The following is a 96973-nucleotide window of genomic DNA, read 5'->3' as shown; positions in this document are numbered from 1 at the left end:
GTGCTGCACGGCGTCGACTCGGCGATGCCGTCCGGCGCCCGGGTGCTGTACAACCGGCTCCGGGACGCGGTCAACACCAGCGACTTCCCGGACGTGTTCAGCGGCCTGACACCGACCCAGGTGCGGTCGGTGCCGCCGCCCGACCCGCAACTCGCCCGATCCGCCGTGGTGCGGCGGCTGCACAAATCGGTGGTGAAGGTGATCGGCGACGCGCCGAGCTGCTCGCGCCGGATCGAGGGCTCCGGTTTCGTCTACTCCCCGCAGCACGTGCTGACCAACGCGCACGTGGTCGCCGGCACCAGGACGCTGGTGGTGGAGAACGAGAACGGCGACCGGCTCGGCGCCACCGTCGTCGCCTACGACTCGCAACGCGACCTCGCCGTGCTGTACGTGCCGGACCTGACCGCGCCGGCGCTGCCCTTCGCCGGCGCCCCGGCCAGCCAGGGCAAGGACGCGATCGTGCTCGGCTACCCGATGGACGGGCCGTACACCGCGGAGCCGGCCCGGATCCGGGACCACCGTGACATCCGCGGCCCGAACATCTACGACTCCGGCACCGTGGTCCGCGAGGTGTACACCATCCGCTCCGAGGTGCGCAGCGGCAACTCCGGCGGTCCGCTCGTGTCCCCGGCCGGCACCGTGTACGGCGTGATCTTCGCGGCCGCCGCGGACGATCCGCAGACGGGTTTCGCGCTCACCGCGGCCGAGGCGGCGCCGGTGACCAGCAAGGGCCGGTCGGCCACCGGCAGCGTGGACACCGGCTCCTGCACCTGACCGCGGTTCGCCGGCGCCGGCCCGGGTGCTCGGCGCGTCACCACCCGAGTACCGCGGGAACGGACCGATGTGGCGCATCGTCGACGACTGCCCGGCGGGCTCGGGCGGGATCGCGGCGACCGCCGACCGGGTCGGTGACGTCGCGGGCACGCTCGGTTGGTGCGCGGGTGCGGCTACGGCGTCAGGTGGGTAGGTTCCAGCGCTGGTTGTCGGCGCCGGTGCAGTCCCAGATCTGCAACCGGGTCCCGTCCGCGGCGCTCGGCCCGGTGGCGTCCAGGCAGCGGCCCGACTTGGTGTTGACCAGCTGCCCGCCGGTACCGACCTGCCACTGCTGCGCCGGGGTGCCGTTGCAGCCGTAGAGCTGGACCGGCGTGCCGTTGTCGGTCGCGCCGTCGGTGACGTCCATGCACTTGCCGAACGCCTGCACGGTGCCGTCGGTACCGACGGTCCACTGCTGCGCCTGGGTGCCGTTGCAGCTGTGCAGCTGGATCGGGGTGCCGTCGTCGGTGGCGCCGCCGGCGACATCGACGCAGGCCCCGCCGTACCCGTCGATCTCACCGGTGACCGGGGCCGGAGCCGTCGGGGTCGGGCTGGCCGTCGGACTCGGGCTGTCGCTCGGCGACGGGGACGCCGGCGCCGGCCGGTGACTGTGCGCCGCGCCGGGCGGCGGCGTCGGCCGGTCCGGCCGGAACCAGGAGGTCGCGGCGCCGACCCCGACGACCAGCGCGACGACGAGCACCGCGGCCGCCGCCACGAGCACCGCGGTACGGGTGTGCCGGCGACGGCCGGCCGGCCGGAGCGCCGGAAGCGCCGGGCGGCGCTCGATCCGGGTCGCTGCCGGCGGTACCGGTGCCGACCCTCGGCCGGGCTGCGTCCCCGCGCCGGCCGGGACGATCACGGCCTGGCTGGCCAGCCGGGACAGCTCGGCCTGCTCGGCGTCGATGCGCCGGTGCACCTCGGCCGGCCAGGGCCGGGCGGTGTGCGGCAGGGCGCCGATCGCGGTGAGCAACTGCCCCGCGGTGGGCCGCGCGGCCGGGTCCTTCGCCAGGCAGCGTGCCGCGATCGAGCGGACCGGCTCGGGCAGCGGGCCCAGGTCGGGGTCAGCGTAGACCACGTTGTAGAGGGTCTGCGGCGCCGACGGGCCGTCGAACGGCGCGCCCCCGGTTGCCGCAGCGACGAGCAGCACGCCGAGGCTGAACACGTCGCTCGCGGCGGTCACCGGCTGGCCGAGCGCCTGCTCGGGCGACATGAAGCCGGGCGACCCGACCAGCCAGCCGGCCCGGGTCAGCTCCGCGCCGGCCGGATGTTCGGCGGAACGGGCGACGCCGAAGTCGATCACCCGGGGCCCGTCCGCGGCGAGCAGCACGTTGGACGGCTTCAGGTCCCGGTGCACCAGCCCGGCCTGGTGGATCTCCACCAGCGCGGCGGCCAGCCCGGACGCCAGCCGTACCGTCGAGTCGACCGGCAGCGGCCCGCCGTCGGCGAGCACCTCGGCGAGGGCCGGGCCGCACACGAACACCGAGGCGAGCCACGGTGTCGGCGCGTCCGGGTCGGCGTCCACCACCGCGGCGGTGCGCACCCCGGGCACCCGGCGGGAGGCGTCGACCTCGCGGCGGAACCGGTCCCGGAAACCGTCGTCGGCGACCAGGTCGGGGCGGACCAGCTTGACCGCGACCAGCCGGCCGTCCGGGGCGCTGCCCAGCAGGACCTGCCCCATGCCGCCGCGGCCCAGCTCCGCGAACAGCGGGTACGGCCCGAGCCGGCGCGGGTCGGCCGGCGTCAGTGGCCGCATGCCGGGCCCGGCGCCGACCGTCGACCGTCACTCTCGGCAGCCGCGCCGACACCAAACCGGGACGAAGGGCTCATGCGGTCAGTTTAGAAGCGAGCAGGTCGAGGCGTCGTCCGGCCACACCAGTACGCCGAACACGCATCCGACGTCCAAGTCGGCACGCAGCAAGGTCGGTGGATAGCCGGCAGCCCACTCGATTCGATCGCCGCGAAACAGTCCACCACCGTGGCGGTCGTTTCCCCGCTGCCGGCGGTCAGGTGCTGTCGCGGCGGGTACGGGCCAGCGCGAGGGCGAGGAAACCGGCCACCGCCACCATCAGCACCGCGCCGATGCCCACCAGTACCGCGGTCTGCGTGTTGCCGGGTGCCGCGGCGCGCGGCGAGCGGGAGACGCTCGGCGTCGCGGTCGGGGCCGCGCCGGCACCGCCGGCCGACGACGCGCTCGGCGCCTCGGTGTCCAGCGGGTTGGCCGCGACCGCACCCACCGAGGCGGTCAGCGCCGCCTCCGGGTCGACCATGCCGAACCCGTACCGGTCGTCCCGGCCGTGCGGCCCCTTGTCGTCGGCGGTGGCGATCAGCCGGTTCACCACGTTCGCCGCCGACATGGTGGGCCACTTCGACCGGATCAGCGCCGCCGTCGCGGACACCAGCGGCGCGGCGAAGCTCGTCCCCTGCACGTGCCAGTACCCGCCGGGCCGGGCGCCGATCAGCCCGTCGGCCGGTGCGGACAGCGCCACCTGCGGGCCGGACACCGAGCCGGACCAGAACGTCTCGTCCGGGTTCAGCCCGGACACCGCGATCACGCCGGACGCCCGCGCCGGGTACCACACGCCCTTGCCGGCGTGGTCCGCCGTGTTGCCGGCGCACGCGACGACCACCACGTCGTGGCCCATCGCGTACCGCAGCGCCGAGTGCAGCGCGTCCGACGACGCCGCGCCGCCCAGCGACAGGTTGATCACCCGGGCGCCGTGATCGACCGCCCACCGCACGCCGGACGCGACGGTCGAGGCGTCGCCGTACCGGTTCTGCGCGTCGAGCACCCGCACCGGCAGGATCTTCGCGTCGTACGCGAGGCCGACCACGCCGTCGCCGTCCTTGCGGCCGGCGATCAGGTCGGCCACCGAGGTGCCGTGACCGACGAAATCCTTGCGCCCGTCGGTGCTGCCGTCCACCAGGTCGATGCCGCGCTCGACCCGGCCGGCCAGGTCCGGGTGGCCGCCGTCGACGCCGGAGTCGAGCACCGCGACGGTCACCCCCGAGCCAGTGGACAGCCGCCACGCGTCGGCGGCGTGCAGCTGCGGCAGCTGCCACTCGTCGGCCCGGACGTCCGGGTCGGCGTGCGCGGCGGTGCCGGGCACCGCGCCGAACAGCGTCGCGAGCAGCACCGCCGCCAGCGCGGCCAGCATCCGGGACAGGACCATCGGTGCGCGGGTGGCCGGCCCGCGCCGTGCCCGGCGGGCGGCGTCGGACCCGTTCCGGCGGCGAGCGGGTAGTGGCACGTCAACGCTCCGGGGCGGGGTCCGGGAGGTCCAGGTCGACCAGTACCGGTACATGGTCCGACGGCCAGCGGTCGCCGTCGTGGAAATCGCCGATCTGCGCGCCGCGGACGGTGACTCCGCGGGTGAGGATCCAGTCGATACGGTCCGAATCGGGACCCGGCGCGCGCCATCCGCCGTACGTGCCCTGCGCTGCTGCACCGACCGCCTCCCAGGCGTCGACCAGCCCGGCACCGGTCAGGATCCGGTGCGGCGCCTGGTCCGGCGTGCAGTTGAAGTCACCGGAGACGACGAGCGGGGCCGTCGGGTCGAGGGCGCCGAGCCGCTCGGCGATCAGCGCCGCGCCGCGCTCCCGGGCCGTCGCCGACTTGTGGTCCAGGTGGGTGTCGAGCCAGTGCAGCTCGCCGCCGTCGGACCGGCGGAAGCGCACCAGGCTGGCCATCCGGATCACCGTGTTGCCCCAGCTCGGGCTGCGCGAACCGGCCTGCTCCGGGGTGTCCGACAGCCAGAAGTGCTGGGCGTCGACCGGCGTCAGCACGGCCGGGTCGTACAGCACCGCGGTCCACTCGCCGCGGCCACCGCTCTCCCGGCCGGCGCCGACGATCCGGTACCGGCCGGAGTCGGCGGCGATCTCGCGCAGCTGCTGGTAGTGGCCCTCCTGGGTGCCGATGACGTCGGCGCCGGCGCGCCGCACCTGCTCGGCCAGCAGCGGCCGGCGCGCCGGCCAGGCCCGCGCGTCGGTGTCCACCGGGTTCTTCAGGTTGTAGGTCATGCCCGTCAGGCGCATGAGCCGGAGGCTACCGCGTCCAGCCCGTACCGTTTGGCGAGCATTCGCGCCGTCTCGGCGAACCGGTCCCGCAGCGGGGCCGGCGACAGCACCTCCACCTCGGCGCCGAGCCGCAGCAGCTCGTGGTGGGCGATCGCCACGCTCTCGATCGGCAGCCGGGCGGTGAGGGTGTCGTCCGGCCCCGGCTCGGCGGTGGCCAGCGCCTCGTCGGCGGCCAGCGCACCGACCGCGTGCCGCAACCCGCGGGCCCCGGCCGGGGTCAGCCGGATCACCGCGGTCTCGGCCAGCATCTGCCGCTCGAACTCGGCCGAGCGCTGCGCCCAGCTCGCGGCCAGGTCGAACTCCGAGTCGCGGACGAAACCGGCGCCGGTCTCGGTCACCTCCTCGAACCGGTCCACCCGGTAGATCCGCAGCGCCCCGTCGACCCGGGCCGCCAGGTACCACACGGACTGCTTGAGCACCAGCCCGTACGGCTCCAGCACCCGCCGGACCGTCTTGTCCCGGCGCCGGTAGCGCACCGCGAGCAGCCGGTCGGCCCAGACCGCGTCGGCCACCGCGGACAGCTCCGGCGTCGCCCGCACCGGCTGGAACCAGCCGGGCGCGTCCACGAAGAACCGCGCACCGACCCGGCTCGACACGTCGGACAGCTCCGCCGGCAGCGCCGCCAGCACCTTCAACCGGGCCGCGGACAGGGCGTCGGACAGCCCGAGCGCCTGTGCCGGAGCCGGCGCGCCGGACAGGAACAGCGCCTCCGCCTCCTCCCGGGTCAGCCCGGTCAGCCGGGTGCGGTAGCCGTCGACCAGCGCATATCCACCGCGGCCGCCCTGCTCGGCGTAGATCGGCACGCCGGACTCGGACAGCGCCCGCACGTCGCGATAGACGGTGCGCTCGGAGACGCCCAGCTCGGCGGCGAGTCGCGGCGCGGTCATCCGACCGCGGGACTGCACCAGCAGCAACAACGAGATCAGCCTGGCCGCGCGCACCGCAACACGGTAGCCACCGGCACCGACACTTTCCGGCCACCGGCCGTGCGGGTACTTCGTCGGCCGGGGGTTGGGGGCCGTGCGGCATGCTGGGTGCCAAGATCCCCGTCCCCGGGAGGCACGCGTGCTCATCGCCCATCTGTCCGACCCGCACATCACCACCGGCCCGCTGGCCGCCGACCCGGCGACCGGGCTGTACCGGGCGCTCGGCCGGGTGCTGACCCTGGAGCCGTGGCCGGACTGCGTGGTGATCACCGGCGACCTGACCGACCGCGGCCAGCCGGCCGAGTACGCGGCGCTGCGCGAGGTGATCGGCCGGTTCCGGCTGCCGGTGCACCTGGTGGCGGGCAACCACGACCTGACCGCGAACCTGGTCGCGGAGTTCGGTGGTGGGAAGGTCGGTGCGGGCGCCCGGGTCGGCGGCGGTCCGGAGCGGGCCAGCTACTCGGTCGACTACGACGAGGCCACCATCGTGGTGCTCGACTCCCAGGTCGACGGCACCGCGGCCGGCACCCTCGGCGCCGACCAACTGTCCTTTCTGGACAGCGAGCTGGCCCGCCGGCCGGAGCTGCCGGCGCTGGTCTGCCTGCACCACCCGCCGATCGACGTCGGCATCCCGTTCATGGACGGCATCCGGCTCACCGACGGGCCGGATCTCGCCGAGGTGATCGGCCGGCACCGCAACGTGGTCCGGGTCCTCGCCGGCCACCTGCACCGTACGGTCAGCGCCAACTTCGCCGGCTCCACCCTCTCGGTGGCGCCCAGCACGTACCGCCAGATCGACCTGTGCACCCGCGCCGAGGCACCGTTCGGCTACGTGCACGAGCCGACCGGCTTCCTGCTGCACGACCTGACCGGGGACACCTGCGTCACCCACCTGGTCCAGGTCAGCCACGCCGCCGCCCCGGTCCAGGGCTACTGAGACGGCCGCTCTGCACCCTTCGGGCCGCCGGACGCCGGGGTCGAGAAGCTGCGCACGACGAGCCGGGCGATCACCACCACCCCTGGCCCGGATGCGGGTAGCCGGTGAGGACGGGCACCGGGACGACCGGGCGCTGCGGTGGCGGCAGCTGGCGGACGGTGCCGTCCGGGAACCGGATGTGGTAGTTCACGCCGTCCCAGAACGCCGGCGGTACGGTCCGGTCCCGGCCGGTGAAGACCTGGCGCAGGCCGATCGCCTTGGTCAGCAGCTCGCGTTCCCGCTCGGCGAAGGTGTCGGCGCCGAAGCCGGACAGCGCCGAGTCCCGGGCCAGCGCCAGGGTGGACAGCGCGAACTGGTACTCCTCCATCGCCCGGGCGCCGTCCGGGCCGGCGACCCGCTTCGCCCAGCGCCGCGCCGCCATCCGGCGCGTCATCGTGGCCAGCGCGGCCAGCTCCGGCGGCGACAGCCAGCCGGCCGGCACGTACGGCCGGAGCATCCGCGCCATCTGCCGCCCCTGCCGGCCGCGCGCCCACAGCGCGACGCCGACCGCGGCGAAGAAGATCGGCGCCATCACCAGCGCGTACCCGGTGAGCAGCGCCTGCGTCCCGAGCGTCGAGATGAGGTTCCAGGTGGAGTGCAGGCTCATCGCGGCGATCCAGCCGGCCAGCGGCGCGAGGTAGCGGACCCGGTTGTCCCGGGCGCGGGCGGCGAGACCGAACCCGATCCCGGTCATCGACGTGAACAGCGGGTGCGCGAACCCGGAGATGCCGATCCGCACCACGAACAGCATCACCACCATCAGCGCGCCGGTGACCGCACCGCCCTCCTTCGAGCCGGTCACGTAGATGCCGCCGAGGTAGAGGATGTTCTCCGCCATCGCGAACCCGGTCGCGGACAGGCCGAAGTAGATGATCCCGTCGACCACGTTGATCGGCTGCCGCTTCCTGCGGTGGAAGAAGTACAGCAGCAGGACCGGCCCGAGCGCCTTCATCGTCTCCTCGATGAACGGCGCGACCAGGACGGCGTCGGCGTTGCCGGACATGCCGGCCCGCTCGAACAGGTACGACCCGAGCGTGTTGACGCCGAGTGCCGCCGAGGTGGCGACGCAGGCGCCCCAGCCGAACACGAACGCCAGGTACTTCCACGGCTCCGGCTCGTAGCGGTCCAGCCACAGGAAGCAACCGACCAGGAACGGTACCGGGATGATCGCCACGGCGAGGCCGATCGCGAACGCCTTCGGGCCGATGTTGGTACCGACGACGAGGATCAGCACCACCGCGCCGGCGACGATCGGCCCGATCACGGCGGCCATCTTCCACAGCCGCACCCAGTCGAACCGGGCCCGCTTGGGCGCCAGTGGCGGGACGATTGCCGAGCCGAACGGCTGCCCCCCGGGCGCCGCGAGCGGTTGCGTGCCAGCTGCCGCGACCGACTGCGTGCCGGGCGCCGCGGGCGACTGCGTGGCCTGCCCCGGCCCGACCGGTCGGGCGGCCGGACCACCGGACGCGGCACCCGCCGGACCGGGCGGCGGGACCACGGGGCCGGGAACCGGCGGCGGCGCGCCGTGCGGCGGCGCCGGCGAACCGGAGGGCCGCGGCGCGGCCGGCGAGCCGGAGGCCGGCGCGGGCGTCCCCGAAACGGGTGCTCCGGGAGCACCCGAGGTCGGCCGGGCCGGCGTGCCCGGGATCGGCGGGCTCGACGGCTGCCGGCCGGGCGGCTCGGCCGCCGGCTGATCGCGCATGGCACCGGACGGACCCCCGGCCGACGGCTTCCCGGCCGACGGGCTCCCGGCCGGCGGCTTCCCGGCCGACGGGCTCCCGGCCGGCGGCTTCCCGGCCGACGGGCTCCCGGCGGACGGGTTCCCGGCCGGCGGGCTCCCGGCCGGCGGGCTCCCGGCCGGCGGCTTCCCGGCCGACGGGCTCCCGGCGGACGGGTTCCCGGCCGGCGAGGAGCGCCAGCTGTCCGGGTAGGCGGACGGCAGCCAACCGGGCGTGTCGACCGGTTCCGCGGCTCGTCCTCGATCGTCCCGGCCGGCATCGCCGGGCACCCCGGCACGGCCGTCCCGGTCGGGGTCACCGGGTGCGCCGGCCCGGCCGGACGCGTCGTCAGCGGACGCGGTGGGGCGGGCCCACGGCGAGTCGTCGCCGCGCCGCGCCGAGTCGTCGGCCGGCTGCCGCGCCGGGTCCGGTGTGCCGGGCGTCCCAGAGGGCGGGAGGTCTGCCATGGCGCCAGCCTAGTGCGGTTATGCTCCCTGGCAGGTCACGAGTGCCAGCGTCAAGCCCCGGCTTGCTGGCCGGCAACCCTCGCTTCCGCGGTGGGGTGCCCCGGGTGAAGACCGGGCCCGCGCGCCAGACGGCGCCGGGCAAGCGCGGACCCGCACGTCACCGGTGGGGTCCCTGGTCCTCCCGGAGGTGTGTTGTGTCCCTGCCTGTCGACCTCGTCCCGCCTGTCGACCTCGTCCCGCCCGCCGGCGCCGTGCCGTCCACCGGCGCCGTGCCGTCCACCGCGCGCCGGCCCCGGCTGGTGCCGGTACCGCGCCGGTCCGAGCCGCTCACGCTCGCCGACGCCGACCTGCAGGTACCGCTGGTGACCGGCGGCACCGTCGGCTACGCGAACTTCGACTACGCGGCGAGCGCGCCGGCAGCTCGGGTGGCCGTCGAGGCGATCACCGACCTGCTGCCCCGGTACGCGAGCGTGCACCGCGGCGCCGGCCTGCCCTCGGCGCTGTGTACCCGCCGGTACGAGCGGGCCCGGGAGCAGGTGGCGCGGTTCCTCGGCTGCCGCGACGACGACACGGTGGTCTTCACCCGCAACACCACCGACTCGACGAACCTGCTGGCGCACGCGTTGCCGGCGGACGCGACGGTCGTGGTGTTCGACTCCGAGCACCACGCGACGCTGCTGCCGTGGCGGCGGCCGGTGCGGCTGCCGGTCCCGGACAGCCCCGCCGACGCGGTACGGGCGGTGCACGCGGCGCTACGCGAGCTGCGGCGCGGCGAGCACGCCCCGGGTCCGCTGCTGCTCGCGGTGACCGGGGCGTCGAACGTCACCGGCGAGATCTGGCCGATCGCCGAGCTGGCTGCGGCGGCGCACCGGTACGGGGCGCGGATCTTCGTGGACGCCGCGCAGCTGGCGCCGCACCGGCCGGTGGACCTCGCCGCGGCCGACATCGACTATCTGGCGCTGTCCGGCCACAAGCTGTACGCACCGTTCGGTACCGGGGTGCTCGCCGGGCGGGCCGACTGGCTCGACGCCGCCCCGCCGTACCTGGCCGGCGGTGGTGCGACCGCGCTGGTCGGCGACGCGACGAACGACGTGCGCTGGTCGACCGGCGCGGCCCGGCACGAGGCCGGCAGCCCGAACGTACTCGGCGCGGTCGCCCTCGGCGCGGTCTGCGCGGCGCTGGGGGCGCCGACCGGGACGCGGCGATCGACCGGGAGCGCCGGCTCACCGAGCGACTGCATGCCGGGCTGGCCGCCATCGACGGCGTCGCGGTGCTGACCCTGTTCGACGCCGGTAGCCCGCGGGTCGGTATCGCCGCCTTCGCGGTACGCGGCCTGGACTCCGACGTGCTCGCCGCGGCGCTGTCCGCCGAGTACGGGATCGGGGTGCGGGACGGCATGTTCTGCGCGCACCCGCTGACCCGGCGGCTGCTCCGGAACGCCGGCGGCGGCGAACTGCCGGGCACCGCGGTACGGGCGAGCATCGGCCTGGGCACCACCACCGAGCACGTCGACCGGCTCGTCGCCGCGGTCCGCCGGCTCGCCGCCGACGGTCCGGAGTGGACCTACGAGCGGCGCGACGGCCGGCCGGGGCCCAGCCCGGATCCCCGCGTCTTCGACTGACTGTGAGGCTTTTCTTCGCAGCCTGATGGTGCTGGGCTGTGGGTCGGCAGCTGCGGGCGTGACCCTTCGCCTGACTGGCTTCGTGCCTTTGCGTGGACTTGTCCGTTCGCGGTTGTCGGCCCCCGGCCCAGTCGGAGTAGGTGGCCTGATCAGGAGCTTGACCGCCGAGCGTTCACGGCGCGCGGCGTGTCTCATCACAGTCCTGCCCGATCTCCGCACCGGACCGGAAACCGCATCCGCTCCAGGCAAGGAGAGAACGCATGACCAGTGTGACTGATCTTCGAGAGATGGTCGATGTCGTCATCGGTGTCGACACCCATGTGCACACCCACTCCGCTGCCGCCGTCGATACCGGCACCGGCGGGGTGGTCGGCCAGATCACCGTGGAGGCCACCGCGGACGGCTATGCCCAGCTGGTGGAGTTCGCCGACCAGCACGCAACACTACGAGCCTGGGCAATCGAAGGCACCGGCGGCCACGGCGCCGGTGCGACCCGGTACCTGCAACACCACGCCGAACTGGTCATCGAACTCGACCGCCCCGAACGAACCAAGCGGCGTAACGGCGCGAAGTCCGACCCGCTGGACGCCATCCGCGCCGCCCGCGAAGCCCTGTCCCGCACCAGGCTAGGCACCCCGCGCAGCGGCGGCGACCGGCAAGCCTTGTCGGTACTGCTGGCCGCCCGTAGATCCGCGATCCACGCCGCGACCGATGCGCAGCGACAGGTGTTCAGCCTGGTGGTCGCGGCCCCGGAACAGATCCGTACCCGTTTTCGTGGTCAGAAACTGCCCGCCATGCTCACCACCGCCTCACACCTGCGCGTTCACCCATCCTGGGACGCAGAAACCACCACCACCGTCACCGTGCTGCGCTGCCTGGCCCGCCGGGCCCACGCCGCGGCCGCAGAAGCCGCCCAACACCAGAAAGCCATCCACGCCATCGTGCGGTCCTGGCGCCCCGACCTACTCCAACGCAAAGGCATCGGACCGATCGTGGCCGCAACCGTGCTCTGCGCCTGGTCCCACCCCGGCCGGATCCATTCCGAGGCAGCCTTCGCCATGCTCGCCGGAGCCGCACCCATCCCCGCCAACAGCGGCCAAACCACCAACCGCTACCGACTCAACCGCCACGGCGACCGACAACTCAACCGCGCTCTGCACACCATCGTGCTATCCCGCATCCGCTACGACCAAGCCACCCGCACCTACGCCGCCCGCCGCACCCGCGAGGGCAAAACCAACCGAGAGATCAAACGCTGCCTCAAACGCTACATCGCCCGAGACCTCTACCGACTCCTCGAATCAGGCAACCCCACCGCCACCCCTTGACAACCCATAGGAGCGTCCCGGCCGGACGGGGGCGGCCAGCGACCCCGGATCGACCGGCCCGGTGGCGGACGGCCGGCGGTCAGCGACCCGCGTTCGGCCGGCGGGCGAATGGGCGGTCGGCGACCCGGGGTCGACCGGCCCGGCGGGCGGCGGTCAGCGCCCCAGGGCGTCGAGTTCGGCGGCGTGCGCGGTGGTGTCGTATTCCGCGCCGCCGAGAGACTGCGCCAGGTGCCGTAGCGCGATCTCGCCGAGCGTGTGCAGGATGTCCATCCGGTCGCCGCCGGCGTCCAGCAACCGGCGGGCCGCCTGCCAGGCCTGCGGCGGCTCGTCCTGCCAGAGCTGCTCGGCGACGACCTCGTGCAGGGTGACGTGCGGGTCGCTACCGTCCGGGTCACCACCGTGCTCGGCGACGATGAGCAGCCGCCGGTCGTCGGGGTCGGCCGGGTCCAACTCGATCTCCTGGCCGTCGAGTTCGATCACCGTCGCCGGCAGCGCGAACATCCGCCGATCCAGCGCCTCGGCGGCCTCCGCGGGGCCCAGGTCGGGCCCGTCCGGGTCGTCCAGCTCCGGTACGTACCGGTCGAGCAGCTCGGCCAGCTCGTCGGGGGACAGCTCGTCGTGCTCCTCGCCGAGATGCTCGCCGCACTCGGCGGCGAGGGTGACCACGTCGTCGACGGCGGCGGCGGGCAGCCCGGCCAACCGCGCGGTGTACCGGGCCCACCCGACGACGACCGCGGGAAACGCGGCGAGCGCCGGCTCGTCCAGCTCGTCCGCGTCGATGCCGCCGTGCAGCAACCGGCCGAGCCGGCCCGGCCCGATCCGCAACGGTCGCTCGTCCTCGTCGGCGCCGAACTCGGCGATCAGCCGGGCCGCGGCGGCCACCGCGGCCGGCGGGTGATCGGCGAGCGGCGCCGCGGCCTCGGCCGAGTCGAGAAACCCGTCCACCGCGGCACCGACCACGTCCTCCGAATCGACGAAGCCGTCCGCCGGGGCGCCGCCCACGCCGCGGTCCGGGCCGGGCGCGGTCGCCGGGCTGCCGGCACCGGGCGCCGGCGTCTCGGCCCTGTCGCCGGGCATGTCCCGCAACCGGGCCAGCGCGAGCGCGCGGTACCGGGGAAGGTCGTCGCTCTCGGTGGGCTCGGCCCATTCGTCGAGCACGGCGAACCCGGCCCGGAGCAGTTGGGCCGCGCGCGCCGGCTCGGTGTCGACCATCGTCGTCACCTCCGCGGACCCGGCGACCTGGTTGGCGGTCTGCGCGAACAGCTCGTCCGGATCGGCGGAGAACCAGGCGTCAGCGACGGCGCCGTACGACTCGTCATGATCGAGCAGCGCGGCCAGCGCGTGCCGTTCGTCGCCCCGGCGGTACGCGCAGAGCACGGTGGTCTGCTCGCCGTACACGTCGGTGACCAGCGCGCAGCGTTCGACGGTGGCCGGGCCGAGCTGGTCGGCCCAGGCCGGCGCGGGCACCCCGGCGTCGACCAGCCGGGTGGCCGCGTCGCGGGCGGCGTCCCGGAGCGGCTCGGTGGTACCGAGGTGGGCCAGCGCGAGCAGCGCCGCGAGCGCTTCGGCGCTGCGCCGGTGCGCCGCGTACCGCACCGCGGCGCGCGGCAGTACCTCCGGGTTCGCCCCGGCCGCCACCGCGCCCCGCCACCAGGAGCCGAGCAGTTCGGAGGTGAACAGTTCCGCGGCGAAGCCGTCGAGCGCCAGGGCGTCCCGGTAGGAGCCGACGAACTCGGCGGCGATCTCGTCGACACCGGGGGCGGACCGCCTGCGGGCGGGCTTCTTCTTGCGTTTCCGGCTGGCCGGGCTCATTCGCCGATCGTGTCAGAACGCCCGGCACGACGTTCGCCCGCCCCGGCAGGGGGCGGGCGATCGTGGCGTCGGATGCCGGCCGGGCGCCCGGCGATCACCGGGTTGCGGCCGGTTCGACCGAGGGTCGGCGCCGTCGATCAGGCGGCGGCGCCGGCGCCGGTCATCGTTTCGCGCAGGCTGGCGAGCGAGCGGGACAGCAGCCGGGAGACGTGCATCTGCGAGATGCCGACCCGGTCGGCGATCTGCGACTGGGTGAGGTTGCCGAAGAAGCGCAGCACCACGATGGTCCGCTCACGCTCCGGCAGCGCGGCGAGCAGCGGCCGCAGCGCGGCACGGTCCTCGACCGTGGCGAGGCCCGGATCGTCCTCGCCGAGCAGGTCCTGTACCTCGGTGGCGGCGGTGTCACCGACACCGACCGGGGTGGACAGCGACACCGCGGTGTACGCGTTGCCCGAGTCGAGGCCCTCGATCACCTCGTCCTCGCTGACGCCCAGGTGCTCGGCCAGGTCGGCGACCGTCGGCGAGCGGCCGAGCCGCTGCGCCAGCGGCCCGGTGGCGTTGGCGATGTGCAGCTTCAGTTCCTGCAGCCGGCGCGGCACCCGTACCGTCCAGCCCTTGTCCCGGAAGTGTCGCTTCAGTTCACCGCTGATCGTCGGTACCGCGTAGCTGGTGAACTCGACGCCGCGGCCCGGGTCGTACCCGTCGACCGCCTTGATCAGGCCGATGGTCGCGACCTGAACGAGGTCGTCGTGCGACTCACCGCGACCGGAGAACTTCCCGGCGAGGTGCCGGGCGAGCGGCAGGTACCACTCGATGACCCGGTCCCGAATCCGGTCCCGGTCGGGGTGGCCGGTGGGCAGGTCGTACAGGCGGGTGAGCAGCAGCCGGCCGGTCTGGTCGGATCCGCGTCGCGCGGTCCGCTGCCGCGGCAGGCTGTCCACAGTGGAATGGCGAGTGAGAGTGGTCTGGGCGGACATGCAGGCTCCTTCGACACCACGGCCGGCACCACCCGGACGCGCGCAGCGAGCCCGGTGGTACAGCGGCCGAACGGGGTTTACGAAGCGCCCGTTGCTTGAGCACTCGGCGGGGTGCGCATCGCAGCTGGCGACGACACACCCGAGATGACCGACATCGCACGGCACGGTGCCGCGGTCACGCCACGCACCAGGCGCGGCCGACCCTGCGAGACGGCCTCGACGACCACCGGCACCACACGGCCCGATGGTCTCGACCACAACCGGAGGTCATCGGCAGGGTTCTCTACCGAAGCCTCGACGGCTGACCGGCCCCACGTTACACGCCCTCCCGGCGACGTCAAGGCCAAGATCGTTTGTCGTCCGGCGCCGGATCCGTCGACCCCGGTGTCGTCCCTGCACACAGCGTTCGCACCGGCCGGCGACGGGCCGTTGCCCGGCTGGGCGGGGTCAAGGGATGTCCCCCATCCGGGTACGCCGCAGGGCTGACGTCCGGCGCGCCGGACGCGGCGCCGGTACGACCCAGGCCGGACGGCGGGTGCGCTCCGCGGACGGACGACACGCGGCGTGCCGAAACCTAGCGTTTCCCCCGTCACGGTCGGCCGACGAGAGTGCCGCCGGGCCGGCGCGCCACCAGTACGGATGCCGTGCGCGCCACGGACGACAGCGGAGTGCGGATGACGGCGCAATCACCCATCGCGACCCAGCCTGCGGTCGCGGCCACGAACCTGACCAAGACGTACGGCACCGGCCCCACCGCCGTGCCCGCCCTGACCGACGTGAGCGTGACGTTCGGTGCCGGCGAGTTCACCGCGATCATGGGGCCGTCCGGTTCCGGCAAGTCGACCCTGCTGCACTGCCTCGCCGGTCTCGACACCGTCACGCACGGTTCGGTACGGATCGCCGGCGTCGAACTGACCGCGCTGTCCGACCGGGCGCTGACCCGGCTGCGCCGCGACCGGATCGGGTTCGTGTTCCAGTCGTTCAACCTGCTGCCCACGCTCACCGCGGAGCAGAACATCCTGCTGCCGCTGGAACTCGCCGGCCGCCGGGCGGGTCCGACCGCCGGGCCGGACGCCGACTGGCTGCGCCACCTGATCCGGGTCACCGGGCTGACCGGCCGGCTGCGGCACCGCCCGGCCGAGCTGTCCGGCGGCCAGCAGCAGCGCGTCGCGTGCGCGCGGGCGCTGGTGTCCCGGCCGGCGGTGGTGTTCGCCGACGAGCCCACCGGCAACCTGGACTCGCGCTCGGGCGCCGAGGTGCTCGGCCTGCTGTCCGCGAGCGTGCGGGAACTCGGCCAGACCATCGTGATGGTCACGCACGACCCCGTCGCCGCCGGGTACGCGGACCGGGTGGTGCTGCTCGCCGACGGCCGGCTCGTCGACGAGATCGCCCGGCCGACGCCGGACACCGTGCTGGCGGCGATGCAGCGGCTCGGTGCGGCATGCTGAGAGGTGCGGACAGCCGCCGACGTGCCACCCTGCCGGCATCTCTTCGGGTCACGCTGGCCGGGCTGCGCACGCACAAGCTGCGGCTGGTACTGACCGCCATGGCGATCGTGCTCGGGGTCGGGTTCGTCACCGGCACCCTGACCTACGCCGACACCGCCAGGGCCGCGCTCTACCAGCGGTTCGCCGGCTCGGCGGCCGGGGTCGACGCCGACGTACGGGCCACCGGCGGCGACCACCGGCTGCCCGCCTCCGCATTGTCCACAGTGGAATCCGTAGCCGGCGTGCGGGCCGCGGCCGGCCGGGCCAGCGAGAGCCTGCCGATCCTCGCCCCGAACGGCCGGCCGATCACGAACTTCGGCCTCGCGGGCAAGGGAGTCAACGTCATCGGCGACGCCGGGCTCCGGCCCTACACCATCCACAGTGGACACCTGCCGGCCGGAGACGGACAGGTCGCCGTCGACCGGAACACCGCGGCGCGCTACCACTTCCGGATCGGCGGCCCGGTCACCGTCGTCGACCACCACCAGCACCGGCATCGGCTGGTACTCACCGGAACCGTCGAGATGGCCACCGGCACCGGCGGCAGGGACGGCAGCACCGCGGTCCTCACCGAGCACGCCCTCGGCCGGTACTCCGGCCACCCCGGGTATCGGCAGATCGTCGCGCACGCCGCGCCCGGGGTGTCCGAACGGCAGCTCACCGCCCGGGTCCGGGCCGCGATCGGATCGCCGCACGTCGAGGTGATCTCGGGCAGCGCGCTGCGGGTCGAACTGGCCGACGACGCCATCTCGGCGGTGTCCGTGTTCAGCACCGCGCTGCTGGTCTTCGCCCTGGTCGCACTGGTCGTCGCCGCGTTCGTCATCTACAACACGTTCACCATCCTGCTCGCCCAGCGCCGCCGCGAACTCGCCTTGCTGCGCTGCGTCGGCGCGTCCCGCCGCCAGGTCTTCGGCGCGGTACTCGGCGAATCGACGCTCGTCGGCCTGGCCGCCTCGACGCTCGGCGTGCTGTTCGGCTTCGCCCTCGCGTACGGGATGGCCGCCGCGCTCGGGGCTCTCGGCCTGGCGCTGCCCGCCACCCACGCGCTCGTCGTGACGCCCCGTACGGTGCTCGTCGGCGTCGCCGCCGGCCTGCTGGTGACGGTCGCCGCGGCACTGCTGCCAGCCGTCGCCGCCACCCGGATCGCGCCGATGGCCGCGCTGCGGGCGCCCGCCGAGCACACCGGCCGTCGCCGCACCGCGGCCCGCATCGTCGCCGCCGCGCTGCTCGGCCTCCTCGGCGGTGCGCTCACCGTACTCGGCGTGACCGCCAAGCCAGTCGGTACCGGCGAGAACACGACCGGCATGCTGCTCGTCGTCGGCGGCGGGCTGGTCGTGTTCCTCGGCCTCGTCGTGCTGGCGCCGCTCTACCTCGCACCGGTCACCGCCGCCGTCGGGTACCTGCCCGGCAGGCTGCTCGGCCCGGCCGCGCGGCTCGCCGGCCGCAACGCGCGGCGCAACCCCGGCCGGGTCGCCGCGACCAGCACCCCGCTGATGATCGGCGTCGCGCTGATGACGATCTTCAGCGTCGCGCTCGCCACCGTGCGCGCCTCCGCCGACGCCGAGCTGAGCCACAGCTTCCGCGCCGACTACCTGCTCACCGGCGTGCAGGCCGAACCGGGCAGCGGGGTACCCGCGGCTGCCGTCACCGCGCTGCGAAACCGCCCGGAACTCGCCGGGATCACCGCGCAGCACAGCGCCCGCAGCACCGTGGCCGGCGGCCGTACCACGGTGTCCGCCCTCGAACCGGGCGCCGACCTGCGACCCAAGACGACCGCCGGCTCGCTGACGAGGCTGCACGCAGGTACCGCCGCGCTGCATCAGGCGGTCGCCGCGAAGCTCGGCCGGCACGTCGGTGACACCGTCTCGATCGGCGGTCACCGGTACCGGATCGTCGCGCTCTACGCCGGTAGCATGGTCGGCAGCGCGCTGCTGTCCTGGCCGGACTTCCGCGCCGGGTACGGCACCCACCCGGCACAGAGCGTGTACGTGCGGGCCCGCGCCGGCATCCCGGCCGCCGACTCCCGGGCCGCCGTGGACGCCGCGCTCCGCCCGTACCCGCTGGTGAACGTCTCGTCGATGGCCGACACCAAGCAGCAGCTCAGCTCGTCGATCGACCAGCTGCTCGGCGTGTTCGCCGCGCTGCTCGGCATCTCCGTGCTGATCGCGGTCTTCGGCATCGCCAACACGCTGTCGCTGTCGGTGTTCGAACGCTCCCGGGAGTCGGCCCTGCTCCGCGCCCTCGGCCTCACCCGGGGCCAGCTGCGCGGCATGCTGCTCACCGAAGCGGTCCTGATCGCGGTCGTCGGCGCCCTCGTCGGCATCGCGTTCGGCATCGGGTACGGCATCGCCGCCGCGCGGGCCGCCCTGACCGGATTCGCCGGCGGGGTGCAGCTCCCCGTCGGGCAGATCCTGCTGTACCTCGCACTCGCGGCGCTGGCCGGGCTCGTCGCCGCGGTGCTGCCGGCCCGGCGCGCCGCCCGTACCTCGTTGACGGTGGCGATGGCCGAGGAGTGAGTTCACCTCTTTGCGCCGAGGTGCGCCCGGGGCGCGGCCTGCGGGGTGCGTTCCGGGGGTGCGGGGGTGAAGGCCACCTCTGTGCGCCGCTTTGACCCCGCGTGGGGGAACGTGGGGAGGGGGACTTCGCCCCCTCCCCACACCCCTCCCCCGCCAAGGGGGCCGTCGCCCCCTTAGCGATCCCCCGGCCGGACAAACAGAGACGAGCCCCGGACCCGCCTGACCCGCTTCGGAAGGTCGGGGCCCGGTGCCCGGGTCGGGACGCCGCCTGGCCCGCGTCGGAAGCTCGTGTGGCGCCGGTGGCCGGTCTGCGCGGTCTGGGCGCCCCGGGCGGCTCGACGCGGCGGGCGGTTGGGCGTGGCGGGCGGTGGCGTGAGAGGAAGGCCGCGCCGAGACCCGTCCTTGTTCGACGGTTGCTCGGCGGCGAGGGGCAGCATCACCGGAGGCTGGGTGGGGGATCGCCAAGGGGGCTTCCCCCCTTGGCGGGGAAGGAGCGCGAGGAGGGGGCGAAGCCCTCTCCTCGCATCCCCCACGCGGGGTACAGCCGCGAACAGAGGTGGCCTTCATCCTCCAGCACGAGCGCACAGAACACCGAGGCGGCCCGCACACGCCAACCCCGCGCCAGACCCCAGCGCCCCGGGCACACCTCGGCGCAAAGAGGTGCACCCTTGTCACAGCGGGCGGCTGGGGTCCGTCAGGGTGTTGACGGACGTACGAGGGGGTCGGCGATGGACGAAGGGGACCTGCTGGCGCGGCGCTTCCAGGCGGAGCGGCCACGTCTGGAAGCGGTCGCGTACCGGATGCTCGGCTCGGCCGCCGAGGCCGAGGACGCGGTGCAGGAGGCGTGGCTGCGGCTGGCCCGCAGCGACGCCGACGCGGTGCAGAACCTGGCCGGCTGGCTGACCACCGTGGTCGGCCGGGTCTGCCTGGACATGCTGCGGTCCCGTACCTCGCGGCGGGAGGCGCCGCTGGACGAGCAGCCGGTCGAACCGGCGCCCGACGCGCCGGCGGAGACACCCGAGTCGCAGGCGCTGCTGTCCGACTCGGTCGGGCTTGCCCTGCTGGTGGTGTTGCAGACGCTGGATCCGGCCGAGCGGCTCGCCTTCGTGCTGCACGACATGTTCGCGGTGCCGTTCGACGAGATCGCGCCGATCGTGGACCGCACCCCGGCGGCCGCCCGACAGTTGGCGAGCCGGGCCCGCCGTCGGGTGCAGGGCGGCACCCCGCAGCACCCGGACCTGGTCCGGCAGCGCCGGATCGTGGACGCGTTCCTCAGCGCCGCCCGGCAGGGCGACTTCGACGCGCTGGTGTCGATCCTCGATCCGGATGTCGTCATCCGCTCGGACGGACGGTTCCAGCGTCAGGGTGCGGTCACGGTGGCCCGTGGCGCCTCGGTGTTCGGCCCGATGGCGGCCGGCGCGCACCTGATCCTGGTCGACGGCCGGGTCGGTGCGGTCGCTTCGATGACCGGCCGGGAGTACCGGGTCCTGCTGTTCGGCTTCGCCGGCGACCGGATCGCCGAGTTCGACGTGATCAGCGATCCGGGCCGGATCCACGACCTGAAACTGTCCACTCTGGACTGACTCGGACCGCCGACCCGGAGCCGCCCACCCGGAACCGTTCGACGTCGTCCACCTGGAGCCGTCCGGGCCGGGGGCCGCACACCGCGTCAGCCATTCTGGACGGTCCACACCGGACGGTCCGGGTCGGCCGGTGGCCCCGGAACCCCGGGGCCACCGCGCCGTTCACCACTGAGTACCGGCGGGCTCCTGGATCGTGGCGTTGATCCGGTTGAAGAAGTTCAACATCGAGATCATCAGGATCAGCGCCGCCCGCTGCTTCTCGTCGAAGTGCTTCGACACCTCGTCCCACAGCTCGTCCGAGACCGGCTCGTCGGACCGGTCGGCCAGCCGGGTCACCGCCTCGGTGAGCTTGAGCGCCGCGATCTCCGCGTCGCTGAAGTACGGCGCGTGCCGCCACACCGCCACCGTGGCGATCTTGTCCTCGTCCACGCCGGCCTTCCGCAGGTTCCGTACGTGCGAGAACACGCAGGGCCCGCAGCCGTTGATCTGGCTGGCCCGCAGGCCGACGATCTCCATGATCTCGTTGCCCACGCCACCCGAGGCGATCCCCTTGGTCAGGCTGCCGATCCCCTTCATCGCGTCGGGCAGCACCATGGCCGGGTTCGTCATCCGTGCGCTCACTGTCTTCTCCTCCGTCATCGACCGCGGGCCGGTTGCGGCCCGCCTCGTTGTCGTCGCTATGACGGATGCCCCGGCACCGATGTGACCGGCGCGGGAGGGAATTTCAGGATCCGCTGGCGGACAGGAAGTCCAGGATCAGTTCGGTGGTCTCGGCCGGGCGCTCCAGGTTCGGGAAGTGGCCGGCCCAGCCGAGTTCCCGAAGCTGCCCATCGGGTACCAGGCGGGCCGCCTCGGCCGCGGCGGCCTGGAAGTCGACCATGTCGTGCCCACCGGACACCGCCAGGGTGCGGGCGGTGACCCGGGTCAGGTCGACGGTCGGCCCGGTCGGGTTGACCATCTCGTCGCCGGCCGCCAACTGCACGTCGAACGCCCGGCGCTGCATCGTCGCCACCCGCTGCCGGGCCGTCTCGTCGGCGTCGGGGCCGAGCCAGGTGTCGACGTTGAGCGCCACCGCACCGGCCACGTCGTCGGCCTCGAACAGCGCGTCCTCCTTGGCACCGAACTCGCGCTGGGCCGGCCCCGGTTCGATCCCCGGTACCGCCGCGCACAGCAGCAGCAGCGCGTCGACCCGCGCCGGCCAGGTCGCCGCGAACTCCAGCGCGACCCCGCCGCCGTACGAGGAACCCACCAGGGACACCCGGTCGATTCCCAGGGTGTCGAGCAGGTCCTGGACGTCGTCGATGTTGCGGTACGGCTCGCGCGAGACCGGGGTGTCACCGAACGCGCGCAGGTCGCAGCGCACCGTCCGGAACCCGGCCGCGGCCAGCGCCGGCACCTGGTCGTCCCACATCCGGCGATCGCACACGGAGGAATGCAGCAGCAGGACCGGCGCACCGGTGCCGGCCTCGTCATATACAAGAGTCATCGCCGGCAGGCTAACCGCACCGGGCCCCTGGCGCAGGTGAAATACCCGCGCGGCGGTCAGTTCGGCTCCGGCTCGCCGCCCTTCGGCTGCGGTGGCGGCAGCGCGACGGCGGTCTCCCCGGCCAGCGGTCCAGGCTGATGTCGCTGCCGGGCCACCAGATGCCGGATCGCGGTGTTCATCACCGCGATGAACGGCACCGCGATCAGGCCGCCGAAGATACCGCCGATCGCGATGCCGCCGGTGATGCCGAGGATGACCCCGAGCGGGTGCACGGCCACCGCCCGGCCCATGATCAGCGGCTGCAGGATGTGGCCCTCCAACTGCTGCACCCCGAGCACCACCCCGAGCACGATGATCGCCGGGATCAGACCCTGGGTCACCAGCGTGACCAGGACGGCGACCACGCCGGACACGGTGGCACCGACGATCGGGATGAACGCTCCCAGGAAGACCAGTGCGGCCAGCGGAATCGCCAGACTGTACGGCACGCCGACGGCGACGATGCCGATACCGATGCCGACCGCGTCGATGAACGCCACCAGCACCGTCGCCCGCACGTACGCGACGAGCGAGCGCCACGAGGCGCTGCCGGCGTCGTCGACGGCCGCCCGGGCGGCCCGGGGCAGGCCGAGCTGCAGGATGAAGTTCCAGATCGGGCGGCCGTCCCGGACCAGGAAGAACGTGGTGAACAGGATCAGGAACAGGTCGACCACGACCTCGCCGACCGTGGTGGCGGTCGACAGCGCGCCGCTGGTCACCGCGCCCCGGTGGCTGCTCAGCCAGTCCTGCGCCGTCTTCAGCGCGCCGTTGATCTGCTTGTCCGAGACGTGGAACGGGCTGGTGTGCAGCCAGTGCTGGATCTTCTGGATGCCCTGCGCGACGTTGTCGGTCAGGTCGGAGAACCCGTTGACGAAGGCGGTCACCACGCCGGTGAGGACACCGGCGACGACCACGATGCCGAGCACCACCATGATCAGCGCGGCCAGCGACCGCGGCACCCCGTGCCGGCGCAGCCAGCCGGCGCCAGGTTGCAGCAGCGCGGTCAGCAGCAGCGCGATGATCGCCGGAATCATCACGTTGCTGACGTAGGTGAGCAGCGTGAACGCGCCGATCACGGCGGCCACGATCACGATCATCCGCCACGACCAGGCAGCCGCGACCCGCACCCCGCGGGCACCGACAGCTCGGCCGGCGCCGGCCCGGGCAGCGGCGCGGGCGCGGCCGGCGGCGGGGACGGCGGCTCGTCCGGTGGTGGCGTCGGCGGTGTGGTCTCCGCCGCGGTCTGCAACAGCGCCTCGTCGCTGCGCTCCCGGCCCTCTTCCAGCCGACCGCGGGCAGCGTGCCACGCCCCGCGTGCCCTGTCCTTCAACGTCTCGAACCGAGTCAGCGTCGTCCCCCTACGTCAAGAGGTCCGGCGGAAGGACCGAGGCCCTCCCGCCGAGGCCTCTGGGCGCACCGATGCCGGCGACGCCCCAGCCGCTGGGCTACACGGTACCGGCGCGGGTCGATACCCGGACACGCACAAAGCCGTGCCGGGCGGTAGCGTTCCCGCTCGTGAGCACGAGGGACAGCTCGACCGCCGACGATCTCGACCAGGGCCTGCCGATCCAGCTGCTGCACGACCGGGTGCTGGTCCGGCAGGAGGGCGGCGAAGGGGAGCGGCGGTCCGCCGCCGGCATCGTCATCCCGGCGACCGCATCGGTCGGGCACCGGCTGTCCTGGGCGGTCGCGGTCGCCGTCGGCCCGAACGTGCGGGCGATCAAGGTCTCGGACCGGGTGCTGTTCGACCCGGACGACCGGTCCGAGGTCGAGCTGCACGGGCGGCAGTACATCCTGCTGCGGGAACGCGACGTGCACGCCGTCGCCGCCGCCCGGGTCGAGACGGACGGCACCGGCCTCTACCTCTGACCGGTGCCGCGGCGCGGCCGGCGCCGACCGGTGTCGCGCCGCGGCCGGGTCACGCCTTCTGCCACACCGACACGTGGCTGGTGCTGTCCGCGGTGAACTCCGCACGGTCCCACCCCGACCAGCGGTACTTCGGCCGCAGCCCGGCGATGCGCGCCATCAGGTCCAGCTCCGCCGGCCACACGTACCGGAACGGGATCCGGCGGAACCGGCCGGTACCGTCCGGCGCCACCCGCACGTGGTTCGAGGTGAACAGCTGCGTCACCACGTCGTACTGGTCGAAGCCGAGGTAGCCGCCGCCGTCGTCGCCGGGCGCCACCGCGAACGGCACGGTGTCCTGTCCCGGTGGCAGCCGGCGCAGGTCCGGCACCCCCACCTCGACGAGGAACAGCCCGCCCGGCCGCAGCTGGGCCGCCGCGTTGCGGAACACGTCCACCTGCCCGTCCTGGCTGGTGACGTTGTTGATGGTGTTGAACACCAGGTACGCCAGCGAGAAGCCGGTGCCGACCCGGGTGCTGGTCATGTCGCCGATCGTCACGTCGACCCGGTCGCCGCCGGGCTTACCGGCGATGCGGGCCGCCATCGCCCGGCTCAGCTCGATGCCGCTCACCGGCACGCCGCGGGCCGCGAGCGGCGCCGCGACCCGGCCGGTACCGACGGCGAACTCCAGCACCGGGCCGCCGCCGGCCAGCTCGGTCAGCAGCTCCACCGCGGGCCGGATCGCCTCGGGTGCGTTCGCGCCGCCGGGGTCGTCGTAGCTTTCGGCGACGCTCTCGCCGAACCAGCCGTCCGCCGGGTCGTCGCCGGAGGCGAAAATCTCGTCTGTCACGCCCGGGACGCTACGTGCCGGGGGCCCGTGCTTCACCCCATTTCACCGGAGCGGCGGACCGGCCGGCACCGGCGCGGGGCGCGGCGGCCGCTACTGGGCGGCCCGGATGGTGAAGGAGTGGCGGAGGCCGGTGACCTCCAGCAGCCGGTCGAGGAACGGGCCGACGTTGGTCAGCACCAGCGAGCTGCGGGCCCGCGTCGCGGTGCGGCTGAGCACCACCAGCGTGCCGAGGCCCTGCGAGTCGCAGAAGGTCACCTTGCCCATGTCGAGCAGCAGCCGCGACGAGCCGTGTTCCAGGCTCTCCTCGACGGTGGTCACCAGCCGGGACACGGTGTGGATGTCGATCTCGCCGGCGAGCGCCACCACGGTCTCCTCCGGCTCGTGGCGCACCGAGATGTCCAGGTCCGGTCGCACGCCTCGCAGCCTAACGCGGCGGCACCAGGCTTGCCGGATGAGGCAGGCCGGTGGAAGCAGTTCGTGACCTTTCTCGCAGGCCACGCGGTATCCGCCGAAGCGCCGCAAACCAGCCAGCCGGGCCGGGGTGGCACGAGCCACCCCGACCCGGCGACGCCGGCGGCGGGATCACTGCTGCGGCGGCTGCCCGTACTGCGGGTCGGTCGGCGCGGCCCCGGCACCGGGTGCGGTGGCGGTGTGTTGCGGCCCGGTCGGCTCCACCGGCGCCGCGGAACGCTGCACGTCGTGCTGTGCGGAGCGGCTGCGGATCTGCATCGTGCCGGCCTCGCTTTCGGCCCGGGTGAGCATCCGCTCCCAGCGGTTGCGCATCGGCGCGATGAGGCCGCCGCCGAGGCCGACGACCGCGACACCGACGATGATCGCCAGTACCGCGATGAACACCGGCTCGATCACGCTGCTCGCCACGTGGATCTGGTTCAGCGCGGCGATCGCGCCCATCGCGATGATGAACGCCTGGGCGACCCGCCCCAGGGCGTTGCCCCAGGGCATCGTGGACAGCGCGTTCGAGATGACGTCCTTGACGACCCGCGCGATCGCGGCGGCCACGATCACGATCACGATCGCGACGAACAGCTTCGGCAGGAAGTTGATGACGCCGCTGATCAGGTTGCTGACCGGGTTCGGCCCGAACGCACCGAACCCGAGTTGCAGCGCGAACAGCAGGATCGCGCCGTACACCAGCAGCGCCACGAACGTGCTCGCGGTGTACTTGCCGAGGTAGCGGTTGATGCCGGCCCGTTCCCCGACCCGGTCGAAGCCGACCCGCGCGAGGAGGCGCCCCACCACGTTGCGGAGGACCTTCGCGACGATCCAGCCGATCACCAGGATCACGAGGAACAGGACGAGCTTGGGTACGAAGTTCGCGACGGTCGTCAACGCGCTCGTGATCGAGCTGCTGACGCTCACCGCCAGAACTGGTGTCATGGCCTCCCCCATTCGGCCCGGAGCCTGGGCCGCGCCCTACCCAGCACGGCGCGGCCGGCACAGACAGTCACCTTCGAGGTCAAGCTAACCCGGAGGGAGGCGAAAGATCTGGAATATCGGAAAGATGTACCGATCAGGCGGTCTTACGCTTCGTACTGGAAGTTGCAGACTTCTTCGCGGTCTTCTTGGCCGCCGCCTTCTTCGCGGTCTTCTTCGCAGCCGGCTTCTTCGCCGGCGCCTTCTTCGCCGGCGCCTCGCCGCGCCGCGTCTTCGCCCGATCGACCGAGGCCCGCAGCGCCGCCATCAGGTCGATCGTGTTCGACGGCGCCTCCTCCGCGGCCGGCTGCTGGGTCACCTCACGGCCGGCGATCTTGGCGTCGATGACCTCCTGCAGCGCCGCACGGTAGTCGTCGGTGTACTCGTCCGGTTCGAAGTCGGCGGTCATCGAGTCGATCAGGGAGGTGGCCATGGACAGCTCCTGGGGACGCACCGACACGTCCTCGTCGAGGAAGTCGAAGCCGGCCCGGCGCACCTCGTCCGGCCACAGCATCGTGTGCATCACCAGCACCCCGTCACGTACCCGCAGGGTGGCGAGCTGTTCGCGCTGGCGCAGCGCGATCTTGACGATCGCCACCCGGTCCGAGTCCTCCAGCGCGTCGCGCAGCAGGACGTAGGGCTTGGTGGCGGCGCCGTCCGGTTCCAGGTAGTACGACTTGCCGTACAGGATCGGGTCGACCTGGTCGGACGGCACGAACTCCAGCACGTCGATCGCGCGCGAGGTGGGCAGCGGCAGGTCGGCGAAGTCGTCGTCGGTGAGCACGACCTCCTCGCCGCCGCCGATGTCGTAGCCCTTGGCGATCTGGTCGTACCCGACCTCCTCGCCGTCGATGGAGCAGACCCGCTTGTACCGGATGCGACCGCCGTCGGCGGCATGCACCTGGTGGAACCGGATGGTCTTCTCTTCGGTCGCGGCATACAGCTTGATGGCGATGGAAACCAGGCCGAACGACACGGCACCCTTCCAGATCGCGCGCATCCGCGCCTCCCTCACGGTGGGCTGGCGTCCCTTCCATCCTGCCTGCCAGCAGCGCCGTTGTCTGCCCAGCGAGCGGACCGGGCGGGTGGCGGCCCGCCACCACGAGACCACCTCGCGGGTCGGGACCGCCGTTCGTTCGGGCGGCGGGCGGGCACCGGGCCGTAGGGTGAGCCGATGGCGGGTGGGTACCGGCCGATGCTCGCGGTCGCGGGGGAGCTGCCAACCGGTCCCGGCTGGTCGTACGAGTTCAAATGGGACGGAATTCGCGCGATCGCCGAGATCTCCGGCGGGCGGCTGCGGCTGTCCGCCCGCAGCGGCGCGGACATCACGGTGGCCTACCCGGAACTCGCCGGGTTGGCGGCGCTGCCCGGGGAACCGGTGCTCGACGGCGAGATCGCGGTACTCGGGCCGGCCGGGCCGTCGTTCGCCGCGCTCGCCGAGCGGATGCACGTACGCGACGAGCACCGGGCCGCGGCGCTCGCCGCCCGGCTGCCCGTCACGTACCTGATCTTCGACCTGCTCCGGGTGGACGGCACCGACCTGACCGCCGAGCCGTACCGGGTGCGTCGTGCCGCGCTGCACGACCGGATCGCCGACGGGCCGCGCTGGCTGGTCCCACCGGTGTTCGACGACGGTGCGGCGACCTGGGCCGCGGCCGAGGAGAACGGCCTGGAGGGCGTGGTCGCGAAGCGGCTGGACAGCCGGTACCGGCCGGACCGGCGCTCCGCCGACTGGGTCAAGGTGAAGCGGGTGCACCACGACGACCTGGTCGTCGGCGGGTACCGGCCCGGCGCGCGGGCGATCGGCGCGCTGCTGGTCGGCGAGTACGACGGGACCGGGTTGCGCTATCGCGGTCGGGTCGGCGGCGGTATCTCCGCGGCCAGGGAACGCGAGTTGCTGGCGTTGCTGGCGCCGCTGGCGGCGGACACCTCGCCGTTCGCCGACCCGGTACCGGCCGAGGACGCGCGCGGCGCGCACTGGGTGACGCCGCAGATCGTGGTAGAGGTGAGGTACGGGAACCGGACCGCCGACGGGCGGCTCCGCTTCCCCCGGTTGCACCGCGTCCGCACCGACCGGGAGGCACCGTGACGGAGCGAGTCAGGGTACGGGTGGGCGACCGGGAGTTGTCGCTGTCCAATCTGGACAAGCCGATGTTCCCGGACTTCACCAAGGGTGAGCTGATCGACTACTACACCAGGATCGCGCCGGTGCTGTTGCCGCACCTGGCCGGTCGGCCGCTGACCCGCAAGCGGTACCCGAACGGGGCGGCAGCGGGTTCGTTCTTCGAGAAGAACGCCCCGTCGCACACCCCGGAGTGGGTGCGGACCGTGACGTTGCCGGTGCCCGGCTCCACGAAGGACCGGGAGACGGTCGACTTCGTCGTGGTCGACGAGCTGGCCACCCTGGTGTGGCTGGCCAACCTGGCCGCACTGGAACTGCACGTTCCACAGTGGAGGGTCGATGCGGCGGGTGCCGCCCAGCCGCCGGATCTGATCGTCTTCGACCTCGACCCGGGCCCGCCGGCCGGGCTGCCCGAGTGCTTCGCGGTCGCCCTGGCGCTGCGCGCGGAACTCGCCGCCGACGGGATCCGCGCGTACCCGAAGACCAGTGGCCGCAAGGGGATGCAGCTGATGTGCCCGATCGCGGCCAGCCAGCCGGCGCCGGTGGTGTCCGGTTATGCGAAGCGACTCGCGCACCGGCTGGCGCAGCGCGACCCGGACCGGGTGGTGGACCGGATGACCCGGTCGCTGCGACCGGGCAAGGTGTTCATCGACTGGAGCCAGAACAACGCCGCCAAGACCACCGTCGCGCCGTACTCGCTGCGCGCCGGAGCCGCGCCGCTGGTGTCGCTGCCGCTGCACTGGGCCGAGGTGGAGGCCGGCCGGCCGGTGACCGGCGGACCGGAGGCGGCACTGTCCCGAGTGGACAGCGACGGCGATCTGCTCGCGCCGCTGGCCGAGCCGGGCCCACCGGTACCGGAGTGATCGGGTTTCGCCGCCGCTCGCATCGGGCACGATCGATGCATGCTGACATTTCTGTTGTGGATTCTGGCAGTGATTCTGGTCGTTGCCGGCGTGGCGTCCCTGCTGCGGCGCCGGTTCCTCTGGGGTGTCGCCCTCATCGTCATCGGCCTGCTCGTGGGCCCCGGCGGCGTCAGCATCTTCACCTGACCGGCCGCACCCCGCACCGACCCACCGCGGCGCCGCTCCCGACCGGGAGCGGCGCCGCTGCCTGCTTCGGCGGGCTGCCTGCTTCGGCGAGCTGCCAGCTTCGGTGGGTTGTCGGCGCCGGAGAATACATTGCAGATTGGCGCGCAGCAAATCGTCGATTAACCTCGCCGCGAATTGAACGACCTGCTCCATTGATCCGCGGACGCATTACGGAAAGTAGCATTCGAACAGAGGATCTTGCTCTGCCGTCGATTCGGTGGTCACTGTCGCTCGGCGCGATGGCGACAACGGAGAGTGATGTGTGTCGATGCATACTTCGATGATCACCGAGCTGGCAGACTCGGACGAGCGGCCAGGAAACCCACCAAATATCGACACCCATAGTTATGAATTCTGTTCACAGAGTGAAATACGTGTCTCGGCTCACACTTCACAACCCGGTTTGGACAAACGTAGTGGTTTCACATTCTGACCTCCGGTTCTATATTCAATGACTCGTCATGATCTTGATATGGGTCGGCATCGGGGGCCGAGGGAAACCGGAGTCGGAATGAACAACGAGAATTCCTCACTCTACGAGTACGCCAACGGCCAACTGCAGGCCCTGACCGCCGCAGTCGGGCGGGCCGACGACCACGGCGCGGGGGCGCTGCTCGCCGACCTGCTCGGCACCGACAGTGACCGGCGGACCACCTGCGCGCCGCCATGGCCGTCGGACGTCTCCGACGACCACACCCCGGTCGAGTTCTCCGTCGCGCTGGACCACGGACGCCAGCCCACCATCCGCGTCCTCGCCGAGGCCCTCGCCGCCCAACCCGGGCTGGGCGCCAACATGGACGCCGCCCGCCGGCTGCTCGCCACCTGGGCGCGGCGGTACCGGCTGAGCCTGGACCGGTACCACCAGGTCGCCGACCTGTTCCTGAGCGCGCCGCCGGTCAGCCAGTTCGCGCTGTGGTTCTCGCTGGTGTTCAAGGCCGCACAGCAGCCCGCCATCAAGGTGTACTTCGACCCCAACTGCCGCGGCCGGGAGCACGCCGCCGACCGGGTCGCCGAGTCGCTGAACCGGCTGAACCTCGGCCACGCCTACCCGACGCTGCGCCGGTACGCGATGCGGCCGGACGCCGCCGAGGGCGACCTCGACCGGTACACGTTCTTCGCGCTGGACCTGCACGACGGGCCGCGCTCCCGGGTCAAGGTGTACGTCTCGCACCACGACGCCACCGCCGCCGACGCGGCCCGCGCCGCCGCCGCGGCACCCGGGGTCGACGCCGACGAGGTCGCCGAGTTCTGCCGGCTGGCCGGCGGCGACGCCACCGTCTTCGGTGGCCGGCCGCTGGTGTCCAGCTACACGTTCGTCGAGGGGGACTCCGACCGGCCCAGCGGGTACAGCCTCTACGTGCCGATCCGCAGCTACGTCACGGACGACGTCGAGGCGCGCGACCGGGTGCTCGCGCTGGCCGACCGGTACGGGCACGACACCGGGCTGATCGACCGGGCGATCGACGCCGTCGCCCGGCGCGACCTCGCCGACGGGGTGGGGCTGCTCGCGCACGTCTCGTTGCGGCTCGGTGACGGCAGGCCGGGGCTGACCGTCTACCTGTCCTCCGAGGCGTACCGGGTGGAGCCGCCACGGCGCCGCGACGAGCTGGCCCGGCACCTGGTCCTGCAGCACTGATCGGTCACCGGCCGCGACCGGAACGCGGGCTTCGGCGCCGGCCGTAGTGGACCAGGCAACAGAGGCTGGCGGGTCGGCACGTTCAAGATCCACAATGGGCGGGCCGCGGCACCCGGGCGGCGCACCCCGCGAGTGAGGAGCACGACGTGACATCCTTCGACCCGGTGATGGCGGACCTCGATCCGTACTGCAACGCCGTCGTGCGGCGGCTGTCGCTGACCACCCGCCAGCAGCGCGAGGAAGGTTTCCGGGCCGCGGGATACAACCCATTCCGGCTGCCGGCCCGGCTGGTCACCATCGACGCGCTGTCCGACTCCGGCACCGGGGCGCTGTCCATCGAGCAGCGCGCCGCGAGCGCCCGCGCCGACGAGCGCTACGCCACCTCGGAGTCGTGGGAGCGGTTCGCCGGCGCGCTGCGGTCCCTCTCCGGCTTCGAGCACATCATTCCGTGCACCCAGGGCCGTACCGCGGAGAGCGTGGTGTTCTCCACGATGCTGTCCGCCGGCCAGTTCTCGGTGTCCAACACGCACTTCGACACCACCTCGGCGAACGTGCAGCTGGCCGGCGCCACCCCGGTCAACCTGCCCTGCCCGGAAGCCGCCGACCTGGACAGCGACCACCCGTTCAAGGGCAACATCGACGTCGCCGCGCTGGAAGCGCTGCTCGCCGGGCCGGACGGGCACCGGGTCGGCCTGGTCCTGATGACCATCACCAACAACGGCGGCGGCGGCCAGCCGGTGTCCATCGCCAACCTGCGCGCCACCCGCGAGATCTGCCAGCGGTACCGGGTGCCGATGTTCCTCGACGCCGCCCGTTACGCGGAGAACGCGTGGCTGGTGATCCGGCGCGAGGCGGAGTTCGCCGACGCCACCCCGCGCGAGGTGGCCGGGGTCGAGTTCGATCTGGCCGACGGGTTCGTCATCTCGCTCAAGAAGGACCCGATGTCGCCCGGCGGCGGCGCGATCGGCATCCGCGACGAGAACCTCGCCGCGGCCTTCCGGGGCCGGGTGATCGCCACCGCCGGCTTCGCCACCTACGGCGGGATGACCGGGGAGACGCTGGAGGAGGCGGCGCAGGGCATCGAGGAGAGCGTCGACCCCGCGTACCTGCGGTCCCGGGAGCGCACCGGGCAGTTGCTGGCCGACGTGGCCCGGGACGCCGGCGTGGACAGCATCCGGCCGGCCGGCCTGCACGCCATCTACCTCAACGCCGGCCGGCTGATGCAGCACATCCCGCCGGCCCAGTTCCCCGGCCACTCGCTCGCCGTCGCGCTCTACCTGCAGGGCGGCATCCGCAGCAGCGAGCTGGGGTCGCTCTACCTCGGCGAGCTGGACGACGAGTTCCGGCTCGTCACGCCGGCGCCGTTCGAGCTGGTCCGGCTGGCGCTGCCGCGGCGGGTCTACACCGAGAACCACATCCGGTACGTGGGCAGCGTGCTCGCCGAGGTCGCCAAGGACCCGCAGCGCTGGCCCGGCTATCGCATCGTGCGGGCGCCGGCCATGCTGCGCCCCTTCGAGGCCTGGTACGACCAGGTACCCGCGCAGTGAGCCGGGCCGGTTCCTCGTCCGGCGGTGGCTCGCCGGGCGCCGGGCGGGCGGCCCTGCCGCGCCCGCCGGGCACGCCGGGTGCCGGGCCGGTACGAAGAATGCTGGATGGACAGGCGAGCAGACCCAGACGGGCGAAAGTCGGAGGGCGGTCATGACTGACACACTCACCCCGGAAGAACGCGCCACCCGCTACTACACCGCCGTCGACGAGGGCGGTGAGGGAGCCGGATCGTTCTTCGACAAGCTGATGCCGGGCGGCGACTGGTCCCACGGCATCCGCGAGGCGGAGCAGCTCGGCATGTCCCCGGCGGACTCCGCCCGCGAGATGAAGCGACGGCTCCTCGGGAAGGCCGGCATCAAGGCCGGCGACACGGTGCTGGAGTTCGGGTCCGGGGTCGGCGGCGGCACCATGAACATGGCGGAGATGACCGGCGCGCGGTTCGTCGGGGTCTCCAGTGCCGACTCGCTGACCCGGGAGGCCCGGCTCCGCGCGCAGCAGCGCGGCATGACCGACCGGGTCTCCTTCGTCACCGTCGACCCCTACGAGTACCGCACCCTCGAGAGCTGGCCGGCGGAGTCGTTCGACGCCGTCTGCTTCTTCGAGTCGGTGTGCCATGTCCCGGACAAGGACAGGTTCATGGCCGCGGCGTACTCCCGGATCAGGCCCGGCGGCACGCTGTTCGGGCTCGACTGGATCCAGCGCCCGTTCGGCGAGTACCAGACCGACGAGCAGATCGCCGCGATCATCGATCCGGTCTGCGAGCACATCCGGCTGGCCGGTCTCGGAACCCTCGACGGTTACGCCAACTGGATGCGGGCGGCCGGTTTCGTCGTGGCCGAGGCGGTCGACGAGTTCGCGGGCATCGAGTGCTGGGGATCCACGCCGCCCGAAGACCGCGAGAAGTGGCTCAGCTACCAGGGCAAGGAGTCCGGCGATCTGGTGCGCGACGGCAAGAACGCGCTGGACGCCGCGCGCGGCGCCGGCGTGTTCAGCGTGGGCTGGTGGGTGGCCACCAAGCCGCGCTGAGGCCGGTCGTCCGCGCGGTCCGGGCACTCGCCCGGACCGCCAGCAGGCGGGGCCGCGCCGACCGGGTTCCGGCCCCGCGGCGCCCGCCGTCACTTGGCGGGTTCGGGGACCACCGGGAGCCGGGCCATCGCGTGCTCGACCAGCACGATCAGCGCCGAACGGCAGGACGGCGCGTCCCGGGCGTCGCACTCCAGCAGCGGCACCGAGGAATCCTCCAGCTGCAACGCTTCCCGTACCTCGTCCAGGGTGTGCTTGCGCTGCCCGTGGAACAGGTTGACGGCCACCACGAACGGGATCCCGCGCACCTCGAAGTAGTCGATGGCGGGGAAGCTGCTGTCCAGCCGACGCGGATCGACCAGCACGACGGCGCCGGTGGCGCCGAGCGACAGCTCGTCCCACATGAACCAGAACCGGTCCTGCCCCGGCGTACCGAACAGGTAGAGCACCAGCTCGTTGGTGATGGTGCGGCGACCGAAGTCCAGCGCGACCGTGGTCGTGGTCTTCGACTCGATACCACCGGTGTCGTCGACGCCCTCGCTGACCCGGGTGAGTACCTCCTCGGTGGTCAGCGGCGGGATCTCGGACACCGCGCCGACCAACGTCGTCTTCCCGGTGCCGAAACCGCCGGCCACAATCACCTTGATCGACTGCGGACCCACTCCCTGTCCCTTCACATCGCTCGGAGGTGATTGATGACCTTCTGCAGGTCTTCCTTGGACGGCCGGGCACGCCGGCCGGCCGACGAGCTGATCGCCACCAGCCTCTCCTCCAGCAGGTCGCTGAGGTGCACCCGGATCACGTTCATCGTGGTCCGCAGGTGCGCGGCGATCTCGGCGACCGACAGCCAGCGGTTCGCCAGCAGTTCGAGGATCTGCGCGTGCTCGACGGCAAGGGCGGCGCGGTCGACGCTGCCGACCGCGCGTACCTGGGTGTCGAGGCTCAGGCTGTGCCGCGCCCGCGCCCGACCACCGATGCGCGAATAGTTGTCGTACAGGGGCGCGGCCGATTCGTCGGCCCACTGTTCGTCGGCATTAGCCATCACAAGCCGCCCTCGGTCACGAACTCGGCGCGAAGCCGGCCGCGACTCGCTGCTCCGCGCTGAGGTGCCGACCGACCTGTGCCACCATCCGGGTCATCGAGAACGCCACGTTGCCGAGGTTGACGTCCTCGGCCGGGGTGAGCAGCACCAGGCACGCGTTCTGCCCGGCCGAGATGATGAACAGCATCTTGTCCTGCATCTCGATCATCGTCTGCTGCACCGGGCCACCGTTGACGTACTCGGACTGGGTGATGGCACGGGACAGGCTGGCCAGGCCGGAGCACTGGGCGGCGAGCTGGTCGCCGGCGTTCTTGGACAGGCCGCTGGACCGCTGGATGATCAGGCCGTCGGTCGACACCACCGCGGCGCTGACCCCCTCGACGTCCTCGACGAGCCGATCCAGCAGGTGCACCAGGTGCGGATTCATGACGTCAGCCATCGCTGTTCCTGTTCTCTGTGACCGTGTCGGTGGAGTTCTCGTTGGCCTGCCGTCCCGCGGTCATGCCCTGCTGGAACGCGGCGAAGCGGAGCCTGGCCTGATCGGCGGTGTGGGTCGGCACCGCCTGGGTGGGTTCGTTCGACTCGACCCGCGGCCGGCGCAGTCCCGGCGCGAGGCTGGCCTGCCGAACCCGGATGGGCAGCCCGGCGGAGGTGGACTGGCCGTTGCCGTTCGGCGCGGGCGCCGGCCCGGCGTCACCCAGGACGGGCACCTCCGGCTCGTCCTGCCGTTCCCGCGGCGTCGGGTACGGGCGGGGCCGCGGCGGCGCGCTCTCCTCGGCACCGCTCGCCCGGTGCGCGCCGTGCTCGGCACCGGAGCGGCCGGGTACGGTCGACCGCCGTTGCGGCAGGCTCACGTCGGCAGCATCCACGCCATGACCACCCATGTCTGGACGTTCGGGTTCTGCACCGCCCGGTTCCGGCCGCCGCGGCGTAGGCGCCGGCGCATGCTCGCGGGTTCCGCTGCCGCGGGCGTCGCCGAACGGATCGATGGCCGGGAACTGGATCGTGTTGTCGGACAGCTCGTTCGACTCGGCGCGGGCCGGGAGCACGGGCTCCGGCCGCCGTACCGGTTCGGGCCGCGGCGCCGGCGACACCGGGTGCGGCGACGGCGGCTCGCGCCGGGCCGCCGGCTCCGGCCAGGACGGTTCGGCCCGGGGCGCTGTCTCCCCCATCCCGGGGTGGGGCGATCCTCGCGCTGGACCGGCTCGGTGCGGGTGTCGGCCCAGGAGGTGGGCGCGGGGCCGACCGGCGCCGCCTCGGTCCGCGAACCGCTGTCTCCCCAGCCGGGGCGGTCCTCCCACGGCGCCTGCTCGGTACGGGTCTCGGCCCAGGAGGTGGGCGCGGGGCCGACCGGTGCCGGCTCGGCGGGCGGTTCCGGCAGTGCCCGGCGGCCGGCACCGAGGTCGCCGGTGTTGTCCGAGCCGGCGCGGTCCAGCAGGTCGTTGGGGATCAGCACGATCGCCTTGACGCCGCCGTACGCGGAGTCCTTCAGCTCGACCCGGATGTTGAACCGCTGCGCGACGGAGGCGACGACCAGGAAGCCGAGCTTCTGCACGTTCGCCGAGGAGACCAGCTCCGGCGCCTCGCGGATCAGCGCGTTGGCGCGTTCGCGCTCCTCGGTGGACATCCCGATGCCGCGGTCCTCGATCTCCACCACCAGCCCGGCGGCCACCGGCGAGGAGGTCATCAGTACCTGCGTCGGCGGGTGCGAGAACGCGACCGCGTTGTTGAGCAGTTGGGCGAGCAGGTGGCTGATCGGCAGCACGGCGCTCGCGCTGACCTTCACCTTCGGGCCGGCCTCGACCCGCACCCGACGGAACTGCTCGCACTGCGCCTTCGCCGCGCCGAGCACGTCGTCGATCCACTCGGAGGTGCGGCGGGTGCGACCGATGTCGCCGCCGCCGAGGATGATCAGGTTGTCGTTGTCGCCGCGCAGCGTGGTGATCTTGTGCTGCAGCGCGTAGACCTTCTCCAGCTTGTCCGGGTCGTCCTGCTCGGCGCGCTCCAGGTCACGCAGCCCGACCGCCAGGGTGGACAGCCAGCGCTGCGACCGGCGGGCCGCGAGTACCAGGTTCTGCCGGCTGTTCTTGCGGGCGATGGCCTCGGCGCTGGCCGCCTCCATCGCGCTGAGGCTGGTCTGGCGGACCGCGTCCTGCACCGTCTTGATCTCGACCGCGCCGACCGCCTGGCCGTTGACCGCGTTCTCGTCGTCGGCCGGCATCAGCGACTGGACCTCGACCTGTTCACCGCGGCCGATCCGGTCCAGCGCCTCCGGCAGTGCGGCGGCGATCGCCTTGGACTCGGCGGCGATCGCGTCCAGGCCGACCTTCACCGTGCCGTCGACCAGCAGCCGGGACCGACGGATCGCCAGCCAGACCGCGGCGACCACGACCAGCAGCGCGACGAGGCTGCCGCCACCGGCGAGCAGCAGGTTGTTGTTTCCGCTGTCCAGGTAGGCGGCCGCGACCTCGGAGCCCTGCCTGGTGGTCATCGCCAGCAGGGTGTCGGAGATGTTGGTCGACGCCTGCTGCCACTGCTGGGCGTCGATGCCGAGCCCGTTCGGTACGTGCCCGGACCACGCGCCGTGCGCCACCAGCTGCTGCTCGGCGGCGGTCAGCGTGGCCCAGTCCGACCCGCGCACCAGCTTGTCGTACTGCTGTTGCACGTCGGCGCGCAACGGCGTGACGGTCTGCAGCTCATCGTGGTAGGCACCGACCAGGGTGTGGAACTGCTGCAGGTCGTCGGCGGTGAAGCGACCGGAGGCGAACGCCCCGGTGATGATCGAGCCGGCCCGGGACTGCAGGTCGGCGATGTGGAACAGCTGGGTACCGGCGACGGCGCCCTGCAACGTGTCGGTCTCGGTGGAGAACCGTGCCTGCGCGTCGAACAGCGCGGCCGCCGCGTCCAGAACCTTGTTGTAGAAGCTGAACGTGTCGGCCGCGCTCGCGGTGCGCGCATCGATCTTGCGGCGGATGTCCGGCAGCTGGTCGAGGTCCGCGTTCAGCGTGTTCAGCTTCGACTTGATGTCGGCTGGGGCGGCGCCGAGCACGTCGGCGGCGGTCTGCTGCATCTGCTCGACGCCGGAGTCGGTCTGCTGCCGCTGGGCGCGCAGCGCCTGGCTGTTCCCGGGCTTGGCGATCTGCGCCATGCTGAGCGAGCGTTCCTTCTGCAGCGACGACAGACCGGTCAGCGCCGGCAGCGAGACGTCCTGCACGCTCTTGGCGAGTTCGCGGGTGTAGAGGCCGTTGAAGACGAAGTAGCCGGCCATGATCGCCCACATGATCACCAGGGCGATGCTGGGGATGAGCACGACCCGGATGAAGCGGGCCTTGATGGACGCCGGCGGCTTCGAGTCCTTGATACGCGACGTCGTTCCCGTATCTTGAGATTGCTTCTTCACGATGCTCCACAACACGGCCGGTAACGGACATCATGCTGATTCCGCGATGAGGCGCGCACGTCTTCGTTCAATTCGGACGAAGACCGCACCCTACTCACGGACAGGCTGCTCGCGCCACACCCTGTCAGCCGTTCGGCGGCCGGGATCGGACCGCGTGTGCGACGGGGCATCGAAACACCAAAGACGATCAGAGATCGCAAAACAGGCAACGGATGCGTTCTCGCCTCGTGGGCCGCAACCACCTGCCGAGCCTCCCCTTACGCTCCGCCGGCCCCCGCACGGCGCCCGATTCCGACCTGTCTCTCGCGTACGGCCAGCACTGTACACTTTGTTGATCTTGCGACACCCCTGGCACATGGCGGCACCCTCGGTGTCCGCGTCCGGCTGGCCCCCGTGGCCGCCCCCGCAGCCACCCTCCCGACGAACGGGAAGATTACGGGCCGAACGGCTCAGGATCAATGCGGCCACACCGGCCGGGCGCGGCAGTGCGGTGTCGTAGCGCACAGCAACCGCACCATCCCGGCCCTCGCGGCGGCGCTCGGAGCAGGGTGAGCACGAGATGACCAGACCCGTGACGCTGTGGCGCATCGCGCCGGCGGTGTTCCTGCCCACACTGCTGTTCGAGACCGGGCAGGGCGCGATCACCCCCATCGTGGCGCTCAACGCGCGCGAACTCGGTGGCTCGTTCGGCGTCGCGGCGCTGGTACTGGCGCTGCTCGGGCTCGGCCAGATCGCCGGCGACGTCCCGGCCGGCATCCTCGCCGCCCGGCTCGGCGACCGGCGGGCGATGCTGGTCGCGTCGGGTGCCGCGGTGGTGACGCTGACCGGCTGCCTGCTCGCCCGCGACGTGCTGCTGCTGATCGGCTGCGTGACCGCCACCGGCATGACCAACTCGGTGTTCCACCTGGCCAGGCAGTCGTACCTGACCGAGGCGATCCCGGTCCGGTTGCGCTCCCGGGCGCTGTCCACACTCGGCGGTACGGCCCGGATCGGCGCGTTCTTCGGGCCGTTCGTCGGCGCCGCGGTGCTGCGCGGCGGTGCGCCGGCGCGGGACGCGTACTGGGTCGGGCTGGTGGCGGCGGTCGCCGCCGGGCTGGTGGTGCTGCTGGTGCGCGATGTGGCGGGCGTGACACCCGAACGGAGGGCGGCGCCCACCACGACCCGGGCGCTACTCGCGTCGCACCGGCAGGTCATCACCACGCTGGGGATGGCGGCGCTGATGGTCAGCGCGGTCCGGGCGACCCGGCAGACGGTGTTGCCGCTGTGGGCCGACCACATCGGCCTGGACGCGTCGACCACCAGCCTGGTCTTCGGCATCGCCGGCGCGGTCGACATGCTGCTGTTCTATCCGTCCGGCCGGGTGATGGACCGGTTCGGCCGGCTGCCGGTCGCGGTGCCGTCGATGCTGGTACTGGGCTTGAGCGAGGCGGCGCTGCCGCTGACCCACGGCGTGCTGGCGCTGACCGTGGTGGCGATGGCGATGGGGTTCGGCAACGGGATCGGCAGCGGCATCCTGATGACGCTCGGTGCCGACGTGGCACCACCGGCGGCGCGATCGCAGTTTCTCGGTATCTGGAGACTGTGTGCCGACTCCGGCAACGCGGGCGGCCCGCTGCTGGTGTCCGCGGTCGCCGCGGTCGGCAGCCTCGCCGCCGGCATCGTCACGATGGGCGCGGTCGGGCTGGTCGCCGCGGCGGCGCTGATCCGCTGGGTGCCGCGCTACTCGCCGTGGGCGCACCCCGGCACGATGGCCCGGCACGCCGCCGCCGAGGCGGGCGCGATGGCCCCGCACGCCGCCGCCGAGCCGGGCGGGGTCAGTGCCGAACGCCGTGGATCATCGCGACCGCGTACGACCGGGCCGCCTCCCGGCTGACCTGCTCGGGCGGCACCGCCAGCAGCGCGAGCAGCGCCCCGCCGTACAGCGCCTGCAGGGTCGGCACCGCGGCCGGCGGGATCGGCAGCTGGTACTCCCGGTGGTACGCGGCGGTGTCCTGGGCGGCGCGGGCGACCAGCGCGCCGAGCGTGCCGGCGAGTTCGGGCCGGCGGCGCAGCTCGCCCTGCAGTTCGAAGATCGCCAGGTATCGGTCGCGTTCGGCGGTCGCCGCGTGCCACAGCGAGCCGGCGATCAGGTCGACCGCCTCGGCGAGGGTGCCGCGCCGGCGCCGGCCGCCGCGGGCCTGCTCGGTCTGGCGGTGCATGTCCTCGTGGTGGCGTTCGACGAGCTGCTCGGCGACGGCGACGAGCAGCGCGTCCCGGCTGGGGAAGTAGTTGGAGGTGGTCCCGGCGGGCACCCCGGCCTGCCGGTCGACCGAGCGGTGGGTGAGCCCGTGCAGCCCCTGCGCGACGACCAGTTCGGTCGCCGCGGTCGCCAGCGCGCGGCGGCGGGCGGCGTTGGGTGGTGGCACCCGCTCAGGGTATGGCACCATCGATGTACAACGATCGTAGTGAATGGAAGCCGATCATGGACATCTGCGTGGTGGGCGCCGGCATCGGCGGGCTCGCCCTGGCCCGCGGGCTGGTCGCCGACGGCCACCGGGTCCGGGTGCTGGAACGCGCCGCCGGCCCGACCCGCGGCGGTGCCGCCGTGACGATCTTCAGCAACGGCGCCGCCGCCCTCACCGACCTCGGCGTCGAACTGGGTACCCGCGTCCCGGTCGGCCCGGTGCCCGGCGGCGCCATCCCGGTCAGCCCCGCAGCGGGCGGGTTCGGGCCGAGCGGGCCCGGGAACGGCCAGCCACCGCTCGGGGCGCCGATCGAGACGCTGACCTCGGTCGACGCGCGCGGGCGGCGGATCATGCGGGCCGACCTCACCGTGCTGTGGCGACACACCGGCCAGCAGGTGCGGACGATGCCGCGGGCCGCGCTGATCGACCGGCTCACCGCCGGCCTGCCCGCCGGCACCATCCGGTACGACACGGCCGTCGAGTCGGTGCGCGCCGGCAGCGACGGGGCCAAGGTGGTGTCCGCCGCCGGCACCGACCGGTACGACGTCGTGGTGGGCGCCGACGGGCACCGGTCCGCGGTGCGCCGCAGCGTGGTCTCCCCGGCGCCGGCCGCCGAGGTCGGCTGGGACACCTGGCAGGGCCTCACCGGGGTGCTGCCGGCGATCGCCGGCGGCCGCACCGGGCTGCTCGCCGTCGGTACCGCCGGGCTGGTCGGGATGATGCCGGCCGGCCAGGGCCGCACCCAGTGGTGGTTCGACGTCCGCCGGGACGACGGGCCGACGGGCCGCCGGGCGCGGACGCCGGTACGGTCGGCTGGCTGCGGCGGCGGTTCGCCGGGTACGCCGAACCGGTGCCGGAGCTGCTCGCCGGCATCACCGACGCCGACCTCGGGCGGTACCCGCACGTGCTGCACCCGATCCCGGACCGCTGGGGCGACGGGCCGGTGACGCTGCTCGGGGATGCCGCGCACGTGTTCCCGCCGTCCCAGGCGCAGGGCGCGAACCAGGCGGTCGAGGACGCCTGGCTGCTGCGCCGGGCGCTGCACGGCGACCCGGGCGACGCGGCGGCGGCACTCCGCCGGTACGAGCGGCGGCGGGTGCCGCACGTGCGCCTGGTGTCCCGGATGGCCGCCTCGGAGCGGACCAACCTGCCGGTGCCGGCGCCGCTGGCGCTGCTTGCCCGGCTCACCCCGCCGCGCGCCGGTGGCTACGCCTACCTGCGGCTGCTGCGCCGCTTCAGCAGCGTCCTGACCCGCGAACAGCCCTGACCCCGCGTACCTGCTGGGCCGCTGCGGGAGGCCAGGCTCGGCGCGCTGGACGACCGCCGACGGCCGGCACGTGAAACCCGAACGGCCCCCGGCATCGCCGGAGGCCGTCGCTCTGACGAAGCGGTTACCGCGCCTGGACCGACGCAGCAAACGCCGACCATGCGGACGACGCAACGACCAGCGCCGGCCCGTTGGGGTCCTTGCTGTCCCGCACAGCGACGATGCCGGGCAGGTTACGGGCGACCTCGACGCAGGCACCGCCGTTGCTGCCGCTGCGGGTGGACTTTTTCCACACCGCCTGAGTCAGGTCCGGGTTACGCTCGGCAGACATCGCCTACAGCTCCTTCACCAGTTGGGCGACATGCGCGACCGATGCCTGCGGGCTGAGTGCGGCGGCCCGCAGACGGTCGTACGCCCGAGCGTACGCGTGGATCTGCGGAGGCTTTTCGAGATACCAGGCGCCCGCCTCGTGCTCGATGTAGACGACGGGCGGATCGTTCGGATCCGGGAAATCGAGCATGTGAAAGCCACCGATGATCCCGGGCTGCCCCTCGGTGGGTAGGAGTTGCATCTCTACCCGGCGAAGGTCGGCAAGATCAAGCAGGCGCTGCAACTGTGCCCTCATCACGTCGCGTCCACCGAACTGCTTGCCGAGCACCGACTCGTCCATGATCAGCCGCAGGGACATGCCGCCGTCAACGAGCCGCCGCTGGCGTTCCATCCGCACCGCAACGAGGCGTTCGATCGTGTCGTCGGGATCGTCGCGCCGGCCGATCCGGTACATCTCCCGTGCGTAGTTCTCGGTCTGCACCAGTCCGTTGACGTACTGCGGATCGAAGATCGCGAGATCGGACGCTTCCTCTTCCAGGTCGACGTACAGCTCGAACCAGTCGGGAAGCACGCCGTCGCCGGTGTACGGCTGCCACCATGCGGCTGTGGTCGCGTGCCGGGCGAGACTGCGGATCACCTCGCGGCGATCGTCCGGCACCTTCAGCACATCCATGATCGTCTTCAGCGTCGCGAGCTTGGCACCCATCTTGCCGCTCTCGATGCGGTTGATCGTCGAGACTGCGACCTCGGCTTGGCCGGCAAGCTGCTCGACGGACATGCCCGCCTGTTCGCGCTCGGCAGCCAGTACACGGCCCAAACGTCGACGACGGAACGGTCGCATAGCCATGGCGGACAGTGTGCCAGTACGCCAGACTCACGTCCATAGCGTCACGCTTATTGCGTGACGCTCTTGGCGACGCTATTGTCTCCGGTGTCGGGCGTGACGCGCGGGAACTGTCAGCAAGACCGAGCGTGACGAACGAGAGTGTGGGCGCTGGACGGTGCCGTCCTCGACGATCCGGCAGCTTCCGGCGCCCGCGGCCAGACCGGCCGGACCGTGCGCGCGCGCGTACTCCCCGAGCGCGAGCCGGATGCACGGTCCGGCCACCGGCTGCCCACCGCCGTACCCGGTGGGCACACAGAGGGGGCGCGGTGTCAGCTTGCCGGCTCACCGCGCCCCCGCCACACCGAGCACCTGGAGGCAATCCCGATGCAGCGACTACACCGTACCGTCCGAGCGCTGCGGCGCCTGGGCGCGCGGCTGCACACCTGGCGAGACGAGATCGCCGCCCGCCCGGTCGACCCGGACGGGTGGTGGCGATGAACGCCACCCTGTACGCGGCGACGCTCGGCACCGCCCTCGTCGTCGGCCTGGCCGCGCTCGCCGGCCTGACGATCTACCTCCTCGACCGGGCGACCTCCCGCCGTTCCGCGGTGGTGGCGCGGGACCCGTACGCCCAGGCATCGGCGCTCGCGGCCCAGCGACGTCCGCCGGCCGGTCGGAGCGCGGGAGGCGGTGAACCGTGGCGACGGCGATGACCGGAGTGATCCCGCGCCGCGGCGACGTGGTGCACATCCTGCGAGGCGCCAGCGTTCGGTTCGCCGACGCGGAGGTCCGCCGCTTCCGGGTGTGGGCGTCGGCGCCGGCCGCCCCGTCCGGCTGGTGCCGGCTGACCGGCTGGGACCTCGACGCCGACCCGCAGGACCTGGTGACCCACCACCTGCTCGTGGCCGGGCTCGTGTTCCGCCCCGGCGACCAGTGGTGAGCGACGCGAACGGCCGGCGATCGCCAGCCGCCGCCAGGTCGGCGCGGTGCCGCGCCCGCGCTCGAGGCGGGGCGGGGCGGGTGCCGCGCCCCGCCTGCCCGTCCGGACGATGAGCGCGCGGGGTCGGTGTCGTCTGCACTGGCATGAAGACGAGCGGGCCGGACTTCCCGGCGATCTGGCGGGTCCTGGACGAGCAGGTGGCGGCCGGCCGGCTGCCCGGCTACGTGGCGGCGGTGCGGATCCGCGGCGCGGTCGAGGTGCATGCCGGTGGCCGTACCGCGATCGAGCCGGACAGCGCGCCGATGGGCGCGGACACCCAGTTCCGGATCGCCTCGGTGACCAAGCCGATCGGCGCCGCGCTCACCCTCGGGCTGGTACACGACGGCGTGCTGGGACTTGCGGACCCGGTGACCCGGTGGCTGCCCGAACTGGCCGACCACCGGGTCCTGACCGCGCCGGACGCGCCGCTGGACAGCACCGTCCCGGCCGTACGGGCGATCACCGTGCGGGATCTGCTCACCATGCGCAGCGGCTGGGGCGTGATCTTCGAACCGACCCCGCTGCAGCGGGAGATGGCCCGGCAGCAGGTGTCGCCCGGCCCGCTCCCGCCGCCGATGACCGGGGACGAGTTCGTGGCCCGGATCGGCGCGCTGCCGGCCGCCTGCCAGCCCGGCGCCGGCTGGCTGTACGACACCAGCATGGACCTGCTCGGCGTCGCGCTGGAGCGGGCCACCGGCACCTCGCTGGTACGGCTGGTCGCGGACCGGATCGCGGGGCCGCTCGGGCTGGCCTCGACCGGGTTCTGGGCGACCGATCCGGCCCGGCTGGCGACCGCGTACCTGCCCGGACCGGACGGGCCCACCCTGCTCGACCCGCCGGACGGCATGTTCGCCGCCGAGCCGGCGTTCCGGGAGCTCAGCTCCGGGCTGGTCTCGACCGCCCCGGACCTGCTGCGATGCTTCACCGCGCTGGCCGACGGCGGCGCACCGATCCTGCCCGCGGCGGCGGTCGCGGCGATGACCACCGACGCGATCACCCCGGCGCAACGCGAGCAGGGCGCGCCGATCCTGGGCCCCGGCACGTCCTGGGGTCTCGGTACCGGCGTCGAGGTGGCGGCGGCCCGCCCCTGGCAGGCGGCCGGGGCGTGGGGCTGGGACGGCGGAACCGGCACGACGGTACGGGTCGACCCGAGCCGCGAGCTGGTCGGCGTGCTGCTCACCCAGCGCGGGATGGCCGGCCCGCAGGACGGCTTCGACCCGTTCTGGTCCGCCGTCGCCGCCGCCTGCTGAACCGCACGCACCGGATCGCCGCTTCGCGCCGGGCGCGGCGCCGGGAACGGCGGTTCAGTCGGTGGCCCGTTCGACCCGGCTGACGAGGTCGGCGATCTTCTCCGGGGTGAGACCGAGCGGGAACATGGCCAGCTTGGCGAGCGGCAGCGACCGGGCCAGCGCGACGAGCGCCGGGTCGAGCGGCTGGCCGTCGAGCGCCGGGGCGAGGGCGGCACCGAGCAGCGGTCCGCCGACCGGGTGGGCCAGCCACTCGGTCACGGTGGACATCCGGCCGACCGGCGCCACGTACCCGTCGCCGGGGGTGGTCAGCTCGGCGCGCAGCCGGATGTCCCGCGACGAGGCGCCCACCTCGACGGTGAACCCGCCCGCGGTGACCTGCCAGTCGCCCCGCGGTACCGACCACTCGGCCAGGTCGCGCGGGCCGATCTCGAACCGCACCCGGGCCGACTCGCCCGGCGCGAGGCCCACCTTGGTGAAGCCGCGCAGCTCGTGCCGCGGCCGGTCGCCGCCGAACGCGAGGTACAGCTGGGCCACCTCGTGCCCGAACCGGTCGCCGGTGTTGGCCACCGTCGCCGCCACCTGCCACCGGTCGTCGCCGGTGGGCCGCACCTCCAGGTCGCGGTACTCGAAGGTGGTGTAGCCGAGACCGTGCCCGAACGGGAACGCCACGTCGCGCTCGACGGTGTCGTACCAGCGGTAGCCGACGTAGCGGCCCTCGCCGTACCGCACGTGCCCGTCCCGGCCGGGAAAGTGCAGGTAGGACGGGGTGTCGGCGAGCCGCAGCGGGATCGTCTCGGTGAGCCGGCCGGCCGGCGCGTGCACCCCGAACAGCAGCTCGGCGAGCGCGGTACCGCCGGCCTGGCCGGGCAGGAAGCCGGCCAGGATCGCCGAGGTGTCCCACCAGCCGTCCGGTGCGACGACGCCGCCGCTGGCGAGGACCAGCACGACCCGGGTACCGGTGCCGGTGACCCGGCGCAGCAGGTCGAGCTGGTCGGCCGGCAGATCGATGGTCGTCCGGTCGACGCCCTCCGATTCGGCGGCGTCCGGCAGGCCGAGGAACAGCACCGCGACATCCGCGCCGGCCGCGGCGGTGACCGCGGCGGCGGCCAGCTCGGCATCGGCCGTACCGTCCAGCCGGTAGCCGGCGGCGAACGTCAGCTCGGTGCGCTCGCCGGCCAGCCGCCGCAGCGCCGGCCAGGCCGCGTCCAGCCGGGTCGGCGTCACGTGCGAGCTGCCACCGCCCTGGTAGCGCGGCGTCCGGGCCAGCTCCCCCAGCACCGCGATGCGTTGCGCGGCAGCGGGATCCAGCGGCAACACCGCGTCCTCGTTGCGCAGCAGCACCGCGCTGGCGCGGGCCACCTCGGCGGCCAGCGCGTGATGCGCGTCGACGTCCCATCCGGACGGCCCGGCCGGCACCGCGTCGGCCTTCGCGGTGCCGGCCCCGGCGGGCCCCGCCGCCCCGGCCGGATTCGCCGCGGCGGCCCCCGCGGCCGGCGCGTACCGGTGGGCGAGCGCGGCGACCCGGCCGGCCGCGGTGGCCACCGCCGCAGCGCTCAACCGCCCCTGGTCGACGGCGTCGACGAGCTGCCGGTCGGTACCGGTCGGCGGCATCTCCAGGTCGAGCCCGGCGGCGAGCGCCGCGACCCGGTCGTTCACCGCACCCCAGTCGGAGACCACCACCCCGTCGAAGCCCCACTCGTCGCGCAGCAGCTCGGTCAGCAGCCACCGGTGCTGGCTCGCGTAGGTGCCGTTCAGCTTGTTGTACGAGCACATCACGGCGGCCGGGCGGGCCTCCCGCACGATCCGCTCGAACGCCGGCAGGTAGATCTCGCGCAGCGTCTGCTCGTCCACGTCGGCGCTGACCCGCAGCCGGTCGGTCTCCTGGTTGTTCGCGGCGAAGTGCTTGACGCAGGCGCCCACCCCGCCGGACTGGATGCCGGTGACCAGCGCGGCGCCGAGCACGCCCGCATGGTACGGATCCTCGGCGAAGTACTCGAAGTTGCGGCCGCACAGCGGGGACCGCTTGATGTTGACGCCGGGGCCGAGGATCAGCCCGACGCCGAGGGCGCGCGCCTCGACGGCGAGCGCGGCGCCGACCCGGCGGGCCAGCTCCGGGTCCCAGGAGCAGCCGAGCGTCACCGCCGGCGGGAAGCAGGTCGCCGGGATGCTCTGGCTGATGCCGAGGGCGTCGTCCGAGTCGGGGTCGGGGCGGCGGATGCCGTGCGGGCCGTCCGAGACGGTCAGCGCCGGTACCGCGCCGGGCACCTCGACGGTCTCCCACATCCCCGCGCCGGAGGTCAGCGACGCCTGCTCGGCCAGGCTGAGTTCGCGCACCATGGACCGCCCCTTCCGCTGCGACCGCCGCGAAGCCGGCGGTACCCGCAGCATGGTCGGCGGCGCGGCGGTCCGCAACGACCCGCGGCAGGCGGGCGGTGACGCGGAGGAATCCCGCAGGTGACCCGGGCGGTACCGAACGTGACGTCCGGTGCCGAAACCGCACAGCGGGCGGCCCCGGCGCGACGCCGTACGGGCGACGCGGTTCACTGTTCCGCGTGTCCCACCTGACCCCCTACGTGGAGCTGAGCCGCGCGCAATGGCGCACGCTGCGCAGGTCCACCCCGCTGGAGCTGACCGCCGACGAGCTGTCCCGCCTGCAGGGCCTGGGCGACGTGGTCTCGCTCGACGAGGTCGCCGACGTCTACCTGCCGCTGTCCCGGCTGCTGAACCTGCAGGTCGCGGCGCGGCAGCGGCTCAACGAGGCGACCCGGGTGTTCCTCGGCGAGACGCCGGCACCGGTGCCGTTCGTGATCGGCATCGCCGGCAGCGTCGCGGTCGGCAAGTCGACCATCGCCCGGCTGCTGCGCACCCTGCTCGCCCAGTGGCCGGACCATCCGCGGGTCGACCTGATCACCACCGACGGTTTCCTGCTGCCCAACGCGGAGCTGAAGCGGCGCGGGCTGATGGAACGCAAGGGGTTCCCGGAAAGCTACGACCGGCGGGCACTGGTCCGGTTCGTCACCGACGTCAAGTCGGGCCAGGCCGAGGTGGCCGCCCCGGTGTACTCGCACCTGACGTACGACATCGTGCCGGACGAGCGGAACGTGATCCGGCAGCCGGACATCCTGCTCGTCGAGGGGCTGAACGTGCTCCAGCCGGCACCCCGGCTGGCCGTCGCCGACCTGTTCGACTTCTCCCTCTACGTCGACGCGCACGCCGACGACATCCGGCGCTGGTACGTGGAGCGGTTCCTCAAACTGCGGCAGACCGCGTTCGCCGACCCCGCCTCGTACTTCCACCGGTTCGCCGTGCTGTCCGACGAGCAGGCGGTGCAGACCGCGACCGGCATCTGGGCGGCGATCAACGAACCGAACCTGGTCGACAACATCCGCCCGACCCGGCCCCGCGCCACCCTGGTGCTGCAGAAGGGACCCGACCACGCCGTCGAGCGGGTCCGGCTGCGCAAGCTCTAGACGGGCACTCCGCGCGGACCGCTGGGCCACCCCCGGGTGACGCGGCATCGAACACCTGTTCGATAGAGTGCCTGGTCATGACGGTGGTACGGGGCTGGTGGAACGGGCAGGACGATCCCGTGCGGCGGCAGCAGGTGGTGATCCACGAGCGGTCCGGGCGCTGGCGGGTCGACCACCTCGGCCCGCGCGAGTCGTACGAGTACGTGTCCTGCACCGGCCCCGACCAGGCCGACGCCGAGGCGGCCCGGTTCCTCACCCGCGGCACCGGCTGGCGCCCGCTCTGACCCCGGCCGCGGCGGCTGGCCGGCGGCGACCCGGACGACCACGGCGGCTGGCCGGCGCCGACCCGGACGACCACGGCGGCTGGCATGCTGGCGGGATGGCACTGCCGCGCTGCGCGATCCTCGACGACTACCAGCACGTCGCGCTGACCTCGACGGACTGGTCGCCGCTGGCCGGCCGGGTCGAGCTGGACCGGTTCGACCGGCCGCTGGCGCCGGACGAGCTGGCCGGCGCGCTGCGCGACTACCAGGTGGTGGTGGCCATGCGGGAACGCACACCGTTCCCGGCGACCGCGTTCGACGCGCTGCCCGACCTGCGGCTGCTGGTCACCACCGGGATGCGCAACGCCTCGATCGACCTGGCCGCCGCGGCGGCACGCGGCGTCACGGTGTGCGGCACCCGGGGCAGCAGTACCGCCACCGCGGAGCTGACCTGGGCGCTGATCCTCGGCCTGGCCCGGGGCCTGGTCGACGAGGCGAACGGGATGCGCGCCGGCGACTGGCAGCGCGGCATCGGCCTGGAGCTGCGCGGCCGTACTCTCGGGCTGCTCGGCCTCGGCCGGCTGGGCGGCGCGGTCGCGGCGGTCGGCCGGGCGTTCGGCATGGAGGTGCTCGCCTGGAGCCCGCACCTGACGCCGGAGCGCGCCGCGGCGGGTGGCGCCCGGCTGGCCGCCGACGCCACCGAACTGTTCGCGGCGAGCGACGTGGTGTCGATCCATCTGGTGCTGTCCGAGCGGACCCGCGGCCTGGTCGACGAGCGGTTGCTGCGGGCGATGCGGCCCACCAGCTACCTCGTCAACACGTCGCGCGGGCCGATCGTGGACCGGGCCGCGCTGCTGCGGGCGCTGCGCGAGGGCTGGTTCGCCGGCGCCGGCCTCGACGTGTACGACACCGAACCGTTGCCGGCCGACGACGAGCTGCGCCGGCTGCCGAACGTCCTCGCCACCCCGCACCTCGGGTACGTGACCCGGGAAACGTACGCGACGTTCTACGCCGACGCCGTCGCCGACGTGGTCGGTTGGCTGGACGGATCCCCGGTCCGGGTGCTCGGCTGATCGCCGGCCGGTACCGCCGTTTGCGGCTCGACGCGGCGCAGCGGCACGTAGCGTTGGCGGTGGCCAACGGGGGTGGCGGATGCGGATCGAGGACTACGCGCTGGTCGGCGACCTGCAGACCGCCGCGCTGGTGGGGCGCAACGGATCGGTCGACTGGCTGTGCCTGCCGCGGTTCGACTCGGCGGCCTGCTTCGCGGCGCTGCTCGGCGACGCCACGCACGGCCGGTGGCTGATCGGGCCGGTCGACCCGGTGACGCGCACTTCCCGCCGGTACCGGGACGGCACCCTGATCCTGGAGACCGACCTGGAGACCGCGGACGGCGCGGTCCGGCTGATCGACTTCATGCCGCCGCGCGAGCCCGGCACCCGGCCCCAGCTCACCCGGATCGTGCAGGGGCTGCGCGGCCGGGTACGGATGCAGGTCGAGCTGGTGGTCCGGTTCGAGTACGGGTCGGTCGTGCCGTGGGTGCAGCGGGTGCCCGACGGGGTGGTCGCGCAGGCCGGCCCGGACGCGCTGCACCTCGCCACCTCGGTACCGCTGCACGGGCACGAGCTGACCACGGTCGGCGAGTTCGACCTCGCCGCCGGTGGCACCGAGCGGTTCATGCTCACCTGGTTCCCGCCGTACCAGCCGCCCGGGCTGGTGGAGGACGCGTACTCGGCGCTGGCCCGGACCGAGCAGTGGTGGCTGGACTGGTCCGGCCGGTGCCGCTACACCGGGGCCTACCGCGACGAGGTGCTGCGCTCGCTGATCGTGCTGAAGGCGCTGACCGACCGGCAGACCGGCGCGGTGCTGGCCGCGCCGACCACGTCGCTGCCGGAGGACATCGGCGGCGAGCGCAACTGGGACTACCGCTACACGTGGCTGCGCGACTCGGTGCTGGCGCTCAACGCGCTGCTCGCCGGCGGCTACACCGACGAGGCGCAGGCGTTCGCCGCCTGCGTGTTCCGGGCCACCGCCGGGCACCCGGAGCAGATGCAGATCATGTACGGGATCGCCGGCGAGCGGCGGCTCGCCGAGTACGAGCTGGACCACCTGCCGGGCTACGAGGGGTCCCGGCCGGTACGGGTCGGCAACGCGGCGGCCGGCCAGTTCCAGCTCGACGTGTACGGCGAGGCGTTCGGGGTCGCCGCCGCGGTCGCCGGCCACTCCGGCCGGTACTCGGACCGGCAGTGGCGGCAGCTGCGCAAGCTGCTCGACTACCTGGACGGCGTCTGGCAGCAGCCGGACGACGGGATGTGGGAGTCGCGCGGGCCGCGCCGGCACTACACCCAGTCGAAGCTGATGGCGTGGGTGGCGTTCGACCGGGCGGTGACGATGGCGACCCGGTTCGACCTGGACGGCCCGGTCGACCACTGGGCCGCGACCCGGGACACGATCCGGGACGAGATCCTCGCCCACGCCTGGGATCCGCGGCGCGGCACGTTCACCCAGTACTACGGGTCCACCGCACTGGACGCCGGCGTGCTGATGATCCCGCTGGTCGGGTTCCTGCCCGGCGACGACCCGCGGGTCACCTCCACCATCGACGTGGTCCGGGCCGAACTCGGCCACGACGGCCTGCTGTCCCGGTACTCCACCGACGACACCGACGACGGCCTGTCCGGTACCGAGGGGCAGTTCCTGGCCTGCTCGTTCTGGCTGGTGGATGCGTTGGCGCTGAACGGAAGGCGGGACGAGGCGCGGGAGCTGTTCGAACGGCTGCTCGGGCTCGCGAACGACGTCGGGCTGCTCGCCGAGGAGTACGACGTGCGCCGCGGCCGGCAGGTCGGCAACTTCCCGCAGGCGTTCACCCACCTCGCGCTGATCAACGCCGCCCGGGTGCTCGGCAGCGACCACCCGAACCCGTTCGAGTCCAGCCCGCCGTCCACATAGGACAATGCAGCTGGGGCACCGCCAGCGGCCCGGTGCCGGGCCGCTGGCGGCGGATACCCACCCTAGGGCTTGCGCAGACCGGCCTCGATCGTGCCGATGATGCGCGGCCGCAACTCCGACGTCCGCACCACCGCGTCGACCGAACCGACCTCCACCGCCCGCTGGATGCTGTGGATCCGGTCGAACTCGGTGGCCACCTCGCCGATCTTCTCCGCCCGGACCGAGGTGCGCAGCTCGTCCAGCTCCGCGGTCAGCACGGCCCGCTCGGCGCCGGCCGCCGCGGTCACCCGCGCCTCCAGCTCCCGGACCCGCGGGTCGGCCGCGACGCGCGCCTTGACGTCACCGGCGAACACCACGGCCGCGGCCGGGGCACCACCCAGCACCGAGGCGTACGAGCCCTCCAGCGCCAGCACCGTCATGTTCGGGTTGAGCGCCTTGGAGAACACCACGAACGCGCCGCCGTGGTAGCGGGAGATCACGCAGAACACGATCGGGCCGTCGAAGTTGACGATCGCCCGGCCGATCTCCGCGCCGTATTCCAGCTGCAGTTTGCGCATCGACTCCGGGGAACCGTCGAAGCCGGACAGGTTCGCCAGCACCACCAGCGGCCGGTTGCCGCTGGCCGCGTTGATCGCCCGGGCCGCCTTCTTCGACGACCGCGGGAACAGCGTGCCCGCGGTGTACGCATCCGGCCCGTCGGTGGGCGGGAACCCGCGCCGCGGCACCGACCGCGACTCGATCCCGAGCAGGCAGACCGGGTACCCGCCGAGGTGCACGTCCTGCACCACCACGGTCTCCGCGTCGGCCATGCTCGCCCACCGCTCCAGCACCGGATGGTCCTGGTCGGACAGCGCCCGCATCACGGTACGGATGTCGAACGGCTTCTTGCGGTCCGGGTTGGCCGCCGAGAAGATCTCGCCGACGGTCCCGAAGTCGCTGCCCGCCAGCGAATGCGGGAAGTCGCTGACGTCCCGGTCCACCGGGTCGGTGGACGCCGCCCGCCGCGGCGTCGACTCGCCGGGCGCCACGTAGGTGTGGTCGTAGTGCGCGAGCAGCACCTCGTGCGCGGCGGCCAGGTTCGGCGCCCAGTACTGCGCCTGGCCGTTGGGGCCCATCACCCGGTCGTAGCCGCCGATGCCGAAGTTGTCGTCGGCCGACACGCCGCCGGAGAAGTCGAGCGCCTGCTTGCCGGTCAGCACCATCGCCGAATCCGGCGTCATCACCAGGATTCCCTTGGTGTGCATGAGCATCGTCGCCTCGGCGTTCCAGTACGGCTGGGCGCCGACGTTGATGCCCGCCACGACGATGTTGATCTCGCCGCCGTCCTGGGTGAACTCGACGATGCGCTTGAGCGCCGCCGCCACCCAGTCCATGTTCTCGGTGCCGGACCGCATGGCGATCCGGGCGCCGGACGACAGCGTGTACCACTCCACCGGTACCCGCATCCGCTCGGCCAGGTCGAGCGCGGCGATCACCCGCCGGCACTCCGGCTCGGACAGCGCGCCGAGCGACTTGGTCGGGTCGCCCAGCAGTACCACCCGGGTGACGCCCTGCGGGTGCCGCTCGGTGACCGTGGTGGCCACCCCGGCGACGATCCCCGCGGTGTTGCGGCCCTTCGGCCGGTCCACCGGCACCAGCGCGTGCGTGTCGTCCAGGTCGTGCTCGACGAACTCGCCGAGCAGGCCGGTCACCTCGTACGGGTAGACCGAGTTGCGGCTCGCCGCCCGCAACGCCTTCAACCGGTAGTCGTCCAGCGGCTCGACCGGCTCGTCCGACGGCTCACCGAACAGCAGCTGCACGCCGCCGCTGGCGTCGAAGCGGATCCGCATCGCGATCTTGTGCAGCGCGCCGGTCTGCGGGTCCCGCCGCCGGCCGATGAACAGGATCTCCTCCAGCCCGGCGCCGGAGGTCGCCGGCAGCACCCGCTTGGCGATGATGCCCAGCTCGTCGTCGGTCAGGTCGCTCGGCGGCCACACGTACAGCACGATCCGGTTGGTGTTGAACCGGTTCCGCGGCGACCGCCGGGACTGGGCCCGCCGGATCGAGTCGACGCAGGTGGCGATGACGTCCTCGGCGGTCGGCAGCGCGACCAGCCGGCCGTCCTGCTCCCGCAGCGGCGTCAGGTCGCGCACCTGGGCGAACGCGACGAGCCGGTCGTCCGACGGGTTCTCCGCCGCGACGGCCTGGAAGAGGTAGACCTCCTCGTCGGAGGCCGGCAGCCGGGTCAGGTCGAACCGGTTCAGCCGCTCCAGCTGCATCCGCTGCGCGATGTGCGGGTGCAGGCCGCGGATCAGCCGGTCCTCGGCCATTCCGGCGGCCGAGGCGCGGAACGTGAAGTGGTGGTGCATCACCCCGGCGCGGCTGCCCGCCACGGTCACGGTGAGCCGGCGCACCTGGTACGGCAGCGGATGCGCCCGGACCACCTCGGACAGCGCCGCCGCCATCTCGTCCGTCTCGGTGGGCTGGTTGTCCCACAGCAGGTAGACGTCCGCGTCGATGGTGGTGTCGCCGGTCGCCAGCTGCTCCAGGCCGGTCAGCGCGTCACCCAGCCGTTCGAACCGCACCGCCGCGGACACCAGGTAGGACCCGGCGCGCTCGGCGACGACGAAGGTACCGACCGGGACCCGGCTGGCCCGCACGTTGGTCAGGCCCTTGTTCCCGTAGTACCGCCGGGTCAGCACCTCCAGCAGCACGGTGTTGTCCAGGTCGGCGCGGGGCAGCCGCTGGCCGAGCAGCCGCACCAGCGGCTCGGTCGTCCGGACCATCTCGGCGATCCGCTCGGCGCGGTCCGGCGCGTCCGGATGCTCGTCCAGGTGACGCAGGTGCGCGCGCACCTTCGCGTACACCTGGGCCCGGTTGCGGCGCAGCAGCGGCTGGCCGAACCAGCCGAACACCACACCGCGGGCCAGGTCGGACACCACCGGGAACCGGATCTGGGTGGCCGACACCAGCCGCTCCATCGCCAGCCCGGTCGGCTCCCGCATCGTCCCGTCCGGCGGCGGCTCCTGCAGCCAGGCCCGCAGCAGCGCGGTGACCACGCCGGCGTCGGTGGCGGCCCGCTGCTGGGCCAGGAAGATCCGGAACACCGCCGCTTCCAGCTCCGGGCTGCGGGTCAGCTCGGTGATGCCGTAGTGCGCGAGCGCCCGCCGCAGCTTCGCCTGGAACGACTCGGGCAGCCCGGCCCGCTCCACGTCGAGGCTCTGCAGGTAGGCGTGGAAGTACTCGCGGGGACTGTGCACGTGGGTGTCGGTGCCGTCCTCGTCGGTCGGCCGGTTACGGCTCAGCTCGGCGAGATCGGCGAACACCTCCACCAGCGCCAGCTCACCGGACAGCGGTCGCTGCCCGGCCGCGGTGGCCTCGCGCCGCGCGGCCAGGTAGTCGTCGAGCACCCGTCGCTCGTCGTGCGGGTCGACGTCGAAACCGAGCAGCAGGCTGCGCAGATCCTCCTGACCGCGGCGAACGCGGTCGGCCGCCGGTACGGTGTCCGGCCCGGTCGGCAGGTCCAGCTCGACGGCCTCGGTGGTCTGCTCGACGACCGCCTCGGCGTCGTCGGCGTCGGCGAGCGGCTCCAGCCGCAGCAGCGGGGCGCCGGTCTCCACCTGGCTGCCCACCGTGACCGCGCACTCCTTGAGCCGGGCCCGGAACGGCGCCTGCAGCACCGTCTCCATCTTCATGCTCTCCAGGACCAGCACCGGCGCGCCGGCCTCGACCTCGTCGCCGACCGCCAGCGGCGTCGCGACGACCAGCGCCGGTACCGGCGAGCGGAGCACGCCGCCCTCGTCCCGGCTGACCCGGTGCGTCACCCCGTCCACCTCGACCAGGTGCACCGGCCCGTGCGTGTCGGTCAGCAGCTGGTACCGGGCGCCGTTGACCACGATCTGCCCGGTGTAGCGGTCGTACCGGTCCAGCTCGACGTCCGCGGTCCGCAGCTCGGCACCCGCCTCGATGCCGACCCGGAACCGGTGCGCACCGACCCGGGCGACCCGGACCCGGTAACCGACGTTGCGCAGCTTGAGGTCCAGCGGCCGGCCGCTGTCGTGCTGCACCTGCGGGCGGCCACCGAACGCGGTGGACAGCAGCCGCTGCCGCTCGACGCGCTCCTCGTCCTCGTACACCTCGATGCCGGCGGCGGCCAGCGCGACCGCGGAGTGCCGGTGCGACACCAGCCGGCCCTCGCCGCGGACCCGGTCGATCCAGCCGGTGTCGGCGCTGCCGTCGATCACCTCGGGCGCGTCCAGCAGGTCGAGCACGAAGCTCTTGTTCGTCGCGCCGCCCTCGATGACCACCGTGGTCTGCGCCATCGCCCGGCGCAGCCGGCCGAGCGCCTCGTCCCGGTCCCGCCCGTACGCGATGATCTTGGCGATCATCGAGTCGAAGTCGGCCGGGATGACGTCGCCCTCGCTGACCCCGGTGTCCACCCGGATGCCCGGGCCCGCCGGCAGGTCGAGCCGGGCGATCCGGCCCGGCGCCGGCGCGAAGTCCCGGTCCGGGTCCTCGGCGTTGAGCCGCGCCTCGATCGCGTGCCCGCGCTCGGCCGGCGGCTCGCCGACCAGCCGGCCGCCCGACGCCACCTCCAGCTGGGCCTTCACCAGGTCGAAGCCGGTGGTCGACTCGGTGATCGGATGCTCCACCTGGAGCCGGGTGTTCACCTCCAGGAACGCCAGCACCTGGGTACCGGGGTGGTACAGGAACTCGACGGTCGCCGCGCCCCGGTAGCCCACCGCCACCGCCAGCCGCTCCGCCGACGTCTTCAGCTCGACCACCTTGTCGGCCGGCAGTACCGGCGACGCCGACTCCTCGATGATCTTCTGGTTGCGGCGCTGGATCGAACAGTCCCGGACGCCGAGCGCCCACGCGGTGCCCTGGCCGTCCGCGATCACCTGCACCTCGACGTGCCGGGCGCCGGTGACCAGGCGCTCCAGGAACACCACGCCGCTGCCGAACGCGCGGGCCGCCTCCTGACTGGTCCGCTCGTACGCGTCGGTCAGCTCGGCCTCGCTGGTCACCACCCGGATGCCCCGGCCGCCGCCGCCCGCGGTCGCCTTCAGCATCAGCGGGTAGCCGATCTCGGCCGCCGCGGTCAGCGCCTCGTCCAGCGTCTCGACCGCGCCCCGGCTCCACGGCGCGACCGGTACGCCGACCTCCTCGGCCAGCAGCTTCGCGCCGATCTTGTCACCGAGCTTGCGCATCGCCTCCGCGCTCGGGCCCACGAACGTGACGCCGACCTGCTCGCACAGCTCGGCGAACGCCGGGTCCTCGGCGACGAACCCCCAGCCCACCCACGCCGCGTCGGCGTGCGACTCGCGCAGCGCGCGCTCCAGTACCTTCAGGTCCAGGTACGGCCGGGCCGAGGCGGGGCCGAGGTCGTAGGCGTGGTCGGCCTCCCGGACGAACGTCGACGCCCGGTCGACGTCGGTGTAGAGGGCGACGGTCTCGATCCGGTGCCCGGTCTGTGCGGACAGCTCCCGGGCCGCGTGGATGAGCCGCATCGCGGACTCTCCACGGTTGACGATGGCGACACGACTGAACACCCGACCTAGCCCTTCCGTAGACCAACGATGTGCGCGCCGCGCCGCGGCCGCCCCGGTCCACCATTCCGCCTGCCGACCCGTCCCGCCATGGAGCAACTAACGCACGTTCAGGACGCATCGTTGTAGGAACCCACCAAAAGCTCTCGGCCGGCTCCACCAATTCGACCAACCAGCCGATGCTATGACCACCCCGACAGGGCCCGCCATGGTGGTTCACCCAGGGTTGCGATCGCGACAGTGCGCGCGGTCGGGCAACGGCAGGCCGGGACGCCGGCGTTCCCAACAAATGCGGCGAAATGCCGCCGGCACCGGCGGCCGGCCCGGAGCGCTCCCCGGTACCGAGGCTGCCCGGTCGGGCGCCCCACTCCACGCCGCGCCGAGCCTCCGGCCCGACCCGCGGGCCGAAGGTCCCGCCCGCACCGGTGGGAACGGCACTGTGGCGCGCTCGGTGATGCGAACACCCTCAATTCGTACCCACCGAGCGAGAGAGGTGACGGTCATGACCGGCACGACACCAGGCACCGGGCGCATCGTGGTGGGAGTCGACGGCTCCGAGCCCTCGCAGCGGGCGCTGCGCTGGGCACTTCGCCAGGCACAGCTGTCCGGCGCTCGGGTGCAGGCCATCATGGCGTGGGAGGTGCCGCTCTACTACGGCATGTCGCCCACCCTCGACGTGGACCTGTCCGAGCAGACCGGCAAGGCACTCAACGAGCTGGTCTCCGACGCCGTCGAACGCACCCGCGCCGACGTACGGGTCGAGCAGCACGTGGTGCACAACAACCCGGCCCGCACCCTGATCAACACCTCGATCGGCGCCGACCTGCTGGTGCTCGGCACCCGCGGACACGGCGGCTTCGCCGAGGCGCTGCTGGGCTCGGTCGCGCAGAAGTGCGTGCACTTCGCGGCCTGCCCGGTCGTGATCGTGCCACCGGAACGGCAGTAACCGCAGTGCCGTCCCGGCGACGTCCGGGGCGCAGCCGCAGCGCCGGGGTCAGCGGTCCCGCCGGCACCCGAGCGAGTCGTACCACCTGGCCGGCCGACGACAGCCGGCCCGGGAACTGGATCGAGACGAGGGAGTACGTGATGGCAACCGCAGCACATGGACAGTCGCGACCGGCGGGCGCGATGCCGCGTACGGCTGTCCGGACGGTGAGCGCGGCGACGGCAGGCAGATACGTGCTGGCCGGGCTGCGCCTGGGGCTCGCATGGATCTTCCTGTGGGCGTTCGTCGACAAGCTGTTCGGTCTCGGCTACGCCACCCCGTCGCAGGGCGCGTGGCTCAACGGGGGCAGCCCCACCAAGGGGTTCCTGTCGTCCAGCGCGACGGGCCCGTTCGCCGGCTTCTACCACGGCATCGCGGGTGCGGGCTGGGCCGACTGGCTGTTCATGGTGGGCCTCGCCGGCGTCGGCCTGGTCCTGCTGACCGGTATCGGGATGCGGATCGGCACCATCGCCGGCGCGGTGCTGCTGATGATGATGTGGAGCGTGACGCTGCCACCCGCGCAGAACCTGTTCCTCGACGATCACGTGATCTACGCCGGGCTGCTGATCGCGTTGCTGCTGCTGAACTCCGGCGACACGCTCGGGCTGGGCCGCTGGTGGTCGCGTACCGCGCTGGTCACCCGGATGCCGTGGCTGCGCTGAGCCAGCCACCGACCGGGCCGTGAGGTCTCACCGGCAACCCTGCCGGTGAGGCCTCGCCACGTCACCGCCGCGCAGGACTCCCGCTCCGGGCCGCCGCGCGGCCTCCCCGTCCGGGCCGGGCTCCCCGGGACCGCCGGACGAGACTCCGCAGCGGGCTCGCTACAGCGGAACCGACCACTCCAGCCGGGTACCCGTGGGCTGCGCCGCCGACCAGGAGAAGGTGCCGCCGTGCTGGGTGGCGCGCTCCGCCATGTTCGCCAGCCCGCCGGTGGCCCGTACCGCGGCCGGGTCGATCCCCACCCCGTCGTCGGTGATCCGTACGTCGAGCCGGTCCGGGGCGGCCGACACGTCGATGGTGGCGGCGCTGGCCCGAGCGTGCCGGGCGATGTTGGACAGCGCTTCCCGGATCACCGCGGTCAGGCAGCCCCGAAGCTCGCCGGTGACCAGGGTGTCCACCGGTCCCTGGAGGGACAGCCGGGCGGTGAACCCCAGGGTCGACCGGGCGTGGTCGACCACCGCCCGGAGCTGGTTGCGCAGGTCGTCCTCCGCGGGGGCGCGCAGCTGGAAGATCGTGCTGCGGATGTCGTGGATGGTGGTGTCCAGGTCGTCGATCACCGCGTTGATGCGCTTGTGCACCTCCGGCTTGACGACGAGCTGGTCGGTGGTCGCCAGCTGGGTGCCGGCCGCGAACAGTCGCTGGATGACCAGGTCGTGCAGGTCGCGGGCGATTCGCTCGCGGTCGCCCAGGATGGCGAACAGCTGCCGCTGCTGCTGGTCACGGGCCCGTTCCAGGGCCAGCGCGGCCTGCCCGGCGAAGGTCTCCATCAACGCCATGTCGGGCGGTTCGACCGACCGCTGGTTCTCGGTGGTGGCGATGGCCAGGGCGCCGAGCGCCCGGCCGCTGGCCGACAGCGGTACCAGCAGGGCCGGCCCGGTGTGCAGCGACGTCGGCCATTCCGCGGCGTCGGCGAGGTCGGCGAGCGCACTGACCGACCCGCTGGTCACCCGCGCCAGCTCACCGACGTTCGCCGGCACCCGGGCCCCCTCCAGCTGGGCCTCGTCCACGCCGGAGACGACCCGGACCGTGAGATGCTCGGCGTCCTCGTCGGTGAGCAGCAGCAGCGTCAGGTCCGCCCCGGACACCTCGCGGGCACGATCGGCGATCAGCCGGAGCGCGCTGTCCTCGTCGATGTTCTCGGCCAACAGCACGTTGATGATCTCCGCGGACGCTTCCAGCCAGCGCTGGCGGCGGCCGGCCAGCTCGTACAGCTGGGCGTTGTCGATGGCGGCACCGGCGGCGACGGACAGCGCGACCACCAGTTGCTCGTCGTCGTCGGTGAACGACCCGCCGTCCCGCTTCTCGCTGAGGTAGAGGTTGCCGAAGACGCGGTCCCGGATCCGGATCGGTACGCCGAGGAAGGTGTGCATGGCCGGATGGTGCGGCGGGAAGCCGTAGGCGCTCGCGTGCCGGGTGATGTCGTCCAGCCGGATCGGCTCGGGGTTGTCGATCAACAGCCCCAGCACCCCGTGCCCCCGGGGCAGGTCACCGATCTCGCCCCGGGTCCGCTCGTCGATGCCGTGCGTGATGAAGTCGATCAGGGTGCGGTCCGGGCCGATGACGCCGAGGGCGCCGTACCGCGCCTCGGTCAGCCAGCAGGCGGACTCGACGATCCGGGTCAGGGTGCTGTGCACGTCGAGATCGGAGCCGATGGACACGACGGCGTCCAGCAGGGAGCGGAGCCGCTCGCGGCTGCGGGTCACCTCGCCCACCCGGTCCAGCAGCTCCCGGAGCAGCTCGTCGAGACGTACCTGGGGCAGCGGGCCGAGGCCGAGTTCGGTACGGCTGCCACCACCGGGCCGGCCGGGGGCCGTCGGATCAACCGCCATACGCAGAGCGTAGCCATCCGCCGACCACCATGCACTCCTTCGCCGGGCGTAGCCGGCGGGCACCTCCGCGGGTGACATCGTCCGTTCGGACGATGGGCACCGCTTCAGGTGTCGATCACCTCCGCCGGGGGCCGGCGCGGCTCGGGCGGCGGCGGGGTCGCGGCGGCGACGCCGAGGCGCAGCGCGATCATCGGGTGCCCGAGCTGGCACAGCAGGCCGGCCAGGGTGGCGCGGGTGGGCTCGACCTCGACGACGTTGCTGATCGGGTTCACCGAGATCTTGCGTTCGGTGGCCGCGATCAGCAACGCGGACAGGGCCTGCCCCGCGGCCAGCCAGTCGGCCGGTTCGTCACCGTCGCCGAACAGGATCGCGTAGTTCGCGCTCTGATCGTCACCGTCGCCCGCGGCGAGGCCGGCGTCGTCGTTGGGCAGGAACTCGCGTTGCGGCACCCGCCGGGGAATCTGCGGTACGACCGTGCCGGCGGTGACCCCGTCGCGGTGGCCGGCCGGCCGGTGGGTCCAGCGGGCGAGGTCGTTGCGTACCCGCGGGTCGGCGGTCTCGATCCGGGCGGCGTGCGCCGCCGCGACGATCAACACCGGGACCTGGTCGGGACGCAGCAGGTGCAGGTGCGCGCCGTGCCGCTCGACCTCGTCGCGCAGCTGTTCCAGCCGGTAGCCGGGGATGCAGACGTCCGGCGAGCTGGGACGGCGATCGGTACGTCGCGCCATCATCGCCTGGAACGCCCGCTGGTCCGCGAACGTCGGCTGCCGCGGCCCGCCGGTCCGCAGCACCGCCAGCAGATCCGGCGCCGTCGCATCGGGCCAGACGGTGAGCCGCGGCCGATGACCCATCGCGGCCAGCGCGACGGTGGCGTGGTGCAGGGCGATGCCGCAGCTGAGGATGAGCAGCCGGCCGTCCGGGTCGATGCTGGTGAGCTGGCGGGACCGGTCCGCGGACAGCTCCGCGGAGTCGTCGCGTACCCGCCAGCGCCACGGCTGGGTGTTGAGCAACGACGGGGCGCGCAGGGCGGCGAGCGCCGCCCGCTCCAGCGGGCCGTTCGCGCTGCATTCCCGGCTACGGCTGGTCGTGGCGCTGACGTTGATGGCTGGCACCGTTCTCATCTCCTCGAACCGCCTGTGGCCCCATGCTTGTCGCCGCCACCGCGTCCCGGCAGTGCCGTCCGGCCCGGTCTCGGCCGCACTTCGGCACCCGCGTGGGTGCGCCCGCGATGGCCGCGGCCGGCCCGATCGTCCGGTGCGGCCCGGGTCCGGGCCGTTCGGCCCCGGGAATCCGGGCCGTTGGACCGGCCGCACGGGCAGCCCGGCAGGAGTAGAACGGGGGAATGATCACGGTGTTCCTGCTCGACGACCATGAGGTGGTGCGTGCCGGTCTGCGCGGCCTGCTCGAACACGACGGGGAGATCGACGTCGTCGGAGAGTCCGGTTCGGCAGCCCAGGCGATCGCCCGGATCCCCGCCCTGCGCCCGGACGTCGCGATCCTGGACGCCCGGCTGCCGGACGGCTCGGGCATCGACGTCTGCCGCGAGGTCCGCTCGGTGGACCCGTCCATCCAGGTGCTGATCCTGACCTCGTACGAGGACGACGAGGCGCTGTTCGCCGCGATCATGGCCGGCGCCGCCGGGTACGTGCTCAAGCAGATCCGCGGCACCGACCTGGTGGCGGCGGTGCGGCAGGTCGCGGCCGGCCACTCGCTGCTGGATCCGGCCATCACCGAACGGGTGCTGGAACGCATCCGCCGCGGCACCGCGAACGAGCCCGACGAGCTACGCCACCTCACCGACCAGGAGCGTCGCATCCTCACCCACATGGCCGAGGGCGGCACCAACCGCGACATCGCCCAGACGATGAACCTGTCGGAGAAGACCGTCAAGAACTACGTGTCGAGCATCCTGGCCAAGCTGGGCCTGCACCGGCGCACCGAGGCGGCCGTGCTCGCCACCCGGCTGCTGGGCCGCGCCCGGAACTGACCGGCTCAGCCGGCGCGCGCCGCGCCGACCTCGGTCGCCGCCGGTACGGTCTGGGCGGCCTCGGCGGGACTCAGCACCGCCACCGGGCAGCCCGCGTCGCGCAGCAGGCCGTACGCGATCGGGCCCAGCGCCGCCCGCGGCGAACCCCGCTCGGCCCGGCCGATCGCCAGCAGGCTCGCACCCTGGCTGGCCATCGTCAACGCGGCCAGCCGGGAACCACCCAGGACCACCAGCTTGACCGCCACGCGGGGAAAACGCCGCCGCCACGGCTCCGTCTCCCGCTCCAGGAACCCCAGCGCCGCCGGCTCGGTGGCGAAATGGGTCTCCAACAACCGCTCGTCGAACCAGTACCCGCCCGCCGGCTCCGGCGTCACGTGCGCCGCGGCCAGCGGCAGGTCGTACGCATCGGCGTACCCGAACGCGAACTCCAGCGCCGACCGGGCGGCGGGCGACCCGTCCACCGCCGCGACGACCTGACCCCGCAACGGCCCCGGCATCCCGCCGTCGGCCCGCACCACCACCAGCGGGCAGCGCGCGGCCATCGCGGTACGCAGCGCCACCAGTTCCCGGCTGGCCCCCGGCCGGTCGGCGTCGGGTTCGGCGCCCAACACCAGCAGCTGCGCCGGGGCGGCCAGCCGCGCCAACGCGAGCGACGGGTCGCCGTGGCTCAGGCAGACCTGGATGCGATCGGCGTCCACCGTTCGGCGGGCCGCCTCCAGAGCCGTGGTGAGCAGCTCCGCGGCGTCCTCGCCGTCGCCGGACGGGTCCTGCCGCACGTGGCAGATCAGCAGGTTCCGGTGATCGCCCGCGGCCGATCGTGCCGCCCAGGCGAGCGCGGCGCGGCTGTTCGGCGTCCCGTCGACGCCGACCACGACGGTGTCGTTGTCCACAGTGGAGTCGTACATGACGCTGGCTTCTTTCCTGTTCGCCCTGCCGCTGCCGGCGGCCGCTGTCCTGCCGCCATCGTGTGCCGGTGTCGCGGGCGCCAGCAGTGCCGAACGATCCAGCGACGCCGGGACCATCGCCGGGCCATCGGGCCACCAGCCCCGGATCCCGGCCGGCGGGCGACGCTGCGGCGCAGACGTCGGCGGAACACGCGCGAAGGTCTCGCTGCGATTTGTCGTCATATGGCAGCACCGGGGCCTACCGAAGCCGCCGCGTTGGCACCGTCAAACCGTCCTGATCGGCGTAGCCTTGACGGCGGCAACCTCGATCGCGCCCCAGACCTCGGCGTTGAGATGAACGCGGAGACGGGCATTGGCACCGACGTTGCAGGATCCCGATCAGGCGTCCCCGGCCGCAGCGGCAGCAGGGCGCACCTTCCTCAGTTGGCTGCGTGCCGCCGTGCGCGGCACGACGGCACGGCAGCCACCCGAGGGCCAGCTCGCTCGTCCCGCCGCCCGCCGGTCGGCGCGGACCGGAGGCCCGCAACGAGCCGGCCGCAGCGCGCGCCGTCGCGGCCGGCGTGCGGCGGCGGGACGGTACCAGCCCGCGACGACCCACCGATGTGCTGAGGCGCATGTCATGTACCGAGCGGCAGCGGCCGACCCGGTGCCCGCCGCCTCGGCGCACCGGGGCCGGCCGACTGCCGGTGAGTCGAGCCACCCCGGCCGGGTCCTCGGATGACGGCCCTGGTACGGATCACCTTCACGCCGGGGCCGGCGGCGCGGCGTATCGCCGGTGCCTGGTGGCCGGCGTCCCGGAACCTGAGCGCGGAGGTGCCGAGGCTGCTGCCGCTGCTGGGCCGGGTCGGCCAGCACGCCCGCGAACTGGTCGTACACCGTGCCGACTGGGCTGACCATCCCGACCAGGTCACGGCGAGCGGCCGGACGATCTCGATCGACTGGGGTGGGGAGCCGGCTCACCTGCTGCGCGCCGCCGACGAGTACGGCCGGAGCCTGACGCTGTTCGTCGTGCCGGCGGACACCGAGTCACTGACCGCGCATCGGGCGCTGTCCCTGGCCACCGATCACCGGCAGCCCGTCGGTCTGGGCGACATCCTCCGGGTGGCGGCGACGGACTCGTGGGCCACGGCCGGAGAACCCGTCACCGGATGACGACGGGTCCCGCCGCGGCCGGGCCACGGCCGGCCGGACGGCGCCCCCAGATGCCCGCGCTCCCCCAAGCGTGTTCCGGATGCATCCCTCACCGTCACCGACCGGCAGCGGGGTCTCGGCCACGGCGGGGTGCGTCGTACTCTGCTCCGCCAGCCCGCCGGAGGCAACCCCCGTACGGTCAGGTACCGGTCCGCTGTGCAGCCGGCACGGGGCACCCGCGGCCGACGGGTACCGGCAGGCCCGGACCGGCGATACGCACCGGTGGCGGGAACCGGACCTTCGGGCCACGATGCGGCGGTCGCCCGGGATCTGGACCGACCGGACACGGACGACCGCGAACGGCGCGCCTGCCGGCCGGCATCCCCACCCCGACCGGTCCGTCCACAGTAAAATGCGGTGGAGCGGCAGAAGGGGCGGAGGCCAATGTGGACAGGCGGGAGTGGCTGCAGACTCGACTGACCGCAGACAGCGCGACCGACAGTGGATCCGCGGTCGCACTGGTGTGTGCCCGCTGTGTGGTCGAGGTGTCGGTGTCCGGCGCCGGCGCGACCGTGTTGTCCGGGTTCGACCGGGATGACGGTGACCGTGGCGCCAACCGCGGCCTGGTCTACGCGACGAACTCCACCAGCGCCGCGCTGGAAGACCTGCAGCTGACCGTGGGCGAGGGCCCGTGCCTGGACGCGTTCGAGTCCGGTGGGCCGGTGCTGGTCCCCGATCTGGTCGCCGAGCGGTCCCGGTGGCCGGTGTTCGCACCGCAGGCCGTCGCGCTCGGCGCCGCGGCCGTGTTCTCCTTCCCCCTGCAGATCGGGGTCGTCCGGTTGGGATCGCTGGATCTGTACCGCGATGCGGTCGGCGGGCTGACCAACACCGAAATGACCGACGCTCTGATCCTGGCCGACCTGGCCACCGAGGCGATCGCCGAGGAGATCGACGGGCACCAGACCGCCGACGTCAGCTGGCTGGCCGATCCACACATCGAGGTACATCAAGCGGTAGGAATGGTGCAGATGCAGTTGGGGGTCACGACGGAGGTGGCGTTCATGCGGCTTCGTGGGTACGCCTTCAGTAATGGTCTGTCGATGGCGGAGGTGGCGCGGCAGGTCGTTGCCCGCACTCTGCGCTTTCGGCGGGAATCGGAGACCAGGTGAAGGAGGGCCGTCTGCCATGACTGACACCCAACCCCAGCAGGTGGCGACGACGTTCGTGTCGCTGGCGGACGCCCTGGTCGCGGACTTCGACGTGCTGGACTTCCTCGCCCAGCTCACCGAACGAGCGGTCGACCTGCTCGCGGTCGACGCGGCCAGCGTGATCCTGGCGGACGGGCGCGGCGGCCGGCGGCCCGCGGCCGGTTCCTCCGAAAGGCCCGAACTGGTCGAATTGTTCGCCGCCCAGGCCCGGCAGGGACCGAGCGCGGCCTGCGTACGCGTCGGTACCGTCGTGACGAGCCCGGAGCTCGCCGCCGACGCCGACCGGTGGCCGGAGTTCACCGACCTCGCCGGGCGGGCCGGGTTCCGCGCCGCGTACGCGATCCCGATGCGGCTGCGGGACGACACGATCGGCGCGCTGACCCTGCTGTCGTCCACGAACGGCGAGCTGACCGGCGATCGCCAGGCCCTCGGTCAGGGGCTGGCCGACCTCGCCACGATCGGGATCCTGCAGCAACGGGCGATCAGCCGGGAAGAGATCATCTACGAGCAGTTGCAGGCCACCCTGCACCGGCGCACCGTGATCGAACAGGCCAAGGGCGTCCTCGCGGAGAGCGGCGACCTGGAGATGCACGCCGCGTACCTGGTGCTCCGCGGGTACGCGCGCGCGTCCGGCCGGCGGATGTCCGACGTGGCCCGTGACCTGACCACCCGCACGCTGAACGTCGACGAGGTGCTGGGCGGTCGGCCGCACGCCGCCGGGGCCGACGAGCCGGGCCAGGAAGGCGTGCGTCGTGACAGACCCGGGTCGTGACCGCCCCACCTGGGAGCAGCGCAGCTCCCAGGCGTTCGTCGCGCTCGCCGACACCCTCGTCGCCGGCTTCGACATCACCACGCACGTGACCATGCTGAGCCAGCGCTGCACCGACCTGCTCGCCGCCGACACGGCCGCCGTCCTGCTCCGCGGCCCGCACGGCGACCTGCGCCTCGCCGCCACCGCCGGGCACCGCGCCGACCTGCTGGCCCGGTTCGTCGAGACCACCGGCGACGGGCCGCACCTCGACTGCGACCGCAGCGGCGAGCCGGTGTCCTGCCTCGACCTGGCCACCGAACGCGCCCGCTGGCCCCGGTTCCGCACCGCGGCGGTGGGCTACGGGTTCCACGCCGCGCACACCCTGCCGATGCGGCTGCGGGACCGCACCATCGGGGTGGTGCTGCTGCTCAACACCGCCCCGCGGGCCGTCGACGCCGCGTGGCTGGGGCAGGCCCTGGCCGACGTCGCCACCGTCGGGATCCTGCAACAACGCACCATCGACCAGGGCCGGCAGGTCGCCGCGCAACTCGAAACGGCGCTGACCAGCCGCATCATCATCGAGCAGGCCAAGGGCGTCCTCGCCGAGCACGGCAACGTGTCGATGGACGAAGCGTTCGACCAGCTGCGCGGCTACGCGCGAAGCCACCAGCAGCGACTCGCCACCCTCGCGCACCTGGTCGCGGCGGGCACCGCCGACCTCGGGGCGATACTCGCCCACCAGCGCCGGTAGCGCGCCGGTTCCGGGTGACCGCGGCGCTCCCGCCCGTCGTGGACGACCGGTACCGGGTGACCGCCGCGCGCCGCGGTCACCGTGGACGACCGGCACCGCGCCGCGGGGCGCCACCGGCACCGCGCCGCCGGGCGCCGCCAGCACCGCGCCGCCGGGCGCCGCCAGCACCGCGCCGCCGGGCGCCGCCAGCACCGCGCCGCCGGGCACCGGGCACCGGGCGCTACGGCACGATGTTCTGGTTGTCGCGGAACAGGTTCCCCGGGTCGTACCGCCGCTTCACCTCGACCAGCCGGTCGTAGTTGACGCCGTACGCGTCGCGCAGCTTGTCCTGGTCGTCCCCGGCCATGAAGTTGACGTACCCGCCGGACTGCGAGAGCGGTCGCAGCGCCGCGTAGTAGTCGCGCACCCAGGCGATGTTCGCGTCGTTGTCCGCCGGGTCCGGCCACATGCCGGCGATCACCGTGGCGTACTTGGCGTCCCGGTGGGCGAACGCCGTCGCGTCGGGCGCGACGTCGTGGCAGGCACCGTTGATCGGATAGGCGTGCATGGTCGACTGCAACGCCGGGACCCGCGGCCCGTGCTCGGCGTGCACCTCGATCACCTCCGGGGTCATCGCCGGGGAGAACACCGTCTTCCAGTAGTGCTGCAGTCCGGCCGGCAGCAGCTCGTCGAACATCGCGTTGAGCGCCGGGTAGGGCATCGGGGCGACCATCTCGGCGACGAGCGGGGCCGCGTCCCGCAGCGGCGCGAACACCTTCTCGCCCGCCTCCATCGGCCCGGACCAGCAGGCCACCACGATGGAGAACGGTTTGCCGTGCTCCTGCGGCGGGATGAACGGCAGCGGCGGTGCGATCTGGAACGCCGGGAACGCGCCCAGCTCCGCCGGTGCGTCGGCGATGTACGCGTCGTAGCTCGCGAGCACGTCGGCGGCCCGGTCCACCGGGAAGAAGAAGATGCCGGCCATGATGTCGCGGACCGGATGCATCCGGTACCGGAAGGCGGTGACCACGCCGAAGTTGCCGCCGCCACCGCGCAGCGCCCAGAACAGGTCCGGCTCGCTGTCCGCGCTGGCGGTCACGACCCGCCCGTCGGCGGTGACCACCCGCGCCGCGAGCAGGTTGTCGATGGTCAGGCCGTGCGCGCGGGCCAGGTAGCCGATACCACCACCGAGGGTCAACCCGCCGATGCCGGTACTGGCGACGATCCCGCCGGTGGTGGCGAGCCCGTAGCCGTAGGTGGCGTGGTTGAAGCTGCCCCAGGTGTTGCCGCCCTGCGCCCAGGCGGTCCGGGCCGCCGGATCGACCAGTACGGCCGACATGGCCGACAGGTCGCACACCACGCCCCCGTCGTTCGTGCCGAAGCCGGGCACGCTGTGCGCGCCGCCGCGGACGGCGAGGGCGAGGTCGTTGTCCCGGGCGTACCCGACGGTCGCCAGCACGTCCGTGTCGTCCGCGCAGCGCACCACGACCTTCGGGTGCCGGTCGATCATGCCGTTGTAAACCCGGCGGGCCTGCTCGTACCCCTCGTCCTGCTCGGTCACCACCGGCCCACGTACCTGTTCCCGAAGCTGGTCCAGTGTCGTCATCACGCACCCTGTTCCCCGGCCGCGTCGCCCGGCGGGACCACCACCGGTACCCGTTGGGCCGTGTTGTTCGCCATGCCCTGCACGTTCCACGGCGCGTCGACCGGTTGGGCCACGCCGGTCGCGTCGGTGGCCCGCACGCTCAGCTCGTACCGGCCGGGGGTGGCCCGCCAGCGGACCGTGAACGGCCGCCACGCCCAGGGGCCCGCCGCCGGCCCCAGCTCGGCGTCCACCCAGCCGCCGCCGGCGGAGAACTCGACCCGCCGGACCGGCCCGGCGCCCGCCCAGGCCCGGCCGGTCAACACGTGCTCGCCGGCGGGCAGGATGCGGACGCGGGACATGAAGTCCGGGTGGCCGGGCGGCACCAGCAGCGCCCGCGGCCGGATCCGGGTGATCGGCTCGCCGTCCTCGTCCGGGCGCTGCTTCAGCCGGTACGCCACCGCGTTCTGGAAGCCGTCGAACTCGCCGGACAGCACGGTGATCGCGCGCAGCCACTTCACCTGCGCCATCCCGTACCACCCGGGGACGAGCAGGCGCAGCGGGAAGCCGTGCTGCGGCGGCAGCGGCGCGCCGTTCATCTCGTCGGCCAGCAGCACCTCCGGGCGCAGCGCCTCGGCCAGCGGCAGCGCCCGCTGGTAGTCCTGCTCGACGCCGCGCTCGGTACCGTGGTCGGCGCCGGTGAACACGACCGTGGCCGCGTCGTCGGCGGGGATCGCGTCGGACAGCAGCGCCGCGAGCGGCGTTCCCGTCCAGTCGGCGGTACCGACCGCCTCGTCCAGCCACGGCTGGCTCACCGGCCGGGGGACGAGGCGGGCCCGCCCGTTCCCGGCGCACTCCAGCGTCACCCGCACCGTGTGCCGGGGACGCGCCCGCAGATCCGCGGCGGTGCAGCGGAGCGGTCGCCGGACCGCGCCGTCCACCACCAGCCGCCAGCGCTGCGGATCGACGTCCGGGATGTCGTAGTGCGTGAGCAGGTAGTGCAGGCCGGGCGGCGTCACGTCGTACCGCAGCGCCTCCAGCGGCATCCCGTGGTTCCGGGCGGCCAGCCGCAGCTCGTCCAGACCGATCAGTTCCGCCGGCTCGGCCACCCGCGCCGGCCCACCGGGTACGGAGTCCACCCAACCAGCGTGAACCCGGTCGGTGATCACCTGGGCCCAGCCGGCGCCGCGGGAGTCGAACGGCGGCCCGAACCGGCTGTCCGGCCGGCCGCCGCCGGCGGTCGGCCCACCCCACCTCATCCGGTCCGCCCCGGCGGCACCTGGCGCCGGCCCGGCGTCCTTCGGGCAGGCCGCCGCCGGCGGGGCCGGGTCAGCCCGCCGGGCTCGTATCGCCGGAGCTGTCCCGGCGGCCGGTCGGCAGGTTGTCCGGCGGCTCGTAGCTCAGCAGCTTCGCCACCGGTACGTCGGTCGAGGAGTGCAGCACGATCGACAGCGCGATCGTGATGGCGACCAGGTCGAAGACCACCTCGTTGGCGTCGATCCCGGACTGCAGCACGAGCAGCCCGTACACGACGGAGGCGAAGCCCTTCGGCCCGAACCAGGCCGCGGCCGACCGTTCTCGCCGGGTCAGCGGCGTGCGCAACAGCGACAGCAGCATCGCCGCCGGGCGGACCAGGATGATCGCGACGACCGCGACGATCCAACCGCCGACGGTGAGATGCGACAGCCGCTCCGGTGTGATCAGCACGCCGAACACCAGCAGGGCGGCGAACTTGGTGATCTCCGACAGCATGTCGCCCAACGGCTCGAACTGCTCCGCGGCGGTGCGGTCCAGGGTCGCCAGCGTCGACCCGGCCGCGAACGCCGCCAGGTACGGGTTCGCGTGCGTCAGGTGGCACACCGCGTACAGCATCACGCCGATCGCCAGCGGCCCCAGCGCCTGCAGCCGGGGCTCGGCGGTGAGTATCTTCCACCGCCACGCCAGGGTCACCACCGCGGTGATCGCGATGCCGAACACGAGCCCGAGGACCAGCTCGATGCCGACCGTGGCCAGGTGGGACGAGGTGTGCGCGGCGGTGGCCAGGAAGATCAGCACGAACGGCAGGGCCAGCCCGTCGTTCAGCCCGGACTCGACGTTGAGCAGCCGGCGCAGCCGCAACGGCACGTCCGCCCGGCCGACGATCGCCGCCGCGAACACCGGATCGGTCGGAGACAGGATCGCCCCGAGCAGCAACGCGGTCGGCCAGTCCAGCCCGACCAGGAAGTGCGCCGGCACCGCGATGCCCACCATGGTCAGCGGCATGCCCAGGCCCAGCGCGCGGCCGGACAGCTTCCAGCCCTCCCGCAGCGCGGGCAGGTTCGCGCGTTGACCGTCGGTGAACAGCACCGTGAACAGCGCGATGTCGGCGAGCGAGGTGACCAGCGGATCGCCCGGAGCGATGTCGACCAGGCCGAAGCCGCCCTGCCCGATCAGCGCGCCGGCGACCAGGAACAGCAGCGCCGTCGACAGCACCGTCCGGGCGGCGACGCCGGACAGCGAGACGCTGATGAGCAGGACCAAGCCGAACGCGAGTACGAGCGCCATGAACAGCCTTCCTCGGATCGATCCCCGCTGCCGGCGGGGTCACGTGCCGACCAGACTTCCCGGCGCTCCGAGAAGCCAAGATGCCGGATCATCCGGCCCAGCGCAAGTCGGCACACCGAGTACGGGAGGGTGCGCCGACGGCTCCGCGCCGGATTCGGTACGCACCGGGACGGCGCCGCCGCGGCACCCGCCGAGGTGGTGGCCTCGACTCCGGTCCGGCGGGGCCGGAAAGGGGCCACCCGTCAGGTACGGCAGGCGGCCAGGGCGGTGAGGACGACCTCGACGAGGTTGTCCCGCGGGTAGGGGTCGGCGAGTTCGCCGGATGCGGTCAGCGCCTGCGGGCGGGCATGGGCGAGGGCCACCAGGCAGTCCAGCGCCAGCTCTGCGTCCAGGTCGGCGGGAAGTTCGCCCCGCTCGACCGCCCGGCGCAGCATCGCGGTGCCGGCGGCGCGGCGGGGTTCGCGCAGCGCGGTGGCGAAGACCTGGGCGAGGCGGGGATTGCGGATGGCCTCGGCGCTCAGGTCGGCGATGATGCGGGTCGCCTGGAGGTCCTGCCGGAGTGCCGCGGCGTGCGCCAGGTAGCTGTCGACGTCGCCACGCAGGGATCCGGTGTCCGGGACCGGCACGGCGTGCCAGGACAGCCCGGCGACGATCTGTTCGACCATCTCCTGCTTCGAGTTCCACCGGCGGTAGAGCGCGGCCTTCCCGACCCGGGCCCGCCGGGCGACCGCCTCCATGGACATGCCCGCGTAGCCGGACTCGGCGAGTTCGTCGAGTGCCGCCCTGGTGATCGCGTCCGTGACGGGGGCGCGCAGCAGCGCCCCACCGGTGGGCGGGCGTGGGCGGGTGGGCTCGTTCATCACGGCGGATCATAGCGCGGAACGGAACGGTTGCGTTCCGAGCGGGCCCGCTCTAGTCTCGATCGGAACGGAACCGTTCCGGCCTGTGGTTGTGCGGCGGAGGCGTGATGGACACCGAGGTACTGGTGGTCGGTGCGGGGCCGACCGGACTGGCGCTGGCCTGCGCGCTGCGGCTGCAGGGCGTGCCGGTCCGGGTGATCGACGCGGCGGCGGCACCGGCCACCACGTCGCGGGCGAACATCCTGCACGCCCGCGGCGTCGAGGTCCTCGATCGGCTCGGAGCCCTCGGTGACCTGCCGGACCGGGCGCTGACCGCACTGACGATCACGCAGTACCTCGACGGCCGGCCGGCGATCACGGTCCGGTTCGGCGATCAGGGCCTGGGCACCGCTCGGCCGGCGCTGTACGTCTCGCAGGCCGACCTCGAAGCCGAGCTGCGGCACCGGCTGCGCGAACTGGGCGTCCGGGTCGACTGGTGTACCACGCTGGTGGGCCTGGCACAGGACGAGGACGGCGTCACCGGCACCGTCGAGGACGGCCGCACGGTCACCTGCCGGTGGCTGGCCGGCTGCGACGGCTCGCACAGCACGGTGCGCGCGCTCACCGGGATCGGCTTCCCCGGCGTACGGATCAGCGAACGGTTCCTGCTGGCCGACGTGCACGCCGGCTGGCCGGTCGAGCGCAGCGGCGGGCACGGCTGGATTCACCCCGACGGCCCGCTGTTCGCCGTACCGATGCGCGAGGTCGGCCGGGCCGACGACCTGTGGCGGCTGATGGCATACGACCCCGCCCCGGAGAAGGCCGACGACCCGCACGGCGACGAGCAGATCCTCGACCGCTTCCGGCAACTGCTGCCCGAACGCACCGGGCGCACCGACATCGAGCTGGGCGCCACCGCCTGGACGTCGGTCTTCCGGGTGCACCGCCGGCTGGCCGACAGCTACCGACGGGGGCGCGTCTTCCTGGTCGGCGACGCGGCGCACGTGCACAGCCCGCTCGGTGGGCAGGGGATGGTCACCGGCATCGGCGACGCGGAGAACCTCGCCTGGAAACTCGCCCTGGTCGTCGCCGGCCGGGCCGCCCCGGCGCTGCTGGACAGCTACCAGGCCGAGCGCCGCCCGCTGGCCACCGAGGTGCTGCGCCGCACCACCACCGCAACCCGCCTGCAGGTGGGCCAGGGTGCACTGATGCGGGCGCTGCGCGACCGGGTGCTGGTACCGGCGGCCAGCCTCCCCGCCGTGCAGCGACGGGCCAGCCGGGTCGCCTCGCAGCTGTGGGTCGGCTACCGGCGCGGCCCGCTGGCCGGTGGGTTGCGCGCACGGCTGGGCCGCCGGCCGCGGCCCGGCGACCGCGTCCCCGACCTGGCCTGCACCCGACCGGACGGCACGGGTACCCGGCTGCACGCCGAGCTTCGCGGCCGGTGGGCGCTGCTGACCGCGGCCGGCTGCCCCGGCGACCTCATCGAGGCGGCCCGCCACCACCTCGACCCCGGCCCGGTGCGGCTGATCCCCCGGCCCGAACGAAGCGATGTCTGGTTGGTGCGGCCCGACGCGCACCTGGCCTGGCGTGGCAAGCCCACCGAGGCGGCGGCCCTGACGCGATGGCTCGACGACGCCCTGCTCCGTGGCCGGGCAGGGCGGTGACCCGGCCGGCCGGGACGAGGGCCGCGCGGCCGGGTGCGGCCGTGGCGCGCACCGGGCCGGCACGGGCGGAGGCGGTGGCCCAGGCCGGGTTCGGTGACCGGATGGATGGCACCCCGTCGTGCGGTCACTGCTGCCGGTAGGGGTACTGCCGGTCGAGGGCCAGGTTCAGCTCCAGCACGTTGACCCCGGGCTGGCCCATGAATCCGAGGGCCCGCCCGGTGCGGTACCGGTCGATCAGCGTCCGCACGTTCGCCACGCTCGTCCGACGCTGCCGTGCGACCCGCGGCGCCTGCAGCTCGGCATAGGCGGTGCTGATCTGCGGGTCCAGGCCGCTGCCGCTGGCGGTCACCGCGTCGGCCGGTACCGCGGGGTGCGCCGGCGCGTCGCCCCGGACGGCGATCACCACCGCGTGCGAGTAGTCCGCGCCGTAGCGGGCGCACTCGACGGCGACGCCGTGGTAGCGGGCGAGGAACGGGCTGCTCGGGCACTGCTGGTCGAGGCTGACCACGCGGGTGATCGGCCCGGTCGACCCGTGCCGGTGGAACACGCCGAGCACCGCGCCCACCCCGCCGGTCGTGCAGTACGGCCGGGCGCCGGACACGTGTTCCAGCTTGCCGACGGCCACGCTGCGCGCGCACACCTGGGTGAGCAGGCTCTGCCGGGCGTTCGCGTCGGTCTTGCCGGCGGCGACCAGCTTCGGGTTCGGCAGCGTGTCCACCACCGACTCCGGCCCGAGGTTGGACGCGCCGCTGGCGGTCGGATCCCAGCCGGCGGCGCCGGCCGCCGAGGGCCGCGACTGGAAGTACTGCACCAGCGGGTTGCCGTGCGAGTCCACGAAACCCTGGCCGAGGATCCGGCTGCCCACGGTGCTGTCACCCACCCGCACCAGCGAACCGTTCGCGTGCGCGCGCAGCCCCGGCAGCTGCACGATGCCGGTGACCACCAGCGGGTACAGCACGCCGAGCAGGGCGGTCAGGACCAGCACCGCGCGTACCGCGGCGAGATGTTGGGAAATCCAGGTCGGCAGTCGCATTACGAGATCCCCGGAATGTTCATGATGATCAGGTCGATGAGCTTGATGCCGATGAACGGCACGACGATGCCGCCCAGGCCGTAGATCCACAGGTTGCGGCGCAGCATCGAGCCGGCGCTGGACGGCCGGTACCGCACGCCGCGCAGGGCGAGCGGGATCAGCGCGACGATGACCAGCGCGTTGAAGACGACCGCGGACAGGATCGCCGAGGTCGGGCTGTGCAGCCGCATGATGTTGAGCGCGTCCAGCCCGGGTAGAGCGCCACGAACATGGCCGGGATGATCGCGAAGTACTTCGCGATGTCGTTCGCGATCGAGAACGTGGTGAGCGCGCCCCGGGTGATCAGCAGCTGCTTGCCGATCTCCACGATCTCGATCAGCTTGGTCGGATCGGAGTCCAGGTCGACCATGTTGCCGGCTTCCTTGGCCGCCGAGGTACCGGTGTTCATCGCCACCCCGACGTCGGCCTGGGCCAGCGCCGGCGCGTCGTTGGTACCGTCGCCGGTCATCGCGACCAGCCGGCCGCCCTCCTGCTCGCGCCTGATCAGCGCGAGCTTGTCCTCCGGCCTGGCCTCGGCGAGGAAGTCGTCGACGCCGGCCTCCTCGGCGATCGCCCTGGCGGTCAACGGGTTGTCGCCGGTGATCATCACGGTGCGGATGCCCATCCGGCGCATCTCGTCGAACCGTTGCCGCATACCGGCCTTCACCACGTCCTTGAGGTGGATCACGCCGAGTACCCGGCTGCGGTCGCCGACCCGCTCGCCGACCACCAGCGGCGTACCGCCGGATGCGGAGATCCCGTCCACCAGCTGACCGATCTGCGCCGGCACGGTCCCGCCGTGGCCGCGAACCCAGTCCGACACCGCCGAGGCCGCGCCCTTGCGCAGCTGCCGCGCCCCGCCGCCGGCCGCATCGTCGGCGGCCGGCAGGTCGACACCCGACATCCGGGTCTGCGCCGTGAACTCCACCCACTCCGCCTCGGTCAGCTCGCCCGGATGGCGTTCCCGCAGCCCGTACTCCGACTTCGCGAACACCACCACCGAGCGCCCCTCCGGGGTCTCGTCGGCGAGGCTGGACAGCTGCGCCGCGTCCGCCAGTTCCTCGGCGCTGACGCCGGCCACCGGCAGGAACTCGCTGGCCTGCCGGTTGCCGAGGGTGATCGTCCCGGTCTTGTCCAGCAGCAGGGTGTTCACGTCCCCGGCCGCCTCCACCGCGCGGCCGGACATGGCCAGGACGTTGCGCTGCACCAGCCGGTCCATCCCGGCGATACCGATCGCCGACAGCAGCGCGCCGATCGTGGTCGGGATCAGGCACACCAGCAGGGACACCAGCACGATGCCGCTGACGCCGTGCACGTCGAGGGCCTGGTCGTTCGGCGCGAACGCCTGCACCGCCTTCGAGTAGATCGCCAGCGGCTGCAGGCTCGCCACCGCCAGTACGAAGATGACGGTCAGCGCGGCCAGCAGGATGTTGAGGGCGATCTCGTTCGGCGTCTTCTGCCGGTTGGCACCCTCGACCAGCCCGATCATCCGGTCGATGAAGCTCTCACCGGGCTTCTGGGTGATCTGCACGACGACCCGGTCGGACAGTACCCGGGTGCCGCCGGTCACCGCCGAGCGGTCGCCGCCGGACTCCCGGATCACCGGCGCGGACTCGCCGGTGATCGCCGACTCGTCGACCGACGCGATGCCTTCCACGACATCCCCGTCGCCCGGGATCGTCTGCCCGGCCTCGACGACCACGATGTCGCCCTGTTGCAGCTGCGGCGCCGGCACCTGTTCCTCCGCCAGGCCGGTCGCACCGGGGACCAGCCGACCAGGCGGCGGGCCATCGTGTCGGTCTTGGCCTTGCGTAGCGCATCGGCCTGCGCCTTGCCGCGCCCTTCGGCGACCGCCTCGGCCAGGTTCGCGAACACCACGGTCAGCCACAGCCAGCCGGTGATCACCCAGGCGAACGCGGTCGGGTGGCTGATCGCCAGCACGGTGGTGAACACCGAGCCGATCTCCACGATGAACATCACCGGGTTGCGCCACAGCGTGTACGGGTTCAGCTTGCGCAGCGCGCCGGGGATGGACTTCCACAGCTGCCGGGGATCCAGCAGCCCACCGGAGATCCGGTGCGGCCCCGCGCCGGCAGGGCGTTCCCGCGCCGGTTCGTTGCCGAGAGAGGTGACAGCCATTCTTCAGGTTCCTCTGGATTCTTCTGCTTCGGCGCTCAGCGCACGCCGTCGGCCAGCGGGCCGAGGGCGAGAACGGGCAGGAACGTGAGCGCCGCCATGACGAGCGTGATGCCGACCAGCATTCCGACGAACAGCGGCTGGTGAGTCTTGAGCGTGCCGGGCGACGCGGGCACCGGTTTCTGTCTGGCGAGCGAGCCGGCCAACCCCAACACGAACACGATGGGCAGGAACCGGCCGAGCAACATCGCCAACCCCAACGCCGTGTCGTACCAGGTACTGCTGACCGTCAGGCCGGCGAACGCGGACCCGTTGTTGTTGGACGCCGAGGTGAACGCGTACAGCACCTCCGACAGGCCGTGCGCGCCGCTGTTGAGCATCGCCGCCCGCTGCGTCGGTGACGCCATCGCCAGGCCGGTACCGACCAGCACCAGTACCGGCATGGTCAGGAAGTACAGCGAGGCGAACTTGACCTCCCGGGCACCGATCTTCTTGCCCAGGTACTCCGGCGTCCGGCCGACCATCAGACCACCGATGAACACCGTCAGCACGGCGAGGATCAGGATGCCGTACAGGCCGGATCCGGTACCGCCGGGCGCCACCTCGCCCAGCAGCATGTCGACGATGGTGATCCCACCGCCCAGCGCCGTGTACGAGTCGTGGAACGAGTCCACCGCCCCCGTCGAGGTGAGCGTCGTCGAGCTGGCGAACGTCGCCGAGTTCAGCACCCCGAAACGCTGTTCGGTGCCCTCGGTGGCGGCGCCCGCGGCCATCGGCGCGGTGCCGTGGTGCAGCCCCTGCACCACGTTGATCAGCACGACGCTGCCGATCGCCATGATGGCCATCGCCGAGACGATCGCGTAGCCCTGCTTGTTGTCGCCGACCATCCGGCCGAAGGTGCGCGGCAGGCTGAACGAGATGACCAGCAGCAGGAAGATCTCGATGAAGTTGGTCCAGGACGTCGGGTTCTCGAACGGGTGGGCAGAGTTCGCGTTGTAGAACCCGCCGCCGTTGGTGCCGAGTTCCTTGATGACCTCCTGGCTGGCCACCGGCCCGCCGGTGATGTGCTGGGTGGCACCGGCCACCGTGTGCGCGTCGACCCCGGACGAGAAGTTCTGGATCGCGCCGCCCGCCACCAGCACGACCGCGCCGATCACCGACAGGGGCAGCAGTACCCGCACCACGATGCGGACCAGGTCGACCCAGAAGTTGCCCAGCTGGTCGGTGCGTTTGCGGGCGAAGCCGCGTACCAGCGCGACCGCCACCGCGATGCCCACCGCGGAGGACACGAAGTTCTGCACCGCCAGCCCGCCGGCCTGGACGACGTACCCCATCGTGGACTCGCCGGAGTACCACTGCCAGTTGGTGTTGGTGACGAAGCTGACCGCGGTGTTCCAGGCGCCGGACGGGACCACGTTCGGGAAGCCGAGCGACAGGAACAGCCAGTGCTGCACCCGCATCAGCAGGTACAGGAACAGCAGGGACGCCACGGAGAAGGCGAGGACGCTGCGCGCGTACACCTTCCAGGTCTGCTCGCCGTTCGGGTCCACCCCGATCAGCCGGTACATCACCCGCTCGGGAAGCAGCTGCCGTTTCGAGGTCACGGTGCGGAACAGGTAGTCGCCGAGCGGCTTGTAGGACACCGCCAGCGCGAGGATCAGGGCGGCGACGAACGCGACGCCGGCCCAGGTGGCACTCATCTAGAAACGCTCCGGGAACAGTAGGGCCACGACCAGGAACACGGCCAACAGGACGACGAGTACCAGGCCGACCAGGTTCGTCGCGCTCACAGCTTGTCCACCGCCTTGACCACCAACGCCAGCAGACCGAACAACCCCACCGTCAACAGCACGTAGGCCACGTCAGCCATCGCGCCTCTCCTCGCCTTCCTCGTTGTCGTCGCCCGCCCGGGCAGCCACGCACCGTGCCTTCCCGCACCGGCGCCGGCCACCTCGCCGCCAGGCCCGTGCCGCGGGGGCCGGTGCGATCCGCCCCGGATCGCCGCCCGAAGTAGATCTCCGCCGGCCCGGCGGCCACCAGGTCTCTTGACGAAAAAACAACGGCCGGCCGGCAGCTCTTGACGAAATCCCTACGCCGCCGGGCGCGCACTGGTGTCGGGAGGCCCAAGCCGGGCCGGCCGATGCCCACCGGCCCCCGCGGCGCGGGTGGTGCCGCGACATCCGGGCGGCGCCGGTGGTTGCGCGAGCAGCGCGGTCATGATCGGATGTCGGCGGCATCGCGTGCCGGTGGCGGACCGCGTCAGGCATGGAGGTGCCAACGCAAGGAAGGGACCGCCCTCGTGGCCTCCCCGGACCGCGACCGCGCCGTCGCGCTCAGCCTGCAACTCGCGCAGGCCCATCACGAACTACGCCACCAGCTCACCCGGCTCAAGCAGGACCTGGGGACCGGGCGGGTACCCAACGAGCTGCTGGCCACGCACTGCCTGGCCTTCTGCGCCGCCCTCACCGCCCACCATCAGGGCGAGGATGCCGGACTGTTCCGGCAGCTGCTGGTCGACCGGCCGGACCTGGCCGGCACGGTGACGAAGCTGGTCGAGGATCACGCGCTCATCGCGTCGATCCTGTCCCGCACCGCCGAACTGGCCGAGGCCGCGCGTGGCGCCTCCGGTACCGCGCTGGAGGCGGTCGGCCGGGAACTGGACGGCCTGATGGCGATCATGGAATCGCACTTCGGCTACGAGGAACGCGCCCTGCGCAACGCGCTCGACGAGGGCGTCGCCGACACCGGCTGGTCCGCCCTGGTCTTCGGGTTCGGCCGGCCTCGCTGACCGGCCGGCGCCGCGCCGGCCGGGTCACGGTCGGGGCGCCCGGGCTGCCGCGGCGCCTCCCGCATCGCCGCGGCGGCACCGGATCCCGGCCCGGCGGTACGGGGACAACGGCGGGTGCTGCCGGGTCGTTCGGCACCTGCGCCGGCGCGGCTCACCACATCCGGTGCGCGGTGTTGGGGATGTCGAACCAGGCGAACGGCTCGACCGGCAGGTTGCGCAGCACCGTGGTGAACAGCAGGAAGAACACGCCGTAGCCGATCAGCCAGCCGGTGCCGGGGCGCCGCATCGGCAACCGCACCCCGACCGTGGACAGCGCCCAGGCGACCCATCCGTACAGCAGGAAGGGCACTGCGAGCACGAACGGCAGGTGCATCCGCACCGCGTCGACGAGGTCGCCGTGGATCAGGTAGTAGAAGGCGCGGGTGCCGCCGCAGCTCGGGCCGTTGATCCCGAACGTCAGGTGCCAGGCACAGGGCCCCAGCGGCCCTTCCTTGCCGTTGGTCGGGTCGAACGTCTGCACCCAGCCGACCGCGGCCCCGAACGGCACCACCAGCAGCCACGGCCCGAGCAGCCGGAGCCGCCGCCACAGCCGGGCGATCCGTCCCGGCGCCGGAACGGCGAACGTGGCCTGCTCGGTCGGCCCGGCAACAACCTCGGACACGGCGGTCGGACTCCTTCGGGTCGGCGTCACGTCGACCGTACCCGGCGGTCGCACGCCCGGCCGCGAGCCCGGCACGGCACTTGTTGCAAGATTCTCCAATCAAAGCCAGAATGTTCAACGGGAGGTGTGGCCGATGGTCGAGCGGGCCGCCCGGTCGGCGCGGGGGCGCTGGCACGGCGTGCACCGGGCACTGGCCGATCCGCTGCGCATCCGGCTGGTCGAGGCGCTGTGGGAGCAGCCGCGGTCGGCCCGGGAACTCGCCGCCTGCCTGCAACTGCCCGCCGACCGGCTCTACTACCACCTCGGCCAGCTCGAAGCGGCCGGGCTGGTCGAGGTCGCCGACTACCGGCGGTTGGCGCGCGGCAAGGTGGAACGGGTCTACGCGCCCGCGGTGGCCGAACCGCCGGGCGACACCGCGAGCCCGGAGGAGGTCGTCGCGTTCCTCGGCTCCGCGCTGGAGGCCACCCACGCCGACATCGCCGCGGCCTACCGCGCCAAGCAGGGCGGGCAGCGCCGCGAGGTGTTCCTGCACCGCGGTGCCGCCCGGCTCGACGACCGGGCGCTGGCCGAGCTGCGCAGCCGGATCGAGGAACTCACCGCGTCGGTCGAGGACCCGGATCCGGCCACCGAGCCGGCCGCCGGCGCGGTCTGGACGCGAGTGGTCGTCACGCTGGTCGATCTGCAGGATCGCCCCACCGACCCACGGCAAGGAGGTGAGTCCGATGACCGAACCCGCTCGTGAGATCGCCCCCCGGCACCCGCGTGAGGTGCGGGCCTCCGACGCGGAACGCCAGCAGTGCGCCGAGCTGCTGCAGTCGGCGCACGCGTCGGGCCGGCTGAGCCTGGCCGAGTTCGACGCGCGGGTCACGGCCGCTTACGCCGCCCGCACCCGCGCGCAGCTCGCCGAGCTGGCCCGAGACCTGCCGACCCCGGCTCCGGCCCGGCCGGCCCGCTCGGTCGACCCGGGCCTGCTCGTCGTCCTGCTGGTGGTGTGCCCGCCGGCCGCCCTGGCGTACTGGCTGATCGGTCGGCGTCGCTGGATGCCGCCGGGCCCGCCGTCCGCCCGATGCTGCTGACCGACCCGGCGCCCCCGCCGGCACCGGGTGCCGGCCGGGCTCGCCCGGCCGGGCGAGGTCGGCATCGCCGGCCAGCCGCGGCGCCGACCGGGGCCGCGGCCGACCCGCCGCACCGTTGACCCGCAACGCGGCCGACCCGCCGGCGCCGGCGATCCTCCGTGGTCCGGTCAGCGCGGCGCCGGGCCGGTGGTCGGGGCGCCCGCCGCGTCGTGGGTGAGGTTCTTGATCACCGCGGTGGACTTGCCGCCGACGATGGCCGCGACGTACCGGTTGACCACCGGCAGCCGCATGAACCGCAGCGCGGTGCGCCGCAGCCGGAGCTGCATCGGCGTCTCCGGCAGGAACCAGCGGGCGCCGTCCCGGCCGGTCTGCTGCTTCTCCTCCGCCAGCGGGCGCCAGATCCGTTCGTAGCCGGCCAGCGCGTCGGCGATCGACGCCGTGCGGTGCAGCTGCTCGGCGAGCACGTACGCCCCGGCGACGGCCAGCGAGGAGCCGAGACCGGCGAGCAACGACACCGCGTAGCACGAGTCGCCGAGCAGCGCGACCCGGCCGCGACTCCAGCGCGGTACCACGATCTGCGCCACCTGGTCGTAGTACATCTCGTCGGACGGCGGGCACCGGTCCAACGCCTCGGGTACCACCCAACCCAGGCCGCGGTAGATCTCGCGCACCGCGGTGCGCGGGTCCGCCGGCAGGGCCGGGTCGGGGGCCCGGTGCACCGCGTACGAGGCGACCCGGCCGTCGCGCAGCCCGTAGAAACCCATCTGCCGGCCGATCGTGTCGGTCAGGCAGAACCGGCCCGCGGTGGCGCGGTGGATGTCCGGCGCGTCGAACACGAACGCCGCGGTCTGGTAGCCGAGGTAACGCAGGTGGTCCGACTCCGGTCCGAACACCAGCCGGCGCACCGTCGAGTGGATGCCGTCCGCGCCGACCAGCAGATCGGCCCGGACCGTGTCGCCGCCGGCCAGCGTCACGGTGACCCCGGTGTCGTCGTGGTCGACGTCGACCAGCGCCGCCCCGTACCGCACCGGCACGTCCGGTGGCAGGCTGTCGCGCAGCACCTTCTCCAGGTCGGGACGCATGAAGTCGAGCTGCGGCCCGTTGGCGAACTGCTTGGGGTCCAGGGCGGCCCGCCGGTTGCCGTGCTCGTCCAGCAGCACCGCCTCGTCCAGCTCGTACGCCACCTGCCGGGCGGCGGGCAGCAGCCCCATCGCCTCCAGCGCGTCGTAACCGGGGCCGAAGAAGTCGACCATGTAGCCCTGTTGCCGGGGTGCGGCGGAGCGTTCCAGCACCACGACCTCGACCCCGTGCGCGGCGAGCCGGTTGGCCAGCGCGAGCCCGGCGATGCCGGCACCGCAGACGGCGACCTTCATCGACCCTCCTCCTGTTCGACCTTGCCGGTCCGGTCGGGCCCGGCACCGAGCAGCCGGCGCAGCACCGCCGCGGTGGCGGCCGGATCCGGGCCGGCCGCCAGGCTGCGGTGCAGCAGCAGCCCGTCCACCGCGGCGAGCAGCATCGCGGCGGTCGTCTCCGGATCCGGTACGTCGTGCGCTGCGAGCCAGCGGCCGACCCGGTGCCGGGACTCGGCCAGTACGGCGGCGATCTGGTCGCGGAGCCGGTCGTCGCGGGTGGCGGCCAGGCACGCCTCCACGGCCAGCAGCGACAGCGGATCCGACCCCGTGTAGCGCGCCACCGAGGCGACCATCGCGTCGACCGCCGCGGCCGGCGAGTCGGCGGCGGCGAGCACCTCGTCGATGCCGGCGACGACCTCCCGCATGAAGCCGACCACCGCCTCGTCGAGCAGCGCCGACACCGACGGGAAGTGGTAGTGCACCACGCTGGGCGTCACGCCGGCCCGCTCGGCCAGCACCCGGGTGCTCACCGCGGTCCAGCCGCGTTCCGGGATCAGCTCGACCGCCGCGGCCAGCAGTCGCTGCCGCACGTCGCGCCCCCGCGTCGCCGCGTCCATCGTCGCTCCGTTCCGGACGATCGCCCTGTACGACCGTCCTGTACGATCGTCCTGAAGGTAGCGCGCCACCCGCACCGGTGGCAAGCCGGGTGACCGCGAACCCCCGCGGGGCCGTGACCAGCGGCGACGCCACAGCCGCACCCGCCGGACCGGCCCGTCGAGCCGGCCGGGCGCAGCGGCCGCGGCGCGCTCGTGGTCCGCCGAGCCGGCCGCGGCAATCCGGCGGCGCCGCGATCCACGTCGGGGCGGCCGGCCGCGGCGTTCGGGGAAACCGTCGATTCGGGCGAAGGGCTACGGTCTCGGCATCGGCGCCGTACGGATCCGCCGGCCGGTCACCGGCTGGCCGCCGGAGCGGCGCTGCCCGCGCCACCCGTCACCGTCGAAAGGATCGGGATGTCCGCCACCCCTCCGCGCCCCACCGTGCTGGTGACCGGCGCCGCCACCGGGATCGGCCGGGCGACGGCCCGGCTGTTCGCCGAGCGTGGCGCCCGGGTCTTCGGTACCTCGCGGCAGGCCCGCCCGGCCGACGCCGGCGTCGAGATGCTGGTCCTCGACGTACGGTCGGCGCGATCGGTGCGAGACTGCGTCGACGCGGTCGTCACCCGGTGCGGGCAGCTCGACGTGCTGGTCAACAACGCCGGAGCCAGCTGCGAGGGCTTCGCCGAGGAGACCAGCCCCGCGGCCGCCGAGGCCGTGTTCGACACCAACTTCTTCGGCGCCGTGCGCGTCACGCACGCGGTACTGCCGGGCATGCGGGCCCGGCGGCGCGGTCGCATCGTGAACGTCGGATCGCTGGCCGGCTGGATCGGCGAGCCGGGTGAGGGTTTCTACGCCGCGAGCAAGGCGGCCCTCGCCCGCTACACCGAGGCGCTTCGTCACGAGGTCTGGCACCTCGGGATCTCCGTCAGTCTGGTCGAACCGGCCGCGTTCCGCACCGAGTTCCTGCGCGAGCCCGGCGACGCTGCCGGCACCATCGCCGACTACGACGGTCCCCGGGAGAGCGCCCGCCGAACCCTGCACGAGTCGCTACGCCGGGGTGGCGATCCCCGGGCCGTCGCCGAACTGATCAGCGCGGTCGTGGCGGCCAGGAAGCCGCGCGGGCGGTACGGCGTGGGTCGCGGGAGTTTCTGGGTGCCGAGAGCCAGAACGCTGCTCCCGCAACGACTGTTCGACGACCTGCTCCGCCGCGGCTACCGGCTGCCCCGCTGAGCACCGGCGGCGCCCCGCGAGCCCTGCGTGGTGGCCGGGCGGTCAGTTCCGTCGCTCCGCCGCACCGGTGACGTTCGCGACCATCCCGCCGAACACCAGGTCGTGGAACGGGGCGATCAGCTTCCAGTACGCGTGCCCGGCGAAGCCGTGCGGGTGGAACACCGCCCGCTGCCGGTACCGGGTACCGCCGTCGCCGTCCGGCGAGACCGACAGTTCCAGCCACGCGCGGCCCGGCAGCTTCATCTCGGCCCGCAGCAGCAACCGGTGGCCCGGCTCGATCTCCTCGACCCGCCACCAGTCCAGCGCCTCGCCGGTGTGCAGCCGGTACGGGTCGCGCCGCCCGCGCCCCAGGCCGACCCCGCCGGACACCCGGTCGGCCCAGCCGCGCACCGCCCAGGCCAGCGGGAACGAGTACCAGCCGTGCTCGCCGCCGATGCCCTCGACGACCCGCCAGACCTGCTCGGGCGGCGCGGTGGTGTGCCTTTCCCGCCGGTCCTCGTACACGGTGCCGCCCGCCCAGGCCGGGTCGGCGGCCGACGGTTCCGACGGATCGGGTGGCGAACCGGCGTCCGACCAGCGGGTGCTCACCTGGTACTGGCTGATCCGGGTCAGCGCCAGCTCCACGGCCTGCTCGAAGTGCAGTCGCCCCTCCGGCGGATCGGGCACCAGTTCGAGGATGTCGTCCTCCTGGCAGACCACCTCGTGGATCAGCGACGCGATCAGCGGTACCGCGATGGATCGCGGTACCGGGGTGACCAGGTTGACCCACTGCGCCGACAACCACGGCGTCAACACCGGTACCGGCACCACGAACCGGCGCGGCAGGCCGGCGACGACCGCGTAGCGGCGCATCATGTCCAGGTAGGTCAACACGTCCGGCCCGCCGATGTCGAACGTCCGGTTGACCCCGGCCGGGAACGTCGCCGCGCCGACCAGGTAGCGCAGCACGTCGCGGATGGCGATGGGTTGGATCCGGTTGTGCACCCAGTGCGGCGTCACCATCGCGGGCAGCCGCTCGGTCAGGTGTCGCAGCATCTCGAAGCTCGCCGACCCCGAACCGAGAATCACCGCGGCCTGCAGCACCACCGCATCAGCCGGCCCGGCGAGGAAGATGTCCCCGACCTCCTTGCGGGACGCCAGGTGCGGCGACAGCTCGCCGGTGTCCGGGTGCAGGCCGCCGAGGTAGACGATGCGCGCCAGGCCGGCGTGCCCGGCCGCGGCGGACAGGTTCGTCGCGGCCCGCCGGTCCTGGTCGGCGAAGTCGGTGCTGTGCAACGAGTGCACCAGGTAGTACGCGACCTGCTGGTCCGCCACCGCCCGCCCGGTGCTCTCGGCGTCCAGCACGTCGCCCCGGACGACCTCGACGTCGTCGCGCCACGGCCGGTCGCGCAGCTTCGCCGGGTCGCGCGCGACGACGCGGACCTGATGCCCGGCTTCGAGCAGGTCCGGTACCAGGCGCCCGCCGATGTACCCGCTGGCACCGAACACGACACAGCGCACGCCCCCATGGTGGCGGGCGGACGGCCGCGCCGCAGGCGATTGGCCGGCCCGGCCCGTCGACGGGCCGCGCGCCGCCACTGGGCGGCCGTCGTGCTGGTCACTCACCCAACGCTCCGATCGTCGTCCGATGTCCGAACCGTGCCTTCCGGCCGGTCACGCGGTCCGCCGGCCGGCGCCGTCGGCGAGCTGGCGCAACCCGGCACGGGCCGCCGGCGCCAGCGGCTGTTCGGTGAGCAGTTCGTGGGCCTGCCGAAGGTCGGTGTCGATCCGCCGTTCGACCCGGGCGCGGGCACCGCAGGTGTCCAGCAGCCGGGTCAGCGCACGGATGTCGGCGGCGTCGAGGTCGGGGCGGCCGGCGAGGTCGAGCATCCGCAGCTGGTCGGGTGTCGCCACCGCGCGGGCCTCGGCGAGCAGCAGCGTGGGCTTACCCTCGCGCAGGTCGTCGCCGACCGGCTTGCCGAGCTGCGCGTCGTCGCCGAACACGCCCAGCAGGTCGTCGCGGAGCTGGAACGCCTCGCCGACCAGATCCCCGTACCGGACGAGCCGGTGCGGCAGCTCGCGACCGGCGACGGCGGCGCCCAGCGCCATCGGCCCGGTGACGGTGTAGTGGCCGGACTTCAACCCGGCGACCGTGCGCGCGGTGGCCACCGACCGGTCGCGGCGCGCCGCACCGTTGAGGTCGAGGAACTGGCCCGCGGTCAGCGTGCTGATCAGCGCGTTCCACACCTCCCGGGTCGCGGGCGGCAGTTCCGCGGCGAGCCGGCAGGACAGCCCGAAGGCGAGGTCACCGGTGAGCATCGCGGTGGCCTCGCCGTACCGGGTCGGGTCGCCGGACCAGCGTCGCTCCCGGTGCGTTTCGCTGACGACCCGGTGCAGCGCCGGTCGGCCGCGGCGCATCGACGAGGCGTCCATCAGGTCGTCGTGGATCAGCGCGAAGGCGTGCAGCAGTTCCAGCGCCGCGCCGGCCCGGACGACCAGGTCGTCGGCGCCGCGGTGGGACACGGCCGCGTGGCCCCAGTAGCAGAAGCGGGGCCGCAACCCCTTCCCGCCGCCGACGAAGTCCTGCAACGCGTCGACCGGGTCCGACCAGGCCGCGTCGTTCTGCTTCCAGCGCAGCCGCTCCTCGGCGAGCAGCTCCGCGATGGCGGGCATCACCTGCTGCGTGACGAACTTCCGGTCGGCGTCCGGCGCTGGCGCACCGACCGCACGTGCCGGCCCGGCGTGCTCGGTTGGGGTGGCGGTGCTCGGTCTAGGCAACATCTCGGCGGACCTCGGTGTTCGGGGTGCAGGGACTGCTCTGGACCGCTGCGCCTGTCCGGCCCGCGGCCCGGCAAAATCGATGCAGAAATCGACGCACGACACGATCGTACGCTACCGTGGGCGCCGACGCAGGATCCTCGTGGAGGTGTGCACCGTGCGTACGGTGATCGGAGCGACCGACCGGGTCGTGATCGTGGGGCGGGTCTGGGCGGGTTGGCCTGCGCCATCCGGCTCGCCGGCGCCGGCCGCCAGGTCACCGTGCTGGAGCAGGCGGACGTGCCGGGCGGCCGGGCCGGCCGGCTCACCGACGGCGGGTACGCCTTCGACACCGGCCCGACGGTGCTGACGATGCCGGACCTGGTCGACGACACGCTCGCCGCCGTCGGGGAGAACCGCGCCGACTGGCTGGAACTGGTCCGGCTGGACCCCAGCTACCGGGCGCACTTCCCGGACGGCTCGACCCTGGACATCCGCGAGAGCACCGCCGGTACCGCCGCCGAGATCGCCCGCGTGTGCGGCCCGCGGGAGGCCGACGGCTTCCTCCGGTTCGCCGACTACGCGCGCCGGATGTACGAGATCGAGTGGAACTCGTTCATCGACCGCAACTTCGACTCGCCGGTCGACCTGCTCGGCCGCGACCTCGCCCGGCTGGCCGCGGCGGGCGGCTTCCGCCGGCTCGGCCCCAAGATCGGCAACTTCTTCCGCGACCCACGGACCCGGCGGATCTTCTCGTTCCAGTCCCTGTACGCCGGGGTGGCACCGGACCGCGCGCTGGCGCTGTACAGCGTGATCAGCTACCTGGACACGGTGGCCGGCGTGTTCTTCCCGCGCGGCGGCGTCCACGCCCTGCCCACCGCGCTGGCCGGGGCCGCGACCAAGCACGGCGTCGACATCCGGTACGGCCGCACGGTCACCGAGGTGGAACTGGCCGGATCCCGGGCGCGCGCGGTACGCACCGCCGACGGGGAACGCATCGCCGCCGACGTGGTGGTCCTCAACCCCGACCTGCCGGTCGCCTACCGCGACCTGCTGCACCGGCCGCTCCGCCGGCCACTGCGCTACTCGCCGTCCTGCGTGCTGCTGCACCTGGGTGCCACCGCCCGCTACCGCGGCGCCGCGCACCACAACATCCACTTCGGTACCGCCTGGCGGCGCACGTTCCGGCAGATCATCGACGCGGGTGAGCTGATGAGCGACCCGTCGCTGCTGGTGTGCAACCCCACCGCGACCGACCCGAGCCTGGCACCCGCGGGCGGGCAGACCTACTACGTGCTCGCCCCGGCGCCGAACCTGACCGCCGGCATCGACTGGCCGGCGATCGGCGAGAGGTACGCCGACGACCTGCTCGAGACGCTGGAACAGCGTGGCTACCGCGGCCTCACCGCGGCGACCGCGGTGCGGCACACGGTGACGCCGGCCGACTGGGCGCGGGCCGGGATGGCCGCCGGTACCCCGTTCGCCGCCGCGCACCTGTTCAGCCAGACCGGCCCGCTCCGGCCCGGCAACCTGGCGCCCGGCCTGGACAACGTGGTGTTCGTCGGCTCCGGTACCCAGCCCGGCGTCGGCGTGCCGATGGTCCTGGTCAGCGCCCGGCTGGCGGCCGAACGCGTCACCGGCCGCCAGCGCTGACCGACCGCCGGGCGGGCCGCAGCCTGGCGTGATCGACCTCGACCAGCAGCCGGCCACCGGGCCGCAGGGTCAGCCCGGCCCGTGGCGCCGGATCACCCGTACCCTGCCGGAACGCCGGCGCACGCAGCGGGTCCAACGCGCGGCGCAGCATCAGCCTCGCCAGGTGCGCACCCAGGCAGGTGCGCGGCCCGGCCGCGAACGGCAGGTACGACCAGCTGGGCCGGCCATCGGCGAACCGGTCCGGGCGGAAGGCCGTCGGATCGGGCCACAGCGACGGGTCGCGATGGGTCAGGTAGGGCGAGTAGAGCACCATGGTGCCCGCCGGCACCGGCACCCCGGCGCAGCCGGTGTCGCGGGCGGCGACCCGGCTGCCGATCCAGCCCGCCGGGTACAGCCGGAGCACCTCGTCGATCAGCGGATCCGGCTCGGTGCGGTACCGGTCGTCGGTCTCCCCGGCCAGGTGCCACGCCGCCCACGCCAGGGTGTGCGCGGTGGTGTCGTAGCCGGCCGCCAACGCGGTACGAAGCTGCTCGACCGCGTCCGGAGCGCCGACCAGCTGCGCCGCGACGCAGCCCGGCGGTGGCGCGGCGAGGACCGTCGCGATCGCCGCGTCGAGGCGCGAGAAGATGCGCGGCCGGGGCAGCAGCGGGGCCGGCAGCCGGCGGTCCAGCGGTGCCAGGAAGCGCGCCAGCAACGCGTCCGGCAGCGCGGAGCCGAACAGCGCCGCGTTGAGCATCCGCCGGACCAGCGTCGCCGACCAGCGGGAAGCCTCGAACGTCTCGGCCGGGCGGTACCGGACCGCCAGCTCCGCCAGCCGGTCCGACAGCGCCGCGAGGGCGCGCGTACTGAAGTGCCGGTTGAGCTGACGGCGACGCGGGTGGTGCTCGGGCGCGTCGGTGTGCACGATGCCGGCCGCCAGGTACGGGGTCAGCCCGCTGAGGCTCCCGACGCTGCGGAACGTGTCCAGGTCACCGAGCACGGCCCGGTTCCAGTCCGGGCGGTAGCCGACCAGCACCCGGCGCCACAGCCGCAGCGGGAAGACCGGCCCGGCCGCGGCCCCGGCGGACAGCAACCGCAGCGGATGCGCCGTCCACCCCCACAGGTCGGCGAGCGGCACGGCCGGCGGCATGGCGACGCTCACCGGTACTCGCGTCCCTTCCACCGCACCCGCCGCCGGAGCGCGGCGGCCACGGCCGGCACCACCGCCGGGGCGACGAACGGCACCAGCGCGACCTCGGCGTACTGCCCGCGGCCGGTCTTCGCGTTGACCAGGGCCCGCTCGACCAGGCCGGCGACCGCGGCGATCCGCCAGGCCCGGCCGGAGTTCCACCGCAGCCAGGGCACCGTGTACGCCACGGCGTGCCCGGCCAGGTTCGCCAGCAGTAGCGCGCGGCTGCCGAAGTGCGCGCCACGCAGGCTCTTGGCGAACCCGCGCACCGCCTCGCCGTAACCGCCGTACAGCCGCGCCTGCACCGCCTCGCCGCCGAGTGCGAGGCCGAGCCGGAGGCCGAGCCGCCGGACCCGCCGGGCCAGCGCGAGGTCCTCGACCAGCTCGCCGGCCACCGACGCGTGCCCGCCGATCCGGTCGTAGCCGTCCCGGTCGAAGGCCATCAGCTGACCGTTCGCGCAGGCCGCCGCCGGGACCGGCAGCCGCAGCAGCGGGTAGGGCAGGAACGACAGCAGCACCTCGTCGATCAGCGGCACCGTCAGCCGTTCGCCGAGGCTGCCGGTGCGCTGCCGCGGAAACACCGACAGCACCGGCGCGCGCTGCCGATCCATCTCGGCCAGCACGGCGTCGACCGCGCCGGGCGCGAGGTGCACGTCGGCGTCACAGAACACCAGCCGGTCGCCCCGCGCCGCCTGCGCGAGCTGCTGGCACGCCCAGTTCTTGCCGACCCAGCCGGCCGGCGCGGCGCGGCCCGGTACCAACCGGAGCCGCGAATCCCCGGCCGCGGCGGCGGCCACGACGGCGGCAGTGCCGTCCCGGGAGCCGTCGTCCAGCACCAGGATCTCGTCCACCGCCTGAGCGAGCAGTCCGGGCAGCGTCGCCGGCAGCCGCGCCGCCTCGTCCCGCGCCGGTACCAGCAACGAGACGGCGACGCGGCCGGCCGTCGCGGTGCGCGGCTGCGCCGGCAGTACCGGGAAGGTCACCATGTTGACCGCCAGGCCGGCCAGCTTGACCGCGTGGAAGGCCAGCACGCCGGCGGCGACCGGGCTCACCACGGGAGGCCCCGCCGCAGCCGGTCGACCCGTTGATCCCAGCTGAGCCGGCCGGTGACGGCGCGCCGGAAGCCGGGCAGGGCGAGGCGCGGGTCGTGCTCGGCGAGCGCGGTGTCCAGCGCGGACAGCTGCCCGCGCAGCGCCTCCGACAGCGCCGCGGTCACCGCCTCGACGTCACCGTCGACGGCGAGTTCGGTCAGGGTGACGTACGCCGAGGGCCGCTGCTCGCCGCGCAGGGCGACCCGCGTCGCGGCGACCAGCAGCCGGGCCGGCGCGTGCCGCGCGTACCAGCCGGCCCCGGCGGCCAGCCGGCCGGGTGGGCCGGGCGCGGTCAGCCGGCCCTCCGGGTAGATGACCAGGACCCGGCCGGCCCGTAGCGACCGGATGCCGGACGGCAGCTCGTCGGTGCCGAACCCGCCGACGCGCCGGGCGAACGGGTAGCGGTTCAGGCTCGCCTGGTCCATCAACAGCGCCGGCTGCCGGCCGGCGCGGCGCACCAGCCCGGCCGCGACGAACGGATCCCACCAGCTGTGGTGGTTCGCGGCCCACACCACCGGGCCGGGCGGCAGCCCGCCACGTACCCACACCGCGCCGAGCCCGCGGCGCAGGACCCGGTCCATGGTGGCGCGCAGTACGGCGTCGATCATCGCCGCGCCCCCGCCCCGGTCACCTCGCGGCCGGTGCCCGCCGGGCCGGCGGTGGGACGCCTGCTCAGCCGGACCCAGATCGCCAGGGTGCACACGACCAGCGCGAACCCGAACCCGAAGTCCTCGATCGGGATGTCCCACGGGAACCGGATCCCGCACGTCGCCGCGTCCCGGTAGCGCACGATCGGGTCCGACAGCCTGGTCAGGTAGCCGTCGACCGGCACCTGGAAGGCCAGCGTGATCGCCACCGTCAGCCAGAACCGGCCCCGGCACAGCAGCCCGGTACGCAGCAGCGCGGCCACCGCCAGCGCGAGTGGCGGCGCCACGATCGCCCCGAGGGTGTACTCACCGATCACGGCGGCCCCGTCCGGTCCCGAGCGCCTCGAACGTCAGCACCGCGCACAGCGGTACGACCAGGAAGAACAGCCACTCCTCCACCGGCAGGCCCAGCAGCCGGACGCCAAGGGTCTGCCGGATGCCGTACCACCAGTCGCCGCGGTAAGCGCCGAACAGGTCCCAGCCGCCGAACAGGACCACGACCGGCGCCAGCGTGGCCAGCAGGACCCGGGGCCGCCGGTACACCCGGGCCCCGAGCACGAACTCCAGCGGCACCGTGACCGCCACGCACAGCGCCAGCACCGCGAGGTACTGCCAGCCGTCCATCACGGCTCCCACCGATGGCGCCGGAGGGCGCGGCCGGCACTCATCGGCGCTGCCCGCCCTGGTCGCCGTCGAGATCCAGCAGCGGTGCCGGGTAGCCGGCCGGCGGCCGGTCCAGCCGCCACGGGGTGTGCACGGAGGCGCCGGCGACCCCGGCCAGCTCCGGGACGTAGCGGCGCACGTAGGCGCCGTCGGGGTCGAACCGGTGCGCCTGGCGCAGCAGGTTGAACCGGCGGTTGGGCCGGGTGTCGTTGCCGGTGCCGGCGACCCACTGCCAGTTGCCGGCGTTGTTGGCGATGTCGCCGTCGACCAGCTGGTCGAAGAAGTGCCGCGCGCCGGCCGCCCAGTGCAGGCCGAGCTGCTTGGTGAGGAACGAGGCGACGAGCAGCCGGGCCCGGTTGTGCAGGAACCCCTCGGCGGCCAGCTGGCGCATCCCGGCGTCCACGATCGGCAACCCGGTCCACCCGGACCGCCAGGCGTCCAGCGCGTCCGGGTCGTCCCGCCAGTCCCGGCCGCGCGGCCGGTAGTCCGCCCGGGTGATGTCCGGGAACGCGTAGGTGACCTGGGCGTGGAAGTCCCGCCAGCACAGCTGCCGGACGTACGCGGCGGCGCCGTCGCCGCCGACCCGCTCGGCGGCGAGGGTCAACTCCAGCGGCGACAGGGTGCCGAAGTGCAGGTCGGCGGACAGCCGCGACGTCGCGTCGCCGGGCAGGTCGTCGTGCCGGTCGGCGTAGTCGGCCAGCCTGCCGGAAAGCCAGGACCGCATCCGGCGCCGCGCCGCGGTCTCCCCGCCGGTGGGCAGCTGGGCCCGGGGCGAGCCGGCCGGTGGCAGCCGGCCGCAGCGCAGCCCGGCGGGTACCTCGATCCGGTCCGGTGCCGCCGGCACGGTGCGCCGGGCGTGCCCCGACCAGGCACGCCAGTACGGGGTGAAGACCCGGAAGTGGTCGCCGCCGCCGGACGGGGTCAGCGCCGCCGGCGGGGCCACGGTGACCGAGTCGACGGTGCGTACCCGGATGCGCTGCCGCCCGGCCGCGCGGGCGATGCGGTCGGCCCGCCGCTGCGCGTACCGGCTGACGTCCCGGGCCAGCACGATCGTCTCGGCGTGCACCTCCCCGGCGAGGCGCAGCAGCTCGACCACCGGATCGCCGTACCGGACGATCAGCTCGCCGCCCCGGCCGCGCAGGTTCTCCCGCAGGTCGGCCAGGCTCTCGTGCAGGAAGCGCCGGCGGTTGGGGGTCGCGAAACCCAGCCCCTCGTGCACCACGAACAGCGGTACCACCCGGCGCGCCGACCGGCACGCCAGCTCCAGCGCCGGGTTGTCGTGCACCCGCAGATCGCGGGTGAACAGCACGATCGCGGTCGGCTCGGCGCTCATGCCGGGCGCCCCAACTGCTGGATCACCGCGGTCAGCCGGCGCCGCCGCGGCACCACCGCGCGCCGGGACAGCACGTCGTAGCCGTTGCGTTCGATCTCGACCAGGATCCCGCCGTAGACCGTCGCCGCCAGCCGGATGCACCGCTGCGACACCGGGGGCAGCAGCGCGATGCCCGGCTCGGCCGCCCGGTAGTGCTCCCGGGCCCGGTCGATCTCGAAGCGGACCAGCTCGCGGACCGCCGGGCCGGCCGAGTCGGCGGCCAGGTCGGCGCGGGACACCCCGAACCGGTCCAGATCCCGCTGCGGCAGGTACACCCGGTCGCGCTGCAGGTCCTCGGCGACGTCGCGGATGAAGTTCGTCAGCTGGAAGCCCAGCCCCAGCTGCCGGGCGGGCTCTCGCATCGCCGCCAGCCGGTCCGCCGCCGGCCGCCCCGCGCGGTTCTCGGCCAGCAGGACGGGCAGCATCATCGTGCCGATGACCGCCGCCGAACCCTCCATGTAGCCGAGCAGATCGGAATAGTCCTGGTACTCCCGGACGGTCAGGTCCATCCGCATGCTGGTCAGGAACGCGTCGAAGTCCGCCAGCGGCAGGTCGAACACGGCGATGGTGTGCAGCACCGCGGGCAGGATCGGATCCGGCCCGGTGGGCTCGCCGGCCAGGCCGGCCCGGAACCGCGCCGTCCAACCGTCCAGCCGCCTGGCCCGGTGCTGGGCGTCGCCACCGCGCCCGGTCTCGAGCTGGTCGACGATGTCGTCGGTGTACCGGGTGAAGCCGTACAGCGCGTGCACGTGTCGCCGTTTCCACGCCGGCAGCAGCCGGGTCGCCAGGTAGTAGCTGCGACCGTGCCGACGGTGCAGCGCACGGCAGTATTCGTACGAGGCCGACAAAGACGCCACGAAACCACCCCGAGTCGACGGCATATCGATGCGTAAAACGACGCAGCTATGAGATTAGGTTACGGTGTTCTCGTCCGGCCGGCCAATCGGGGAGGGGAACGGCATGTCCACCGCGACGTCCACCGCGACGTCCACCGCGACGCGGACCCGCCGCCCCGCCGGTGCCCCGGCCGCACCGCCGCGCCGGAGCACGCAGCGGTGAGCGACGACGAGCGCAGCCTCGGCCCCGGCGAGACGAGCGACGACGAGCGCAGCCTCAGCGCCGGCGAGGTCGCGCGGGAGCTGGGCGTCGCCGTCACCACGATCCGAACCTGGGACCGCCGGTACGGCCTGGGCCCGGCGCGGCGGGAGACCGGCAGACACCGCCGCTACGACGGCGCCGACCTCGCCCGCCTCCGGCTGATGCGGCAGCTCACCGTCGACGGCGTCGCACCGGCCGAGGCGGCCCGCATCGCCCGGCAGTCCCCGGCCGCACCCGCCGGCGGCGACATCCCCGAACCGCCCACCGCCCCGACCGGGGAGGTGGCCGGACTACGCCGCGCGGCGCTCGCCCTGGACGTCGGGCAGACCGACCGGCTGCTCGCACAGGCCCTGCGCCGGGGGGTCCTCTCGGCCTGGACGACGCTGATGGCCCCCGCACTGATCGACATCGGCCGCCGGCACTCCCGTACCGGCCGCTACGTCGAGGTGGAACACCTGCTGTCGAACGCCATCTCCCGGGCCCTCGCCGCGGTGCCGCGCAGCGACGCCCGACCGACCGTGCTGCTCGCCTGCGGTCCGGACGAGCAACACACCCTGGCGCTGGAGGCGGTGGCCGCCGCCCTGGCCGAGCTGGGGCTGGGCAGCCGGCTGCTGGGCGCGCGCGTCCCGGCCCAGGCGCTGTCGGCCGCGATCCGCAAGACCGGCGCGCGCGCCGTCGTGCTCTGGTCGCACCGGCTGCACCGCGAGGACCGCCGGCAGCTGGAGGCGGCGACGACGGCCCGGCCGCGACCCCCGGTCGTCGCCACCTGCGGACCCGGCTGGCAGGCCCGGCCCGTCCCGGCCGGGGTGGCAGCGCCGACCGACCTCGGCGAGCTGCTCGACCTGCTCCGGCAACCGGGCGCGCGCTGACCCGGACCCGGTGGGTACCGCGCCGATCGCCGCCGCGCTGCGATGATGGTCCCGATGGACTCGTACGTGGAGCGGCCGCCGATGCCGGAGCTGGCCGCGGTGGTGCGGGCGGTGTGGATCCACCGCACCGGCCCGGCCGCGTACGTGCAGCGGCACCTGCCGACGGGCGGGGTCGAGATCCACTTCCCGATCGGTGGGGACCCCGCCCTGATCGGGCCGTTGACCGGTCCGGTCGTGGAGGTGATCCCACCGCACACCACGGTCGTCGGGGTGCGGTTCCTCCCCGGGGCCGCACCGGCGCTGCCGGCCGGGCTGGACGAGCTGGTCGACCAGCGACCGCTGCTGGCGGAGCTGTGGGGCAGCGTCGCGGACCGGCTGGTGGCGGAGCTGGCCGGGGCCGGAACGGCCGAGGCGGCGCTCCGCCACCTGGAGAAACACCTGCTCCGCGAGCGTCGCAGCACGCACCCGGCCGACCCGCTGATCGGGGCGGCGGTGCGGACGCTGATGCCGTGGCGGCCGGTGCACATCGACGGGCTCGCCGACCACCTGGCGCTGTCCGCGAGCCAGCTGCGCCGGCGCTGCCTGCGTACGGTGGGGTTGAGCCCGAAGGTGCTGCAACGGACCCTGCGGTTCCAGGGGTTCCTCGCGCTCGCCCAGGCCGGGGCCGCGGCGAGCGGCCGGCGCGGTGCGGACGGCATCGCCGGGCTGGCCGTCGACCTGGGCTACGCCGACCAGGCACACCTGAGCCGGGAGTGCGTCCGGCTGACCGGGCT

At 73.5% G+C, this 96973-nt stretch carries 85 protein-coding genes, 3 pseudogenes and 1 riboswitch (1 of these 89 running past the window's edge); of the genes and pseudogenes, 40 read left to right on the top strand and 48 right to left on the bottom strand.

Annotation, left to right across the window (positions count from 1 at the left end; all coding sequences use genetic code 11):
* On the top strand, positions 1-774 hold a 774-nt coding region (locus Athai_RS33765), incomplete at its 5' end, for a MarP family serine protease (RefSeq protein WP_203965225.1).
* 181 nt (positions 775-955) lie between these two features.
* Here the strand turns inward: Athai_RS33765 and Athai_RS34640 are convergent.
* From Athai_RS34640 to Athai_RS33745, 4 genes are all read right to left on the bottom strand, one after another.
* Positions 956-2566, bottom strand: a complete 1611-nt coding sequence (locus Athai_RS34640) for a serine/threonine-protein kinase (protein ID WP_239157331.1) — start codon at positions 2564-2566, stop codon at positions 956-958.
* Positions 2567-2816: 250 nt separating this feature from the next.
* Positions 2817-3983: a type VII secretion-associated serine protease mycosin gene (mycP, locus tag Athai_RS33755; protein ID WP_239157330.1), complete on the bottom strand. Its 1167-nt coding sequence runs from the start codon at positions 3981-3983 to the stop codon at positions 2817-2819.
* 79 nt (positions 3984-4062) lie between these two features.
* A complete protein-coding gene (locus Athai_RS33750) occupies positions 4063-4845 on the bottom strand; it encodes an endonuclease/exonuclease/phosphatase family protein (protein WP_203965223.1) in 783 nt (260 codons plus the stop codon).
* Positions 4836-5828 (bottom strand): helix-turn-helix transcriptional regulator, encoded by a 993-nt coding sequence (locus tag Athai_RS33745; RefSeq protein WP_239157329.1) that lies wholly within the window; start codon positions 5826-5828, stop codon positions 4836-4838. Before Athai_RS33745 ends, Athai_RS33750 begins: the two co-directional genes overlap by 10 nt.
* A gap of 124 nt (positions 5829-5952) precedes the next feature.
* On the opposite strand from Athai_RS33745, the gene Athai_RS33740 reads away from it, so the two are divergent.
* On the top strand, positions 5953-6750 hold the full coding sequence (locus Athai_RS33740) for a phosphodiesterase (RefSeq protein WP_203965221.1): 798 nt from the start codon (positions 5953-5955) through the stop codon (positions 6748-6750).
* Between the two features lie 70 nt (positions 6751-6820).
* Here the strand turns inward: Athai_RS33740 and Athai_RS33735 are convergent, their stop codons facing one another.
* Entirely contained in the window at positions 6821-8062 is a 1242-nt protein-coding gene (locus Athai_RS33735; protein WP_420829812.1) for a PrsW family intramembrane metalloprotease, read from the bottom strand.
* Positions 8063-8489: 427 nt separating this feature from the next.
* On the opposite strand from Athai_RS33735, the gene Athai_RS33730 reads away from it, so the two are divergent.
* The 3 genes and pseudogenes from Athai_RS33730 to Athai_RS33720 all read left to right on the top strand — a co-directional run bounded on the left by Athai_RS33730 (position 8490) and on the right by Athai_RS33720 (position 11923).
* Positions 8490-8720 (top strand): hypothetical protein, encoded by a 231-nt coding sequence (locus Athai_RS33730; RefSeq protein ID WP_203965219.1) that lies wholly within the window; start codon positions 8490-8492, stop codon positions 8718-8720.
* Between the two features lie 287 nt (positions 8721-9007).
* Positions 9008-9125: riboswitch (SAM riboswitch) on the top strand.
* A gap of 196 nt (positions 9126-9321) precedes the next feature.
* Positions 9322-10595 (top strand): annotated as a pseudogene (locus Athai_RS33725) (aminotransferase class V-fold PLP-dependent enzyme).
* A 260-nt stretch (positions 10596-10855) separates the two neighbouring features.
* Positions 10856-11923, top strand: coding sequence for an IS110 family RNA-guided transposase (locus tag Athai_RS33720; protein ID WP_203960659.1), 1068 nt, complete (start codon positions 10856-10858; stop codon positions 11921-11923).
* A 153-nt stretch (positions 11924-12076) separates the two neighbouring features.
* Here Athai_RS33720 and Athai_RS33715 read toward each other — a convergent pair whose 3' ends face one another.
* Both Athai_RS33715 and Athai_RS33710 read right to left on the bottom strand, forming a co-directional pair.
* Positions 12077-13735 (bottom strand): hypothetical protein, encoded by a 1659-nt coding sequence (locus Athai_RS33715; protein ID WP_203965218.1) that lies wholly within the window; start codon positions 13733-13735, stop codon positions 12077-12079.
* 137 nt (positions 13736-13872) lie between these two features.
* Complete coding sequence (locus Athai_RS33710; RefSeq protein ID WP_203965217.1) at positions 13873-14712, bottom strand: RNA polymerase sigma factor SigF; 840 nt, start codon at positions 14710-14712, stop codon at positions 13873-13875.
* Positions 14713-15386: 674 nt separating this feature from the next.
* Here Athai_RS33710 and Athai_RS33705 point away from each other — a divergent pair.
* The 3 genes from Athai_RS33705 (at position 15387) to Athai_RS33695 (ending at position 20298) form a co-directional block, all read left to right on the top strand.
* Positions 15387-16160 carry an ABC transporter ATP-binding protein gene (locus Athai_RS33705; RefSeq protein ID WP_203965216.1) on the top strand — a complete coding sequence of 258 codons (774 nt, stop codon included), beginning with the start codon at positions 15387-15389 and terminating at the stop codon, positions 16158-16160.
* Positions 16154-18715 carry an ABC transporter permease gene (locus Athai_RS33700; protein ID WP_203965215.1) on the top strand — a complete coding sequence of 854 codons (2562 nt, stop codon included), beginning with the start codon at positions 16154-16156 and terminating at the stop codon, positions 18713-18715. Before Athai_RS33705 ends, Athai_RS33700 begins: the two co-directional genes overlap by 7 nt.
* A gap of 728 nt (positions 18716-19443) precedes the next feature.
* Positions 19444-20298, top strand: a complete 855-nt coding sequence (locus tag Athai_RS33695; RefSeq protein ID WP_203965214.1) for a sigma-70 family RNA polymerase sigma factor — start codon at positions 19444-19446, stop codon at positions 20296-20298.
* A gap of 162 nt (positions 20299-20460) precedes the next feature.
* Here Athai_RS33695 and Athai_RS33690 read toward each other — a convergent pair whose 3' ends face one another.
* The 4 genes from Athai_RS33690 to Athai_RS34635 all read right to left on the bottom strand — a co-directional run bounded on the left by Athai_RS33690 (position 20461) and on the right by Athai_RS34635 (position 23153).
* Positions 20461-20919: a carboxymuconolactone decarboxylase family protein gene (locus Athai_RS33690; protein WP_239157328.1), complete on the bottom strand. Its 459-nt coding sequence runs from the start codon at positions 20917-20919 to the stop codon at positions 20461-20463.
* A gap of 103 nt (positions 20920-21022) precedes the next feature.
* Positions 21023-21784, bottom strand: coding sequence for an alpha/beta fold hydrolase (locus Athai_RS33685; protein ID WP_203965212.1), 762 nt, complete (start codon positions 21782-21784; stop codon positions 21023-21025).
* Between the two features lie 56 nt (positions 21785-21840).
* Entirely contained in the window at positions 21841-22920 is a 1080-nt protein-coding gene (locus Athai_RS33680; RefSeq protein ID WP_239157327.1) for an AI-2E family transporter, read from the bottom strand.
* Entirely contained in the window at positions 22917-23153 is a 237-nt protein-coding gene (locus Athai_RS34635; RefSeq protein ID WP_239157326.1) for a hypothetical protein, read from the bottom strand. Before Athai_RS34635 ends, Athai_RS33680 begins: the two co-directional genes overlap by 4 nt.
* Positions 23154-23338: 185 nt before the next feature.
* Between Athai_RS34635 and Athai_RS33675 the strand changes: the two genes are divergently transcribed.
* The gene (locus Athai_RS33675) at positions 23339-23692 is read left to right on the top strand and encodes a GroES family chaperonin (RefSeq protein WP_239157325.1); all 354 of its coding nucleotides are present in this window, start codon (positions 23339-23341) and stop codon (positions 23690-23692) included.
* Between the two features lie 49 nt (positions 23693-23741).
* Here Athai_RS33675 and Athai_RS33670 read toward each other — a convergent pair whose 3' ends face one another.
* The 4 genes from Athai_RS33670 to ku all read right to left on the bottom strand — a co-directional run bounded on the left by Athai_RS33670 (position 23742) and on the right by ku (position 26952).
* Positions 23742-24518, bottom strand: a complete 777-nt coding sequence (locus Athai_RS33670) for a methyltransferase domain-containing protein (RefSeq protein ID WP_239157324.1) — start codon at positions 24516-24518, stop codon at positions 23742-23744.
* 90 nt (positions 24519-24608) lie between these two features.
* On the bottom strand, positions 24609-24932 hold the full coding sequence (locus tag Athai_RS33665) for an STAS domain-containing protein (protein WP_203965210.1): 324 nt from the start codon (positions 24930-24932) through the stop codon (positions 24609-24611).
* A 168-nt stretch (positions 24933-25100) separates the two neighbouring features.
* Complete coding sequence (locus Athai_RS33660) at positions 25101-25916, bottom strand: mechanosensitive ion channel family protein (protein WP_203965209.1); 816 nt, start codon at positions 25914-25916, stop codon at positions 25101-25103.
* Between the two features lie 133 nt (positions 25917-26049).
* Positions 26050-26952, bottom strand: coding sequence for a non-homologous end joining protein Ku (ku, locus tag Athai_RS33655; protein ID WP_203965208.1), 903 nt, complete (start codon positions 26950-26952; stop codon positions 26050-26052).
* Between the two features lie 174 nt (positions 26953-27126).
* Here ku and ligD (Athai_RS33650) point away from each other — a divergent pair, with 174 nt between their 5' ends.
* From ligD (Athai_RS33650) to Athai_RS33625, 6 genes are all read left to right on the top strand, one after another.
* Complete coding sequence (gene ligD / locus Athai_RS33650; protein ID WP_239157323.1) at positions 27127-28041, top strand: non-homologous end-joining DNA ligase; 915 nt, start codon at positions 27127-27129, stop codon at positions 28039-28041.
* Positions 28038-28937, top strand: a complete 900-nt coding sequence (gene ligD / locus Athai_RS33645; protein ID WP_203965207.1) for a non-homologous end-joining DNA ligase — start codon at positions 28038-28040, stop codon at positions 28935-28937. The genes ligD (Athai_RS33650) and ligD (Athai_RS33645) overlap by 4 nt, the downstream gene beginning before the upstream one ends.
* 42 nt (positions 28938-28979) lie before the next feature.
* Complete coding sequence (locus Athai_RS33640; RefSeq protein WP_239157506.1) at positions 28980-29123, top strand: GPGG-motif small membrane protein; 144 nt, start codon at positions 28980-28982, stop codon at positions 29121-29123.
* Positions 29124-29673: 550 nt separating this feature from the next.
* Entirely contained in the window at positions 29674-30798 is a 1125-nt protein-coding gene (locus Athai_RS33635) for a tryptophan dimethylallyltransferase family protein (RefSeq protein ID WP_203965206.1), read from the top strand.
* Between the two features lie 146 nt (positions 30799-30944).
* The gene (locus Athai_RS33630) at positions 30945-32345 is read left to right on the top strand and encodes a tryptophanase (RefSeq protein ID WP_239157322.1); all 1401 of its coding nucleotides are present in this window, start codon (positions 30945-30947) and stop codon (positions 32343-32345) included.
* 151 nt (positions 32346-32496) lie between these two features.
* Complete coding sequence (locus Athai_RS33625) at positions 32497-33372, top strand: SAM-dependent methyltransferase (protein ID WP_203965205.1); 876 nt, start codon at positions 32497-32499, stop codon at positions 33370-33372.
* A gap of 89 nt (positions 33373-33461) precedes the next feature.
* Here the strand turns inward: Athai_RS33625 and Athai_RS33620 are convergent, their stop codons facing one another.
* From Athai_RS33620 to Athai_RS33600, 5 genes are read right to left on the bottom strand one after another with little or no spacing between them, the layout of a single operon-like run.
* Positions 33462-34031 carry a GTP-binding protein gene (locus Athai_RS33620; RefSeq protein ID WP_239157321.1) on the bottom strand — a complete coding sequence of 190 codons (570 nt, stop codon included), beginning with the start codon at positions 34029-34031 and terminating at the stop codon, positions 33462-33464.
* An 11-nt stretch (positions 34032-34042) separates the two neighbouring features.
* Positions 34043-34411, bottom strand: coding sequence for a DUF742 domain-containing protein (locus tag Athai_RS33615; RefSeq protein WP_203965204.1), 369 nt, complete (start codon positions 34409-34411; stop codon positions 34043-34045).
* A 16-nt stretch (positions 34412-34427) separates the two neighbouring features.
* Positions 34428-34850, bottom strand: coding sequence for a roadblock/LC7 domain-containing protein (locus Athai_RS33610; RefSeq protein WP_203965203.1), 423 nt, complete (start codon positions 34848-34850; stop codon positions 34428-34430).
* Positions 34843-35265, bottom strand: a complete 423-nt coding sequence (locus Athai_RS33605; protein ID WP_203965202.1) for a hypothetical protein — start codon at positions 35263-35265, stop codon at positions 34843-34845. Before Athai_RS33605 ends, Athai_RS33610 begins: the two co-directional genes overlap by 8 nt.
* Positions 35262-37811 carry a sensor histidine kinase gene (locus Athai_RS33600; protein ID WP_203965201.1) on the bottom strand — a complete coding sequence of 850 codons (2550 nt, stop codon included), beginning with the start codon at positions 37809-37811 and terminating at the stop codon, positions 35262-35264. The genes Athai_RS33605 and Athai_RS33600 overlap by 4 nt, the downstream gene beginning before the upstream one ends.
* 559 nt (positions 37812-38370) lie before the next feature.
* Between Athai_RS33600 and Athai_RS33595 the strand changes: the two genes are divergently transcribed.
* Positions 38371-39684, top strand: a complete 1314-nt coding sequence (locus Athai_RS33595) for an MFS transporter (protein WP_203965200.1) — start codon at positions 38371-38373, stop codon at positions 39682-39684.
* Here Athai_RS33595 and Athai_RS33590 read toward each other — a convergent pair.
* Positions 39626-40216, bottom strand: coding sequence for a TetR/AcrR family transcriptional regulator (locus Athai_RS33590; protein ID WP_203965199.1), 591 nt, complete (start codon positions 40214-40216; stop codon positions 39626-39628). The genes Athai_RS33595 and Athai_RS33590 overlap by 59 nt on opposite strands.
* A gap of 23 nt (positions 40217-40239) precedes the next feature.
* Here Athai_RS33590 and Athai_RS33585 point away from each other — a divergent pair, with 23 nt between their 5' ends.
* Together Athai_RS33585 and Athai_RS35005 are read left to right on the top strand one after the other, a co-directional pair.
* On the top strand, positions 40240-41202 hold the full coding sequence (locus tag Athai_RS33585; RefSeq protein WP_203965198.1) for an FAD-dependent oxidoreductase: 963 nt from the start codon (positions 40240-40242) through the stop codon (positions 41200-41202).
* Positions 41106-41522 carry an FAD-dependent oxidoreductase gene (locus Athai_RS35005; protein ID WP_203965197.1) on the top strand — a complete coding sequence of 139 codons (417 nt, stop codon included), beginning with the start codon at positions 41106-41108 and terminating at the stop codon, positions 41520-41522. Before Athai_RS33585 ends, Athai_RS35005 begins: the two co-directional genes overlap by 97 nt.
* A 124-nt stretch (positions 41523-41646) precedes the next feature.
* Here Athai_RS35005 and Athai_RS33575 read toward each other — a convergent pair whose 3' ends face one another.
* Complete coding sequence (locus Athai_RS33575; protein ID WP_203965196.1) at positions 41647-41853, bottom strand: DUF397 domain-containing protein; 207 nt, start codon at positions 41851-41853, stop codon at positions 41647-41649.
* 3 nt (positions 41854-41856) lie between these two features.
* Positions 41857-42699: a helix-turn-helix domain-containing protein gene (locus Athai_RS33570; RefSeq protein ID WP_203965195.1), complete on the bottom strand. Its 843-nt coding sequence runs from the start codon at positions 42697-42699 to the stop codon at positions 41857-41859.
* 473 nt (positions 42700-43172) lie between these two features.
* Here Athai_RS33570 and Athai_RS33565 point away from each other — a divergent pair, with 473 nt between their 5' ends.
* The 3 genes from Athai_RS33565 to Athai_RS33555 all read left to right on the top strand — a co-directional run bounded on the left by Athai_RS33565 (position 43173) and on the right by Athai_RS33555 (position 44907).
* On the top strand, positions 43173-43391 hold the full coding sequence (locus Athai_RS33565) for a hypothetical protein (RefSeq protein ID WP_203965194.1): 219 nt from the start codon (positions 43173-43175) through the stop codon (positions 43389-43391).
* Complete coding sequence (locus tag Athai_RS33560; RefSeq protein ID WP_203965193.1) at positions 43388-43618, top strand: hypothetical protein; 231 nt, start codon at positions 43388-43390, stop codon at positions 43616-43618. Before Athai_RS33565 ends, Athai_RS33560 begins: the two co-directional genes overlap by 4 nt.
* A gap of 143 nt (positions 43619-43761) precedes the next feature.
* Positions 43762-44907, top strand: a complete 1146-nt coding sequence (locus tag Athai_RS33555; RefSeq protein ID WP_203965192.1) for a serine hydrolase domain-containing protein — start codon at positions 43762-43764, stop codon at positions 44905-44907.
* A 54-nt stretch (positions 44908-44961) separates the two neighbouring features.
* On the opposite strand, the gene Athai_RS33550 is transcribed toward Athai_RS33555, so the two are convergent.
* On the bottom strand, positions 44962-47244 hold the full coding sequence (locus Athai_RS33550) for a glycoside hydrolase family 3 C-terminal domain-containing protein (RefSeq protein WP_203965191.1): 2283 nt from the start codon (positions 47242-47244) through the stop codon (positions 44962-44964).
* A 215-nt stretch (positions 47245-47459) separates the two neighbouring features.
* On the opposite strand from Athai_RS33550, the gene coaA reads away from it, so the two are divergent.
* The 4 genes from coaA to Athai_RS33530 all read left to right on the top strand — a co-directional run bounded on the left by coaA (position 47460) and on the right by Athai_RS33530 (position 51589).
* On the top strand, positions 47460-48377 hold the full coding sequence (gene coaA / locus Athai_RS33545) for a type I pantothenate kinase (protein WP_203965190.1): 918 nt from the start codon (positions 47460-47462) through the stop codon (positions 48375-48377).
* A 77-nt stretch (positions 48378-48454) separates the two neighbouring features.
* A complete protein-coding gene (locus Athai_RS33540) occupies positions 48455-48661 on the top strand; it encodes a hypothetical protein (protein WP_203965189.1) in 207 nt (68 codons plus the stop codon).
* A 95-nt stretch (positions 48662-48756) separates the two neighbouring features.
* Positions 48757-49713, top strand: a complete 957-nt coding sequence (locus Athai_RS33535) for a D-2-hydroxyacid dehydrogenase family protein (RefSeq protein WP_203965188.1) — start codon at positions 48757-48759, stop codon at positions 49711-49713.
* A gap of 79 nt (positions 49714-49792) precedes the next feature.
* A complete protein-coding gene (locus tag Athai_RS33530; protein WP_203965187.1) occupies positions 49793-51589 on the top strand; it encodes a glycoside hydrolase family 15 protein in 1797 nt (598 codons plus the stop codon).
* Between the two features lie 62 nt (positions 51590-51651).
* Here the strand turns inward: Athai_RS33530 and Athai_RS33525 are convergent, their stop codons facing one another.
* Complete coding sequence (locus Athai_RS33525) at positions 51652-57120, bottom strand: ATP-binding protein (RefSeq protein WP_203965186.1); 5469 nt, start codon at positions 57118-57120, stop codon at positions 51652-51654.
* Positions 57121-57619: 499 nt separating this feature from the next.
* Here Athai_RS33525 and Athai_RS33520 point away from each other — a divergent pair, with 499 nt between their 5' ends.
* Together Athai_RS33520 and Athai_RS33515 are read left to right on the top strand one after the other, a co-directional pair.
* Positions 57620-58063, top strand: coding sequence for a universal stress protein (locus Athai_RS33520; protein WP_203965185.1), 444 nt, complete (start codon positions 57620-57622; stop codon positions 58061-58063).
* A 182-nt stretch (positions 58064-58245) separates the two neighbouring features.
* Positions 58246-58764 (top strand): hypothetical protein, encoded by a 519-nt coding sequence (locus tag Athai_RS33515; protein ID WP_203966684.1) that lies wholly within the window; start codon positions 58246-58248, stop codon positions 58762-58764.
* Between the two features lie 159 nt (positions 58765-58923).
* Here the strand turns inward: Athai_RS33515 and Athai_RS33510 are convergent, their stop codons facing one another.
* Together Athai_RS33510 and Athai_RS33505 are read right to left on the bottom strand one after the other, a co-directional pair.
* Positions 58924-60651, bottom strand: a complete 1728-nt coding sequence (locus Athai_RS33510) for a sensor histidine kinase (protein WP_203965184.1) — start codon at positions 60649-60651, stop codon at positions 58924-58926.
* A gap of 104 nt (positions 60652-60755) precedes the next feature.
* Positions 60756-61763, bottom strand: coding sequence for an Acg family FMN-binding oxidoreductase (locus tag Athai_RS33505; protein ID WP_239157320.1), 1008 nt, complete (start codon positions 61761-61763; stop codon positions 60756-60758).
* Positions 61764-61993: 230 nt separating this feature from the next.
* Between Athai_RS33505 and Athai_RS33500 the strand changes: the two genes are divergently transcribed.
* A complete protein-coding gene (locus Athai_RS33500) occupies positions 61994-62638 on the top strand; it encodes a response regulator (protein ID WP_203965183.1) in 645 nt (214 codons plus the stop codon).
* 5 nt (positions 62639-62643) lie between these two features.
* Here Athai_RS33500 and Athai_RS33495 read toward each other — a convergent pair whose 3' ends face one another.
* On the bottom strand, positions 62644-63543 hold the full coding sequence (locus tag Athai_RS33495; protein WP_203965182.1) for a universal stress protein: 900 nt from the start codon (positions 63541-63543) through the stop codon (positions 62644-62646).
* 717 nt (positions 63544-64260) lie between these two features.
* On the opposite strand from Athai_RS33495, the gene Athai_RS33490 reads away from it, so the two are divergent.
* The 4 genes from Athai_RS33490 to Athai_RS33475 all read left to right on the top strand — a co-directional run bounded on the left by Athai_RS33490 (position 64261) and on the right by Athai_RS33475 (position 67384).
* The gene (locus Athai_RS33490) at positions 64261-64695 is read left to right on the top strand and encodes a DUF5994 family protein (RefSeq protein WP_203965181.1); all 435 of its coding nucleotides are present in this window, start codon (positions 64261-64263) and stop codon (positions 64693-64695) included.
* Between the two features lie 425 nt (positions 64696-65120).
* A complete protein-coding gene (locus Athai_RS33485; protein WP_203965180.1) occupies positions 65121-65843 on the top strand; it encodes a GAF and ANTAR domain-containing protein in 723 nt (240 codons plus the stop codon).
* Between the two features lie 16 nt (positions 65844-65859).
* The gene (locus tag Athai_RS33480; protein ID WP_203965179.1) at positions 65860-66654 is read left to right on the top strand and encodes a GAF and ANTAR domain-containing protein; all 795 of its coding nucleotides are present in this window, start codon (positions 65860-65862) and stop codon (positions 66652-66654) included.
* On the top strand, positions 66635-67384 hold the full coding sequence (locus Athai_RS33475) for a GAF and ANTAR domain-containing protein (RefSeq protein ID WP_203965178.1): 750 nt from the start codon (positions 66635-66637) through the stop codon (positions 67382-67384). Before Athai_RS33480 ends, Athai_RS33475 begins: the two co-directional genes overlap by 20 nt.
* Positions 67385-67604: 220 nt before the next feature.
* Here the strand turns inward: Athai_RS33475 and Athai_RS33470 are convergent, their stop codons facing one another.
* The 4 genes from Athai_RS33470 to Athai_RS33455 all read right to left on the bottom strand — a co-directional run bounded on the left by Athai_RS33470 (position 67605) and on the right by Athai_RS33455 (position 72349).
* Positions 67605-68969, bottom strand: coding sequence for an FAD-binding oxidoreductase (locus Athai_RS33470; protein WP_203965177.1), 1365 nt, complete (start codon positions 68967-68969; stop codon positions 67605-67607).
* Positions 68969-70084, bottom strand: coding sequence for a sulfite oxidase (locus tag Athai_RS33465; protein WP_239157319.1), 1116 nt, complete (start codon positions 70082-70084; stop codon positions 68969-68971). The genes Athai_RS33470 and Athai_RS33465 overlap by 1 nt, the downstream gene beginning before the upstream one ends.
* Positions 70085-70274: 190 nt before the next feature.
* Complete coding sequence (locus Athai_RS33460) at positions 70275-71489, bottom strand: cation:proton antiporter (protein WP_203965175.1); 1215 nt, start codon at positions 71487-71489, stop codon at positions 70275-70277.
* 242 nt (positions 71490-71731) lie between these two features.
* Positions 71732-72349: a TetR/AcrR family transcriptional regulator gene (locus Athai_RS33455; RefSeq protein ID WP_203965174.1), complete on the bottom strand. Its 618-nt coding sequence runs from the start codon at positions 72347-72349 to the stop codon at positions 71732-71734.
* A gap of 107 nt (positions 72350-72456) precedes the next feature.
* Here Athai_RS33455 and Athai_RS33450 point away from each other — a divergent pair, with 107 nt between their 5' ends.
* Positions 72457-73992 carry an FAD-dependent monooxygenase gene (locus Athai_RS33450; RefSeq protein ID WP_203965173.1) on the top strand — a complete coding sequence of 512 codons (1536 nt, stop codon included), beginning with the start codon at positions 72457-72459 and terminating at the stop codon, positions 73990-73992.
* A gap of 124 nt (positions 73993-74116) precedes the next feature.
* Here Athai_RS33450 and Athai_RS33445 read toward each other — a convergent pair whose 3' ends face one another.
* From Athai_RS33445 to kdpF, 4 genes and pseudogenes are all read right to left on the bottom strand, one after another.
* Positions 74117-75025 (bottom strand): potassium-transporting ATPase subunit C, encoded by a 909-nt coding sequence (locus Athai_RS33445; RefSeq protein ID WP_203965172.1) that lies wholly within the window; start codon positions 75023-75025, stop codon positions 74117-74119.
* Positions 75025-77203 (bottom strand): annotated as a pseudogene (gene kdpB, locus Athai_RS33440) (potassium-transporting ATPase subunit KdpB). Before kdpB ends, Athai_RS33445 begins: the two are co-directional and overlap by 1 nt.
* A gap of 35 nt (positions 77204-77238) precedes the next feature.
* Entirely contained in the window at positions 77239-78900 is a 1662-nt protein-coding gene (gene kdpA / locus Athai_RS33435) for a potassium-transporting ATPase subunit KdpA (RefSeq protein WP_203965171.1), read from the bottom strand.
* Positions 78901-78990 carry a K(+)-transporting ATPase subunit F gene (kdpF, locus tag Athai_RS33430; protein WP_203965170.1) on the bottom strand — a complete coding sequence of 30 codons (90 nt, stop codon included), beginning with the start codon at positions 78988-78990 and terminating at the stop codon, positions 78901-78903.
* A 509-nt stretch (positions 78991-79499) separates the two neighbouring features.
* On the opposite strand from kdpF, the gene Athai_RS33425 reads away from it, so the two are divergent.
* Complete coding sequence (locus tag Athai_RS33425) at positions 79500-79988, top strand: hemerythrin domain-containing protein (RefSeq protein WP_203965169.1); 489 nt, start codon at positions 79500-79502, stop codon at positions 79986-79988.
* 151 nt (positions 79989-80139) lie between these two features.
* On the opposite strand, the gene Athai_RS33420 is transcribed toward Athai_RS33425, so the two are convergent.
* Positions 80140-80649 (bottom strand): DUF2752 domain-containing protein, encoded by a 510-nt coding sequence (locus Athai_RS33420; RefSeq protein ID WP_203965168.1) that lies wholly within the window; start codon positions 80647-80649, stop codon positions 80140-80142.
* A 133-nt stretch (positions 80650-80782) separates the two neighbouring features.
* Between Athai_RS33420 and Athai_RS33415 the strand changes: the two genes are divergently transcribed.
* Both Athai_RS33415 and Athai_RS33410 read left to right on the top strand, forming a co-directional pair.
* The gene (locus Athai_RS33415) at positions 80783-81391 is read left to right on the top strand and encodes an ArsR/SmtB family transcription factor (protein ID WP_203965167.1); all 609 of its coding nucleotides are present in this window, start codon (positions 80783-80785) and stop codon (positions 81389-81391) included.
* The gene (locus Athai_RS33410) at positions 81372-81725 is read left to right on the top strand and encodes a DUF1707 SHOCT-like domain-containing protein (RefSeq protein WP_203965166.1); all 354 of its coding nucleotides are present in this window, start codon (positions 81372-81374) and stop codon (positions 81723-81725) included. The genes Athai_RS33415 and Athai_RS33410 overlap by 20 nt, the downstream gene beginning before the upstream one ends.
* 167 nt (positions 81726-81892) lie before the next feature.
* Here the strand turns inward: Athai_RS33410 and Athai_RS33405 are convergent, their stop codons facing one another.
* On the bottom strand, positions 81893-83098 hold the full coding sequence (locus Athai_RS33405) for an FAD-dependent oxidoreductase (RefSeq protein WP_203965165.1): 1206 nt from the start codon (positions 83096-83098) through the stop codon (positions 81893-81895).
* Positions 83095-83694: a TetR/AcrR family transcriptional regulator gene (locus Athai_RS33400; RefSeq protein ID WP_203965164.1), complete on the bottom strand. Its 600-nt coding sequence runs from the start codon at positions 83692-83694 to the stop codon at positions 83095-83097. Before Athai_RS33400 ends, Athai_RS33405 begins: the two co-directional genes overlap by 4 nt.
* A 393-nt stretch (positions 83695-84087) precedes the next feature.
* Here Athai_RS33400 and Athai_RS33395 point away from each other — a divergent pair, with 393 nt between their 5' ends.
* Entirely contained in the window at positions 84088-84903 is an 816-nt protein-coding gene (locus Athai_RS33395) for an SDR family NAD(P)-dependent oxidoreductase (RefSeq protein ID WP_203965163.1), read from the top strand.
* A 42-nt stretch (positions 84904-84945) separates the two neighbouring features.
* Here Athai_RS33395 and Athai_RS33390 read toward each other — a convergent pair whose 3' ends face one another.
* Entirely contained in the window at positions 84946-86403 is a 1458-nt protein-coding gene (locus Athai_RS33390; protein WP_203965162.1) for an SDR family oxidoreductase, read from the bottom strand.
* Positions 86404-86556: 153 nt separating this feature from the next.
* On the bottom strand, positions 86557-87663 hold the full coding sequence (locus Athai_RS33385) for a polyprenyl synthetase family protein (protein WP_203965161.1): 1107 nt from the start codon (positions 87661-87663) through the stop codon (positions 86557-86559).
* Between the two features lie 154 nt (positions 87664-87817).
* Between Athai_RS33385 and crtI the strand changes: the two are divergent.
* A pseudogene (crtI, locus tag Athai_RS33380) lies at positions 87818-89292 on the top strand (phytoene desaturase family protein).
* On the opposite strand, the gene Athai_RS33375 reads toward crtI, so the two are convergent.
* From Athai_RS33375 to Athai_RS33345, 7 genes are read right to left on the bottom strand one after another with little or no spacing between them, the layout of a single operon-like run.
* Positions 89273-90433 carry a cytochrome P450 gene (locus Athai_RS33375; protein ID WP_203965159.1) on the bottom strand — a complete coding sequence of 387 codons (1161 nt, stop codon included), beginning with the start codon at positions 90431-90433 and terminating at the stop codon, positions 89273-89275. The pseudogene crtI and the gene Athai_RS33375 sit on opposite strands and share 20 nt — an antisense overlap.
* Positions 90430-91515 (bottom strand): glycosyltransferase, encoded by a 1086-nt coding sequence (locus tag Athai_RS33370; RefSeq protein ID WP_203965158.1) that lies wholly within the window; start codon positions 91513-91515, stop codon positions 90430-90432. Before Athai_RS33370 ends, Athai_RS33375 begins: the two co-directional genes overlap by 4 nt.
* A complete protein-coding gene (locus Athai_RS33365) occupies positions 91509-92159 on the bottom strand; it encodes a lysophospholipid acyltransferase family protein (RefSeq protein WP_203965157.1) in 651 nt (216 codons plus the stop codon). Before Athai_RS33365 ends, Athai_RS33370 begins: the two co-directional genes overlap by 7 nt.
* Positions 92156-92515 (bottom strand): lycopene cyclase domain-containing protein, encoded by a 360-nt coding sequence (locus Athai_RS33360; protein WP_203965156.1) that lies wholly within the window; start codon positions 92513-92515, stop codon positions 92156-92158. The genes Athai_RS33365 and Athai_RS33360 overlap by 4 nt, the downstream gene beginning before the upstream one ends.
* On the bottom strand, positions 92505-92822 hold the full coding sequence (locus Athai_RS33355; RefSeq protein ID WP_203965155.1) for a lycopene cyclase domain-containing protein: 318 nt from the start codon (positions 92820-92822) through the stop codon (positions 92505-92507). Before Athai_RS33355 ends, Athai_RS33360 begins: the two co-directional genes overlap by 11 nt.
* A gap of 40 nt (positions 92823-92862) precedes the next feature.
* Positions 92863-94194, bottom strand: a complete 1332-nt coding sequence (locus Athai_RS33350) for a cryptochrome/photolyase family protein (protein ID WP_203965154.1) — start codon at positions 94192-94194, stop codon at positions 92863-92865.
* Positions 94191-95114, bottom strand: a complete 924-nt coding sequence (locus Athai_RS33345; RefSeq protein ID WP_203965153.1) for a phytoene/squalene synthase family protein — start codon at positions 95112-95114, stop codon at positions 94191-94193. The genes Athai_RS33350 and Athai_RS33345 overlap by 4 nt, the downstream gene beginning before the upstream one ends.
* 174 nt (positions 95115-95288) lie before the next feature.
* On the opposite strand from Athai_RS33345, the gene Athai_RS33340 reads away from it, so the two are divergent.
* Positions 95289-96200, top strand: coding sequence for a MerR family transcriptional regulator (locus Athai_RS33340; RefSeq protein ID WP_239157317.1), 912 nt, complete (start codon positions 95289-95291; stop codon positions 96198-96200).
* A 54-nt stretch (positions 96201-96254) separates the two neighbouring features.
* A protein-coding gene (locus Athai_RS33335; protein ID WP_203965151.1) for a DUF6597 domain-containing transcriptional factor crosses the window boundary here: on the top strand, positions 96255-96973 show its 5' portion. Its footprint extends 112 nt past the window's final position; only the first 719 of its 831 coding nucleotides appear in the window; the start codon lies at positions 96255-96257; its stop codon lies beyond the right edge, outside the window.

Origin of the sequence: Actinocatenispora thailandica (assembly GCF_016865425.1) — a bacterium.
GTDB classification, from domain to species: Bacteria; Actinomycetota; Actinomycetes; order Mycobacteriales; family Micromonosporaceae; genus Actinocatenispora; species Actinocatenispora thailandica.
The sequence above is the reverse complement of the archived record's forward strand: the minus strand, read 5'-3'. Positions and strand labels throughout refer to the sequence as shown.

Coding starts and splice junctions, on each gene's coding strand:
- Athai_RS34640 (WP_239157331.1), bottom strand. CDS start 2,566: ATGCGGCCACTGACGCCGGCCGACCCGCGCCGGCTCGGGCCGTACCCG.
- mycP (WP_239157330.1), bottom strand. CDS start 3,983: ATGGTCCTGTCCCGGATGCTGGCCGCGCTGGCGGCGGTGCTGCTCGCG.
- Athai_RS33750 (WP_203965223.1), bottom strand. CDS start 4,845: ATGCGCCTGACGGGCATGACCTACAACCTGAAGAACCCGGTGGACACC.
- Athai_RS33735 (WP_420829812.1), bottom strand. CDS start 8,062: ATGGCCGCCGTGATCGGGCCGATCGTCGCCGGCGCGGTGGTGCTGATC.
- Athai_RS33730 (WP_203965219.1), top strand. CDS start 8,490: ATGGCACCGGACGGACCCCCGGCCGACGGCTTCCCGGCCGACGGGCTC.
- Athai_RS33720 (WP_203960659.1), top strand. CDS start 10,856: ATGACCAGTGTGACTGATCTTCGAGAGATGGTCGATGTCGTCATCGGT.
- Athai_RS33715 (WP_203965218.1), bottom strand. CDS start 13,735: ATGAGCCCGGCCAGCCGGAAACGCAAGAAGAAGCCCGCCCGCAGGCGG.
- Athai_RS33710 (WP_203965217.1), bottom strand. CDS start 14,712: ATGTCCGCCCAGACCACTCTCACTCGCCATTCCACTGTGGACAGCCTG.
- Athai_RS33705 (WP_203965216.1), top strand. CDS start 15,387: ATGACGGCGCAATCACCCATCGCGACCCAGCCTGCGGTCGCGGCCACG.
- Athai_RS33700 (WP_203965215.1), top strand. CDS start 16,154: ATGCTGAGAGGTGCGGACAGCCGCCGACGTGCCACCCTGCCGGCATCT.
- Athai_RS33695 (WP_203965214.1), top strand. CDS start 19,444: ATGGACGAAGGGGACCTGCTGGCGCGGCGCTTCCAGGCGGAGCGGCCA.
- Athai_RS33685 (WP_203965212.1), bottom strand. CDS start 21,784: ATGACTCTTGTATATGACGAGGCCGGCACCGGTGCGCCGGTCCTGCTG.
- Athai_RS33680 (WP_239157327.1), bottom strand. CDS start 22,920: ATGATCGTGATCGTGGCCGCCGTGATCGGCGCGTTCACGCTGCTCACC.
- Athai_RS33660 (WP_203965209.1), bottom strand. CDS start 25,916: ATGACACCAGTTCTGGCGGTGAGCGTCAGCAGCTCGATCACGAGCGCG.
- ku (WP_203965208.1), bottom strand. CDS start 26,952: ATGCGCGCGATCTGGAAGGGTGCCGTGTCGTTCGGCCTGGTTTCCATC.
- ligD (WP_239157323.1), top strand. CDS start 27,127: ATGGCGGGTGGGTACCGGCCGATGCTCGCGGTCGCGGGGGAGCTGCCA.
- Athai_RS33635 (WP_203965206.1), top strand. CDS start 29,674: ATGAACAACGAGAATTCCTCACTCTACGAGTACGCCAACGGCCAACTG.
- Athai_RS33625 (WP_203965205.1), top strand. CDS start 32,497: ATGACTGACACACTCACCCCGGAAGAACGCGCCACCCGCTACTACACC.
- Athai_RS33615 (WP_203965204.1), bottom strand. CDS start 34,411: ATGGCTAATGCCGACGAACAGTGGGCCGACGAATCGGCCGCGCCCCTG.
- Athai_RS33610 (WP_203965203.1), bottom strand. CDS start 34,850: ATGGCTGACGTCATGAATCCGCACCTGGTGCACCTGCTGGATCGGCTC.
- Athai_RS33595 (WP_203965200.1), top strand. CDS start 38,371: ATGACCAGACCCGTGACGCTGTGGCGCATCGCGCCGGCGGTGTTCCTG.
- Athai_RS33585 (WP_203965198.1), top strand. CDS start 40,240: ATGTACAACGATCGTAGTGAATGGAAGCCGATCATGGACATCTGCGTG.
- Athai_RS33575 (WP_203965196.1), bottom strand. CDS start 41,853: ATGTCTGCCGAGCGTAACCCGGACCTGACTCAGGCGGTGTGGAAAAAG.
- Athai_RS33570 (WP_203965195.1), bottom strand. CDS start 42,699: ATGGCTATGCGACCGTTCCGTCGTCGACGTTTGGGCCGTGTACTGGCT.
- Athai_RS33565 (WP_203965194.1), top strand. CDS start 43,173: ATGAACGCCACCCTGTACGCGGCGACGCTCGGCACCGCCCTCGTCGTC.
- Athai_RS33560 (WP_203965193.1), top strand. CDS start 43,388: ATGACCGGAGTGATCCCGCGCCGCGGCGACGTGGTGCACATCCTGCGA.
- Athai_RS33555 (WP_203965192.1), top strand. CDS start 43,762: ATGAAGACGAGCGGGCCGGACTTCCCGGCGATCTGGCGGGTCCTGGAC.
- Athai_RS33550 (WP_203965191.1), bottom strand. CDS start 47,244: ATGGTGCGCGAACTCAGCCTGGCCGAGCAGGCGTCGCTGACCTCCGGC.
- Athai_RS33540 (WP_203965189.1), top strand. CDS start 48,455: ATGACGGTGGTACGGGGCTGGTGGAACGGGCAGGACGATCCCGTGCGG.
- Athai_RS33535 (WP_203965188.1), top strand. CDS start 48,757: ATGGCACTGCCGCGCTGCGCGATCCTCGACGACTACCAGCACGTCGCG.
- Athai_RS33530 (WP_203965187.1), top strand. CDS start 49,793: ATGCGGATCGAGGACTACGCGCTGGTCGGCGACCTGCAGACCGCCGCG.
- Athai_RS33520 (WP_203965185.1), top strand. CDS start 57,620: ATGACCGGCACGACACCAGGCACCGGGCGCATCGTGGTGGGAGTCGAC.
- Athai_RS33515 (WP_203966684.1), top strand. CDS start 58,246: ATGCCGCGTACGGCTGTCCGGACGGTGAGCGCGGCGACGGCAGGCAGA.
- Athai_RS33510 (WP_203965184.1), bottom strand. CDS start 60,651: ATGGCGGTTGATCCGACGGCCCCCGGCCGGCCCGGTGGTGGCAGCCGT.
- Athai_RS33500 (WP_203965183.1), top strand. CDS start 61,994: ATGATCACGGTGTTCCTGCTCGACGACCATGAGGTGGTGCGTGCCGGT.
- Athai_RS33495 (WP_203965182.1), bottom strand. CDS start 63,543: ATGTACGACTCCACTGTGGACAACGACACCGTCGTGGTCGGCGTCGAC.
- Athai_RS33490 (WP_203965181.1), top strand. CDS start 64,261: ATGACGGCCCTGGTACGGATCACCTTCACGCCGGGGCCGGCGGCGCGG.
- Athai_RS33480 (WP_203965179.1), top strand. CDS start 65,860: ATGACTGACACCCAACCCCAGCAGGTGGCGACGACGTTCGTGTCGCTG.
- Athai_RS33470 (WP_203965177.1), bottom strand. CDS start 68,969: ATGACGACACTGGACCAGCTTCGGGAACAGGTACGTGGGCCGGTGGTG.
- Athai_RS33460 (WP_203965175.1), bottom strand. CDS start 71,489: ATGGCGCTCGTACTCGCGTTCGGCTTGGTCCTGCTCATCAGCGTCTCG.
- Athai_RS33455 (WP_203965174.1), bottom strand. CDS start 72,349: ATGAACGAGCCCACCCGCCCACGCCCGCCCACCGGTGGGGCGCTGCTG.
- Athai_RS33450 (WP_203965173.1), top strand. CDS start 72,457: ATGGACACCGAGGTACTGGTGGTCGGTGCGGGGCCGACCGGACTGGCG.
- Athai_RS33445 (WP_203965172.1), bottom strand. CDS start 75,025: ATGCGACTGCCGACCTGGATTTCCCAACATCTCGCCGCGGTACGCGCG.
- kdpA (WP_203965171.1), bottom strand. CDS start 78,900: ATGAGTGCCACCTGGGCCGGCGTCGCGTTCGTCGCCGCCCTGATCCTC.
- Athai_RS33415 (WP_203965167.1), top strand. CDS start 80,783: ATGGTCGAGCGGGCCGCCCGGTCGGCGCGGGGGCGCTGGCACGGCGTG.
- Athai_RS33410 (WP_203965166.1), top strand. CDS start 81,372: ATGACCGAACCCGCTCGTGAGATCGCCCCCCGGCACCCGCGTGAGGTG.
- Athai_RS33405 (WP_203965165.1), bottom strand. CDS start 83,098: ATGAAGGTCGCCGTCTGCGGTGCCGGCATCGCCGGGCTCGCGCTGGCC.
- Athai_RS33400 (WP_203965164.1), bottom strand. CDS start 83,694: ATGGACGCGGCGACGCGGGGGCGCGACGTGCGGCAGCGACTGCTGGCC.
- Athai_RS33395 (WP_203965163.1), top strand. CDS start 84,088: ATGTCCGCCACCCCTCCGCGCCCCACCGTGCTGGTGACCGGCGCCGCC.
- Athai_RS33385 (WP_203965161.1), bottom strand. CDS start 87,663: ATGTTGCCTAGACCGAGCACCGCCACCCCAACCGAGCACGCCGGGCCG.
- Athai_RS33365 (WP_203965157.1), bottom strand. CDS start 92,159: ATGATCGACGCCGTACTGCGCGCCACCATGGACCGGGTCCTGCGCCGC.
- Athai_RS33355 (WP_203965155.1), bottom strand. CDS start 92,822: ATGGACGGCTGGCAGTACCTCGCGGTGCTGGCGCTGTGCGTGGCGGTC.
- Athai_RS33350 (WP_203965154.1), bottom strand. CDS start 94,194: ATGAGCGCCGAGCCGACCGCGATCGTGCTGTTCACCCGCGATCTGCGG.
- Athai_RS33345 (WP_203965153.1), bottom strand. CDS start 95,114: ATGCCGTCGACTCGGGGTGGTTTCGTGGCGTCTTTGTCGGCCTCGTAC.